Genomic DNA, 115343 nt, shown 5'->3' with positions numbered 1-115343 from the left:
AGATGGTGATATACACCTTCACAATTTGCGAAATGACTTTGGTTTTAAGGGATAAAATTAACGTAAATAATCCCGCTAACAGAAAAGCCACAATTAATGCACAGAACGTCAGTGATAGACTGGTTGGTAACCCCGGTAGAATTTTTAGGATCATATCAATCATTTGGAGTCACCCCGCTCAAAGCGCGTCGTTCTCAATTCAATGCGCTTTAATACCAATTGGCTAACCAGCGTAATGGCAAGGTAAATCAGACCGACTATAACGTACCAAGTAAAAGGTTCGCCAGTACGGTTAACAATGGTTTTTGTTTGTAGCATTAAATCATTCACGCTGATTAAAGAGACTAAAGCGGTATCTTTTAACAGAACTAACCATTGGTTGCCTAAACCCGGCAGGGCATGGCGCCACATTTGCGGCATAATAAAACGAAAGAAAATCGTACGCTTTTTAAGGCCGAGTGCAAAACCCGCTTCCCACTGACCATAAGGCACCGCTTTGAGTGCACCCCTTAGGGTTTGTGAGGCATAGGAGGCATACAGTAGGGCGAGGGCAATGACACCACAAACGAATGGAGTGTAATCAAACTCACCGCTATCGGCAAAGAAGATGCTGGGGTCAATTTGGATGGTGGTTTGCCAAAACCCGAGGTTAATATCAAAGCCATCCCCGAGTAGGTTGATCAGCTGTAATGTCCCAAAATAAACGAATAGGACAACCAGTAGTTCAGGTAACCCACGAATTAGCGTCACCCAACAAGTGCCTAAAAAGGCAATTGGCTTAAAGCGGACAGACTCCCATGCGGTAAATAGCATGGCAAGAATTAAACCCAAGATTAGGGCAGAAACAGCAAGGCCGACGGTGATACCGGTGGCACTTGTTAAAAATAGAAGGTTGTTCATTAATTATATCGATTACTGTTGAAACCATTTTTTGTGGATAGCATCATAAGTGCCGTCAGCTTTTACTTCTGCTAAGGCTTTATTCATTTTATCCAACAACTCTTTATTTCCTTTACGCACTGCGATACCTAAACCGATACCGAAGTATTGTGGATCAGTGACTTTCTCACCCACAGCGGCTAAGTTTTCGTTGCCTTTGGTTTTTAACCATTCGTCAGCAACGGCAGTGTCACCGAATACAGCATCAATACGGCCATTTTGCAGGTCTAAAACCGCAGATTGGTAGTTATCGTAAGGAACAGTGGTCATGCCTTTGTGTTGTTCCATGATGTATTTTTGATGCGTGGTTCCGTTTTGGACACCGATTCTTTTGTTTTTCAGTTGGTCAACAGAACTGATTTTTTCTTTCACTGCGATAAATTCCGCAGAGTTAGGGTAATAAGTTTCAGTGAAATCCACTTGTTGTTGACGCTCAGGGGTAATGTCGATACCCGCCATTAGCGCTTCAAAACGGCGGAATTTCAGGCTTGGGATTAAGCTGTCGAAAGATTGGTGAGTAAATGTGCAAGTCGCATTCATTTTTTCACACATAGCATTCGCTAAATCAACGTCAAAACCGACGATTTGATTGTTTTTATCAAACATTTCAAACGGTGCGTAAGTCGCTTCAGTCGCAAAACGAATGGTTTCTTTTTCTGCAGCAGTTGCCGATAGGGTTACAGCGCCCAGCAGCGCAGCTAATATAATTTTTTTCATTGCTTAATCCTATATCTATTAATGTGACAGATAATTTGCAAATGCGTCAGTTTGAGGTGCTGCGAAATGGCTAGCATCCCCCTGTTCTACGATATGGCCGTTTTCCATATACACCACACGGCTAGCGGTTTTGCGAGCAATCTCCACTTCGTGAGTGACGATCACTTGCGTAATGCCTGTCGCAGATAATTCACGAATGATATCTACAACCTGAGCGGTAATTTCTGGGTCAAGTGCTGCGGTTGGCTCATCAAATAACAACACTTTAGGTTCCATCATAAGGGCCCGTGCAATGGCAACGCGTTGCTGTTGACCACCGGACAAATGCAGCGGATAACGGTCTGCAAATTGGGATAAACGTAAACGGTCTAACAACTTAGCCGCTTTGGCATACGCTTCTTGTTTAGAGAGCTTTAAGACGCGGCAAGGGGCTTCAATTAAGTTGTCCATCACACTAAGGTGCGGCCATAAGTTATATTGTTGAAATACCATACCAACATTTTGGCGTAAGTCGCGAATAGATTTTGCATCCGGCGTGGATGAAAAATCAAATTGCTGCCCAACAATATTCAAATGACCGGAACGCGGCATCTCTAATAAATTGAGAACACGTAGCAGCGAACTTTTACCTGCGCCACTTGGCCCGAGTAATACCATCGTCTCGCCAGCAGAGCACTCTAGATTGATATCAAAGAGTGCCTGATGGGAACCATAGAAACAGTTTATGTTTTTTAATTGAATGCTCATGCTTACCAATAATATCCTTTTTAACTACCAGCGATATTAATCCTGTAAGCATATTTATGCAATAATTTCTGCATAAAAATTTGGTTTTTACGCTAAAATTAGTCAGATTTTTCGGTTGGATGAGCTGCTTGTTGTTGCTTTGCGAGTTGTTTATCCCGTTCAAACGCGAGATCGCTAATTCGCTTTGCCATCCCCTTAAAGATAAACAGGTGAGCAGGCATCATGGCAAACCAATAGAGTAGGCCACAAAAACCTGCGGGATGCCACCAAGCCCGTACATCGATAGAACGTCGGCTGCCACTGTCATGGATAGTAAAGGTTAAACGACCGAGCCCCGGCGCTTTCATGCCAAACAGTAAGCTGAGCTGCTTATTGGGTTCGAGGTTAATCACCCGCCAGCCATCAACTTCATCGCCAAGTTGCAGGTATTCTCTGTCAGGACGGCCATATTTTACTTTATTCAACATCATGTCATCCATGATGGCGCGGGTTTTCCACAGGCCATTGGCGTAAAAATAACCGTCTTTGCCGCCAATTTGCTGCACCGTATGCCAAAGGGATTCAGAACTCGCCGTTGTGCCGAGAGTTGAACCCGCTTGTTTTGGATAATAACCATAACCTGGACGCCAGCGCTTTCTCACTTCGGGGTCATAACCCCAATCCGCATTGTCTACCGCGTCCGCTTCCTCAGCTAATGTGGTTCTTACCGCATCATCAAAGGAAATTAACGTTTGCGGGATAAGCTCTCGTAGCGCTTTATCGTCAGCGGGAAGGTCGTGTTGTAATCCTTGAATCAGCTCTTTTGCAATAGTCGGCGGTACTGAGGTGATCAAGCTAATAAAATGCACGGAAATCATGCTAATCGGGATTGGGATAGGGATCAGTAAGCGGCGTTTGCCACTGACTTTGATAAATCGTTTGAATAGCTCTTGGTAACTAATAAATTCAGGGCCGCCTGCATCAAATATGCGGTTTTCATTTGTTGGCATTTTGGCCAATTGTGTTAAGTAATACAGGATATTCGACAGCGCAATCGGTGATGACTTAGAACGTACCCAGCGTGGTGGGGTCAGGATCGCTAAGTTGTAAACCATATCCCGCATGATTTCGAATGCTGCAGAGCCTGACCCAACAATAATTGAAGAGCGGATTTCAGTGACAGGGATATTGCTTTCACGCAGGATATCCCCTGTTAAGCGTCTTGCAATCAGGTGGGGGGAATAGGTATGCCCATGTTGGAGTGCGCTGAGATAAATAACGTGTTTAACACCTGAACCTTCAAGCGCTTGTTGAACATTACGCGCAGCGCTACGTTCCCGCTCAATCAGATTAGCTTGGTCGGCCATGCTATGAACGAGGAAATAGACAATATCGATTTCCTTCATGACATCTTTTAAGGTCTCTGGGTCATGCAAGTCAACAAAGATACAGCGCGTATCTTGCCAACCTTGAGAGAGCATCCAATCAACACGACGTGCAGCCGCAGTAACGTCATAACCTTGTTCAATCAGTTGGGGGATAAGATTCTGCCCAATATAGCCGCTAGCGCCCAACACTAAAACACGTTGTTTTTCTGTCATGTTAATTTCCTGTTTCACGCAAATTAACGGCTATTGTGACTGAAATTTTACCTATGTAAAGAAGGCCATAAGAATTGGCGTAATAAGACTAAGTACGAAGCCGTGAACAATGGCGGCAGGCACAATGGAAACACCGCCGCTGCGTTGTAAAACAGGAAGGGTGAAGTCCATTGATGTGGAGCCGCAAATGCCCAATGCGGTTGAGCGGTAGCGATTAATAATAAGGGGGATCAGCATGATGGCCGCTAGCTCGCGGGCTAAGTCATTAAAAAAGGCGGCGCTCCCCATTACTGGGCCATAGGCATCCGTTAGTACGATCCCTGTGAGTGAGTACCAACCAAAGCCCGAGGCGAGAGCCAACCCCATCTTAACGGGTAAGCCAAGCAATAATGCTGCCAGTGCTCCACCCGCTAACGCGCTTACACCCATTACAAAGGCAACCGTTGTCCCGCGGCGGTTAATTAAAATTTGTTTAATGCTCATTCCGCTGTTACGTAATTGAATACCAACCAATAATAACAACAGCATTAAAGCAATTTGGCTGCCTTTATCGGCATAATGTAGAAAATCAAAGCCTGTTAAGCCTACGATAAAGCCTAAAAGCAGGACGCCACACAATTGCAGGGATTCAAGCACCATTTTGATGCGTGATGGGGGTTTTTCTTGTTTATGTTGCGGAACTTTCCACGGGTCTAGCTTATCGAGTAATAACAGCGAGAGAACATTGAGGGAAAAAATACAGCCAAAAAAAGTAATGGCATAAATTAAGATAGAAAAGAGGTGTTCGCTTAAGTTTTCAAGCAGTGCAAGGGTGATCCCCATTAAAAATAAAATTACATACACCATCGAGTTTAGTGACTTGTGGACACGATGGAGCACCTGCTTGTTTTTAATAGGAATAAGATAACCGAGTGTTAACGGTAGAAGAATAATTAAGAGTCCTGAATACATCGCCGCATCCTTAGTGGTTATCCCATTAACTTGGTTAATATAAACAATGAGTTATATTTGTTTTTTTATTTGCGTTATTGAAAATTTAACTCGTCGTGCTAAAGCATTTTTTCCCTATATAATTTTATTATTGGTGACTGAATGAAAAATAGGTCAAAAACACTAAAAAAGAAAGTTTTACTATTTTATAACACTGCCATTGCTAGCTCAACTCAGTTAGCTATTTTGTTGTGAAGATTTTTTATTCTGCAGACATACTTATAGTAAAACCAGTGGTTAATCGATAAGCTCTAAATGTGCGTTTTGTCAGCAAAAATATTGATAATCTAAATGCAAATTGACGAGTTTAGAGTATATTAAAGAAAACATGACAAGGAGTGAGATATGTATCTGGAACGTGTTGAAATATACGGATTTAGAGGGATCAACCGCCTTTCTTTAGAGCTCAATAACAGTACTGTTTTGATCGGGGAAAACTCATGGGGCAAGTCCAGTCTCCTCGATGCGCTCGATTTACTTCTCTCACCAGAACATCAAGATTACCAATTTAACCTGCATGATTTTCATCACCCGATGGGGGACGATGCCTCCCGCTATCGCTCATTGCAAATCGTTTTAAAATTTTGTGAAAGGCATAAAGGCCGCCATCAATCTTATCGTTTTCATAATCTTAGTTCAGTTTGGGTCGACAATGGCGATGATCTAAAACACATCTTTTACCGAGTGAGTGCTGAACTGCGTGATGACAATACGATTGTGGTGGATAAAAGCTTTTTAAATTCAGGGGGAAATAAACTTTCTCTGGATAATGTAGGCAAATATATCAAGGAGATTGTTAGGCTATATCCTGTTATTCGCTTACGAGATGCGCGTTTTTTACAATCTCTCAACCCTGAAACTATTGTCGTCGGTGAAAAAGAATTTCGGGATTCATTTAATGTTCGAATCAAGGAATTAACCAGTGCCTTGGTGAATAATCCAGAGCGTTTAAGTGATGATGACTTAGTTGACGGTGTAGATGCTATGCAACAGTTATTAAGCCACTATTTTTCAGGGCAAAGTGCGCATATGATCAAGCTTAATGACAATATGGTGAATATTGAACCGCGTAAGCAAGGCTGGAAAGCGCTGGATAATATTAGCCGTTTGATTGCAAAACCCAACCAACGCAACATTCGTTTGATTATCTTAGGGATGTTTTCTTCATTACTGCAATCCAAGGGCAATATTCATTTAGATAAACATGCCCGCCCGCTCATTATTGTTGAAGACCCCGAAACACGGCTACACCCGATTATGCTATCGATTGCGTGGGGGCTATTGAGCTTGTTTGCGTTACAACGGATTACCACGACAAATTCAGGGGAATTGCTTTCTCAGGCTCCCCTTGAAGACCTATGCCGTTTAGTACGTGATACAAACAAAGTATCGGCTTATCGTTTAACGCAAAATGATTTAAGTGCGGAAGAACTGCGAAAAATTTCGTTCCATATTCGTTTTAACCGGCCGTCATCATTATTTGCACGTTGTTGGTTATTAGTGGAAGGTGAAACTGAGATTTGGTTGATGAGTGAGTTTGCCCGCCAATGTCATTATTACTTTGAAACAGAAGGAATTAAAGTCATTGCGTTTGCACAAAGTGGCTTGAAACCGCTATTAAAATTTGCCAATAAAATGGGAATAGAATGGCATGTTTTAACCGATGGGGATGAGGCAGGGCGTAAATATGCGGCAACGGCGACCCATTACGCCAATAAAATCAACTCACCTGATAGAGACCGCTTAACCATGCTCACCGCGCCAGATATGGAACATTTCCTATATCGCGAGGGCTTTAAAAGCCTTTATCATGAAATTGCGGATATTCCTGAAAATGCACGGGTATCGACACGCCGTGTGATTATCAAAGCGATTTCCCGAACGTCAAAACCTGACTTAGCTTTAGCCACGGTGAACCGTTCCGCAGAACTGGGGCCCGATAGTGTTCCATTACAGTTAAGAAGTATGTTCTCAAGGGTGGCATGGTTAGCGCGGGGGAAAGCGTATTGATAACGCATATGAATATATTGTTGATTGAATATTTATAGATAGCGGGTATTTATCTGTAGTATGTTTAATTAAACGATAACTTAAGTGATATAGCATAGTATTTCGAAGAGGGCGTCGCCCTCTTTTTAATTATAGGAAGTGAAGAACGATGAAGGTAAAACCGAAAAAAAAGTGGCCGATATACTTGGTGATATTAATTGTTGCTGTCGGTGCTGCTGCATTTCTCTTGAAAGGTGAGAAAGAAGAGGTTTTCCAAACCGTTGACGTGACCCGTGGCGACTTGGATAAACAAGTCCTTGCAACAGGTAAATTAGATGCTGTACGTAAGGTTGATGTGGGCGCACAGGTTAGCGGGCAATTACAAACCTTATACGTTAAAGAAGGTGATTACGTTAAAAAAGGCGATTTACTGGCGGTTATCGACCCGAAAAAAGCGCAGAATGATGTCACTGAGTCTGAAGCGACGACCCGTGAACTTGAGGCTAATTTATCGTTAGCGCAAGCTGAGTTGAAACTGGCACAACTGACATACCAGCGCCACTTGAGCCTCGCTAAATTGCAGGCTGTTGCACAGCAAGAATTGGATAAAGCCAAAACCGATGTTGATGTAAAAAAAGCGCAAGTTGCGACGTATCAGGCACAAATCAAACGTAACCAAGCCACGCTAGATACGGCAAAAACCAATTTAAAATACACACAAATCACCGCGCCGATGGACGGCATTGTCACGTTTATCAAAACGTTACAAGGGCAAACCGTGATTGCAGCGCAAGAAGCACCAACGATTTTAACATTAGCAGACTTAGACACTATGTTGGTTAAAGCGGAAGTGTCTGAAGCGGATGTGATTTATTTAGAACCGGGACAAGAAGCTTCGTTTACGGTATTAGGCGCACCCGATAAAAAGTTCTCAGGTAAGCTAAAAGACATTCTGCCAACCCCTGAAAAAATTAATGATGCTATTTTCTATTATGCACGTTTTGAAGTCCCTAATCCTCAGCATCTCCTAAAATTACAAATGACGGCGCAAGTTAAAATCGAGCTCGATTCACGTAAAGATGTGCTGATATTACCCCTTTCTGCGTTAGGTGATGAAGTCTCACCGCAAGTTTATGATGTAGAAGTGCTAGAAGGGCAAAAAGCAGAGAAAAAGCAGATTGAAATTGGTAGTCGCAATGATGTGTCGGTCGAAGTAATTAAAGGGCTGAATGAAGGGGATAAAGTCATTATTGGGCACAGTGGTTCGGAGAGTTAAGATGAGTGCACTCATTGAGCTCCAAGGGATCACTCGCCGTTATGGTGATGGTGAAAATGAAGTCACCGTTTTAAAAAACGTTTCTTTGCAAATTAATGCAGGTGAAATGGTTGCGATTATCGGTGCTTCTGGTTCAGGTAAATCCACTTTGATGAACATTATTGGCTGTCTCGATAAGCCGTCATCGGGGGAGTACCATATTGATGGGCAAAATATTGCACTATTAGATAACGACCAACTTGCGGAGCTTCGCCGCGAACACTTTGGTTTTATTTTCCAACGCTACCATTTATTAAGCCACCTGAGTGCTGAGCAAAATGTTGAAATCCCGGCCGTATATGCAGGTTCTGGGAAAGCCCAGCGGCGGGAACGTGCAGCGCAATTACTTCAGCGATTAGGGTTAGGTGAACGCGTTAATTATCGACCAAGCCAGCTATCAGGTGGGCAACAACAACGAGTCAGTATTGCACGCGCACTGATGAATGGTGGGCAAGTGATTCTTGCCGATGAGCCAACGGGGGCGTTGGATAGCCATTCAGGCGAAGAGGTAATGAAAATCCTCAAAGACCTTTGTGCTCAAGGCCATACGGTGATTATTGTCACACACGATCCAACGGTCGCCCAGCAAGCTGAACGTATTGTCGAAATCAAAGATGGCGAGATTATTCGTGACTCAGGTTCAAAAAACAGCAAGTTAGCCAAGCCGCTATCAAAAGCACCCGCAAGGAAATTGTCGCTAGGGCAGATTTACGGTCGATTTAGTGAAGCATTATTGATGGCTTGGCGTGCCATGGTGGTCAATAAAATGCGCACTTTATTGACCATGTTGGGGATTATTATCGGGATTGCTTCCGTGGTATCCATTATGGTCATCGGCGATGCCGCCCAAGGCATGGTGCTTAATGATATCAAATCGATTGGTACCAATACCATTTCGATTTATCCCGGCACTGATTTTGGGAGTGATGATGCGCAAAATCGACAATCCTTAAAGGCGTCTGATATTACTGCATTGGCAAAACAGCCGTATGTTCATGCGATTTCAGGTGAGCTAAATGGCTCAGCGCGGTTGAGAAAAGGAAATTTAGATGCCCCTGCTCAGTTAACGGGAATTGGTCGCGATTATTTTAATGTGTATGCCTCAAAATTTTCAGAGGGTATGAATTTCACTCAAGACATGGTGGACAGGCGTGCTCAGGTGGTCATTATTGATGCCAATACCAAGAGACGTTTTTTCCCAAAACAGGCCAATGTAGTAGGGGAAACCTTGCTTATTGGCAATATGCCAGCGACAGTGATTGGAGTGTTGGAAGAGCAAAAATCAATGTTTGGCTCCAGTAAATCCTTATCTGTTTGGCTTCCCGATACCACAATGAATAGCAAGATTTTAAATCGACCGTATTATGACAGCATTACGGTGCGCGTGAAGGAGGGTTATGATGCCAAAAATGTGGAGCAGCAACTAACACGCTTATTAACGTTACGTCACGGCAAAAAAGACATTTTCACCTACAACCTTGATACTTTTATAAAAACAGCAGAAAAAACCACCCAAACTATGCAGTTGTTTTTAACCTTGGTGGCGGTTATTTCACTGGTGGTCGGGGGGATTGGCGTGATGAATATCATGTTGGTTTCGGTGACAGAACGAACCCGCGAAATTGGTATTCGTATGGCAGTTGGCGCGAGAACCAGTGATGTGATGCAGCAGTTTCTCATTGAAGCGATATTGGTGTGCTTGATGGGTGGTTTAATGGGGATTGCCCTTTCTTATGGGATCAGTTTACTCGCTCAAATGGCGCTACCGGGCTGGACGTTCACGTTTGACCCTGTCGCCCTAATTAGTGCATTTGTCTGTTCAACGGCAATTGGCATTATTTTCGGCTTCTTGCCCGCACGCAGTGCCGCACGTTTAAACCCAATTGATGCATTAGCGAGAGAGTGATTTATTGATGGTTATTAGCCTCTGCATCCGCAATGTATGCAGAGGCGATGAGATATCAATGTTTTGAAAGTCGGTTTAATATCTGCCCCTTCCAATTGATATAGATATCGTTCCCCATGTAACTTGGGAATTCCTGCATAGAATTGTTAATTAAATCGACCGTTTCGTTGATATCGTTGAGTTCAGAATAAATTATGAAAATTCTTTTGCCTAAAGGGAGTTTAAGTATCAATTCATTGTTTTCTTGATAATATTCTTCAAAAGACAATGTTACATCCTTGTTGAGCTTAATCACTGTTTTGCTGTCAACAAGGTGCTTTTTAGTTAGATGATTTTTATAAGTTATAACAGGAAGGTGTAATTTTTTTGACGGTGTATTTGATTTTTGAAAGTTTCGAATATGCCCGATAAGTAAAGGATCAAATTTTTTTTCATACCCATTGTATGTTGGTATTCTCGTTAAAATATCAAAAAACTCTTTTTTAGATTCTGTTTGTATTAATCCTTTATTAGGTTCAAAAAAGCTAAATATATAACGGTTTTTAAGCATGTCATACCGACAAACAATAGCCATTGCATGGTCTGTTGTGCTAAACATGCAAGAAAGATCTTGTTTTTTCGTTATACAATTAGTTATGTCATGTTTTAAGTCTTCTAATGTGACTGCCTTTTCACGGTGGTAGATATTGTTAAATGAAAAAGCAGATTGATCACGATAAGGCGAAATTCCTAAGTTAACGTTCGTTGAGGCTGTTTCGCTCGCATAATGCAAGCCGCAATAGTTATAAGCAGCTTCAATAAGAACTTGCATCTCATAAGGAGTTAAGTTTTTTTTATGCCTAATTTTATTATAAATAGGCATCATTTCCTTACTATTGCCTGAAACAGGCATCTCTGTATTTGATTCTATCTTAGTATAGAAGTTTTTAATTAGTTCTTTTTCAATCTCAAAACTAATATTACATCGAGATGAGAAATGTATGTTTCTATCATTTTTAAACTTCTCTAAACACTGAAAAATATAATCAAATTGAGTGATATTTTCAGACCGTGGAGGTAACGTAAACGAATAAAGTTTACTGGCCATATTATAATAGTAATTGTAATAAGATTGGTTTATTTGCAAGTTAAATATATCAGTACAGAGATGACTGAGTACATTTTCTAGGATTGAGTTGTGTTCTACATTTAATTGATTAATAGGTTTTCTAATCTCATTGTAGGGTGACTCTATAGTTGTAAATGAATTTTTAGATGATTTTAGCAAGTTAATATAATGAGCCCCAAGCCCCTGTTTTTCATAAGCAATAAAAGTGTGAGATAGGCCTCTGCATATACCTTTTTTGCATGCATTTTCAATATTTTCAATACTTTTAAGCTGATGTATAAGCTTTCTTGCTACGTTTTTGTTTGTATATACATAACGTTGCAAATCAGATTGATGAAATTTTATGGGGTAGTTTATTTCAGTTGGCATTTCATGTTCCCGATGTTAACTATTTTTAGCACACTAACAACTCACCATGTCTATTTCTTTCATAAATCATTTATTCCAACCAAAGCTAAATTTCTTTCTTGCCGAGCAACATCGTACTCGGATACTCAAAATTGGAGTGAATGTTGCTATCTAGAAGGAAATTTACATCAAAGAATAGTCCTGTTTTATGGAACCGAGTTCCTCACTCCAATTCTGCTAATTAAACACGTAATTTTTAACCTATTCATTTATCGATAAAATTTTTTACTAGTACGGTATTTCCTCGCTCCGTGAAATATTCCATAATAAAAAAGTTATCTGAAAAGATAAATTCTGCTTGCGATTCGATATCGATCATGGATATTATCTGCATGTAGAATAAATGAAACCTAGTTCCATATAATGGAACAAATAATTAAAGCCAGTAAAAACTAAGCAAAGACAACCACACAGCAGGTGCAAAATGGCGAATAAAGCAGGTGAAGATTATTCTTTGGCTCGAGTACCCCAAAGTGCTCGTAGGCCGTTCTATGAAGTGTTAATTCTACGAATTGGCGCACTCGCTTGTGTTTCACAAGTGATGTTAGGTGCAGCCCTCGGTTACGGGTTAACTTTTTGGCAGGCGTTTTGGGCGACCATCCTTGGCTCTGTAATTTTACAGGTTGTCAGTTGGGGGCTCGGAGCAGCTGCATGCCGCGAAGGAATGTCAATCAGTCTACTATCAAGGTGGTCTGGTTTTGGAAAGTTAGGTTCAGCTCTTATTGGTGGCGCGATTGCCATCTCCTTGATGGGCTGGTTTGGCGTCCAAAATGGTTTCTTTGCGGATGGAATGTATAAAGCGACTAATGTGCTAACACCAGGGACTTGGTCACTTATTACAGGTATTGCGGTGACGATTATTACGGTATATGGGTATCGATTTTTATCTATTACCGCCAATATTTCAACGCCGCTCTTTTTATTCGCGTTAGGCTGGGCAACGTATAATTTATTATCGGGTCAGGATCTTGGTACGCTTATCAATGACACTGCCCCTGCCGGGTCTTTAATGACAATGCCTGCGGCAATCACCATGGTTGCAGGTGGTTTTATTATTTCAGCGGTGACCACACCAGATATTAGCCGCTTTATGAAAAAACCGAAGGATGTCTTTTGGATGACATTAATAGGCACATTTTTCGGTGAGCTTTTAGTCAATATGATAGCGGTACTGATGGCATTAGCATTACGTACTAGCCAAGTATTTGACTTGATGATGGCATTAACAGGTTTATTAGGTGCATCGATTGTTATCTTTGCCACTATAAAAATGAACGACATTAACCTGTATTCATCATCATTAGGTTTTTCAACACTACTTAACGCTATCTTTAATAAGCGTTTTGACCGTCGTTATTTAACGTGGGTGATTGGTGTCTTCGGTACGATTGCCTCCATGTTAGGTATTTTAGACAACTTTATTAGCTTTTTGATTTACTTAGGCATCGCTATCCCGCCTGTTGCAGGGATCATGGTTGTCGACTATTACATTTTAAAACGTGACCGCAAAGAGCTTGATATCACCCGTGAACAAGGCGTGTTGCCATCTAGCTGCGAAGCTTATAACCCTGTGACTCTCGTTGTGTGGTTGTTAGCCGTTATCGTAGGCTGGGGAACATCAGAATTAGGGCCATTCCATGCTGATTATGGCATTCCTGCACTTAACTCTTTAATTACAGGTGCGCTGGCTTATTGGATTGGCATGCGCTGGCAAGCGAAAGCAAAAGGTGTCGATACCGTGCATTTTCGTAAAGTGGCTCACTTAGATTAAGGAAAGCGCGATGTCAGGTAGCAAGGTCAAAGTTGCCCTTGCTCAGTTTGATTCTGAGCTGGGGAATAAACACGCTAACTTGCAGCGCATGGCGCTGTTATGCGAACAAGCGGCAGAGTCTGGGGCGAAGTTAATTTGCTTTCCAGAATTGGCCACAACAGGTTATCGCGGTGATTTATTGAAGACTAAACTGTGGGATCTTAGTGATTCTACAGGAAGTGAAACGTATCGTTTATTTAGTGAACTTGCAACGCGCTTAAATATCACCATTGTAAGTGGTTTTGTTGAACGTGGTGACTACCTTGGGGATATCTATAACGCGGTTGGCGTTTGGAACCCTGGTTGTGAAGGTATCAGCGGCGTATTTCGAAAAGTTCATGCCTTTGGCATAGAAAAACAATGGTTTAGTCGCGGTGATAGCTTCCCTGTGTTTGATACGCCAATTGGCAAAATTGGCATCATGATTTGTTATGACATGGGGTTCCCTGAAGTTGCGCGTATTCTCACACTTCAGGGTGCTGAGTTGTTAATCGCGCCTTCTGCATGGTGTGTGCAAGATAAAGACATGTGGGACATCAATACGGCGTCTCGTGCTTTAGAAAACGGGGCACATTTACTGGCGGTTAACCGTTGGGGCCATGAAGAGGATTTACACTTATTTGGTGGCAGCAAAGTACTAGGCCCTCGCGGACAAGTGCTTTGTGAAGCAACCTGTGATGGTGAAGCGTTGCTCATGGGTGAAATTGATTTTGTTCTACAAGCCCATACACGTTTAACCATTCCGTATTTACGTGATAGAAAACCGCAAGATTACGGTGTTCTCACTCAAGGTTTTGATACATGAGTATTTTAAACAGCGTCGTTGATGTTTATCAGTTATTTTTGCGTTCAGGTAATGAGCTTACCGTTACGACGTTAGTCAATGAATTGGGTATGCCAAAGAGTTCCGCATCTCGCTTATTAAAACAAATGTCGGAACTGGGGCTGCTAGAAAAGAAAAATAATGCGCCTATTTATCGTCCGGGCTTATTAATCATGGAATTAGCACACCGTGCACGTGGAATGAACCCACTGATTGATATGACGTTAGAAGCCCTTGATGAATTGACGAAAGACTCTGGGTTTACCAGCTATGTTTCGGCGCTCGATGATGAAATGGTGCGAGTTGTTCATGCACGTTTTGGCAATAGCATGTTGCAGGTGATCACACAACCGGGCACTCGTTTGCCAATTCTTGGCACTTCAACGGGGCGGGCTTTACTAGCGCGCTTACCATTACATGAAAGAGCAAAAATTATTGGCCGTGAAGACAAAGATTTGCAAGCGAAGTTAACAGAGCAAATGAATCTGATTAATGAACGCGGATGGGAGTTTTCCGTTAACGAGTCTGTAGCGGGGGTAGCTTCGGTGTCCAGTACGGTATTTGATCCCTCACTGAATACCTTGTACGCGTTATGTCTAAGTTTGCCAGAAACACAAATGAATGAACAGGTTATGGAGCAGCTGTCCACTAACCTATGCCGTAAGGCGTCTTACCTTGGTTGCATGGTCGGAGATCCTTATTGGTTGCAAAGAAGTACCAACAAGTAATGTTATGTCATGTAGTAAAAGTAAGTAGTGAAAGTAAGTAGCACACCATAAGTAGTTTATATTATTAGTTTTTTATTTTAAGTGCGTGAATACGCCTTCATCAGGAAAAATAAGGCTTTTTTAACAATTAAGCCTTAACTTGGGTGAAATGGAATTAAGCCGTATTTTGTGTGGTTTAATTTCAAAGTAGCCCTACAACCAAATAAAAATTATTAAAATTCAAGGAAGTACAATGAGTCTAAAGCAAACCCTTTGTGCGTATGAGCTAATTGATTGCGCAAGTGTTAAGGGGGAAGATGTTGTTGCATTGTTCAAGACTTTCCCAGCAATTAAAGTTTCTTCTAAAACGGTCAAAGACCTGAAAGGTCAAAGTGATTTTGTCCGTATTCTCATTCCCGGTACTCAGGGTAAATCTCAAGGTTATCAAGCGCCTACATTGGGTATTATTGGCCGCTTAGGTGGGATTGGTGCTCGGCCTTCATGTATTGGCGTGGTTTCAGATGCTGATGGCGCTATTGCTGCCATTGCAACGGCACTGAAATTAGCACAAATGCATGAAAAAGGAGATAAATTAGTGGGTGATGTGGTGGTTACAACCCATATTTGCCCTAATGCACCGACTCGTCCTCATACCCCAGTTGATTTTATGGACTCTCCTTTGGAAGATGCTACGATGAATCAACATGAAGCTATCCCTGAAGCGGATGCTATTTTATCAGTAGATACCACCAAAGGTAATAACTTACTGAATTATAAAGGTTATGCATTATCGCCAACCGTTAAAGACGGGTACATTTTGCCTGTTTCTGATGATTTAATTCGCTTGATGGAGTGGAGCAGTGGGCAGCGTGCGGTGACATTTCCTTTATCCATTCAGGATATAACGCCGTATGGTAATGGCCTTCATCATATCAATAGTATTATGCAACCTGCCGTGTCTACCTCTGCCCCAGTTGTTGGTGTAGCTATCTGTTCTGAAACCGTGGTGCCCGGTTGTTCTACGGGAGCAAGTCATGAGATTGATATTGCTGCTGCGGTGAAATTTATGATTGAGGTAGCGAAAGCTTTTACGCAAAAACAGTGTGATTTTTATGATGCGGAGCAATATGCGTTATTGACGTCACTGTATGGCAGTATGTCTCACTTACAAGCCTCTGGCCGTTAATACTATAAAATAGCCACAGTTAATTATTAACAGCATCAATATAATTGAAATAATTAACTGTGCTCTATTGCGCAAAAACTAATTTGATTCCGCCGTGTTTTCTGTGATTTCTTCAGATTCGAGCGGAATAATCATATTGGCATGATTACCTTTTGGCCCAATTGTCACACTAAATTGGACTTTTTGGCCTGCTTTTAGTGTCCTGTAACCGTCCATTTTGATGCAGGAATAATGAGCAAAAATATCCTCTCCACCATCAGCCGGGCAAATAAAACCAAAGCCTTTTGCGTTATTGAACCACTTAACGATACCCGTCTCCATATTTTATCCTTTAGGTTGCTAGTTGTGTTTTACAGACATGTACAAAATACACACAGAAACTAAGTAAATATACGCTGAAAATTGTTCGTAAAACATACTGTAGTAAATTGCATTCTAAGGTCAAGAGGGGAGTTTCAGGAATTATGGTAAAGTGGTAAGAATTCGATAAGCGCCAAATGTTATTTTCTGTGATATTTGATATAGCTCACAGATTGCTAAAGATAAGCGTTGAGGCGAGTGGCATGATACACTGCAAATGAAAGGCTTATTTGAGAAAAGCCATGAAAGAATTTAATGGTATAGTTTTATGTCACTATCATGTGGATTGATAGAAATCGTTGATAATAAAGACTATGCTTAATTTGAAGTTAAACACTGAGCAAGAAAGTAATGAGCGATTTTCTAGGCACATTTAAAACAGACGTCATATTCAAAGACGAAGTGGAACAAACCTTACAGCCACCGTCGATGTATAAGGTATTATTGAATAATGATGATTACACTCCGATGGATTTTGTTGTCGAAGTGTTACAAAAATACTTTTCTTTTGATGAAGAACGCGCTACACAGATAATGTTAGATGTGCATATTCAAGGAAAAGGAATTTGTGGGGTTTTTACCGCAGAGGTTGCAGAAACAAAAGCGGCGCAAGTCAATACATTTGCCCGTGAACATGAGTATCCTCTGCTTTGCACTATAGAGAAAGTCTGACCTGGCTTAATATCAATTTTGGGAGGTGCTTATGCTCAATCAAGAACTGGAGCTTAGTTTAAACGTAGCTTTTACGAAAGCGAAAGACAGTCGCCACGAATTTATGACTGTTGAGCACCTATTGCTGGCGTTACTGAGTAATATCTCGGCACGCGAAGCTTTAGAGGCTTGTAAGGTTGATCTTGTCGCTTTACGTCAAGAACTGGAACACTTCATCGCGCAAACTACACCCTTGTTACCCGAAAATGATAACAGAGACACCCAGCCAACACTCAGTTTTCAGCGTGTGTTGCAAAGGGCGGTATTCCACGTGCAGTCATCGGGGCGTAGTGAAGTTAGCGGGGCAAATGTCCTTGTCGCTATTTTCAGTGAACAAGAATCACAAGCTGCGTACTTATTGCGTAAGCACGATGTCAGCCGCTTAGATGTGGTCAATTATATTTCCCACGGTACAGTAAAAGGTGAAGAGTCGTCATCGTCAGATAACGACATGTCCAACAATAGTGCGCCGAATGAAGAGCCACCGGTCTCAGAAGACCATATGGACAACTTTACGACTAACCTGAACCAACAGGCCAAAAAAGGGAATATCGACCCGCTGGTGGGGCGTCAGGCCGAATTAGAGCGTACTATCCAAGTCTTATGCCGCCGTCGTAAAAATAACCCATTATTAGTGGGGGAGTCTGGCGTTGGTAAAACCGCGATAGCGGAAGGCCTTGCATGGCGTATCGAACAGGACGATGTGCCTGATGTCATGAAAGGTTGCACGATTTATTCCTTAGATATCGGCTCATTATTAGCGGGAACGAAATATCGTGGGGATTTTGAAAAACGTTTTAAAGCGTTGCTTAAAATGTTGGAAAAAGACCCGAAAAGTATTTTGTTTATCGATGAAATTCATACCATTATTGGCGCTGGAGCCGCATCGGGTGGGCAAGTCGATGCCGCAAATCTCATTAAACCACTGCTTTCAGGTGGGCGTATTCGAGTGATAGGCTCAACCACCTATCAGGAATTCGGTAGTATTTTTGAAAAAGACAGAGCCTTAGCGCGTCGTTTCCAAAAAATTGATATTGTGGAGCCGACACCAGAAGAAACTATCCGTATTATTAATGGGTTAAAGCCTAAATATGAAGCGCACCATGATGTGCGTTATACCGCGAAAGCCATTCAGGCAGCGGTGGATTTATCCATTAAATATATCACAGATAGGCATCTGCCAGACAAAGCGATTGATGTGATTGATGAGGCAGGGGCGCGTACGCGCTTAGTTGCGCCAAGTAAACGTAAGAAAACGATTGGTGTGCCTGAAATCGAAACGGTGGTTGCGCGTATTGCACGAATTCCAGAAAAAACGGTTTCATCGAGTGATAAAGATAAGCTCAAAACGCTTGATTCACGACTGAAAATGTTAGTGTTTGGTCAAGATAAAGCCATTGAAGCGCTCTCTGAAGCGATCAAAATGAACCGTGCTGGGTTAGGCTTAGAAAATAAACCGGTTGGTTCCTTCTTGTTTGCAGGCCCTACAGGGGTCGGTAAAACGGAAGTGACCGTGCAATTAGCCAAAGCGCTAGATATCAAATTATTGCGTTTTGATATGTCCGAATACATGGAGCGCCACACTGTCAGCCGTTTAATCGGTGCACCTCCGGGGTATGTCGGCTTTGATCAAGGCGGTTTATTGACCGATGCCGTGATCAAGCATCCGCACTCTGTGGTGTTATTGGATGAAATTGAAAAAGCGCACCCGGATGTGTTCAATATCTTACTGCAAGTGATGGATCACGGCACACTGACTGACAATAACGGCCGTAAAGCGGATTTTCGCAACGTGATTGTTGTTATGACGACGAATGCAGGGGTGCAAGAAACACAGCGCCGCTCGATTGGTTTTGCTGAGCAAGATAACAGTACGGATGCAATGTCTGAAATCAAGCGTGCTTTCTCGCCTGAGTTCCGTAATCGCCTTGATGGCATCATTTGGTTCAATTCACTGACGCCAGAAATTATCACTCAAGTTGTTGATAAATTTATTGTTGAGTTGCAAGCACAGTTGGATGAGAAGGGCGTATCTATCGAAGTGAGTGCAGCAGCACGTCGCTGGTTGTGTGAAAAAGGCTATGATAAAGCGATGGGTGCCCGACCTATGGCACGCGCAATTCAGGATAACCTGAAGAAACCATTAGCAAACGAATTACTGTTTGGTTCATTAACCAACGGCGGCTCTGTAAGTATCGGGCTTGATGAAAAAAGTAACACACTGACATACAGCTTCAGTAGCGTGCACAAGGCCTCTCCGGAGGATGCGGTATTCTGACATAATTAACCACAGGTGTATCATGCACCTGTGGTAATGTCAGGCCTTGCCTGAAGAGGTAATCAACGGCTACGGAAAATGATTCGGCCTTTGCTCAGGTCATAAGGGGTTAACTCTACAGTTACCTTGTCGCCTGTCAGGATGCGGATATAGTTTTTACGCATTTTTCCAGAAATATGAGCAGTCACCACGTGACCGTTTTCCAGTTCAACACGGAACATTGTATTTGGCAGGGTATCTAAAACTGTGCCCTGCATTTCAATATTGTCTTCTTTGGCCATCTAATCCTCTAAGTTTAATAACCGTGATTTTTAACGGGCAAGATAATGCCCAAAAACCCGCACTAAGTAAAGAAGTGTCGCATTTTAACGCAATCTTTATACTTATGTGAAGGAATAAAATTAATAATAAACCAATGTTCACTAGTCGAAAATTGGCGGTAATTCAATCGATTGCGGTATCCAGCAGGCGGGGTCTATCCCTTTGTCACGCCACCGATAAAGAATATGTAAAAAATCCCTACGGGATATTTCTTTTGCGCCGAGTGAGGCGGTGTGGTGGTTAAGTACCTGACAATCAAAAAGCTGCCCATTATAGCGCAAAAAATGAAAATAGAATGTAATAAAAGCAAATTTGGATGCATCATTCATTCTACTGAACATAGATTCCCCACAAAACAGGTGCCCCATGTTCACACCGTACAAGCCACCAACCAGTTTATCGCCATACCAAGCTTCAACTGAATGGGCTAACCCTTCATGGTGTAACTCAAGGTAACCTGCTTGCACTTCAGGCAGGATCCATGTTCCTTCTTCACGCACAGAACACGCGTCAATAACATCCTTGAAAGCATGATTAATAGTAATGCGATAAGTCTGCTTTTTTAATACTTTTTTCATCGAGCGGCTGATGTGTAAATCTCCCATCATTAAGACTGCTCGAGGGTCTGGTGACCACCATAAAGGCATCTCACTTGGATTGAACCAAGGGAAGATACCATCATAATACGCTGCTTGCAGCCTTTTTGATGAAAGATCTCCCCCGATGGCTAATAAACCATTGGGTTCCCGCATCGCTTCCGACACGGGAGGGAACAAATATGAGTCATCATCAAGTTGATACATACCGCGCCTCAGTGCGTTTTCTGAGCCCAATGGCGCTGACGGAATTGGTAGTATTGACCTTGCCTATCTAACAGCGCTTGATGGGTGCCTTGTTCGACAATTTTACCACTATCCATCACGCAGATGTTATCCATTTCTTCAAGACCTTGCATGCGATGGGTAATCACAATTAATGTTTTATCTGCACATTTTTCTTTTAACAGCGCTAAAATTTGCTGCTCTGTCTGTGCGTCTAGCCCTTCTGTAGGCTCATCCATCAGTACCAGCGGTGTGTTGTGCAATAATGCACGAGCTATGCCTAAACGGCGTTGTTCACCCCCAGACAACTGGCGGCCACCTTCCCCCATCCATGCATTAAGCTTTAATTCATTTTCAAGCAAATTGCCTAAACCAACTTGTTGTAAAACCTCATTCAGCTCAGCATCGCTAGCTTGCTCATTAGCTAATAATAAATTATTACGCAGCGTATCACTAAACACATGCACGCGTTGCGGTACAACCGACATGATGCTACGCAGCGATTTCTCACTAAATGCGTTAATTGGCTGACCATTTAATGTAATTGCCCCGCTATCGACATCCCATGCGCGGGTTAACAATTGTAAGAGTGTTGATTTACCACAGCCCGTTTTTCCAAGCAGAGCAAGGTGTTGGCCTTTGGTTAAACTCAACGACACATTATTGAGCACGGCAAAAGGCTGTTCAGGGTAGGTAAACGAAATATTATCGACCGTTAGGTTTTCCAATGTGGTCATTGGAGGGCTTTCACTCGGGAAAGTCACCTCAGGTTTTGCGGTCATTAATTGGGATACGCGGGTCGCAGATGCAATAACTTGCCCCATATGTTGGAAAGCAACGGCTACAGGACCTAACGCTTCAAAAGCCGCTAAGGCGCAGAAAACAAATAACGCAATCAAGGCTCCGGGTTTAGTGTCACCGCCAACATGCTCTGCTGCCATCCACAATAGCAAGGTAGCAGTCACACCTGACGCAAATAAAATAATGGCTTGGGATAACCCTGTCAGTGCTGCTTGTTGTTGCTGACGTATTTGCCAGTTGTTTTCAATTTGCCAAAGATTTCGGCGAAAACGTTCAGTGGCACCAAATAAGGTTAACTCAGCTTGCCCTTGCAGTGCTGACGTCAAAATCGTGCGGTAATCGCCGCGAAGTTCGGTCAGCTCACGGCCAATGGGTTTACCTGCGCGATAAAAAACAAATGGCATGGTGAATAGCAAGAACAACATCACGCCACCTAGCGTCCAAGCAAGGCGCGAGTCAAGGTAGCTTAAGCCAAAAATTAACACGAACGTGACGAAAAATGCGGTGATAATTGGTGATAAAACACGTAAATAGAGGTGGTCAAGTGTTTCGACATCAGCCACTAGGCGGTTCAACAGATCCCCTTGGCGAAAGCGGCTAATTCCTCCCGGTGAGAGTGGCAGTACTTTACTAAAGGCGAAGACGCGTAAATGCGCAAGGACTTTGAATGTCGCATCATGGCTGACTAAACGCTCGCCATAGCGCCCCGCAGTACGAAAAATTGCCGCACCGCGTACGCCAGCTGCAGGTAGCATGTAGTTGAAATAATACAGGCCTGGGAAACCTGCGATAGCCGTACCCGCTAAAAACCAACCTGAAAGTGTTAATAGACCAATACTGGCAAGTAGCGTCACAATTGCCAAAATGATCCCAAGAGTAATCAGGAACCAATGACGGCGGTAGAGGGCTAAGAAGGGATATAAAACTTTCATTATCAGAGCTCCTCACTGCGGTGGGCTAATAACTGGGCAAATGCACCTTCAGACTGGCTGAGTTGTTGGTAACTACCTTGTTGAACGATTTGGCCGTTTGCCATCACCCAAATTTGGTCGTAATCCACGGTTTCTTCTAATAAGTGAGTGACAAGCAACGTGGTTTGTTGCTCAGATAGCTGGTTCAGCGTCTGCATGACTCGTTGTTCACTATGTGAATCAAGGCTTGCTGCGGGTTCATCTAGCAGCAGTAGCCGCGATGGTTTTAGTAACACACGCGCGACAGCAACACGTTGCGCTTGCCCAACTGAGAGCCTCGCGGCGTAATCACCAAGGCGGGTATTTAAACCATCAGGTAAATGAGGTAAAAACTCGGAGACATAAGCCTTGTCGATGGCACTTTGAATTTCTGTCTCGGTCGCATTAGGTTTACCTAAGCAGATATTTTCAATGAGCGTTTGCTCAGGTAGGTGAGGGTTTTGCCCAACCCAGCCTAGCAATTCACGCCATTTATCAGGGCACAGCTCACGCAGTTCAATATCATTTACAGTCACTGAACCGTGGTAAGGCAAAAAGCCGAGTAATAAATTGAGTAATGAGCTTTTACCTGCACCACTTTGCCCAACGAGTGCGATACGTTGTTGTGGCTCGATGGTGAAGTTAAGTGGGCCTGCAAGGCGGACACCATCGTGGGATAAAATTTCGAGCTGATTGGCTTGAATGCGGATCGGTTCACCCGAGAGCGTTTTCGTCCCTTGCTGTGGCTTTTCTTCGCCATCGCTATTTAGCAGTGTTTCTAAGGTTTCAGCCGCGCCAACGGCTTGCGCTTTAGCATGGTAATAAGTACCCAGATCGCGAAGTGGCTGGAAAAATTCAGGGGACAGGATCAACGCAAGGAAGCCAGCAAACAACGTAACAGGTAAGCCATAGCTCCCAAAATTCATTTCACCTAAATACGAGAACCCGAAGTATACCGCGACGACAGCAATGGAGATCGAGGCAAAAAATTCCAATACACCAGAAGATAAAAATGCCATGCGCAGCACTTCCATGGTTCTGGATCGGAAATCTTCAGTTGATTCACGAATTTGCTGTATTTCGGCTTTTTCTCGGAAAAATAAACGAAGGGTATCAAGCCCCCTTAGTCTATCTAAGAAGCTACCGCTTAATCGACCAAGCGCAATGAAGTTACGACGGTTTGCATCAGCAGCCCCTAGGCCGACTAATGCCATAAAAATAGGAATTAAGGGCGCTGTGACAAACAAAATCATCGCTGCCGCCCAGTTAAATGGGAAGATGGCGATAAGGATCATGACAGGCACAATCCCAGCTAAATACATTTGAGGAAGGTAGCGTGAGTAGTAATCCTGCATATCTTCAATTTGCTCAAGAATAATGGTTGCCCAGCTTCCAGCGGGTTTGCCTTTAACCCATACAGGGCCGAGTTCTTGAAGTTTATCGAGTACGCGAGTACGAATTTCTTGGCGAACAACTTGACCACAACGAAAACCAACCCGTTCTCGAATGTAAGTCACTATGGCACGTAAAATAAATACGCCAATCAGAAGGCAAAATGGGGTCAATAGCTGTTCTCGCGGGGTGCCATCCATAATCAGGGCTTGAAGGATGACCGCTAAGAACCAAGCTTGAGCAATAATCAGTAATCCACTTACCATGCCTAATAGCATGGAGATCCGCAACCAGCGCTTAGCAGGTGCACTGTGTTGTTTTAACCAACGTACCAATTCAGTCTGTCTTGATTTATCCATAATGATTTAGTTAGCAGGTGTCGTTTTAATGTCATTGAGTATAGTTAGGTTATGAAAACCTAACAGCGTTTTGTCGTTCACTGTGAGTCAAATAACATCAGGGCGGTAAATGATGATCAAACAACGCATTTAATAAAAATAGTGAAAGCGGTGTTTTTGATCTCGACCTGTAATTCGATTATTACGCTACATCATAACAGCTTAAGTGGCAGATGTTGCATAATAAAAGTCGGTTATTTAAGGTGGAAAGTGCTTTGTTATCAAATTGTTCTGTAAAGGTAAAATGAATATTTCAATTCAGAACAAAATCTAAAAGTGGTGGAATGCTACCGTATTTTCACGTAATGAGAAGACGGCTTAACATAAAACTGTTAAGCCGTTGGCATTTTAAGGGGAATTAAGGGATGGGGGTAATGTTTAACCACTCTTTCGGTTTTAAGGTAAATTGCCCATTTAGCAAATTATCCCAAGCTTGGTCTTTTTTCTGAACGGTATTGAACGAATGGCTTTGTGTATCGACAACTTCCCAGCTCTGTTCTATTTCTTGCCAAACATTGCAATCAATGGTTGAACTGGTGGGGTAGGAATAACACATAATGACATCGTCTTTCCCATCTTGATTTACATCTGCCATAAAACCTAAGCATGAATAAGGTTCATGCTTCGATGTGCAATACCATGCACTGCTGAGGTTCTCACCCAGATCAAACCAACTATCCGGTAAGGTAGGGCTATTTTTCGCCTGTATTAGCACTTCTTTCAGTGGTATTCGTTGCTCCTCGGCATAAGGGCTGGTTTGGAATTGCTTTTGGTATTCAGGATTGCTATTGAGTTGTTCAAACGCGAGCTTACCTTCAGGCCCTAATTGTTTTAAGTCATACGCGAGTGAGCTATTTACTTTGATTTTGCCGTTATTCACGCCCGTTACAATGCTATTGATGGTTATAGTTTTGAAATTAGCAATAGGGCTATTAATGACTAAAATAATCGCAATAAGGGAGAGAATACCCACTTTATTAATTGTGCCGAGTGAAGTCATCCACAATGCTTTTTTGCGAATGATAGCAAGGCTATAGGCCAAAACAACCAAAGCTAAAAATAGCGCGACGGTAAAGGCATATAATCGCTCGACGCTCCAACTGTATTGGTTAACTCGCACAAGAATGCCGTACAGTGAAAGCCCTGAGAAGGCGTTGAGCAAGATAATGTTAATTAACACAAAGGCATTCAGCCCTTTGCGAAATTGATATTGTGTACTGCCATCACCATAAACAAAATTAATAAAAATGAGATTAAGGATAACAAACCACAGCATTACGGCGGAGCCTAAGCCTGCGGAGTCCAGCCCTGAAAAATAGGAAATAACAAAGCCACCTAAGAAAATGACTGCAACTACGTTTAATAACGGCAGGAAAAAACGGGCAATAAAGCTCACAAAGTTACTGAGTTGAATATCAACAGCTGCACGTAAAAAGGTTAAACCAATATTAAAACCAAGGGTAAAACTGACCCAATAAATAACTTCATTATCAAGGGTATCACTTAAAAAATGTAAATTAACAATGCCAAATAAAAAGCTAGCTAATTTCACAATTAAGGTCAATAACCCACCAATTGCTGCGGCTGATATCCCTAAGAAGGTATTTTTAATATATAACCCCATTAAGCAACTGTAATTAATTTTCCATGTGCGTGTTGTTTGCAGTAATTGCATCCATGGGAGCATGAAAAATAACAGGACAGTCAGCGTAAGGAATGCAATAAAGGGGTTTGCATCTGAGGCGTTTTTAAAATCTTGGCTATGCCAAAAGTTAATCCAATAGGTAAGAGCGATGGTTAAGACGATGCTGAGATAAAAAAATATGGATTTAGCGTTAGTGATTAAATAGCTCACTACTGATGGTACGAATATCGCCAGTAACATTGGCAGGAATACTGTAGCTGCATCTAACTGACTGTCAGAGCGAATGGAGTAATCTGTTGTTGCGGCAATGACGATACCCTGAATGATGGCGAGTATGATAACAATTAAATACGAATAGCCACGAACGATATCACGCCCTGATGGTTGCTCCATATCGATACCTATAAAGTTAAAATCATGTAAAAAACAGTATAGACAGAGCAGGGGAAGGGCAATATAAACTTGCTCTTAAAAATACGTAGCGATGCGAAGTATCAGAAATGAAATCATAAAAAAGGCAGCCACCTGTTAAAGTTACTGCCTAAACCGAAAGTATATTGCGATTATTTAGATGCTAAACCGTCAAGATAGCGCTCGGCATCTAATGCCGCCATACAGCCTGTACCTGCGGAGGTAATCGCTTGGCGATAGATATGATCCATCACATCGCCTGCTGCAAATACACCCTCTACAGAGGTTTGTGTTGCGTTTCCTTGGGTGCCAGATTGTACTTTGATATAACCATTATCTAAATCGAGTTGACCATCAAAAATAGCGGTGTTTGGGCTGTGGCCAATCGCGATAAAGGCCCCCATCACTGGGATATCTTCAGTGGTATGGGTTTTTGTACATTCAAGGCGTACACCTGTTACACCCATATCATCACCTAACACTTCATTTAAGGTACGATCGGTATGCAGGATGATATTGCCGTTTTCGACTTTATCCATTAAACGGTTGATCAGGATTTTTTCTGCGCGGAAGCTATCACGGCGATGAATTAAATGCACTTCAGAAGCAATATTGGATAAATACAGGGCTTCTTCAACAGCTGTATTACCGCCACCAACGACAGCAACTTTTTGATTACGATAGAAAAAACCGTCGCATGTTGCACATGCAGAAACACCTCGGCCTTTAAAGGCTTCTTCAGAAGGTAAGCCGATATAACGTGCAGATGCACCGGTTGCGATAATAAGTGCATCACAGGTATATTCGTTTTCATCACCAAATAAACGGAATGGACGTTGTTTTAAATCCACTTTATTGATGTGATCAGAAATAATTTCGGTTTCAAATTTTGCAGCGTGCTCATGCATACGTTCCATGAGACCTGGACCGGTTAGGCCTTCAGGGTCACCCGGCCAGTTTTCGACTTCAGTTGTTGTCGTTAATTGACCGCCTTTTTCCACCCCAGTAATCAGTGCAGGACTTAAATTTGCGCGAGCGGCATAGACTGCGGCGGTATAACCTGCGGGGCCTGAACCTAAAATGATTAACTTGCGATGTGTGGTTGTACTCATGAATTCCTCTTTTAATCTCAAAAAAAGCATTCTTAGGATTGTAGGAGAAATAGGAAGGTAACAAAAGTGATTTAAGTGCGACTTAGTTTTGTGCCACTTATTTCTCTGATAGGCAAGACGACTAAATGTAAGAAAGTGTGACAAAAAGGTAAGGCCGTCACGCTTCATAATTTTTAGGAATTATCTTGAATTAGGGCTGCGAAACGTTTTACTGGAAAAAAAAGCGAAATCTTGTACTGATTTTTATTCATTTGCTTTGACAATCGGCTGCGCATTTGCGAAAACATCTATGTAAGAGTTAATTATCTAGCAGATCAATGAAAATGGCGCATTTTTGTTCTTGATGGAAAGTTGGCTTTACACTACTTACAAACTTAAAAAATAAGTCACGATTGTGAATGATCATTACATTCACACGAACTTCAGCACTATAAATAGAATTTGCCCTGAACACGAATTCCTAATAAAAAAGGTGGTTGGCAAGGGGCTCATTTTATAGATGTAGAAAATAACAATTAGAGAAAGAGAGATAAAGAGATGATTGACAATAAAAAGCGTCCTGGCAAAGACCTTGACCGTATCGACAGGAATATATTAAACGAACTCCAAAAAGACGGGCGTATTTCTAACGTAGAATTATCCAAGCGTGTTGGTTTATCACCAACGCCTTGTTTAGAGCGTGTACGCCGTCTTGAAAGACAAGGTTTTATTTCAGGCTATACCGCCCTGTTGAACCCACATTACTTGGATGCGTCCCTGTTAGTGTTTGTTGAAATTACACTAAACCGTGGTGCGCCAGATGTGTTCGAACAGTTTAATACTGCAGTTCAAAAGCTTGAAGAAATTCAAGAATGTCACTTAGTATCAGGTGACTTTGACTACTTGTTGAAAACGCGTGTGCCAGATATGTCCGCATATCGTAAGCTACTAGGTGAGACGCTGTTACGTTTACCAGGTGTAAACGACACACGTACATATGTAGTTATGGAAGAAGTTAAACAAAGCAACCGTTTAGTGATTAAAACTCGCTAATCAAGGCTTTTGTGACCTCACTTCAGCACAGCATTATCAGCTTTGTTGTCGCACTGCAGTTTCAACGCTGAGTTTACTCAGCGTTGTTCCGTTTTAGAGCCTAATAATTTCCGAAAATTTCCCTTTTAAATCGGCCAGTTGATTGTAAGCTCAGCCTTTCTTACGTAATTTTATGAAAATCCCTTAGTTATCGATAAGTTTTATTATCAATTTATTGATTTTAAAGCTATAAATAATTAGGAGTTTTGTCGATAAATAGAAATTGAATCCGATTTCATTAGATGAAATACTGGGTCATTATGTATTAATCGTGCATTTATTTTCCTTAGGGGCCGCTAAACAGGCATCATAGGGCGATTAATGTTAGAATAAACAGAATCAGTAAAGAAAATCAGTTAGTAAAGAAACAATAATGAGCCAAGAATATACAGAAGATAAATACATCAAATTTAAAAAACTCAGTAGCGGAAGACGGCTACTTGAGGTGATTTTGCTCGCGATTTGCTTAAGTGCAGTCTTTCTTATGGTTGCATTGCTAAGCTTTAGTCCTTCAGACCCTAGTTGGTCGCAAACCACATGGAATGCCCCAGTGAAAAACTTGGGTGGCAGTGTGGGGTCATGGAGCGCTGATATTCTTTTTTCTGCTTTTGGTATTCTGGCTTTTGCCATTCCACCGTTATTATTATTGGGCTGTTGGGCTATCTATCATTATGAAAGCCAGCGCCGCTACATCGACTTTTTCTCGCTTTCTTTACGCCTTATCGGTGGTCTAGCTCTGATCCTTTCTTCCTGTGGTTTAGCCGCACTTAATTTTGATGACCTGCCCAATTTTGCTTCAGGTGGTGTGATTGGGAGCGTATTTAGCAGCGCTATTATGCCGTGGTTTAATTCATTAGGTGCCACACTGGCATTGTTGTTCTTATGGGCAATAAGCTTCACCTTATTTACGGGTTGGTCATGGTTGACCATTGCGGAGAAAATTGGTGCCGCAATCCTTCTTCCGATTACATTATTAACGAATCGCGCCAGAGGCGACGATATAGATGATTATGATGTAGAGGAAACGGAAGATGCGTTGCAGAGAGCGCAAGAGGCTGAGCACTTAGCAAATGATAACGATCAGCTCCTTGATGCTGACGATGTGCTATTTTCAGCGCCAACTGTTGCTGAGCTTGCGATAGAAAACGTACCACAAGCGGAAGTGATTGAAGAACAACGTCATGTCGAAGCACCAGTAGCAATGCCAGAAGTCGCTTCAGCGACAGAGCTAGATACATTGCCATCATTTACAGCGGCGGATGAGCCAAATACATATCACTTTGAAGTCCCAGATGATTACCAGCCACAATTAGGTGGTGGTTTTGAGAAACAAGCAGAACCGATATTTGAACCTGCCGTCTCTTCGCCAAATTATGTACCTGTCACGCCGCCAGCGTTCAGTCCAGTCAATGATGTTCAGCCACAACATCAAGAAAATCAGGCGTTTGTTGAAGCCCTTAACACGCCATCGACGCCAGCCATTCCTGAGCCACAAAATACATTTATTCCTCAATCCCCTTCTGAATTATTTACACCTGCACCAATGATTGGGGATGTTGCAGTTAGTTCTTCAGTGAGTGATCGGGTTGCTGACCCAGCGGCTTTAGCCGCTGCAGGAATTTCCATTGCTGCACTTGAGCGCCATGCTCAGATTAAACAAAACATGGAACCTGAACTACCAAGGCCTAACCCTGTGCGTTTACCAACGCGTCGCGAATTGTATGGAATTCGCATTCCATCACAGCGAGATGCAGAGCTACAACGTCGCCAAGAAGAAGCCTCTAAACGCGAAGAAATATATCAGCAGTGGTCAACAAATGATGTGGAAGATGAACAGAACAGTGATGATGCACAGCAAGCTGAACTATTACGGGCTGAATTCATAGAGCAGCAACGTGAACGTTACGGTGAGGTGGATAATTCTGATTATGAGCCGCCTATTGCGCAAACCTCTCCTGTAGATTTACCTGAGCCTCTACAGAATGAGCAAGGTGAACAAACGCCTGCCAATTCATGGACGCAGCCAGCAATCGAACATCGTTGGCCATCTTCCTCTGATTTATCGACAAACACGCATAAATTTGCAGAACCAGAAATTCCATCTATTGTTCCTAGTGACTCTTTTGAGAGTCCTATTGATGATGAACAAGATGACTTTGAACCGAAGATTGATTTACGAAAAGAGTTCTCAGTATTAGACAGCTTCTCTCCTGTAGATGATTTAGTGGATGAAAAGCCAGCGGATCCACTCTTTATGCCAACGTTTACCGCTGTTGAGCAGCCAGTGGTTCCTCAAAATAATTCATATTCAGGACTTGGCAATAGCCAGCCAGCAACACACACTTTTGCGCAGCCACAGCAGCCACAGCAGCCACAGCAGCCACAGCAGCCACAGCAGCCACAGCAGCCACAGCAGCCACAGCAGCCACAGCAAGATAGCTTATTCCACCCGTTCTTGGTGCGTAATGACCAGCCATTACCAAAACCAACAACGCCGATGCCTTCTCTTGATCTACTGGCAAGTCCACCAGAGCAAGAAGAACCCGTGGACATGTTTAAACTGGAGCAAACAGCAAGGCTAATTGAGGCTCGGTTAAATGATTACCGCGTGAAAGCCGAAGTTGTCGGCTTCTCACCTGGGCCTGTTATCACTCGTTTTGAGCTTGATTTAGCGCCGGGTGTCAAAGCAGCCCGTATTTCGACATTATCCCGTGACCTTGCACGCTCATTGTCAACGGTGGCTGTGCGTGTCGTTGAAGTGATCCCCGGTAAACCGTATGTCGGGCTTGAATTACCGAATGAAAAACGCCAAACCGTTTATTTGAGCGAAGTATTAGATTGTGATGATTTTAGAAAAAATCCATCACCACTGACCATCGTACTTGGTAAAGATATCGAAGGTGATCCTGTTGTCGCTGATTTAGCGAAAATGCCACACTTATTAGTGGCGGGTACAACAGGTTCAGGTAAATCGGTTGGGGTCAATGCGATGATCCTCAGTATCTTGTATAAAGCGAAACCTGAAGATGTGCGCTTTATCATGATCGACCCGAAAATGTTGGAACTTTCTATCTATGAAGGGATCCCACACTTATTAACCGAAGTGGTCACAGACATGAAAGACGCGGCAAATGCACTGCGTTGGTGTGTCAACGAGATGGAGCGCCGCTATAAACTGATGTCTGCATTAGGCGTTCGTAACTTAGCGGGCTATAACGAAAAAATTAAAGCGGCGGCAGATATGCAGCGCCCAATTCCAGACCCATTCTGGAAGCCGGGTGACAGCATGGAAACGGAACATCCAACGCTGAAAAAAGAGCCTTATATCGTCGTCATGGTGGATGAGTTCGCAGACTTGATGATGACCGCTGGGAAAAAAGTGGAAGAGTTGATAGCTAGGTTGGCACAAAAAGCCCGTGCTGCGGGTATCCACTTAGTTCTCGCGACTCAGCGCCCTTCAGTCGATATCATAACTGGGTTAATTAAAGCCAATATTCCAACGCGTATCGCCTTTACGGTATCGAGCAAAATTGACTCGCGAACAATCCTTGACCAAGGTGGCGCAGAGTCACTATTGGGAATGGGTGACATGCTTTACTTACCGCCTAACTCATCAATCCCAGTGCGTGTACATGGTGCGTTTGTTCGTGACCAAGAAGTGCATGCGGTGGTGAATGATTGGAAGGCACGCGGTAAACCGCAATATATTGATAGCATCACAACATGCAGTGATGATAGCGAAGGTGGCGGTTATGATGGTGGCGGTGAAGAACTTGACCCACTGTTTGACCAAGCTGTTGAATTTGTTGTTGATAAACAACGTGTTTCTATTTCTGGCGTTCAACGCCAATTCCGTATTGGTTATAACCGTGCTGCGAGAATTGTCGAGCAAATGGAACTCCAAGGCATTGTCAGCGAACAAGGTCATAATGGGAACCGAGAAGTACTTGCGCCGCCGTCAATGGGGCATTAAAAGTGGATAGCAAATTAATAATTTAATGTGCTAATTGCGGGTTTAATTTAAGGGGTGTATAACGTCATCACGCCTCTTAAGGTAATCATACTAAGGTCTTTGTTCGATGAAAAAAATGATGTTATTAGGCGCATTAGCCTTCAGTTTACATATCGGCCAAGTGCTGGCGGATGCGAGTCAAGACCTTCAGGCGCGCCTGAATAAGGTTAATAGCTTTCAAGCGAGCTTTTCACAAAAAGTGACTAGCCCTGAGGGCGATCTTGTTCAAGAAGGCGTTGGCGATTTATGGTTAGAACGCCCTAACTTATTTAACTGGAATATGACATCCCCTGATGAAAGCGTGTTAGTTTCTGACGGTAAAAATTTATGGTTTTATAACCCATTTGTTGAGCAAGTGACTGTCACAAACTTAGCTGATGCGACGCAAGACACGCCATTTTTATTGATCACACGTAATGACCCAAAAGATTGGAAACAATATTCAATCATTCAACAAGGCAATACGTTTGATCTTAAACCTAAGCAAACTAATGGCACGTTGAAAAAATTCTCGATTACCGTTTCACCAGAAGGCACAATTGAGAAGTTTTCTGCGGTTGAGCAAGATGGACAAACCAGCGCTTACCAGCTAAAACAGCAAAAAAATGGCCAAGTTGATGCCAGTAAATTTAAGTTTACAGTACCAAAAGGCGTGACGTTGGACGATCAACGTTCAAGCGCAAAATAAGCCTTAAACCTGTTTTTATCGCTAACTATCGGTGTTTTCTGCTGGTGGTTAGCGAGTCAGTCATTAGCTTTAAGCGGTAATAAAGAGGATATTGTGGGTAACCTGTCTCTCGACTTTTCGCAGAATGAATTTCAACCTTTAGCAGCGCGTATGCGGCCCGAAACTCTTGAGCAATATATTGGTCAACGGCACCTGCTGGCTGAAGGAAAACCCTTACCGCGAGCAATCAAGGCTGGGCATCTGCACTCCATGATTTTATGGGGGCCTCCGGGAACAGGCAAAACAACACTGGCAGAAATCATCGGCCATTACGCCCAAGCGGATATTGAGCGTATTTCAGCGGTAACTTCAGGCATTAAAGAAATCCGTGAATCCATTGAAAAAGCACGCCAGAACCGCAGTGCTGGTCGCAGAACTATCTTATTTGTTGATGAAGTTCACCGCTTTAATAAAAGCCAACAAGATGCCTTTTTACCGCATATTGAAGACGGCACGATCACCTTTATTGGCGCAACGACTGAAAACCCTTCATTTGAATTAAATTCAGCATTGTTATCCCGTGCCAGAGTCTATTTGCTCAAATCCTTAGAAGAGGATGATATTGAGCAAGTGTTATTACAAGCTCTGGCTGATACCTCTCGTGGGCTTGGCGGGCAAAATATTGTCTTGCCTGATAGTACACGCAAAATGATAGCGCAGCTTGTTAATGGGGATGCGAGGCGATCGCTAAATTTACTTGAAATGATGGCGGATATGGCTGAAGCCGATAGCCAAGGACAGCGAGTTTTAACCGCGGATTTACTCAAAGAGGTCAGTGGCGAACGCACTGCACGGTTTGATAACAAAGGCGATCGTTTTTACGATTTGATCTCCGCATTGCATAAATCAGTTCGGGGATCCGCACCCGATGCCGCATTGTATTGGTATGCAAGGATCATCACTGCGGGTGGCGATCCCTTGTATGTGGCACGTCGTTTATTAGCCATTGCTTCCGAAGATGTCGGGAATGCCGATCCTCGAGCAATGCAAGTGGCCGTGTCTGCTTGGGACTGCTTTACGCGAGTCGGGCCAGCAGAAGGCGAACGGGCGATTGCCCAAGCGATTGTTTATTTAGCCTGCGCCCCTAAAAGCAATGCGGTTTACACGGCATACAAAGCCGCGATTAAAGACGCGCAAATGCAACCTGACTATGATGTGCCTGATCACTTACGCAACGCCCCAACAAAACTATTAAAAGAGATGGGGGCGGGGAAAGAATACCGTTATGCCCATGATGAGCCCAATGCTTATGCTGCGGGTGAGAATTATTTTCCAGAACCAATGCAAGCGACCCGTTATTACTACCCAACAAAACGTGGATTAGAAAGCAAGTTTGCTGAAAAATTAGACTGGTTAGCCCAACAGGATCAAATTAGTACCACAAAACGCTACCGCTAAACTGGGCAATGCGGTAAGGTTATATAGCGAAATACTTTACTTTATTGATAGTGCTAGAATGCATCATCAAAAGTATCATCTATTACTCACAATACTCACAGGATAAGCATGCTCGATCCCAATTTACTGCGTACGGAGCTAGACGCGGTTGCTGAAAAACTGGCTCGCAGGGGTTTTACCCTTGATGTGGAAAAGCTGCGTGAACTCGAAGAACGCCGCAAAGTTTTACAAGTTGAAACTGAAACCCTGCAAGCAGACCGTAACTCGCGATCGAAAACTATCGGTGCGGCTAAAGCACGTGGTGAAGACATTGAGCCATTACGTCTGGAAGTTAACCAATTAGGCGAAAAATTGGATTCTGCGAAGGCAGAGTTAGACAAGCTGCAACAAGAAATCCGTGATATTGCGTTAAGTATCCCGAATATTCCAGATGACCAAGTGCCTGACGGCAGAGATGACTCTGATAACGTCGAAGTTGCACGTTGGGGCGAGCCTCGCCAGTATGATTTCGAAGTTCGCGATCACGTTAGCCTTGGTGAATTAACAGGCGGCTTGGATTTCCCTGCTGCGGTTAAACTGACAGGTGCACGCTTTGTTGTGATGAAAGGGCAAGTTGCCCGTATGCACCGTGCGTTAGCCCAGTTCATGTTGGATTTGCATACTGAGCAGCACGGTTACCAAGAACTGTATGTTCCGTATTTAGTTAACCATGATACGCTGTATGGTACAGGCCAGTTGCCGAAATTTGGTGAAGACTTATTCCACACAAAACCACTGGAAGAAGAAGCCGATAGCAGCACTTATGCGTTGATCCCAACGGCTGAAGTACCTGTGACTAACTTGGTTCGTGATGAAATTTTAGATGAAGATGCGCTTCCTCTGAAAATGACCGCTCACACACCATGTTTCCGTTCAGAAGCAGGTTCTTATGGCCGTGATACCCGTGGTCTTATCCGTATGCACCAGTTCGACAAAGTTGAATTAGTGCAAATTGTTCATCCTGAAAAATCGATGGATGCACTGGAAGAGTTAACAGGTCACGCTGAAAAAGTTCTGCAATTACTGAATTTACCATACCGTAAAGTGATTTTATGTACTGGTGATATCGGTTTTGGTTCACGTAAAACTTACGATTTAGAAGTGTGGCTGCCAGCGCAAAATACTTACCGTGAAATCTCTTCTTGTTCAAACATGTGGGATTTCCAAGCGCGCCGTATGCAAGCACGTTTCCGCGGTAAGAGTGATAAGAAAACTCAACTTGTTCACACGCTGAATGGCTCAGGCTTAGCAGTCGGTCGTACATTGGTGGCAATTTTAGAAAACTACCAATTAGCTGATGGTCGTATTGAAGTACCTGAAGTATTACGTCCGTATATGAAAGGCTTAGAATATATTGGCTAATTAATCGCCATATAGTTTATGCACAAAAACCGCCTCGGGTAACTCTGGCGGTTTTTTTATCTAAATCAAGCAATCCATCCTCCTCAATCTTTACCTAACCCCCTCTGAATATATTCCTGATAGTGATGTCTCTGAGCTATCGATAGTCTGTGAGCTATCGTGCGTATGAGAGATAAATTAAATGGAAATAATAATTGGTGTTTTTTTATTGGCTGGAATTATTAAAGGGGTGATTGGGCTAGGGCTACCAACTATTGCGATGGGGCTTTTGAGTACGACTATGGAGCCTGCGATTGCGGCAAGTATTTTGATCATACCTTCCTTAGTGACTAATATTTGGCAACTACTCATTGGTCCCCAATTTATCGCATTAATAAAGCGACTATGGGGATTGATGGTGGGAATAATTGTTGGCACATTATGGAGTTTTTTACCCTCTTTAACTGAAAATTCAGGTTGGACACAGCCAGCATTAGGCTGCGTGCTGGTGCTTTATGGTATTTGGGGGTTATTGGCAAAAAAGATGCCTTCCAGCGGAAAATCTGAGCGTTGGCTTTCACCTGTAGTGGGTTACCTTACCGGGGTAATTACCGCCGCAACCGGTGTTTTTGTTATTCCCGCGGTGCCTTATTTGCAAACACTCAAGCTAAATAAAGATGAACTAATACAGGCGCTTGGCTTAGCCTTCACTGTATCGACCCTCGCATTGGCAATTAAACTTTGGAACAGCGGTCAACAAGAGTACATCGATTATGGTTTGTCTTTCATCGCATTACTCCCTGCATTAGTTGGGATGTATTTAGGGCAATACCTGCGCAAAATTATGAATGAAAGCGTATTTCGCCGCTGCTTTTTTAGTGGATTGGTGCTTTTGGGCATGTATATGGCGATAAAACCTTAAGGTTTATTTTGCCAATTAATTAAAAAATCAATGAATTCATTGGTATATTCAGGAAGCTGATTAAAATCGCGGGCACAAATAACCAATTTTCGTTGTGCCCATTTTTCTGTCAGTGTCAGTATTTTTGTTTGTGAAGACAGAACGCGTTGTGCGGCCTGTTTAGGAATAATGGCAATACCCACTTCATTCGCCACCAGTTGCATAACTGCATCAAGGGTAGGAAGGCGAACTCGATAGTTCAAACGAAAACCTTGCTGCTTGGCATAGTTATCAATATGTTTCTGTAATGAATTATCTTCAGATAACCCAATAAAATCTGAATGTATAACATCATTGAATGTCACATGCTGCTGACTCGCTAATGGGTGTTGGTAATGAACCAGCACGATAAGTTCATCTGAACAAAAAGGGTGAAATGCTAACCCTGATAAATCGGTAGAGTCTGCCACTATGCCAATATTGGCCATTTTATTTTTAATCGTCGTGACAATTTCATGACTTGGCAATTCTTTGACGGATATCGACATATTTGGTTGTTGCTGTAAATAAGCTCCAATACGTTCAGGCAAAAACTCCATTTGAGCCGAGGCATTGCACAAAAGATTGATATGTCCGCGTAGCCCTTGGCTATATTGGCGCATTTCATCCTTCATCAAATCAATGTGTTGTAAAATGACATTAGCGTGCTCGATAAATGCAAAGCCTGCATTTGATAAGGAAATCCCTCTAGGCGAACGAATGAATAAGGCTGTACCAAGCTCACTTTCAATGCCTTTAACGCGCTCGCTGGCAGATTGTAGTGTTAGGTGCGTTAAACTTGCGCCGCCAGTGATGCTGCCGGCATTGGCGATATTTACGCACAATTGCAAGTCGGTAATATCAAAGTGCATAGCTTGTTAACTCCAATTTAGGGCGAAAATATATATTTTTAATTATTAGGTTAATTAATCAGAAACTAGCGATAAAGAATAGCATTATCACATTAGCTTGCTCCTTTTAAAGGCGATTTTACAATAAGAGGTGGAATTATAGGGGTCTCTGATGCGTTGTTAATATCTTGCTGGGTCATTCGGAATTCAACTGGGTAATGTTCTCGCTCCGTTCGGCGTACTGGTTCTGTATTTCTCCAGGTATAAAGGCAGCATTGGCACTGGTATATTATCCATATCCCCTCAATGGGGGAGTTTGCCATGACATCTATTTTTTCACTTGTACAACGAGGGCAAATCATATGATCTCCTTATTGACGGTTAGCGAGCAGAGTCGTTAATTTATCAATCCACAGTGCAGTTTCTGGTAAATCCTTGACGGGTTGACTGTAACGGCCGCGATTATCGGGTGCAACGGGTGTTGTCGCATCAATGATTAATTTATCCGTGATCCCTGCAGGATTAGAGCTTGGGTCTAGTCCGAGCACGGACAGGTTGGGTATTTGAATAAGGTCACCTGACGGGTTAACCTTTGCAGAAAGTGCCCACATCACTTGAGGTAAATTGAAAGGGTCAACGTCTTCGTCAACCATAATCACTATTTTCGCATAACCTAAACCATGCGGAGTGGTCATTGCCCGCATTCCCACGGCTCTCGCGAAACCACCATAACGTTTTTTAGTGGAAATGATAATGAGAAGGCCGTGGGTGTACATGGCATTGACAGCCTGAACTTCTGGGAAATCTGCTTTCAGTTGTTGATAAAGGGGAATACAAGTGACTGGGCCGATAAGATAATCAATTTCTGTCCAAGGCATGCCCAGATAAAGGGATTCGTAAATGGGGTAGGTGCGATAGGATACTTTATCAATGCGGATTATTGGCATATTACGCCCACCTGAATAGTGCCCAGTAAACTCACCGAATGGGCCTTCAAATTCTCTTTGTCGACTCTCAATGACGCCTTCAATAATGACTTCTGAACCCCAAGGGACGTCAAATCCTGTCAGGGGAGCGGTGGCTATTGGGTAAGGGCTTTCGCGCATTGCCCCTGCCATTTCATATTCGGATTGGTCGTATCCCAGTGGTGTGGCACCCATTAAAGTGATAATTGGGTCATTACCAAGCGCAATGGCAACGGGAAGGTCTTCACCAGATTCTTCCGCCTTGTGAAGTTGTAAGGCGATATCATGCATGAGAACGGGCTGTATGCCGAGTTTACGCTTACCTTTAACTTCCATCCGGTAGATACCCACGTTTTGCTTACCAAAATGCTCAGGATCTTGAGGGTCCCGAGAGATAACACAGGCTTTGTCGAGATAGAAGCCGCCATCGCCATCATTTAGGCGAAACAGAGGGAGGATATCAAATAGGTTAATATCATCACCGTTTACTTCATTTTGAGCCCAAGGCGGGTTATTTCGGCGTTCAGGTGAAACGGGAAATTTTTCCCAGCGGTGAATCAGTTCTTGGATTTGTTGTTTAATTGGAGTAGTTGCAGGAAGGCCGAGTGAAATTGCGTGGTTTTTCCAAGACCCAATCGTGTTCATAACGACATGAGCATGCTTAAATCCTTTGATTTTTTTGAATGAAATCGCAGGAGCCCCTTCACCAATCCTTCCTGTTGCATTTGCAGCCGCAGCGATATCAGGCTCTGCTTGTACTTCTTCTTGAATTTCCAGTAATTGCCCTGCATTTTCAAGCGCCACTAAATAACTACGAAGATCATCATAAGCCACCTTTAATTCTCCTTATTGTCAGTATCTTTGTGGTTTTAATTTATGGAAATTGATATCGCACTAAATGGTGCAGTGCTCAACGTTGCTCTCGCATAGTCATGACGGAGGTCGTTAAAACAAAGCCAGCTTCTTAACAGGCAGTTTTAGACGCTACCTTTATTAATTGATAAGGGCAAGTTATTGTAAACCAAGTATTTGTTTGGTCTTTGTTTTATTTTTTGTCCGGATGGTGACGTTATTTGGGATTGATTCGATTGAATTGGTAGGTGGTGTTACGCTGTGGCAAAAAAGGTCATTTAAATGAGAAGTCGAAGAATGAAAGGTATCAAAAGTGTATTTTTGGAAAAGGGAAAGCATTTGCTTTCCCTTTGAGTAAGAAGGAATAACGGTGTTATTCGAATCTATTTTACTTGTGAGAAAAATAGGCTGCGGTAGCTGCTGTAATAGCAAACATACATAATAGGCATAGAAACTAATAAACCTAAGCCTAATGGGATCACAGAGATAATCATTAAGATAGACAGAACGATAAAGAACAAGATACCCGGTAGAATATTTTTCTTAACCGCTTGCAGGCTAGCTGAAATTGCAGCACCAACAGTGAAATCGTGGTTCATGACTAGAGCAGGGGCAAACCAAGTTAACGCAGTACCCACTAAGCCCGCAACTGCCATCACAATGATAGCAAAGAAGAATGAACCTGAAGATGCTAAAATCGCCGCATCAGATGGTGAGCCGTATTGGTTGCTTTCCATTAATAAGCCAAACATCGCAGAACCACCAATGATAAAGGCGATGATCATACCGACTAAGTTAGCAGCAAAGTTAATGGCACCAACAGCAAACAGCGCGCCAAATTTGTTTTGGAAACCTGCGAATAGTAAACCAATTTCTGCTTGGCCAGTTTTACGCTGGTTTTCACTGATAGCAATAATACCGCCAACAAAGATTGGGGTAATAAAAGTGATCAGTAAGTTTAAGAATGGGATCATGGAGATAATCATAATCAATGCAAATAATACGATATTGATTAAGATCCACATGCCCAATTTTTCTTTAACCAGTGACCATGATTGGCTGATCCAGTTTACACCTTCACCTGCATCAACAGCGCGAGGCTCAGCGTGAAAAACAAAAGTATCAACTTGAGTTTGAGCGTTAATTGTAGGTGCAGGGTTGTTATCTGCACTGAAGTTTTCATTATTCATGATAAAAAAGGAACCTATTTTTTTGTAGTGAATTAGCAATAATTATTATAAAAAAGTTTGTGAGTTTATATGCACTCTTTACTTTATCGGCTGTAGTATGCAGATAAGTTAATACATTATAAAGCAGACTATTCTGGTAAGATATTTTTGATTAATTTTTTCTTAATAACCTATTTTTTAGGGTAATAAAGCAATTACTCACTTTATATTGAAGTTATAGACTGTTTGTATTGGTGTTTTTTGGTTGTATGTAGGGTTATTTTTACTTTAAATAGGGCGGCTGTTTCTAGAAAATGGTTATTGTACGAATAAAATATAATTAATAACCATTATAAAGAGTAAGGTAGACTTTGATAAATCATTCAAAAATAGATATAGGGTAAGCATCAAGCGGTTTGATTTCTTTTAATACAAACATACTTTGCATCTCTTTAATACCGGGTAATCTACGAATGACTGACATCGCAAAATCTGCGTAAGAATCTAAGTCATGAGAAACCACCTGTAATAAAAAATCAGTATCACCACCAATGCTATAACAGGCAACAACGTTTTCAAGCTCACTAACTTCTTGCTCGAATTTTTGTGCTTCCGCCTCGCTATCGCTGTCAATAATTACGCGCACAAATACCATGACACCTAAGCCAATTTTCTTGCGGTTTAAAATCGCGCGATAGCCTTGAATAATATTATCTTCTTCGAGTTTTTTAACTCTACGCCAGCAAGGTGAGGCTGACATACCCACTTTTTCAGCCAGTTCATGGTTGGTGATCCGCGCGTCTTCCTGTAGTAGTGAGAGAATTTTTGTTTCTGTCTTATCTATTGCCATAAATGAAAATTTCTACCTTTTTTGGAATAATTAGAGAAAAAAATTACCGAATAACTAGCTTGCCATAGCTGAGTTAGAAAGCCTATTTCTTTCTTTAAATGCCATAATTATCGGGAAATTGAACACAATTAAAAACAGTAGGGGACAGAAATGATATTTAATCCAGCTGAGCATCGCTGCGCGATCGTCGTCAATCAGGATTTATCTAATGGGCTTGCTATGAATGCAGCCAGTGTGATTGGTGTGAGTTTAGGAAATAAAGTTAATAATATGGTGGGGGAGGATTTAAACAGTGCGGATAATATTCATTATCCAGGGGTAATTTATGCGCCTTTACCGATTTTAAAATCGCCAGAACAGTATATTAAAGATATTGAAGTGGCTGCATTAAAGGAAAGTGAAATTTATATCATTCCATTTAGCTTATTAGCGCAGTCGTGCCGCACTTATGATGAGTATCAGCAAAAATTATCAGAACATGAATATAAAAATATTCAATTAGCGGGCATTGGGCTGGTGGGAAATAAAAAGGCAGTGACTCAGCTTATTGGTCATTTACCTTTATTTAGATAGGAATAATGGCAGATAAAGAAGAGGCTCTATTAAGAGCCTCAAATTGGTTAGTACATGACTTTATGACCATAACTTTCAAGGATATTTTTGACGCGCTCCATCACTTCTTTTGACGGCGGTTTAACTCCATCAAGTTTATATTCTTCACCCATGGTTTCCCATTTGTGTTTACCAAGTTCATGGTAAGGCAATAATTCGATTTTTTCGATATTGCTCATATCCTTGGTAAATTCACCGAGCAGATGCACGGAATGGTCGTCATCGCTCCAGCCTGGAACAACGACATATCGGACCCACGTTTTTTGATTACGTTTAGCTAAATATTGCGCAAACTCTAAAGTGCGGTGATTGGATACACCGACTAATTTTTGGTGAATATCATCGTTAATTTGTTTTAAATCCAACATCACCAAATCAGTAACATCCATGAGTTCGTCAATCACAGGATCATAACGACGGACAAAGCCGTTAGTATCTAAACAAGTATGGATATTCTCTTTTTTACAAGCACGGAACCAATCACGTACGAACTCGGCTTGTAAAATAGCTTCACCACCAGAGGCCGTGACACCACCGCCCGTAGCATTCATAAAGTGGCGATAAGTGACGGCTTCTTTCATTAATTCATCGACGGTGACAATATTACCGCCGTGGGTATCCCAAGTATCGCGGTTGTGGCAATACAGGCAACGCATTAAGCAGCCTTGGAAAAAGACAATAAAACGAATACCGGGACCATCAACAGTGCCACAAGATTCAAATGAATGAATACGGCCTAATGTTGCTGGAGCTTCCGTTTTAGTGATATCGGTTGTTGTAATAATTTCGGCAGACATAGCAGGTACTCCAAAATATCCGTCATACTTCTAAGACTTTATGCATAAAATAGTGATTTGTAGTCTTTAACTGACAGTATAGATAAAAAGACCCCATAAAGCGGGGTCTTTAATTTACTTTATTTTAATGAGCTAATTATTACATTGAACTTGTGAAAGTACGAGTAATAACGTCTTGCTGTTGTTCTTTAGTCAGTGAGTTAAAACGCACTGCATAACCTGATACACGGATAGTCAGCTGTGGATATTTCTCTGGGTTTTCCATCGCTTCTAACAGCATTTCACGGTTCATAACGTTAACGTTCAGGTGCTGGCCGCCTTCAATAGACGCTTCGTGGTGGAAGTAACCATCCATCAGACCTGCTAAGTTAGTTTTACGAACATCGTCATCTTTACCTAACGCATTTGGTACGATAGAGAAGGTATAAGAGATACCGTCTTTTGCGTAAGCAAATGGCAGTTTAGCAACAGAAGTCAGAGAAGCGACAGCACCTTTTTGGTCACGGCCGTGCATTGGGTTTGCACCTGGTCCGAATGGTGCACCTGAGCGACGACCATCTGGTGTGTTACCTGTTTTCTTACCATACACAACGTTTGAAGTGATGGTCAGAATTGACTGAGTTGGTACCGCGTTACGGTAAGTTTGCAGTTTCTGAATTTTCTTCATGAAACGTTCAACTAAGTCACAAGCGATGTCATCAACACGTGAGTCATTGTTACCAAATTGTGGGTATTCACCTTCGATTTCGAAGTCAACAGCGATGCCGTCTTCGTCACGGATAGGTTTAACTTTTGCGTATTTGATAGCAGACAGTGAGTCAGCAGCAACAGACAGACCTGCGATACCACATGCCATTGTACGGTAAACATCACGGTCATGCAGAGCCATCAGCGATGCTTCATAGCTGTATTTATCGTGCATGTAGTGGATGATGTTCAACGCAGTGACGTATTGCGTCGCTAACCAATCCATAAAGTGGTCCATTTTGTCCATCACGGTATCGAAATCAAGGACTTCATCCATGATTGGCGAGTGTTTAGGGCCCACTTGCATTTTCAGTTTTTCGTCCACACCACCATTGATGGTATACAGCATGGTTTTCGCTAAGTTAGCGCGAGCACCGAAGAACTGCATTTGTTTACCCACAATCATTGGGCTAACGCAACATGCGATTGCATAGTCGTCGTTATCAAAGTCAGGACGCATCAGGTCATCATTTTCGTACTGAACTGATGAGGTATCGATAGACACTTTCGCCGCGAATTTTTTGAAATTCATTGGCAGTTTTTCTGACCACAGGATAGTCATGTTTGGCTCAGGAGATGGGCCCATGGTATACAGTGTGTTCAAGAAACGGAAAGTACTTTTTGTTACCAGTGTACGGCCATCAAGACCCATACCTGCTAAAGATTCAGTTGCCCAAATTGGGTCACCAGAGAACAGCTCATCGTATTCAGGGGTACGTAAGAAACGGACCATACGCAGTTTCATGACTAAGTGGTCAATCAGTTCTTGCGCTTCTTGCTCAGTGATTTTGCCTTCTTCGATATCGCGTTGGATATACACGTCTAAGAAAGTAGAAACACGACCAAATGACATTGCCGCACCGTTTTGTGATTTAACCGCAGCTAAATAGCCGAAGTAAGTCCACTGTACTGCTTCTTGTGCGTTAGTTGCTGGTGCAGAAATATCATAACCGTATTTCGCAGCCATTTCTTTCATTTGACCCAGTGCACGGTGCTGTTCAGCAATTTCTTCGCGCAGTTGGATAGTCATTTGTAAATCTTCACCTTTCTCTAATTTTTCTTGTAGAGAAGTGAATTGTTGGAACTTGTCTTTCATCAGGAAATCAATACCGTACAGCGCAACGCGACGGTAGTCACCGATGATACGACCACGACCGTATGCATCTGGTAAACCGGTTAACACACCTGATTTACGGCATTTTAAGATGTCTGGCGTATAAACGTCGAAAACACCTTGGTTATGAGTTTTACGGTATTCTGTGAAGATTTTTTTCACAGTTGGGTCTAATGTACGGTCGTAGGCTTTACATGAGCTTTCAACCATTTTGATACCGCCGAACGGGATAAGACCACGTTTCAGAGGTTCATCAGTTTGTAAACCAACGACTTTTTCTAATTCTTTAGTAATGTAACCTGCATCATGGGAAGTGATGGTTGAAGCAACATCTGTATCAAAATCAACAGGCGCATGTGTGCGGTTTTCGATTTTGATCCCTTCCATAACTTTATCCCACAGCGAGTCAGTTGCTGGGGTAGAGCCTGCTAAGAAAGATTCATCACCTTCATATGGAGTGTAGTTTTTCTGGATGAAGTCACGTACGTTGACGTTTTTCTGCCAGTCACCTTGGTTAAAACCTTGCCATGCTAAAGCGAATTTTTCATTTAATTCGGACATGATACTTTTACCTTTTAACAGTGGATCTTTTAGGGATCTTAATAAATCTTTTCGTGTGTGTCAGTGGCGATTAATGTTTTTTGCCACCACGTAAATGCATAAACCAGTAAATGAGGCCGACTAAAAGTGCGCCGCCAATAATATTTCCGATAGTGACTGGAATTAAGTTATCTGTAATAAAATTTCCAATCGTTAAGTGCGAAAACTGCTCAGGTGCCATATTGATTTGTGTCCAATATTCAGCTGGAGCGAATTCTTTAATCATAATCCCTAATGGGATCATAAACATGTTTGCGATGCTATGTTCAAATCCGCTGGCAACAAACATCGCAACAGGCAGAACTAAAACAACCAGTTTATCGGTTAAACTGCGACCTGCATAACTCATCCAAACAGCTAGACAAACCATTAAGTTTGCTAAAATTCCGAGTGCAACTGCCTCAACAAAGGTATGGTGCAATTTATGGCTACTGGTTTGTAAGACATTTAATCCCCACAGGCCATTAGCCGCGGTGTATTGCCCAGCAAACCAAATAATAGCGACGAAGAATAGAGCACCAATTAGGTTGCCAATATACACATTGAACCAATTGCGGAACATTTGCCCCCAAGTAATTTTACCCGTGGCTTTAGAAACGATAGTTAAGACAGTGGAAGTGAAAAGGTCGGCACCACAAACAACGACTAACATTAAGCCGAGTGAGAAACAAATCCCACCAATCAGTTTGGTAAAGCCATACGGTGCGTCGGCAGCCCCAGTTGTTGCAGTAATATAGAAAACAAAAGCAATAGAAATAAAAATACCGGCAGTGAATGCTGACAAGTAAGTAATTGCAGGATGTTTGTTCGCTTTATAAAAGCCAGCATCATCCGCGACTTGCGCCATTACAGCAGGTGGCAATAAATTAAAAGGGTTGTCAGCTTTCATACTAACACTCTCTTACAAAGTTGATTAATTATAGCACGCAATAATAGTAACAAAGGGGATAAGTGAGAAATTTGATATGGATCATGAACACTCGCGAGAATACCCCTGAAATGGTTAATTAATTGTTAATTTATTAGCTAACCAATTGAAAAATATAAATTAAATATTTTTTAAATTTTATTAAAAATTTTTATAAAGAGCATTTTTCGCGACATGAAAAGTGAAAATGTGCACATAAATGTTAATTATTTAAGTGTAATATGAATCCTTTGCTACGGTATTTAACTTATGTCTAAATTTAGCACTGGATTTATTGATATAAACCTCAGAAACCATCTGTTGCATTCACGCTAAATTGTCATATTTTGCTAACAATCAATAAAATAGTATGGCATACAAAAACCGTTGTTCCAGATCATTTTAGACTCTATTTGCCAATATTGAATTTTATTATCTATAAAATTCAATATTATCGAGCGTGTTAAGTTCTTGTTCGATGCGTTCGCGACTGGTTAACAGCGTTTCGATGACTTGGGCAATTTTTTCATTGTTACCGCGGAAGGTGGGGATAGACACACTGATAGCGGCAATAATTTTATTTCGTTGGCGTAATGCGACCGCATAGCAGATGGTTTCTTCATTGATTTCTTTATTATCAATGGCATAGCCATTTTCTTTTACAGCGTTTAGTTGCTCGCGTAATTGTGGCAGCGTGTGAACACTGTATTGTGTCAGCGGTGTGAAACCTGCGGGATAAAGCTGGGAAATTTGTTCATCACTGTAGTTAAAAATCATTGCCTTACCTAGCGCTGAATAGATAGCGGGTAAGCGGGTGCCAATACTGGAGACTAACTGGACTTTTTGTGCAGATTGCACTTTATCTATATACAAGACATCAGCACCATCTAAAATGCCCATTTGGCAAACTTCGTTACATTGCTCAACAATCACCCCCATCTCGCGGTGGATCATTTTCAGCCAATACGATTTTTCGAAGAAAACCCGAGAAAGAATTGAGCAGGCGATGCCAAGGTAATAAAGCTGGCTGTTATCATCGTAATTAATATAACGGTGCTCAACCAACGTTTTTAGAATAGGGTAAATAGTCCCTTTTAAAATGCCTGTTTTATCAGAAAGTTGTGTTAAAGATAACCCTGTGTTTTCAGCTGCTAATACTTGAAGTACCTCTAAAACACGAATTGTCGGCATGTGTCCGGTAGACATTGAACCACCTCCCTGATTAATTGTGCCGCTATTCTAGGTTCAAAACTGCACTATGTAAATCACTCGCAAAAACCCATTTCTTTTCTAAATCTATCCAATGACATTGTGCGCTTGATGGCAAAAGTCGTGATCCTGTTCAAAATTTACCAATAAAAAATGACCTTTTTGTTTTTAACACAAGCAATAAATTCATATTTATTTCATTTAAATCAAATGATTAAATCATTTTTATTTTAACTTTGTTTAAATTTGACTCAATCCATTTTTCATGGTTATTTAATTCTGTTTTTATTTATGAATAAGGTTTGTATATATGAACAATAAGATGGAGTCATTCAGTATGGAAAGTCGCTATATCACCCCTGTTGTAACTATTTTTGATGATAAAGGCCGCGTTGATACGGAACAAAATCGACAAGTCTATGATTCGCTAAGTGGAAAAGTATCGGGTTTTGTCACAATGGGCAGTACAGGGGAATTTTTTGCGTTGGACATGGACAGTTCGAAGACCTTGATTGACCTTTGTGGTCATTACCCTAAAGGGGATATGAAGGTCTATGCAGGGGCGAGCCGGTTGGATGTCAATGAATCGATTGAACTAGCCAATTATGCGAACGAGCAAGGGGTTGATGGGGTGATGATTATTAGCCCATATTATTTCCCGTTGGATGACGAGGGTGTATTTCGCTTTTACAGTACCATTGCGGAAAAAACCTCAGCAAAAATCTTTATTTATAACTTCCCTGAGCGTACAGGGTATTCCGTATCTCCTGAGGTGTGTTTACGCTTAGCAGACAAGTACCCTCATATTATTGGTTTAAAAGATACCATTCCCGATACCAATCATACGGCGCAAGTCATTGATGTGGTGAAATCCCGTATTCCTCACTTTGAAGTCTACGCAGGTTACGACAACAACTTTGCCCATGTAGTGTTATCGGGTGGAAGTGGTTGTATTGGTGGGCTTTCAAATATTATTCCACAGTTTTTTTCTTCATGGATGCAAGCCTTTGCAAAAGGCGATTTAGCGCTCGTTGCTAAACATCAACAACGTGTTGACCAACTGATGGCCATTTACGGCGTGAATTCTCCGTTTATTCCAACCTTTAAAAAAGCGTTGCAATTGAAAGGGGTAATTAATTCAGACCGTTGTACCTCACCCTTTATTGGATTGAGCAGTGTACAGACAGAGCAACTTCAGCAATTATTAGCACTGGCTGATTTACCGCTCTGATCTTTCCTATAACAACACAATAGAACATCTTACCGACAGGGAAAAATATCATGGCGACAACACAAGCTTATAACAATCCTGTTTTAAACTCCGCGATTAAAAAGTCGTGGAAACGTTTAGTACCCCTGATGTTTATTTTGTATTTTGTTGCATTTATTGACCGAGTGAATGTTGGCTTTGCCAAAGATGCCATGCAGTTAGATATCGGGTTATCGGACTCTGCATTTGCGTTTGGGGCAGGGATTTTCTTTGCGGCTTATGCATTATTTGGTATCCCCGCAAACCTAATTTTAAACAAAATCGGTGCTCAAAAATGGTTGAGTATCACTACCATCATCTGGGGCGTGCTGTCTGCGATGACAGGCTTTGTCACTAATGAAACGCAATTTATTATTTTGCGCTTCTTATTGGGGCTAGGGGAAGCGGGTTTCTATCCGGGAATTTTATTATTAGCGTCAATTTATTTCCCGAATAACGTCCGTGGTTCGGTGATTGGCATTTTTGTTTTAGGCGTGCCTCTCGCATTGACGTTGGGCTCTCCACTTTCTGGTGCATTATTAGAGTTACATGGCTGGCTAGGCCGTCCGGGCTGGTTCTGGATGTTTGTTATCGAAGGTTTACCTGCGGTTGTTATTGGTATTTTTGCCTTCTTTTATCTGGACGATAGCCCTGAAAAAGCGCGTTTTTTAACTGATGAAGAGAAAAAAGCGCTAACAGAACAGCTTGCGAAAGAAAATGCAAAAACAGAAACCACCTCAGTCCTTTCGGCACTTAAAAATACCAAAGTGTGGCACCTTGCACTGATTTACGGCACCATCCAAATATCTGTGTATGGTTTGATGTTCTTTTTGCCTTCCCAAGTGGCCTCGTTAATGGGGGCAAGTTTAGGGTTCAAACAGTCGCTGGTGGCTGCTATTCCGTGGGCTTGTTCCGCTTTTGGTGTCTACTATATCCCGCGTTTTGCTGATCGCCATCCAACTCGTCGTGTTGAAATCTCTGTCCTGTGCATGTTAGCTGCGGCAGTGGGCTTAGCACTATCGGCATTTGCCAGCCCTGTTTTTGCCATTGCGGCGTTGTGCTTAAGCGCAGTGGGTTTTTTATCGGTTCAACCTGTTTTCTGGACGTTCCCACCTCAATTACTCAGTGGCCCTGCATTAGCCGCGGGGATCGGTTTTTGTACCACAATGGGGGCATTTTGCTCATTCCTTGCGCCTATCATCCGTGTTGAAGTGGATAAAATGATGAACAGCAACACGGCGGGGATCATGACATTGTCTGTAATAACCGTGGGTTGTGCTGTGTTAATTGCGTTACTCAAAAAGAATTCCCATAAAAATGACCATAGAGTTTTGTCGTCAAATTAAAGACAACAATTGGAAGGTGTGACATGCAAAAGATTTTACGAATTGATGAAAGCGACAACCTGATTGTTGCCTTGAAAGACTTACAGGCTGGGGAAGTTTACCACTGGGGGAATGACGAAATTGCCTTAGTGACCGATGTGAAGGCCAAACACAAATTTGCATTAGAAGCGGTACCCGTCGATGGTGTGGTATCCATGTATGGCACGGCAGTGGGTAAAGCGACTCAGTCAATCGCTAAAGGCGAAGCCATCACGGTAAACAATATTCGCCACTATGCAGCCCCTGTTTCCTTAGAAAATGATTCACCATACGAATGGAAAGCTCCCGATGTTTCTGCTTATGAGAACCGTACTTTCCAAGGGTATGTACGGGATGATGGGCGTGTAGGCACAGCGAATTACTGGTTAATTTTTCCGTTAGTATTTTGCGAAAACCGCAATGTGACGAAGTTAACCGATGCTTTGAATGATGCGTTAGGCTACACCAATAACAGCTTGAAAAGTTTTGCATTAGACTTAACCGCAGGAACACAAGCACCGACAGCAAAACCAAAGCTATTTCCGCACATTGAAGGGGTTCGATGTATTACGGTCACCAGTGGCTGCGGTGGTGCGACATCGGACAGTAAAACCATGTGTGATGTACTGGCGGCTTATGCAGATCACCCCAATGTGATTGGTATTACGGTATTTAGTTTAGGGTGTGAAAAAGCGCAGCGTAAAATGTTTAAAGAGTCACTGGCAGCCCGTAACCCAAATTTTGATAAACCAGCACTCTATTTTCGCCAGCAAGAGTGGAATAGCGAAGAGGAAATGATGCAAACTGCACTCAGACAAACCTATGAGTGCATGAAAGCGGTCAAGCCACACTCGAGGGTCGATGTACCGTTATCCCATCTCAAACTGGGGGTGAAATGCGGGGCATCTGATGGTTTTTCAGGCATTTCTGGTAACCCTGCGATGGGGCTCGTTTCTGATTGGTTGGTCACGTTAGGTGGCGCATCTGGCTTGGCAGAATTCCCTGAATTATGTGGTGCAGAAGGGGATATGGTGAAACGTTGCGTATCTTTCGATGATAAAAAGAAATTTCTCGAATTGATGGAGCGCTATGAAAAAACGGCAAATTTCTTTAATACCACCATTGCAGATAACCCAAGCCCCGGCAATATTGCAGATGGCTTAATTACCGATGCAATAAAATCCACCGGTGCGGCTAAAAAAGGCGGTACTTCACCCATAAGTGCAGTGTGTGATTATGCAGAAGCCATGCCAGAGAGCGGGTTGTCACTAGTTTGTACGCCGGGGAATGATGTGGATGCAGTAACAGGCCTTGTTGCCGCAGGTTGCAATGTGGTTATTTTTTCGACGGGGCTAGGTACACCAACGGGTAACCCAATTGTACCTGTGTTAAAAATCTCCACTAACAGTGCGATAGCGGAACGTCTATCTGACATGATTGATTATGATTGTGGGCCAATTATTGATGGTGTACCTCTACCGACAATCAGTCAGGGGCTTTTTGAACGGGTGATTGAAACGGCAAGTGGTGATTACCAAGTGAAAGCGGATCGTTTAGAGCAATTTGATTTCTTATTGTGGAAACGTTCCCTAGATTTATGATGTGTATAAATAGATAACGCGGTAAATGTTGACGGGAAAGGCTTCCCGTCAACATATGGGCTCAATTACCCGTTAGCACGTTTGGCTTTTTGCAGTTTCTCATAAGCTGCAAGCAGCGCTTGGTGAGCCGGTAGCGCTTTTAGCTCGTCATCGATTGACCACAGACCATAGAAGCAAGACTCACCCGCAACAGCGGCGGAAGCTGCATCGACAGCTTCTTGCCCATACATACGGACAAACGCATTGTAGTATTGCGCAGGGTTTCTTTCTTCTTCTTGCGATAATAGCAGCAATGTTTGCAAGCAGCGGTAGTAATTTGCACGTTCAGGGGTGAACACTGAACTGTTAAAGTCTTGCGTCCACTCAACCCATGCAAGGGCTTGCTCGAGGTCACCACCTGCAAGGGCTAACATCGATTTTAGCTCGCCGATGCGCAGGTTGCTCCAACCATTGTCTTTGCCAACAGCTAAGCCAAGCAGCTCACGTACACGGGTAAAATCGTCTAAACCGTCATCGTCCAATTGCTCAATCAGGGCAAGGTAGTCTTGTTTTTCCCATTGGCTATCCGGTAAACCGATGATGGTATCACGCAAGTAGGCGCCCATTGCGTTGTTCGCAATATGCAAATCTTCAACAGGGTAGATATCTGACATGCCCGGTACTAAAATGCGACATGCGTACACGCCTAAATGGTTATAATCCGCGATGTAAACTTCGGCATCTAAGGTATTGAAAATACGGATAAGCGTTGTAAATTCTTCCTGTGTCGTGCCTTTGAAGCTCCAATCAGCAAATTCATAATCCGCATCATCTTTGAACAGATCCCAGCTGATTAAACCGCTTGAATCAATAAAGTGAGTTTCAAGGTTAGTGTGTTCAGCGACTTCTTCATCATCAAAAGTCGGTGCATTAAAGACGTCTAAGTCTTTTAAGCCGCGCCCTTGCAATAATTCAGTGACGGTACGCTCAAGGGCAACACCAAAGTCAGGGTGTGCGCCGAATGACGCGAAGCAAGTGCCATTTTGCGGATTAAATAGCACCACGCAAATGACAGGGTATTTTCCACCTAATGACGCGTCGTAGCAGAAAATTGGGAAGCCTTCTTTTTCAAGGGTATCAATCGCTTCCACTACGCTTGGGTAACGCGCCATCACATCTGCTGGGATCGCCGGTAAGCTGATGCTTTCCGCGATAATTTTGTTTTTCACAAAGCGTTCAAATACTTCAGAAAGCCCTTGTACACGCGCTTCGTTTGCGGTGTTACCTGCGGACATACCGTTAGAAACGTATAAGTTCCCAACAATATTCATAGGAATATAGACGGTTTTGTCATCAGACTGGCGTGTAAATGGCAGGGCACAAATGCCGCGTTCTTCATTGCCGGATTGCAGGTCAATGAGCTGGCTTGCAGCCAATGCCTCATCAGGGTCATAGAACTTAATCAAACGACTGTCTAACAAGCCTTCAGGCAGGCTGTCATCTTCTGTGAGTGGGAACCATTTTTCATTTGGATAGTGGACAAAGTCACCTTCAGAGATGGATTTACCCAAGTAGAAATCAGCAAAGAAGTAGTTAGTCGATAAACGTTCGAAATACTCTCCAAGGGCAGAGGCTAACGCGGCTTTCTTGCTCGCACCTTTACCATTGGTAAAACAAAGAGGGCACTCTTTATCGCGAATATGTACTGACCAAACGTTTGGTACAGGGTTTAACCATGACGCTTCTTCAATATCAAACCCCAATTTTTGTAATTTGGTTTGGAATGCATCAATGGAGTCTTCAAGAGCGGCGTCTTTGCCGGGGATAAATGTTTGGCTCATTGTCAGTCACTTGTGAATAGAGTGTGTCAAACGGGCTATCATACGGATTTTTGTCTCAACCTCACGCTTTTTATTCATTCATAGATAAATCATCTTAAAACTCATTATTTATCCTAAAATAATTATATAGATCACAATAAATTCAGCATAATTCCACATAATAACTGAAGTTTATTAATGAAAGGAAAATAGGATGAAAAACAGAAATAAAGCGCTGCTCGCGACACTGGTTTCACTGTTTGCCGTATCTGCTATCGCTCAGCCGAATATTACGGTATTGGCAACGGGGGGAACCATTGCTGGGGGCGGGGATTCAGCAACGTCTTCTAGCTATCAAGCGGGTAAAGTGGGTATTGATGCGTTAATTAATGCAGTGCCAGAAACCAAGAAAATCGCCAATTTAAGTGGTGAGCAGTTGGTGAATATCGGCTCGCAAGATATGAATGACCAAGTTTGGTTGACGTTGGCGAAAAAAATAAATCAGGACTGCGATAAAACTGACGGATTTGTGATCACTCACGGAACAGATACGCTAGAAGAAACGGCCTTTTTCCTTGATTTAACAACCTATTGTAAGAAACCTATTGTGTTAGTCGGGGCGATGCGCCCATCAACTGCACTGGGCGCGGATGGCCCGCTAAATTTGTATAACGCAGTGGTACTTGCAACGGATAAATCAGCAGGTGACCGTGGCGTACTCATGGCGATGAACGATAAAGTGGTTCAAGGCCGTAATGTGATGAAAATGAGCACAACAGAAGTACAGGCATTTGATGCGGTTAACGCAGGTGCTGAGGGCTTTATTCACGATGGCAAAGTGACCTATTTCCAAGCCCCTCAGCCACGTGGTGACAAAGCTGCATTCGATGTGAGTAAGTTAGAGAAATTACCCGCGGTGGGTATCGTTTATAACTATGCCAATGCATCCGCTGCTCCTGTTAAAGCATTGAGAGAGGAAGGCGTAGAGGGGATTGTCAGTGCGGGAGTTGGTAACGGCAACATGTATAAAACGGTATTTGATGTATTAGCGAAGGCAGCAAAAGAGGATGTGGTTGTGGTACGTGCAAGTCGCGTTCCAACAGGCTATACCACTCGTAATGCCGAGGTTGATGATAATTTATATGGTTTTGTGGCATCGGAAAGATTAAATCCGCAAAAAGCTCGCGTGTTATTACAGTTAGCGTTAACTGAAACGAAAGATCCGCAGAAAATTCAGGCAATGTTTGAGAAATATTAAACTGAATGTGTTTTAGTCGTTAATGTAGCGGGAGGCAGTTTTCTGTCTCCCGTTAATTTTATGGTAATTCACCATAAACAAGAAATGAAAATATTTTTCAGTAAATTGAAGCATGTTCGTAAAATTGAGGCGAATTTTTGGGGCAAACTCAATATTTAATGTCAATGTGGTGATAGGCTACGCAAAATTACGGCATTATTGGAAAATTTAAATCACTAATTAGCAATTTATTTGTTTTAATCTAATTCAAATGAATCGTAAGGCCTCTTTTATTTCTTTATTAAATCAATTGGTTGAATCTCACCCTGTGAAAAAACATCATGTGTGATAATGACGGTTAATTAAAATTAATGTGTCGTCGATCATATTTTGGCAACAAAGCCAGTATCTGTGTTGATAATTCGCGTCGCAAAAAATAGGCTAATCACATCACAAATAACATAAGTTATTGTGAATATTTAGATTTAAATGGAAAGTTAAATCGTATTTCGGCCGAAAAAATAAAACATAAAAAATATTAGAGGAATACAAGAATGGTTAATAAACATGTCAATACTGGCAGGAAGTTGCTCGTCTTAAAAATCGCCATCGCGATGCTGCCTATCGCGTATCAGCCAATGACTCACGCAGAACAATTCCTTGAAGATTCAAAACTCACAGGTGGACTTTATTACTGGCAAAGGGATCGTTCTCGTAAGGATTTAGACCCAAATAGCGATAAATATAAAAAGTATGCAGATAATCTTAAACACTCAACATTCAATGCCAGCCTAGACTTTTCATCTGGCTATTTTCAAGATGTTATCGGTTTGGATTTAGCGGGTTTTACCGCTATTGAATTATCAAACAGTGGCCCTGCTGCACCCAATGAAATTGGTTTTAGTGACGCCAAATCACGTTGGGATGAAAAATGGACTGGCGACCGTAGTGGTGTAACGTTTTATAAAGCGGCGGCGAAACTAAAATATGGTCCTTTCTGGGGGAGAGGGGGCTATATTCAGCCTACGGGACAAACGTTATTAGCTTCACACTGGAGTTACATGCCGGGGACTTATCGTGGTTTGGAAGTCGGTGGTGTATTTGATTTTGAGCAAAATGGTGAGTTAAGCATGTCCTATATGTGGACAGACCGTTATAAAGCACCATGGTATCGCTCAATGTATGATTTCCGTGAAGCCGATGGCAAAACTGGGATCAGCTATTTGCATTCCATTGGGTTTAAATATGATTTTAAAAATAACTTAGTGCTAGAAGGGGCTTATGGTCAAGCAAAAGACTATATGGATCAGTATTTTGCTAAAATTTCGTATGCTGTGCCTGTTGCTGAACGCGATTTGCGTCTCTCATATCAATTTTATGGTTCTAAAGATAAAGTTTCTGATGGCGGTGTCAATGACGTTTATGATGGCTTAGCATGGTTGCAAGCGATGACATTAGGCTATACCTATGAACAGTTTGATTTTAAAGTTGAGGGAACCTATGTTAAAGCGGAAGGTAATCAAGGCTACTTCTTGCAACGTATGACGCCGGGCTGGGCGACATCCAATGGGCGTATGGATATTTGGTGGGATGGTCGTTCAGACTGGAACGCCAACAATGAAAAAGCATTATATGCAGGTGTGATGTACGACCTTAAAAATTGGGATCTCGCAGGCTGGAAAGTGGGTACATCCTATATTTATGGTTGGGATGCAAAGCCAAGCACAAATACCCAATATGCCCAAGATGTGCGTTTAAAAGAAAGTGCATGGAACTTTGATATTCTATATACCGTTCAAACTGGCCGAGCAAAAGATACGCTCTTTAAATTACACTTTACCAAATATGATAACCATACCGATATTCCTAGCTATGGTGGTGGTTATGGAAATATCTTCCAAGATGAAAAAGATATTAAGTTTATGGTGATGATGCCATTTACGGTTTTTTAATGAATTAAATAAATAGTGGTTACCATTGAAATAAATATGATGGTAACCGACTAAAACACACATAGCATATATACGTAGTTTCAAATGGCCTAATAAAATAAGAAAATATACTTATATTGCGAGTTTGAAAATTAAAAATAAGGTGGATTACATTCACCTTATTTTTATTATTTAGTCATTATCCTAGTGCAGAAAAACAAATTTTTATAACGAAGCAATTCCTTTATCACCTTCATTATTGATGATAGGTGCATCATGTTTTACTTTATCTTTTAATTGCGTGACTTTATCTGTATGAGTAACACTATTTTTGACTTTAGCTTGTCCAGAAAGGATGCCACCTTTTTTAATCGATAAACTGCTGTAGTGAATCGTTCCATGGACTTCGCCGTTATTTTCAATGCTAATGGATTCAGAGGTGCATTCACCTTCAACTCGACCATTAATAATCAACTCTTTACAAATAATATTACCCGTCACTTGGCCATTTAGCATAACTTTAACGGTATTATCTTTTCCTGTAATGTTACCAACGACTTTGCCATAAATGTGGACCTGCTCATTAGAGGTAATATTACCTTCAAACATCACATCCCTCGAAATTATCGTATTCGATTTTTCTTCACTAAGGGTTGGCGTTGATATCGTAACGTGTTCTTCTATCTTAGAAGTAATTTCAGGTTCACGAATGGTAGGGGTTTCTTCAGGGGTTTGTTTGTTTTGTCTTTTGGTGAACATTTTACTTACCTTTTTTTGATTGAAGTATAAGATCAAGAACAGAATTGATAATACAAATGAAAATAAGGTGATGGCTGTATGACGAAAAAACCATCCTATTAAAGTAAGAAACCAGAAGAAAAAACTAGTATTAATAAAAAGATATGTTTTTTTCATCAGTTAATCTCTTACGAAGTACGAGAACAATCCAAATAAGTCTAGCTAAAAATATACAAATTACATCATATAGTTGTAATTTAACTTTTTTATTACACTTAAATTGTTTATTAAATTAAAAAAAGTAAAACTATATAGCAATATACTGAACTTATTTTAGACGTTAATTAGATAAACTATATGACAGTGATATGAAAAAAAGATGCAAGGTATATTTTAGATAACGTTATGCATCACTATGATATCATTGTAAATATTCTCAAATAGAGAAGGTGTGTTCATCCGTCAAACAATATAAAGGATTTGAAGTGAATTGCAACTTATTATAGAACACTTCAATATTTCACCTTAACGACATATTTTAGTGATAAATATAAAGTAAATGAAAGAAATTATGGATATTCTCACTGAGAATGCTTAATTTATCGGTGGATGGATACAATAAAAAAGCCCGATAATGGTGGTTATCAGGCTTTTGAAGAATGGGTCACCATCAAAATATGATGGTGATTAATTTATTACTCTTTTGCTTCGTGTGCGTCAGCGTTATCGCGGCAATCACCATCAGCGCAGTGGCCATATAAGTACAAACTGTGGTTAGACAGCTTAATACCGTGACGTGCGGCGATATTTTTTTGGCGAGTTTCAATCGATTCATCAGTAAACTCAATCACTTTACCACAATCTAAGCAAATTAAGTGGTCATGGTGATGCTGCTGAGTTAATTCGAATACGGATTTTCCACCCTCGAAATTATGGCGCGTAACGATACCTGCATCATCAAACTGGTTCAATACACGGTATACAGTCGCTAGCCCGATCTCTTCGCCCATATCAATCAGCTTTTTATAGAGATCTTCCGCACTGACGTGGTGGCACTCAGGCTCCTGAAGTACTTCCAAAATCTTAAGTCTTGGAAGAGTGACTTTGAGTCCAGCATTTTTCAATGCTTTATTGTTGTCTGTCATGCGGGTTTGTCCTGTATCTTAAATCATAAATTTAACAATAATGAGACATTTTTAACATAAATCCAGTTGTCTTCTAAACTGATTTACAATTATAGGCATGGAAAATAAAAATAGAAACCATGCATTGTCTCATTATTTTGATAATCTCTTATAAGTCTATCCAATTAGGATATTTAATCGATTATTTTAGACCGAATGACGTTCCGCGATGGTGCATTTTGAGCGGAAAGGAATTCGGCCTAAGCGTAACACTTGTTTTTAATCGACTAGCCAAGAATTTCAGCTAATGACATCTCTTCAGAGATTTGTTTGACCCATGCATCCACTCGTTCATCTGTTAACTCCGGTTGGCGATCTTCATCAATCGCTAATCCGATAAAGTGGTTGTCATCTGCCATACCTTTTGAAACTTCGAAGTGGTAGCCTTCGGTTGGCCAGTGCCCAACAATCACCGCACCTCTTGGTTCGATGATATCGCGAATAGTCCCCATCGCATCACAGAAGTATTCTGCATAGTCTTCTTGGTCTCCACAGCCAAAGAGAGCGACGAGTTTACCTTCAAAATCAATTTCTTCTAATGTTGGGAAAAAGTCATCCCAATCACATTGTGCTTCGCCGTAGTACCAAGTTGGAATACCAAGAAGTAGAATGTCAAAAGCTTCAATGTCTTCTTTGCTGCACTTTGCAATGTCATGAACTTCTGCTACGTCTTTGCCTAATCTTTCTTGGATCATTTTGGCAATATTTTCTGTGTTACCTGTATCACTTCCGAAGAAAATACCGATGACTGCCATAAACTGATTAACCTCTTGTTTTTCTAAGAGAGAAAGAAGGAGTGTCTCAACTTCTAGAACTCATTTAGAACGAAAATAAATAGAATTTTATGCCTTATTCTGGCGAAAAAACTTTTATAAGTCTGTCAAATTTGTGTGATTTACTAAGATAGCGTTACTTGAGTATTGTCTCATCAACTTGTTGAAGTTGTGACATCAAAATTTCTTCTATTAATTCACTACGGCTTATATTTTTTTCTTCAGCTAACTGATTCAGTACAGCAACAGCTTCTTCGTTTAGTTTAAGTTCAACTCGGCGCAATCCATTCACTTTATCGCGTTTTAATTGATTGCGTTTGTTGATCCTTAATTGTTCATCCCGTGATAGTGGGCTTGTCTTAGGTCGCCCAGGCCTTCGTTCCTCAGCGAACAAATCCAGAGTAGTACGATCAGTTTGTTCTTTTGCCATGTCTATAACTGCTAAAAGGGTGTGCCAATAATTCAGCGCGCCATGATACCCTAGCTAATCCCCTAGTGCTATAGCTGCAAGGCGAGGGAATAGGTTTGATTGGCGAAAAAAAGCGCGGTTTTAAGAAAAAAGCACCCCTTGCTATGTGGGTGGTGCTTTTTTGAACACTTATTGTGTTTGTTGTTGCCACAAGTTGGCATAAAGCCCGTTTGATTGAAGTAAGTCTGTATGTGTACCTATTTCAGTAACCTCCCCATGGCAGATCACACAAATTCTATCAGCATGTTTAATTGTGTTTAAGCGATGGGCGATACTGATGACTGTTCTCCCTTTAGAAATTAAAGGCATATTTGCCATGATCGCAGCCTCAGATTCATAATCTAAAGTTGAAGTGATTTGGAATTTTGGATGTGTGAAATTAATCGTTGTACATCAGCCAGTTAAAAGTGTTAGATGTGGCTTTTGACTGGCTTCATTCTTCGACTGTGTCGAGATTGTGACATGCTCACTATATTTGGTTAAATGTTGCCCGCTAAAGTGTGCATATTTCTGAACCATTTCTAATGTCTCCCATCCTCCCATTTCTTTAAGTACCATGAGTGGAGTTCCACTTTGTGCGTGCCAACTTGCCCATGTATGTCTGAGGTCGTGAAAAGTGAAATCGGTTATGCCAGAATCAGCTAAAGCTTGATAGTAGCATTCACGATAGTGACAACTTCTTCGCTTTCCGTCGTTTGAAAAAACATAGTCACCATCTTTTTCAATTCCATTTAGAATTTCAATGGCCACATCATTTAGCGGCACTGGTCTGGCACGCCCTGACTTTGCATTATCCGCTGTGACGTGAGCAACTCTTCTAGCCAGATCAACACTTTTCCACTTAAGCGATAATATTTCGCTCTTTCTCATGCCCGTTAAAATCGCCATGGAAACAAAATCCCGCATCCACTTAACTTTAATGTTTGATAGGAGTAGCTCGGCTTCCCACTTCTCTAACCATCGAACCCTGACAGTAGGCTCTTTCATTCGTGGGATGTATGTTGACCGAACCAGCCATCCCATCTTGTGAGCTAGTGAAAATGCACGCATAATGAATGAGCGATATCTATTTTTTGTTGCATTAGATAGCTTTTTCCTTGTCATTGGGCTAAAAATTGGCAGGGAATCAGCTATCTCATCATTTGTTATTGTTGATACTTTTCGTCCTTTAAATATCGATTGAAAATACTCTGCATATGCTAACTTAGTGTCATAACATGATTGCCCCTCAGCATCCTTCATTGTTAGTAACATCATTTCTTCAAATGACTTATCTGGCATTTTATCTAGCTTTTCCATCTGCCAGAGTTCGTGCTTCAGTTTGTCATGATATTCTTGGGCTTTGACTTTGTCCTCCGTGCCAGCAGATTTGCGAATTCTTTCTCCGCTTGGTGCTGCAACGTCAACCCAGTATTTTTTACCTCTTTTGTAGATCGGCATGTTTTTCTCCCACTACCGACTACAGCCAGCCGATAGACATTATTGTCGTTAAACTGCGCCTGTTCAAACTTTTTCAGGCTTTCCTTGTTTGCTCTCCATGAACTACCGACCCTGAACATGTAATATCTTGCAGGGTTGCGGTATATCGTTGAAGATGACAGTCGGATCATCGATGCGTATTCTTTTATTGTATAAAGAGAGTCATCCACTATTAATCTCCTTATCTATCGTCATGACGTAGTGATTGAGCCACATGTTAGGTGTGTACTTTAATTTCTTATCGGGTGGTAAATATTTAGTGAATTCTGGAAGGTGTTTGAGTAGAGTTTTGGTTGATATTTCGTTGGTTACTTTGTCGTATTTCTTCAGTTCTTTGAGGTATTTCCTTGCCACTGCTCGCAATCCGTTTTCATGCTCCTGTGGTGTCATAGGCCACCTATGCTATTTAATTAATTCCGATATTTGACTTGATAGGCTAGTTCTGAGTTGGTTTATTTTGTCATTCATATCTTGCAGCGATTTAATGTCATCAGATTTAACTTCAAGCATAAACAGTTTTTTTATTAGCATTTCCATTCTTGGATGATAACTAACAGTAACCATTGTTTCTTTGCCTGCGTTTTCACCTTCTTTTATCGTTTTAATTTCATTAAGAATGAATTGATACTTGTCAGATGTTATTACATATTTACCTAATTTAATTTCCATTGCTATTCTCCGCATCCTTCATTAATAAATATGCTAGGCATATCGCACGAGTTAATTTTTTATCTTCTGCCACATTCCAACCAGAGCCACATTGCCAAATTTCATCTACATAGCTAATGGCAATTTTATTTGTCTCTACTAGGCTCATTGCCATAGCTTGACCAAAGAAATCAATCCATTCTGTTTCTTCCCATGTTTCTTCATTATCATATTTAATATTGGCTTTTAGTTGGCGCTTAAATAACTTTAAACTTCCAGTTCGCTGCTTGATATCTTTATACTGAATACAGTCATCTTTGCAGTTAAGGATGAATACCTTTTTATTAATCTCGAAGTCAGAGAGTTTGGTGTATTTATTCATTGATAATCTCGCACTCGTAACCTATATAAAAAGAAAATGGCGAATTAAAAACCTCTTCGCGATCACATACGCATCCAATGTTAATCATCTCCTCACCAGATACGTATGCAAGGCCATCACTTATCCCTCCATCTATTCTCAATAGATTAGCGGTAATGGGGAACTTTTTAGTAAAAGCGAATCCTTCATGACCGCTATAACCGCCATCATTTAATAATTTAATTTTCATTCCACACCTCACCACATTTAATCTCAACATCCCGCACCTGCATTATCTGCATAGCTCGGCTCTCGCATTCTTGCTGTGTGTATATTTGCTCAGATACAGGCACAGCAGAACCCTGCATTAGTATGAGTAATACATATCCGATTATTTGCATGGTTATTTATCTAGGCGGTAGAGTGGTATATTAACTGATTCTGAACTTTGCCTCTCAGCAAACAAATAAGTGAATATTTTTAAATCTGAAATATCTTTTTCTGATGCATAAACAACAGGCTGTAAGTTGTTAATTCGCTCAATCTCATTACATAATTGAATTAACATTTTAGGGTGAATTAATTTATCCCAATCATTCAACCTAAAAGTAAACTCCTCATTCTCAAGTTCAGCTTTAATTAATGACTCACTACGTTTTTTTAATTCTTTTGCATATTCTAATATTTCATTATTCATTTTTTATTTTCACTCCGTTGCTTATTAATGCCTGATTAACTAAATCTTCGTCATAGCACCAAGTTTCATTTGCAATAAATGGCTCGGGCAATTCAACCTCCAAACTCTCGCGTGATGCTTGCCATACATCGAATAAATTTATCGTTGATGATTTATTCTTACTGCGCCACTCTTCAAATTGCTGCCTTGATTTATCCATCACTCCACCTTTTTAAACTCAATGACCCACACCCACGGATTTTTATAAAAACTATCTACGCCATACATTGATTGCCATAAGGCGCAGAATGCTGCTTTTGCTGTTTGATGTGGTTGATTGCTGTTTGGCAGATAAAATCCTTCCCGCCAATTACCATCATTTCCATAACGACCAGTGATAACCCCCTCGGCTAATACATCCTGATCACTTATATCTTGCAGATGCTCCACTCGAATATCAGTAATTTCTAACGTTATACGTGAAGCCCAGCGCGGCATATGTGTTGATGGCGCCCAATTCAATGCTTCGGGATCATTTGGTTCAACATCCCATCCAGCGGGTTTTTTGTCTGAGTACTTAGGTGTTGCCCTGTAATCAATCCAATTTTCTTCGCCAAACTGTTCGTCATGTACAATACAAAATGTTTCACGAACCCAAAGGCGATCGCCAATTTTACCAAGTGGACAATGCAATCGAATGGGGTTTCCACGCATAGACAGAGCGTTATTAGACCAACAAGCTCTACCTTCATCTTTTGAGTGTATGCTTGATACTACCCATCCATGGAAAATATGTTTGTTTGTTGCACCTTTAACTATGTGACGAATTTGGGTTTTACGACCATCAAGGACAGCGCGCACCATTTCAGCATTGAGAATCACCCCTCGCTCTTTCATATTCATTCCTCTTCATTGCATCCCTGCGATTTAGTGACGGCTCTTTAATCCGTAGTAATAGCCACGCTTCAGCCAGCGGTATATTTTCTTAACTGCCCCGGGCTTGGCTCTAATTTCTTCGTTAATATACAGGCGTCCAATTTTATTGAATGGCAAACCTGTACAGCCATGATTAGCGCCATCATTGATAAACAGCCAACGGTAATTTTCTAACCATGCATCTGAGTTACATTTTGGGCATGGAATAGTTTCCATTGGTTCGTATAAATTACCGCTACCGTCACAAGCGTCCATATCCCACAAATAGCCATCAATACACTGACTATCAAGATAATGAGCGCCAAAGTCATAGCCTTGGTAATCACATACATGCTGAGTTTTATTTTTCATATCTATCTCCTGTTTGCATCCTTGCAAATATATCCTTTGGTTAAATCACATAAATAGCGTGGCGTGGGTAGGGGAGTCCGATAGGAGCGAATGGGATATCATCTGGGAAGTCCATCGGAGGCTCATTATTTTGTTGGGCCGGTTGCTGTGGCTGTCCCCATCCACCCTGTTGTTGCGTAGACTGTGATTGAGGTTTCTTGTCTAGAAACTTCACAATACCGTCCATTCCTACAGTTACCTCAGTTGAATACCTATCTTGTCCTGATTGGTCTTGCCATTTTCTAGTTCTGAATTTTCCTTTTACAAAAACTAGAGAGCCTTTTTTAAGATACTCACCAACGTTCTCGGCTAGTTTTCCGAACACAACAACACGTATCCATTCAGTTTTTTCTTTTTGCTCGCCCGTTTTTTTGTCTTTCCAACGCTCAGAGCATCCGATAGACATAGTTGCGATAGCATCACCGCTAGGTTGGTATCGAATTTCAGGGTCGTTACCAAGATGACCAATAATATTTACTTCGTTTAGCATGGCTTACCCCACTGATTGCCAAATTGAATACCTAATTTATTTAAACCCTGATCCATTACTTCAATGAACTCGGGCACTAATTCGTCGAATTCTTTCATCATGTTTTCGTCTCGCTCGACAGGGAAATATGCGATTTCTTTCCCTGCTGGCATTCGCGGGTCAAAATTTGCAAAGTGCCAGATGTCCTTACCTGTAACCCACATGGAATATTGAACTTGAGCCACATATTCCTTTTTCATTGCATCTATTCCGTTCAATGCTAAGTCGATAAATACGTCCGTGTTATTCGGGCATTTAAGCTCTAATCCTGAGCCATCACTGCAAATGCCGTCTGGTGAGCAAGCTATCCGTAATTGCTCGTCTTTGAATATTATTGGCACTTCCTTTGCCGTTAACCCGGTATAAAACTCGAATGTCATCCTTGCTTCTAATTCGTAGGTTTTACCCCATTCAAGCGTCCTTGCTGATATTTCCTTGTAAACTCCCGTGCAAACTTCACCAATAAGGGTGTTTAAATATGTTTTCTTTGTGTCTGACCATTTAGTACCTGACCTTGGTTTGGAGATGACTTTCCATGCCTCAGAGGCAGTCACAACACCTAACCTGATTGACAACCACTCTTCGCTTCCTTGCTCTACTTTGGTTAAATCGATGCCTGTTTTGCTTAGAATGATGTCATTGCTAATCATTTTCCTTCAGCCTTTTTCCTTAGCATGTCGATGATTACGTTCGCTTCAAACACAGTTATTTGCTCAGGGTGGGTAATTGGACGATTGAATTTCTTGCTGATGAATTCCATAAACGTATCGCTCCATTCGCCATCTACTTTCATCATCAATGCGGTGATATCGTCCATCTGTTGCTCGCTGGCTGGCGTTACATCACGAGGCTGTGATTGTTCGCTTTTAAAGTCGATACCTTCGCCAGCTTCGGTGTTAACGTAGTCAATGGCTTGGTCTAGTCGTTCTCTACGAGGCCAGTATTTACTAGCGCGCTTAACTATTGTTTTACGCGCCATTTCATCCCACCAAGTTTTCCATGGCCCATTAGCTGATTTGCTCGCAGCTTGCACAGTTTTTATTTCAGCTAAGCTCATTTCTTCAGTGAGATAATCACCACTGGCCGTCTTTACAGTGCAATAACCACCAACAATCGCGCCTCTATCGCCGAATGCGTTGTATTTATGTGTTGGCGGCGTATCTAATCCGTTAGATTCGTAAGTATCATTTTCATGAACTAGCTTGCATTGCCCCCATTCAATTGCTTTCGTTGCTTGGGCCAGATGTAAAAGTCCCATGTAACTGATATCCAAACAAACAACGCCTTTCCTTGGCACTAGATAAGCCAGTTTACTTGCTGGATTTAATGTGATTCCAATAGCTGCGACATTGATAATTGCATTCTGCGCGCTTGATGGATTACTCATGGCTACAGATGCTAGTTCGTTATTTCTCTGAAATGCCTGAATGGCGAATTGACTTTCCTTAGCCCATGTTATTGATTGGTCTGTAACTGCACTGCAAAATAATTGCTCTTGCTGTTTTACAAACTCTATTATTGATGTGCTCAAAACATCCTCCTTTCGCTTTTTGCAGCCTCAAAAAAAGCGTTCCATGCCTCATCTGATTCTTGAGTGGTCATTTTCCGTATGACCGATGAGGGAAGGGCATCATAAAACCGCTGAGCCATTTCATTAGTTAGCTCATCATCCTGATTTGCTATGTGCTCACGGTCTGGAATAGTGACGAAATTTTCATACTCTGAAATTCTCATGCTGCGTCCTTAATGAATAATATCCAGTGAGTTTTGTCGTTCTTGCCGACGCGCTGAACTATCGTTGGTTTATAGTCAGTAAGGGCTAATACTTGCTTTGTTGGAATTTGGGTTTCGTTCCACTTGAAAGCCAGTGTTCCGTTTGTCCGCAGCACTCGAAATGCTTCACTAAATCCTTTCGCTAAATCCTCTTTCCACGATTCTTTATTTAATCGCCCGTACTTTTTAAACATCCAACCATTGTGCCCAGCGCGAATTAAGTGAGGTGGGTCGAATACAACTTGATGGAATGAGTTATCAGGGAAGGGTAGGTTTTTAAAATCAGCGATAATATCTGGTGTTATGTTTAGCTTCCTGCCATCACATAGAATGTGTTCTTCTACCCTTATATCACTGTAAATTACTCTGTTGTCTTGCCTGTCAAACCAAAACATGCGACTGCCACAGCACATATCTAAAATCTGTTTCATGCTGCGTCCTTACTTAACTTGGCCACTGCCGAAAATATTAGGCTTCCTTTCCCTCTGGTGATGTACTCCTCCATAAGCGCATCAGTCCATTCGTGCTTTAAGAGGAAATCCACTATCTCCTCAATCGGTGCTTCCATTGCAGTAAAGAGAACGTCCGTATCTCCCTCTATTTTTTGCACTTCATGGTTTTCAATTGATAACCTGAAGTCTTTATCAAACGTTATTGACGGGTAATAACCTTTTGTATTTATGTGCAACGTCATATCCACCTCGGTATCAGTGTTATGAAGGCAAGTAGAGCGACAACAACAGCTATCCAATCCCACTTAATTTTGTTTTTAACTTCATCCTTGAAGCTCTCGCTATTCAGTCGATAGCTGAGTTCCTGACGTTTTAATTCGTTAATTTTTGGCATAAGAAATCCCTCACTTATCGATTGATAGCGATTGTTATTTAGGTTCTGGTGTTGGTGCGGTGGGTATTAGTAATTCATTGTCATGTGGGGGATTTGGTTACTTGCAACTAGCTTAATAAATTCAGTCGCTAGTTTTTCATCAAATCCGCTACTGACTAATGCTTTCAATGCTTCTTGGTTAAACACTCGGCGATGCTCTTTATCTTCTTGACGTTTAGCATCTTCCTGACGCTTACGTTCTTCTTCTGCTAATCGCGCCTGTTCTGCCTCAAGAGCTTTCTTGCGCTCAGCTTCGATAGCTAATTGTTTCTCGCGCTCTGCGCGTTGAATGGCTTCCTGCTTTTCACGCTCAGCGCGTTCGGCGGCTTCTTTTGCTTCACGTTCGCGCCGTGCTGCCGCTTCGATTTCTTGCTGTGCTTTTTGTTCGGCTGCTAATCTTGCTTGCTCTGCTGCCTGTCGCTTTAGCTCTTCGTCGCGCTCAAACTGTTCGCGTTTTGCTTTTTCGATTTTAAGGTCATGAAGTTCGTTCATTTGCAAAGCTTCTCCATGCATTTCAGGCATTTTTCTAGCTAACTCTTCAGCTGCCTTTCTTGCTTCGTCAGCAATTTCCCAATCAGTTACTGGTTGGCGAATGTTATTACTCAGCGAGTCAAGTTCATCACGGAATAATTTACGTGCAGCATCTACTTTCTTAGGTAACTCTTTCAGGTCATCAACAACCAGCTTGCCAGCCTTATCAATCGCTGTTTTTGTTTGAGTAACTTTGTATGCCAGTGACGCGAATGCCTTGCGGTTTTTAACCACAGATAAATCACCGTCGAGTTCTTTTCGTTCTTCCTCAGCGAGTGTTTTAATGTGAGCTAGCATCTGATTTACTTTTTCTGGTGTTGTGAATAAATCCAGCGCCGTTGCTTGGTCAATTGCGACTAATTCATTTGCCATTTCCTATATTCCTTATGTGCGTATTCCTCACTATTAATAGCGATATGAATGATTAAGTAGTGAGTTACTGCTGACCGATGGCTTTTGCGATTACTGCTTTAGCTACTGATAATGGATGGTCATGGTCTTCGTCTGGTTCGATGCCGTAAAAGTCATCATGATATTTTAGCAGCCGTTGCAAAGCCTCTAATAACTCTGGTGCTGCTGCGATTAGATGGGCGTTGGCTGTAGAGTTAGTCAATCCAACATAGCTTCCGTTGTCATCATATAACTCTATGAAAAACTCTCTTTTTGTCGCCATCCAAGGCGCTGGTGCGTGCTTAAACTCCATATCACCCCCTAGCCTTTAACATTGCATCTGCATATACATAAGCAAGCTTTGCATAATAATCAGCAGCTTCTTTAACTGAACTAAAAGCTACGTTACTCGTATCACTATGAGATAAGCACCCATTCAGTGCAGCCATTGCGAACTTGTCGCGTAACTCTTCCAGTTGCCACGGTAAATTCTGTTTATCTGTCATACTCCCTCCGTTATTAACTAAATTAATCTATCTTTTGAAACTCAATTTCTTCAGGTTCGTTAGAATCAAGATAGTTATCATCACTACATGAAAAACCGTATTTGTAGGCTATATCTGCTAGCTGAGAGTCGATTTCACTGTTTGTCATATCAGCATTAATCAACTGGTCATACTTATTAAAATCTTCAATGCTCATTTCCACATTCTTGCAATATACGACCAACTGCCTGCATGTTATCTGAACATTTACTTTGTCCGACATCTCTATCTCCTATCTATTAATCAACTCACCACAGCCCACCTTGATGGACTGTAATTAGTTAACTGTGCCTGCTTTTAACCACGTCAGGCGAGGTGGTTTCCTTCCTTTCCACAGTCAAGGAAAATTGATATATTGATTATTCCACAGTCAAAATAAGGATTTGTTATATGGCAAACTTTACGGTAAGGATTGAGTTAAGAGATGCCAACTCATCGGATTACGAGGAATTGTATAAAAAAATGGTATTAAAGAAATTTTCCAAATATATTTCTTCTGATGGTGGCAAGCTTTATAACCTACCTAATGCTGAATATAATTACTCATCTGATACTAAAACTACTGATGATGTTAGAGATTTGGCATACATCGTAGCTAAAGAAGTAAATTCAAGCCCCGCAGTTCTAGTGACAAAATCATTAGAGCGTTCTTGGCAAGGGCTTGATAGGGGGTAGTTTAGTCAGAGCCAGAGCCTACCTCTGGTCTTTCTGACTCCAAGGCCACAAATGCATCTCTAACTCTGTGGCCTAAATATTTAACTGCATTATCTGGCAATGCTAACTCCGACTTAAATTTGATTAGCAACATTTCAGAGAAAACCTGTATTGCTGCTTGTTGTGATTCTTTTGTTAACTCTTCAAATTTCATTTTCTATCTCCTATTTAACGTGCCGTAACACTTCCATCACTCATAATCGGCTTGCGTAGCCGTGGTTGCTTGCGTGTGTCTATGCTCTTGCTGTCACTTCACCAGACTCTAATAACGTTCCTGTCTTACGATATTTAGCTGAGTAAATACTAGAATTTGGCAAGCAGGTATTATCTGCTGAGTCATAAACTTTAGTGCTGCGAATTGAAATTGCTTTTTCAACTCGGCTAACTGGTTTGCGTGTTAGTGATAAGGTAGGGCGTTTTGTTTCTTCTACTGATTCGCCGTGTATTGCAGCTTTTAAGCTTTTGGTTAGCTCGAATGCTTCCTTTAGCGCCTTTCTGCGCTCCATTCTGCGTGATCTGGCGTTGTTGTAGCCGTGAAAGTTACACATAGTTTTCCCCTTTCAGTTTGCTTTGGTGATTGGTGGTAGGTGCTTATCTCCTACTTTCGGTCTGGTTGTGCCAGTTAACCGCATGGGTTAAGTGTCCATTGCTAATCAGCCTTAGCGTTCACCAATCCCAAAACATACTGTCTTTGGTTTGCGCTTTTTCAGCGCGTTCTGTTAAAGAGCGAACATCCTGTTTATCTATGGCTCCTTGCCTTCGATGAGTTATATATTGAACCAATAGTTCATAAAAGTAAAGAACCAAAAGTACAAAATAGAGATGAAAATGGAACTAAAAGTATTATTTTATTGAATTTAAACGGAATTTATTTTCAAAAATTATTTATCTTGCGAGGAAAATCACACTGGCGGGGAATTGCAGGCACAAAAAAGCCCTCGTGGGGAGGGCTGGGGGTTATTTATTTTTTAGTTCTGACAGGAAAAGACCAGCACTTATAGCCATAGGCGTGAGCATCTAACACTTTTCTCTCAGAATCAGGTGTTCCTGCCTTTGCTCTTGTCTTTCTATATCTGCATTTACACCAACGGTATCCTGCAGGTAATTCAGGTGTACTAATAGTTTTTAATTCCATTTTTACATCTCACCTCAGGCGGACACTTCCCTGAGGACTTGATTTAATGTCGGAGATCCACTATTGTACTTGTGTCTTATGCAAGTATGGTCGTGGGGTCCTGACATCTCCGATCTGAGCGTCATCCCCGGCAAGGGATTATGCTCAAATTTTTATTGAGGCCGAACGTAAACCTTCAGAATTGAGGAGATGCGTTCGGCTTCTTCGCTTGTAAGGTCTGTCGGAATCCCGCTTATAGTAACTGTTGTTCCAGATTCAGGGCGAATAACTACGGGTAGAGAATAAGATGAAGGTTGGTCATTCTTAAGCTCTACTTCAGGTGCTTCTTTAGCCAATTCTTTTTCCTCTTCTTGGCGATTTGAAATAGGATTGTAGGGAATATCCTCATTAGCCTGAAAAGCTTTGAATTTATTAATTGCGCTCTCCATACGGCTTTTATAAGCTTTAATGCTGGTATCGTTAGGTTTCGGCTCTGTTATTTCGATGTAGCGTTCTGCTAGAACATTTAAATCAAGCTTAGTTACATCCCCCATCTCTTCTTCTTTAACTACCGTTAGGAGGCGAGCAGATGAGTTTTTCAAGTTCCGAGCAGTAGCCTCCTTCATTATGTTCAGCGACATAAGCGATTCAAGGAAATCCTTAAATGCTTGAACGCTTAATTCTTGGTTATTCATGCTAATCTCTCTAAGTTATTGATGCAGATCGAATTCTAACCAGACTCGGGAAGATTTGCAAGACTTAATCTCAATGAATCTTTGATTTGGGCAATCTGAAAACTATTGCTGTACATGAACCCAGTAAAAATAGATTGGATATCAATTGTATTAATTAAAAAAAGACCGCATTTCTGCGGCCTTAAGCTATTTAGATGTATTTTGTTGTACGATATACTCACACCCTAAAACGTGTCGTCAGGCCACTAGACTAGTTTCATCATCATCTGCACAGCGACACCTATAATTTTACAGTTTCCATTGATTGGTGTTATGGGCCATGCAGGGTTTAATCCCTTTAAGAATTTCTGACCGCCATCAATAACTAATTTTTTGAAAGTGGCTTCATTGGATTCAGTAAGTTTAGCTATGACTAAGCTGTTATTTATTGGCTCTCTACCTGTATCAACTAATACTAGGGAACCCTCTGGCACACTTTGACCTGAGGTTGCTGTCATAGAGTCGCCTTCAACTCTCAACCAGAATGCGGCACCTTGCACATGAGCCTCTGATTCATACCATTCATCAATCTGGTCTAGCGTGTACGGCTCGCACGCTTCGTTCCATGATCCAGCTTGAACCCAGCTAATTACAGGGTATTTAGGTGCAGGTCTATATGCTCTAGGACTGGACACATTAGAATCAAATCCTGCCAATTCACCATGTTGTAGCCACACAACTTCCACTCGCAGTAACTCTGCAAGTTTATTCATCGCATCTTGACGAGGGATGGACTCAGCATTGAACCACTTGCTTACAGCTTTAGGTGTTAAACCTAGCTTTTCAGCAATTTCAGTTGCCTTTCCATGTTCGCTATAGCCAGCATCTTTTGCGGCTTGTGCTAACCGACTGGCGAATTTTTCACGCACATTATTCATTTGTACCATGAGTTCAATAATAAACAGGTTGAAAGGAACTGTCAGTTCAACTAATATATGTACTGAAAGTTCAAATAAGGATATCAACATGCAAAACATTCAGGAGCCAATTAAAGATATTGGCGTTGCAGAAGTTGCAAAGGCATGCGGCGTAAGTGAACGAGCTGTTTATAAATGGATTGCTAATGGTTTTCTTCCAAAGACTGAGTTTTTTGGAAAAACAAATTACGCAGAAATCATTCAATCCATATCAAACGGCAAGTACAAGGCAAGCGACTTGCTCACACTAAGCCAGCAAAAGCTACTTGCTGCATAGAAATTTCGCTCTTTAACACCTCTGCGCTGAAAAACGCGCACTTCAAAACTTAACTCACAGGATCGTGAGCAACGGACTAACTACGTCAAAAGGAATTTAACAAATGGACTACGCAACAACACGCAAAAACTTCAATCAATTCGTATCAAATCACCTAATCGCTACGGCATTACAAGCATTGAGAGCTAAATCTCAGTCTGTAGTGGCCAAAACATTAGGTGTCCATGACTCAACCATTCTACGCAGAACTGACAAATTTCCTGAGCTATGCGAAACGCTGGCAGCTTCTGGGATTAAAGATTTTGTGCTGGAAGGTGAGAGAAAAATATCTGAGGAAGAATATCGCTTTTTGTGGAAGCAGATCGGCGAGCTTTCTTTGATGAGAACAAAAGAAAACGCCCAGATTGTTGGAGCAATCGAGGCGCATTAATCAAAACGATGTGACGAGGTAATTATACATGAAAACTAAATTTAATTACAGCGCTGTGCATAAAAACGTCATGCGTGATCGGGCTAATCGCTCGGTCACTGAGCAGGGAGCCAAGGCGCTCAGGTCAGCATTGGAAGATGCAAAACTACGGCTTGAGCATCGTCAGGAAGTTACGGGAGGGAAGCGGCATGAGTAACGTTGCATACGCTGATTTTGGCAACCAACGACAGCAAGAGAGGCCGAAAGTGGCAAACCTTGAAGATGGCTATACCAGAATTGCTAATGACCTTCTTGAGGCTGCTATGTCGTCTGATTTGACAGCTAGGCAACTAAAAGTATTTCTGGCAATAGTTAGAAAAACGTATGGGTTTAGTAAAAAACTGGACCGCATCACAAATACTCAAATAGCATCAATGACAGGCATTCATCACACTCATGTATGCAAGGCCAAAAATGAAATGATAGCTATGAATATTGTTATTTCATCTGGTAATCAAATAGGAATTAATAAGGCGTTCAATGAGTGGAAATTTGATATTAGCCAAGTTAGCGAAACATTAGCTAAGTCAGCTAATAAAAGATTAGCTAAAGTAGCTAACGAGGATAAGCCAAGTCAGCTAAACACAAAAGAAACTCTTTCAAAAGAAAAGAAAGAAAGTAATACACCCCTTACCCCTCAAGAGGTGAAAGGGGGAGAATTGACTAAGCCTTCTAAGCGAAAATCTCAACCAGTTAACTACGACGAATATCTCAATGCCTACAATGAGGAAGTTGGAGATAGATTACCTCACGCTGTTGAAGCCAACGAGAAACGTAAAACTCGTATCAGGAAAATAATCAAAAACCTCGCAACGCAAAATGTTGATGGGTGGCGGGCCTATGTTCGAGCCTTTGTGAGAATGGCTAAGCCATTTTATTTTGGTGAAAACAATACAGGATGGACCGCAGACATTGATTATTTGCTGAGAGACACAACCCTGACAGGGGTTCGTGAAGGGAAATTTGCTGACAGGGGATTCTAATGGTCAACAACCAAATCGAAGCAAGTGTGATTGGTGGCTTGCTGAAAGACGGATTAACACTCAACGCATCTGATGTACTCGCCACTTTAAGGCCCGAAGCATTCGGATCCCATTTCTACCGTGAAACCTACAAAGTCATTCAGAAGCAGGCCAAAACCCGTGGGATGATTGATTTAATGATGGTTGCTGAGGCAATGGGTGGCAAACATTTCGCTGATATCATGCAAGCCGCTAAAGACTGCCCAAGCGCAGCAAACTTGAAAGGCTACGCTACGATGGTGACTGATAACCACAATCGACGTGAAATGATTAGCCTGATGGACCAACACCGCCACGTTATCGAGTCAGGCACGATTGACGCAGCTGCCGAAGCGATGGACCAACTCATCAAAAAGGCAAATGAATTACGGGCCGCTAACGATGAGATTAAACCAGTACACACCAAGGACTTAATAGCCGATTTTACGGAAGTGTTAGAACAACGCCTAACCAATGGCGATGAATCCGACACACTGAAAACGGGGATCCCTGAACTTGATGAAATTACTGGTGGTATCAACGCAGTGGATCTTGTTATCGTCGCGGCCCGTCCTGCAATGGGGAAAACCGAGTTTGCATTACGAGTAACCGAAGGCGTGGCTTCACAATTCGATAAAAAAACGGGCCATAGAAAAGGCGTTCTGATTTTCTCAATGGAAATGAGCTCACGCCAAATCATGGAGCGTCAAATTGCTGGGGCATCAGGCCTATCAGTTTCCTCACTGAGAAACCCTGCAAAGATGAATGATGAAGGATGGGCCAGAGTTTCAAATGGTATCGGTCGGGTTCAAGATTTGGATGTGTGGGTTGTCGATGCAAGCAAACTCGATGTGGACCAAATTAGGGCCATAGCAAAACGCCACAAGCAACAATATCCATCACTGGCATTAATTCTGGTCGATTACTTGGGCCTGATAGAAAAACCGAAAGCAGAGCGCAACGACCTTGCTATTGGTTATATTTCATCAAACCTCAAGGGAATGGCTAAAGAGTTACTAACGCCAGTTATCTCACTCAGTCAACTATCACGAGATGTTGAGAAGCGACCAAACAAACGGCCCGTCAATGGGGACTTGCGCGACTCAGGCAGCATTGAACAAGACGCTGACTCTATCATTATGCTTTACCGTGATGAGGTTTATAACGAGAACTCACCAGCGGCCCCATATGCTGAAATTATCGTGACTAAAAACCGATTCGGTAAAACAGGGACCGTATATCAGCGATTCAAGAATGGTCACTTTATGGATGTGGACCAGATGGAAGCCGCTAACGCTTGCCTACAAAGCAGCAAACCTCAGCAGCGCCGATTCCAAGGCGCGGACGTGTAACACACCAAATCATAAGGACTTCTAGATGAGCATATTATTTCACAAGGATAGAAATTGGCTTCAAACACCTCACTACATAGACGCAGGTCGATTAATGTGGAGCAAGCGGAAAGTTATAGCGATGCCAGAGGAAAAACATCTCCTTCGTAAAATTCGCAATTGCTACCCGAGAGGCAAGGCATACCGAAACCTTGAACGAATTGAGTATTTCAGTAAGCGGGGATTCTAGGATGAAAACCAAGCAAACTAAGATGAAGTTAACGCTATTTAGGCTCGGGGATGATTTCAAGCTAAAGAAATTTAAAGTAACCCACCACAACGGCGACACCATTCTCGAGCAAGACTTAACCGTTAAAACCGATGAGTGCGGGAGAGTTGAAGTCGACATGAGTATAGATGATTTCCCAAGCATGGGTAATGAAATCGAAGCAATGCTGAAATATGCAGACTGGCTAGAACGAATGGGAATAGCAATTCGCAGAGAAGCTAAGCGGGCAATTAAGCGAGGTGTTGAGTGATGAAAGGAACAACGTTAACAGGGCTGAATAAAGCTTACTTACGCCAAGGTAGATTTATAGCTGGTCGATACATTCATGCGAACGTTAAATATTTCAGACAGAGAACTGACGCAATATTTTTTGAACATGAACTAGCAGCCGACAAGCACAGACCACGCGGAAAAGCATATTTACGATTAATGGAAATCGAGAATTTATCCCGTACGATGAAGTTTAAAGCGTTGCAAGAAAAAATCAGCCAACGGGAGGCATCTAATGCAGGGAACTAACCCAACAGATTTTGAAAAGTGGTGCGCCAAGGAAATGGGCAATACGGTTGAATACATAATCTCATGCAGAAAACGACTAGGCATACTCTCTGAGTATTCAGACCATGAAGTTAATAAACGATATCGGGCATGGATGGCTAGCTGGAGAGGACGGGCTAAATCTTTCATCAATGGAGGTCAGGATGCAGGGAACTAATTGGGTTAATACAAACATGGCGCTGCCAGATGATAGCGAGCCCGTTTTACTCATCAGCGATGGTGAAATCATAGCGGGTGTATATCGTCTTGAATGGAACTCAGTAGAAGGTGAAATGCAGTGGTTTCTTAATGATGTTGTGGCGCCGCTACCAATTCTTGACGCTGATTACTGGATGTATTTACGTGATTTACCAATGCCAGAGGGTGAATGATGAAGATAAAACGCAAAGTTCACAATAAGCTATTTCCAACTCGTAAATTGGCATTCTATCAGCATTCAAAAGTAGATGAATGGAACTCGCTAGAGTGCTACATGGACAAGTGGCTGCTGGCTATTTTGTTCATACCGATTGTTGTCATTGGAACGCTAGTAGCTGGATTTCCTACGGCACTCAAAGAGGCGACGGTTTATTTCAGTAAGCCATATTCAGTCGATAGCCTGACGCTTGCAGAAGTTGAATCCATTAGGATGGAACAGGAGAGCTAACAGTGAGTGATGGAATAATACATATCAGCCGCTATCGAATGTATCGGCTTAGATTAAATGACGGGCGATATATTTACATGTCATGGCATCCGTATTGCGGTCCTACTATTTTCAAAGATAAATACGAAACCCGATGGATTGAAAATTGGTACGAAGATGAGCAAATTGTTGATGCTGTAAATTGGTTCGTAAACCGAGGGAAGAAAGCATAGGGGGCTAACTTGGAAATAGAAATGGTCAAATGCGCCAATGGCATATTTGCACCAGCATTCGAACACGACCTACCACGTTTAACAAAATTCAAAAATGGCGAGATGTACACATTCAGCGCCAAGCTCACAAGAAACCCCGCATTTCATAAAAAGATGTTCGTATTCTTCAAATTCTGTTTTGACCACTGGTGCGCAAATAAAGCAGGACTCGACTGTATGGACGAGCATAGCCAATTTGAGCGCTTCAGGAAGGATTTGACGATACTTGCAGGATTTTATGAGCAAACGGTAAGGCTAAACGGTGATGTGCGTATAGAGGCTAAGAGCCTGTCATTTGCAAGCATGGAACCAGATGAATTCGAACGCTGTTACAAAGACATGATTAACGCAGCAATAAAACACATTTTCAGGGGATGTAATGAAATCACTGAGAATCGGTTACTGACATTCTTTTAGGGGTAGAGAGATGAATCATATTCAGAAAATAGCGTATATCAGCAGTCGATATTTGGTTGCCTGTGTTTGGTATGACACATCCTCACTACCAAAACACAAGCACCTATTTGCAAAAGCAAAAGAACTTGTTGCGGGTGATAGGGCGCAAACAATATGCCAGCAGGAAATCGACAAGGAGCAGCAAGAGAGATGAATACAAAACAGCGATTAAGAAAAGCACTACTTGAAAATATTGATAAATTCTATATTACCGACGACGGTCAAATTATTATGAAAGCGCAGACGAAGAAATCTAGGGTAACACTCGGAGCCAAGTTATTTATGGTTGCCATATTTTCCTGTTTGATTGCTGGAATTTTGGTATTTAAGGCGGCGATATATGGCTAAACCAATTCGACGGCGATGTGCAATATGCAAGGAATGGTTTCACCCAAAGTATGAAAATATAGAGTGGTGTAGCCCGGAACACGGAGCTGAGTTAGGAATAAAGCGACAGCGAAAGAAATATGAAAAAGCACAGGCTAAACTTAAAAAAGAACGACAGCAAAAAGAAAAAGAATCCCGCGATAAACTCAAAATCAGAAAGCTAGCAGTAAAACCCCTCAAATACTTCACCCAGCAAGCTCAGAATGCATTTAACGCCTACATCCGATATAGAGACCGAAACGAACCTTGCATCTCCTGTGAGAGGTTTCACGACGGTCAATATCACGCTGGGCATTATCGAACTACAGGCGCAAACCCTGAGCTTAGATTTAATGAGGACAACTGCCATAAGCAATGCGCCCCATGCAATAACCACCTGTCAGGCAATATCGAAAAATACGCTCCTAATCTGATAGCGAAAATCGGACAGGAGCGATTCGATATTTTGATGGGATTTCATGAGTTACCGAAGTGGAAGCGTGAGGACTATGAACGAATAAGAGACCACTACAGGAAGAAATTGAAGGAGCTGAAAGATGTTCACTGACATAGGCGCAGCAATTGAAGAGTGCAGATATAGAGCATTAACAGAAGCTAGAAATGGATACAAAAAACGCTATATGTCAGTAATTCAACTTAAAAACGGTTTCATGAGAGTTGTTGAAACAGACCAGGCCAAGCGACTTAATTATCAGATTATGTATTCAGTAGGTTGCGACAGGTATCACACAGTATCTACGGAGGCAAGATGAGACTCGAAGATTTACCTAAGTATTTTTCACCTAAGAGTCTTACGTTTAGTGACTCTCCAGCCGCTACAGCCTCAGATAACCTAACAATCACCGATGTAATGGCCTCGCTTGGTTTGGCGACTTCGAAAGCGCGGATGGGGATTGAATTGTTTTTGGCGAAACACGGTATCAATAAGCCAGATGAAGCGGTGGAAAGTCTCTATCAATATGCACTAACTCAGGCGCATAAATACAGCGCTATCCAAAAGCTTAATGAAGATGATAGGGCATCAGTTCTGCAAATACTCGCAAATTATGCATTTCAGGACTACGCAAGAAGCGCAGCCAGTAAAAAGACCTGCCCTGATTGTGATGGGGGTTTTATTGAGGCTGAGGTATTCACGACAAAACAGAGTATGCATTTTGCCGCAAAGGAAATGCTTAATTTCAACAGAAAGTTAGGCGTCAAGGTAAAGCCTTATGAGCACGTACATTACAGGGAGGCTAGAGAGGTTAAGCGTGTAGTTTGCAGAACGTGCAATGGCAAAGGTGAAATAAGTCACTCATGCAGGTGCAATGGGCGTGGCGAGGTGCTGGATAAAAAGGAAACCGAGAAACAAGGCATTCCAGTTTATAAAACATGCTGTAAGTGCTCAGGGCGTGGATATTCACGATTACCAGCTGAAGATGTAAGGCGTGAAATCTGCGACAAGGTTTTTGATTTACCCGAAACATCATGGCGTAGAAATATTAAGCCATTCTATGAAATGCTAATTCAGGAGTGCTTCAAGGAGCAGGAAAACGCAGAAAAGCAACTGTCAATTGTCACAAAAAGAGAAAGTATTTCTATAAATTAACATTTAACTAGAAATATTCATTGCATGAATGGCGATAGTGGACTATCATGGTTCTAATGATGGGAATTTTGCATTTCATTATCCCAAGCGAAAGAAAATAGAGCCTCACTTCGGTGGGGCTTTTTTTATTGCCAAAATTCCAACGTGTAAGTAATCCTTACAAGTTCACATTCAAGAGGTCGCCTAGTGCGGCCCTTTTTCGTATACGCCGCCACAGAATTCTAATCACACACACTTAATTGACGCATAGAGATTGTGCGCGGCTATTTATTAACTAAAAACACAGGTGTTATATATGCCAAGTACCGCAGCTGGTGCTATCGTCGGCGCGGCAGGCGGTGGTGCAATCGGATTAATGACAGGAAGCTTTGACTATGGAGTGATAACCGGTGCGATTATTGGTGCAACGGTGGCAGTCATAGCGTCGAAGGATAATAACAAAAAGAAAGTCCTGTTATTTGTCTTATCTTTTTTAACTGGTGTTCTTATCTCTGAGTCAGTAGAGCGAATAATTTTTGCTGAGACAGGATATGAGATAGGTAAAACATTAACTGCCATTCTGGTTTCAGCGTTATTCATTTCATTGCTTCTCATTATCGCAAGTAGCGAGACACTAACAAAGGTCATTAGATGGCTACCTAGACTCATTGAGAATAATTTCTCTGTATTGATGAGCACCTTAACTGAAAAGTGGAGGGGCAAGAAATGAGTTACCAAGAGATTATCAACTATACGAATGTGGGCGTGTTAATCCTCATGTCCATTCGTGTATTTCTATGTAATTACGTTCGTCGCAGAGATTCATATATTGGTGTAGTACTTATCTGGCTATGCGTGTGGCAGATATCTCAGCTACTAACGCCTAATGATTTCAACACGAGCTTATCTAATTTATTTGGTGATGCATTCATCTGTGTTTTGGTTTTCGCAGCTAAAGGCAACATCATGCAGGTATTCAAGAAGGTGAAAAATGAACAACTTCAAATTCAGCCAGAGAAGCGAAAACAACCTTAAAGGCGTCAACCCTGATTTAGTGAAAGTTATTCGCCGCACACTGGAAATAACACCTGTCGATTTCATTGTTATTGAAGGTCTACGAACTCAAGAGCGACAAAAGCAACTGGTTGCAGAAAAGAAATCACAAACAATGCATAGCCGCCACTTAACAGGTCATGCAGTAGATATCATCCCTGTGAATACTAAATGGCAGATTGATGAGTTTAAACCACTATTGAAAGCGGTTAAGCAAGCCGCTGATGAGTTAGGAATTAAACTGCGCTTCGGTATCAACTGGAAGAATGACCCATCATTACCAATCGAAACTAAGTTCATTGATGCGCCCCATGTTGAGATTCCGGCATGACAACACTAACTAAAGTCTTGGGTGGTGCTTGCGCTATTCTTGCTTTCTGGCTTTGGTGGGTAATGGGTAGCTATGGTGATTTGAAAAGCGATTACTCAACATTGAAGAATAAATTCAATGAGCAAGTAGCCATTAACGCAGACTACGAAAAGCGCATTAACTCCCTTCACGAACTCGACACCAAACACACAACGGAACTCACAAATGCAAAAGCTGAAATTGACCAGTTGCGTATTGCTGCTGAGCGCAATCCTGATCGGGTGTACATCCGAGCCAGTTGTCCGAAAGGCGAAACCAATTCCACCTCCGGCTTGGGTGATGGAACAACCGCCAGACCTACTGACACCGCTATCGGAAATTATTGGCTACTCAGACAACGAATCGCAGAGTCCAAGCAAATGATAATTGGCTTGCAAGATTACATTAGAACGGAGTGTTTACGATGAATGAGCAGGTTTCAAAGGCGCTTACTGATTTATTGGAAAAAGCATCAAACGGCATTGATTCAACAGTTGCATTTAGTCACGCCAATTTGCCAGAGGTAATTCATCAATTACTAGCGTGGAAAATGACAATGGGCATTATCTGGTCTGTTGTTGGCGCGGTTCTTATTGCGCTAGCTATTTTTATGCCTGTATGGGCTAAGAGAGCTAAGTCTAACGGTGCTATATGGACATATCATGATGGAGAAAAAAAATACAACATCAACTCCACTATGTATGATTTTTCCAGAACGATATTCCCAGCGTTAATTTTGTTTTTCGGTGCTGTTATTGCTATTGGCGGTTTTTCTATGTGGTTAAAGATTCTTTTGGCTCCAAAACTATATTTAATCGAATACGCCGCATCCCTGATTAAGTAGCCGACAAGAAAGCAATACGGGAAATTGAACAACAACGAGCCTCCAACATCGGAGCCTCATAACGAATAACCCCGACAAGGTAAGCGCCGCATTGTCGCTGTCTCATATGTTAGCTATGACCCATCTTCCTTTTGTGGGTAGCGCATACTGAGAATCAAAAACAATGAATCCGGCACTAATTCATAGCGTAGTAGCAACGTCAGCTATCGGAGAAGAAACGGCGTGACTATGGAGAGACATAATCAACCCTACACAGATAAGGTAACTAAATGACTACGATTACAGCAGAAGAACAAATGATACTTGAGATATTGCGGTTAGTTATGAATGACACCGCAGCCGCGCAAGCAGCTATTGAGTTCATTGATGGAAACGAACGACGTTACGAGTTATTCAAAGACCAATGGAAACACGCTGGAAGTGAATGTACATCGGTGTCACGAGCACAGAAAGCGGTTCAAATGTGCAAAGAAGCAGAGCTGCTATTTCCAAAATAGTTAATTACACAGCTCATTTACGAGTGAGCTGGATAATTGATTAAAGGAGGATGTATGGCTGCACCAAAAGGAAATAGATTCTGGGAGGCTAGAAGCAGTCATGGGCGAGACCCTAAGTTTAAGTCTTCTGATGAATTATGGAGCGCATGTTGTGAATATTTCCAGTGGGTTGAAGATAACCCATTGTGGGAAATGAAAGCGTTTAGTTATCAGGGTGAGGTAACGCAAGAGCCAGTGGCTAAAATGCGAGCCATGACAATATCAGGCCTTTGCTTGTTCTTGGATATAGCTGATAGCACATGGCAACTATATCGCGCTCGTGAAGATTTTATGGTGGTCACTACGCGAGCTGAGAAAGTTATCTACGATCAGAAGTTCTCAGGCGCTGCTGCTGACTTGCTGAATGCAAACATTATTGCTCGTGATTTAGGTCTCAAAGACAGACAAGAGGTCGAGGATGTAACTCCAGATAAGGGAGACCGTGACAAGCGACGCTCTCGAATTAAGGAGTTATTCAACCGTGGAAAATCTGGATCAGATACTTGATAACTTGAATGACGATGAGCAATTCGAGTTGCTTGAGTTATTAGAAGAGGAAGAAGAGTACAGAAAAACGCATCGTTTATTTGAATACTCTCCCTATAGCAAACAAAGAGAATTTATTGATGCTGGTAGTGATTACTTCGAGCGCTGCTTCATGGCTGGTAACCAGTTGGGTAAGTCATATACTGGCGGTGCTGAGGTTGCATTCCACTTAACCGGAAGATATCCGGGCACTAAAGGTTATCCCGAAGATGGTGCATGGAAAGGCGAATGGAAAGGTAAGCGGTTCCTTGAGCCTAACGTATGGTGGGTTGGTGGTGAAACTAACGAAACGGTAACCAAAACAACTCAGCGTATATTGTGTGGTCGTGTGGAGGAAACAGGTGAGATAGGTTACGGTTCAATTCCAAAAGAGGATGTTATCAGCTGGAAGAAGTCGCCATTTTACCCAAATCTTGTTGACCATATACTTATCCGACACCGCAATGCTGAAGGTGTAGAAGATGGAATGTCAATTTGCTACTTCAAGCCTTACTCGCAAGGTCGCGCTAGGTGGCAGGGTGATACAATACATGGTGTTTGGTTCGATGAAGAGCCGCCATATTCAATCTATTCTGAAGGCTTAACCCGTACCAATAAATACGGTCAGTTTTCCATTCTAACATTTACCCCATTAATGGGGATGTCCACGGTAGTAGAGAAGTTTCTCAAGAATCCATCTAAGGCTCAGAAAGTAGTCAACATGACTATCTATGATGCTGATCACTACACCGAAGAAGAGAAAGAGCGAATTGTCGCTTCATATCCAGAGCATGAAAGAGAGGCTCGTGCTCGTGGTATCCCAACAATGGGTAGTGGTCGCATTTACCAAATACCTGAAGAGTCTATTAAATGTCAGCCTTTCGAATGCCCTGAGCACTTTTACATTATCGATGGTCAGGATTTCGGCTGGAATCACCCGCAGGCTCATATCCAGTTGTGGTGGGATAAGGATGAGGATGTTTTTTATCTTGCTAGAGTGTGGAAGAAGTCGGAAAACACAGCGGTTCAAGCTTGGGGCGCTGTTAAATCATGGGCTAATAAAATTCCAGTAGCATGGCCTCATGATGGTCATCAGCACGAGAAAGGCGGCGGTGAGCAGCTAAAAACTCAGTATGCAGATGCTGGCTTCTTGATGCTGAAGGAGCACGCAACATTTGCAGAGGGTGGCAACTCAGTCGAGTCAGGCATTAATGAATTGCGCGATCTGATGCTTGATAACAGATTTAGAGTGTTTAACACCTGTGAGCCATTCTTTGAAGAATTCAGGTTATATCATCGTGACGAAAACGGGAAGATAGTCAAAACAAACGACGACGTACTTGATGCTGTTCGCTATGCATACATGATGCGCCGCTTCGCTAAGCAGTTACGTGATATCAACAAGAAAAAAGAAAAGAAAATTCCCGCACCGATTAGGCCGATTAGGAGATAACAATGGTCGATAGAAACGAGCGGCTTGAGAAAATACTTCGCAAATTCGACCTCGATTACTCTGCATCTGAAAATGCCAGAACGGAGGCGAGAAACGATTTATTCTTTAGTCGCGTTAGTCAGTGGGATGATTGGCTTGAAAGCTACGTCACATTGCAATACCGAGGTCAGTTTGATGTAGTGCGCCCGATGGTTCGTAAGCTCGTCGCTGAGATGCGCAAGAATCCTATTGAGGTTCAGTATCGACCAAAGGATAACGCGCCAGCTGATGCCGCTGATATTCTTATGGGAATGTATCGAACTGACATGCGAAACAATAGCTCAAAGATTGCCGTTAACGTGGCAGTAAGAGAGCAAATCGAATGTGGTTACGGTGCTTGGCGACTCGTCACTGAATATGAGGATGATAACCCAACTAGTAATAATCAGATTATCCGACGAGTTCCAATGCATGAGTCATGCACTCACGTTATCTGGGACTGTAACGCTAAGGCAATGGATAAGTCTGATGCTAAGAATTGCACCATCATTCACGCGATGAATATTGATGGGTGGGAGGCATTCGCTGAGCAATGCGGACTAGACCCTGAAATTCAGCCATCATTCCAATCACCTAACAATGATTTATTGTTCACTTGGTCGAGTGGAAAAACAATTCATATCGCTGAGCATTATGAGGTTGAGGAAAAGAAAGAGTTAGTGTTTGTCTATCGTGACCCGCTAACTAATGACCTTCAAACTTACTCGGCAAAAGAAGTGAAAGAAAAGATTGATGAACTGGCAAATGCTGGTTATCAGAAAGTAGGTGAGCGCAGAGTTAAAAAGCGCAGAGTCTATAAGTCAATCATCACTAACACTGGCATTCTGAAAGATAAAATGCCAATAGCTGGCGAGCACATACCGATCGTTCCTGTATATGGCGAATGGTCATTCTTTGATGATAACGAGTTATACGAAGGAGTTGTTAGGCTATCGAAAGATGCTCAACGTCTGCGTAACTTTATCTTGTCCAAGTCTGCTGACACCGCTGCAAAGTCACCTAAGAAGAAGCCTTTCTTTTTCCCTGAGCAGATAGCAGGGTATGAGCATATGTTTAGCGGTGAGGATGACTATCCTTACTATCTACTCAATCGCACTGATGAAAATAATGCTGATCTGCCTCCTTCACCTGTTGCGTATATGGAGAATGCTGAGGTTTCACAAGCTGACGCACTTCTCCTAGAGGTTGCGACGGAAGCAGCCAAATCAACCGCTCGTGTAGGTGTTGATACTGAGGCGGCTAATGGGCAAGTGGCATTTGATACTGTCAATCAGCTTAATAGCCGCATAGACCTAGAAACCTATGTATTTCAGGATAACTTGGCTATCGCAATGCGCCGTGATGGTGAGATTTACGCATCAATCGCAGCTGAGATATACGACACGAACAGAACAGTAACAACAACTGCTGAGGATGGAGGTGAGAATCAGATTGAGCTAATGCAGGAGGAATTAGACTTCAGCAAAGGCGAAATGGTTACTCACAATGATATCCGAGGCAAGTACGAAACATTTACTGATGTGGGCCCATCTTTCCAATCGCAAAAAGATGCTGCTAGAGCTGAGATAGGAGAGCTTATCACTAAAGTTCCGGTAGAACATCCAATGTGGAATGTCATGATACTGACGTATGCAAACATGATGGAAGGCAAAGGCGTTGAATACATCAGGGATTATGCCAACAAGGAATTGATTGTTAATGGCTTGAAGAAACCAGAAACCGAGGAAGAGCAGCAGTGGTTAATGGAGGCTCAGCAAGCAGCACAAAGCAATCAGGATCCAATGATGGTAGCAGCACAAGCCGAGCAGAAGAAAGCGGAAGCCGAATTGGTTAACTCGCAGAATCGCATGGCTGAAACACAAATCAAAGCATTTACCGCTCAGAACAACGCCCTTGAATCACAAGCTAATGTAACTTTAACCCTGGCTAAGGCAGAGGACTTAAAGCAAGGCGCAGTGATGCAGGGAATAAAGCTTCTGAACGAGGTTGCCGAAAAGCAACAACAAAACATTCCTACCGACAATATCGTCGAGAATAATCCTCAAACCATGTAAGAGAGTTAAATATCATGAGCACAACCACCGAAATTCAGAATACAGCTGAAGAATTAATCCTGTCTGGCGATCAGGCGGCGGCATCCGCAGATGGCTTAGTTATCGATAATGCCAACGGTAACGCAGGACAAGAAGAAGGCTTCGACATTGTACTGAAAGACGATGAGCAACCGCAGGAAGGTAAGCCAACAAACAATGCGGTACAAGCAGCTAAGCGTATCGCTCGCAAACGTCAGCGAGAGATTGAGCAGCAAGTACAGGCCATTGAAAGTGGACAGCTTCCTGAAAATTTGCGCGTTAATCCTGAACTGCCAGATATGCCTAAGTTAGATGATTTTTTATCTGATGAGGCGCTGGAGAAATATAACTACGACACTCACAAAGCTACAGCCGCATTTAACGCTGAGTTGCAACAGTGGCAGATGAAAGCCCTTGACGCACGAAGCAAGGCTGTAGCGGATCAGGGTCGTAAAACTCAGGAATTTACGCAGCAAAGTCAACAAATCGCTAACGCAATGAAGGCGCACTATGATGCGGCTGAAAAACTCAACTTACCTGACTATCAGGAAAAGGAAGATTCTGCATTGCAAGTATTGCCACAAGGTGTTTATGAGGCAGTCGCAACAAACTTCCCAGAGAAATCAGCCGCCATCATTTACTACCTCGGGTCTAACCCAGAGCAAGCCCAAGAATTGTTTAGCAAAAACCCTGTTCAGGTCACTATCGAACTAACTCGATTAGCTGATCGTTTAACTCTCAAGCCTCGCGGTACACAACGCTCATCGGCTCCTCCTGCTGACGAACCAATTAGCGGTGATGTTTCAGCGGCAAATGTTTCAGCTTTACAAAAACAAGCCGACGCAGCAGCAAGCAATGGTGATGTTGATACTTACCGTAAAATAATGGCTAAATTACAAGGATTAAAATAATGGCTTTAAACGAAGGTCAAATGATTACCTACGCAGTAGACGAGGTAATTAAAACAGTAGAAAACTTAACGCCAATGGCTAGTAAAGTTGGCAAATATCAACCCGACGCTCCATCCATGCAGCGTTCCAATAACGAAGGGTGGATGCCTGTAGAACAGGAGTCACCAACTCAACGTGGTTGGGATGTCACTGGAAAAGAAACTGGTATTTTAGAGCCGTCAGTTAAGTATTCATTGAACGAACCAGATAACGATTTCTTCCAGTTACGCGCTGACGATTTACGTGATGAGCACTCTTATCGCCGCCGTATTCAGGCTGCATCTAAAAAACTAGCCAGTAACGTTGAAACTGAAATTGCTCAGGTTGCAACTGATATGGCTTCTCTGGTTATTACCAGCCCAGACCAAATCGGTAAGAATGATCTTACTGGTTGGGATATGACTGCCGATGCAGAAGAAATTATGTTTGCTCGTGAGTTAAACCGTAACGCTGGTTTATCTTATTTCTATAATGCTCGTGACTATAAGAATGCAGGTCGTGATCTAACAGGTCGTGATTACTTTGGTCGCATCCCTGAAGAGGCATATAAAAACGGAACAATCCAGAAGCAGGTTGCTGGTTTTGATGATGTTCTTCGCTCTCCTAAGTTACCAGTAGTTCCTAAGTCACTAGCGACAGGCGTAACCGTCAAGGGTGCTCAAAGCTTTAAGCCTGAGGCGTGGAGACAATCTACAGATGGCGGTCGCGAGAACGTCGATAATCGTATCGCGTGGCTAAGCGTTAGTGATGCGTCAGTCTTTAAGCGCGGTGATAAAATTTCATTTGCTGGCGTTAAGTTCCTATCTCAAATGGCAAAGAATGTTCTCACTCATGATGCAACATTTACAGTTGTTTCAACTGATGGAGATAAAATTGCAATTTCACCTAAGCCTGTAGCCTTAACAGATGCAACATTAAAGCCAGAAGAAAAAGCTTATGCAAACGTGAACACTACTCTTGCAGATGGCATGGCAATTAACGTTCTTAACATTGCCGATACAACCGCTAACGTATTCTGGGCTGATGATTCCATTCGCTTAGTGTCTCAACCTATCCCATTAGGGCATGAGATGTTTGCAGGGTTGAAAGCTCGTTCATTCTCAATCGATAGTGTAGGTATTAATGGCGTTATCGCATTTAGTGGTGATATTGGAACGTTAAACGGACGTTGCCGTATTGCATTGTGGTATGCGGCTTGTGCTGTACGACCTGAAGCAATTGGCGTAGGCCTTACTGGTCAGAAATAAATCCTCGTTGTCATATTGGGAGCTTCGGCTCCCTTTATTTTTTGGAGATAGAACATGAGCACAATGCTTTATAAAGCTAATGGCGATGTAAAAGTATGGGGAATGATGCTTCAAATTACTACTGTCAACGATGATGAAATTGAAGATTATCTAAATGATGGTTGGCATAAAGACCCAAATGATACTCAAATCTTGCCAGAGCCAGAGCCAGCAAAGAAACCCGCTACCAAGAAAAAGGCGGTGAAAGATGCAGATAATAACGAAGGGTGAGTTAGTCATCGCGGCACTGCGTAAACTCGGTGTAGCATCGGATGCCACGCTAACCGATATTGAGCCTCAGTCATTAGAAGATGGCGTGGTTGATTTAGAATCAATGATGTACGAATGGTTTGAAGATGGCGCAGGAATTCACACTGGTTATAAGTTCGCTGATGAAGATACACCAATTGACCAAGGCGATGAACACGGATTATATAAGCAAGCTATTAACGCCGTTATCTACAACCTAGCAACTCGCATTGCCCCTGATTATCAAATCACACCACTTGATAAAGTCATTACAACAGCACGCTACGGAAAAGAGAGGCTGATGCGTAGTTGTGCAATGAAACGAGCAAAAGAAGCCAGAGCTCACCATCCAAACGGATTCCCTATTGGTTCTGGTAATCGCCTAGCAACCATGAACGGATATCGATTCTTCCATAGGAGTAAACCACATGCCAAGGATTCAGATCCCTCTTGCTAGAGGTTTACGCAAAGACCCGCACACGGCTGATTATATCGATGGTTTGCCAGTCAATATGCTTGCCACACCGAAAGAAGTATTGAATGCCGCTGGTTATCTTCGGTCATTCCCGGCGCTGGTAAAACTTCATGATGTTGATGGAGTGTCGCGAGGAGTACAATTCAACACGAAAAATAGCACTGTATACCGTGTGTGTGGCGGCAAGTTATATCAGGGTGCAAATGCCATAGGTGATATTCAAGGCAAGGATAGAGTATCACTGGCACATTCTGGTGTGAGTCAGGCGGTCGCTTTTGGTGGCAAGTTAAAACTCTATCGTTACGATGGTGAAGTCAAAGAGTTAACCAACTGGCCTGAAGAAGAGGTGGTGAAAGAAGGCTACACTCGTGATGTTAAAAAGTGGACTCACAAAGCTGGTAATGATGATTTCGTATCTCTGACTAAAGATGATATCGACGGCTCGTTAATGTTGAAGATAACCCCAAAGGCATCAGACGGTGTTGTAGGCGAAGTCATTGAGATACCCGAGCATCAATTTGGCGCTAAAAAATCACAGGATAAACCCGAGGCAGAAAAGCCATATTTAACAGATATCATCGTTAATGGCCTGAAGCGCACAGGGAATAAAATCACGATTGAATACAAGTTCAATTACGATAAAACAATTCCTGATAACACGGTTAAGCCAACTGATACGACTGAATTTGTAATGACTCAGGAAGTGTTAGAGGTAGTCAATAAATACCCTCAGTATGACTTAGGTGAGGTGGTTGATGTTGCTCGTAACCGTGGTCGCTATATCTTTTTGCAAAAAGGTGGCGCTCGATTTGGAGTGACAGATTTAGAAGATGAATCTAAACCTGACAGGTATCGTCCATTCTATACGGCTGAATCACAACCTGATGGTATTGTTTCTGTGAGTTCTTGGCGTGACATGGTCATCTGTTTTGGTGCTTCAACTATCGAATACTTTTCACTAACCGGATCAACTGACGCAACACAGCCAATTTATGCAATCCAACCGTCATACATGGTGCAAATAGGGATTGCTGGTCGCGATGCAAAATGCAAGTTTGGTGATTCATACGCATTTATCAGCAACCCTGCAAATGGCGCACCGTCTGTCTATTTACTCGGTTCTGGCACTGCTAGTGCAATATCAACAGCAAGCATTGATAAACTCATCCGAAGTTATACTGCTGATGAGTTATCCGGCGCAGTTATGGAGTCAGTTAAATTTGATGGTCACGAGCTGGCTATTATTCACTTACCACGCCACACACTTTGCTTTGACGGAACGGGCAGTCAGCAATATCTGCAATGGTGCATCCTGAAAACTGGCCTGTACGATGAGCCGTACCGCGCTATTGACTTCATGTATGAAGATAACCAAATAACTGTTGGCGACAAAAAATCTGGCCTAGTTGGTAAGTTGGCTTTCGATAAGTCATCTCAGTACGACCAACAAGCCGAGCACATTTTATATACGCCAATGGTGAAAGCGGATAATTCACGTATTTTCGACCTAGAACTCGAAGCGTCAACGGGTGTTGCTCAAATCGCTGACCGTTTATTTCTATCTGCAACTACTGACGGAATAAACTTTGGTCGTGAGCAAATGATAGACCAAAACGCGCCGTTCCGTTACGACATGCGCGCTATCTGGCGCAGGGTTGGCAGGGTGAGAAAGAATATCGGGTTTAAAATTCGCGTTATCACTAAGTCACCAGTGACGCTCAGTGACCTATCGATGAGGGTTGAATGATGGCTGATGAGGAAAGGGATGATTCATTATCAATTCCAATTGAGATTAATGCCGCCTATATAGCCCCTGATATTCTGCCTAGTAACTTTAGCGAAACATATCGTCGCATTGTATTAAATGGTGCTGAAGATATGGCTAAGGTTGCAGGGCGTGCGAATGAGGCTGGTAATGAGGCATATCAGGCTCAGCTACGGAATGACGAGCAGGATATCATCCTTGACGACCACGAACTGCGCTTAAAGTCAGCAGAGGAAACATTAGAGCAGCATACCGCACAGCTAGCCAATCATGAAACGCGAATCACTGCAGCAGAAGAGAAGATTGTCGAGCATGAAATAAGGCTTAATGATGCAGAAACACGCCTAGACGACCACGAGGCGCGATTAACCACAGCAGAGAGTGATATCACATACCTCACGGAAAAGGTGTCTGAAATCGACGCTGATTACGTCTCATTGAGTCGTGAAACCACGCAAATTTTAGCTTCTCCGATTTCTGTTAAAGATTCTTACTCTGTTGATGGTGTTCAGGTTGTTGGCGCTCGTGTTACTGGCTTCACCGCTTCCACTGGCACGGGTTCAAAGTCTGGCTTCAATGCTAACAAAACTTACAGTATTGGCTCGACATATGACCAGTTAGAAATTCAGGCGCTATCTTCGGCTCTCACTGAAACTCGTAAATCACTCAAAGCGCTGGAAGATATGGCGCGGTCGCATGGGTTAATAGACTAATGGAAATCAAGCTAATCGATAACCTTGAAAGGTTGAAGTTATTTTTAAATGAACCTAGGAATACTGGGAATATTGTTGATAAGGGCGATAGTTATTTTATCAAACCAGATGCCTTTTACCTTGGTGTTTATGATGGCCTAACCCTGATTGGTGTGCACGAAGTTAGGACGTTTTGGCATTCAGTTATCGAGGTTCATCCAATCTATGATTCAGGGTTTAGGGGGCAATATGTTCTTGATGGACACAGGCTATTTTTTGATTGGGTAATTAAAAATATTAGCTTCACCAACATGGTGACGATGGTTCCAGATAAAACAAGATATGGGGCTGTTGCAGCTCTGGCCGTAGGGGCATCACGAATTGGTCATATGGATGATGCTTACATAAGTTACGGGGAGCCAGTTGGCGTCACGTTGTATCAACTAACGCGCAAGCAATGCGAGGATATTTTAAATGTCAATAATTAGTAGAATTCACAATATGACGCTGCCTATGCATGGATACATGAAAGGCGGTGGGGGTGACGGAGGGGCTAAGGCTCAGGCTAGAGCGACCGATAATGCAACAGCGCTTCAGCAGCAAATCTGGCAAACAACAATGCAAAACTTGTCGCCATTTACGGTTTTAGCTCAACAGTATGTTAACCAGATGCAAAACCTATCCTCTCCAGAGGGGCAAGCACAAGCACTGAATCAGTATTACAACTCTCAGCAGTTTAATGATTACTCCAATCAAGCGCGTTACCAAAATTTAGCGGCAGCAGAGGCGATGGGTGGTTTGGGTTCTACAGCTACAAGCAACAGTCTAGCATCAATTGCACCAATGCTAGGTCAGGGATTTCTTTCTGACCAAATGAATAACTATCAGAACTTGGCGAACATTGGGCTAGGGGCTCTGCAAGGTCAAGCAAACGCTGGCCAAAACTACGCTAATAACACTGGACAGTTATTACAACAAGGTGCGGCGGCTCAAGCCGCGGCGGCAAATAGACCGTCTGGAATGCAACAGGGAATTATGGGTGGTTTAGGTGGGGCATCCGCAGGCATGGCGATAGGTGGTCCGTGGGGGGCAGCTATCGGTGGCGGTCTTGGTGTTCTTGGATCATTATTTTAAGGTGGAATTATGGCAACGTGGAATCAACAAGGGTCAGGAAATTTACTTGGCGGTATAGGGTTAAATAATGCAAACGCCCCAAGAGCTAGTGATGCCAACGCTACGCTTGCTATGATAAGAGAAAATAATGATAGACAACGCTCTGGTGAAAACAATATTGGACTTCAATTAGCTCAAGGTCTGGGTGGGTTAGGTGAGGCATATCAACAACAGCAAGCAGATCAGAGAAATAAAGAATTTCAATCTCAGTGGGGGCAGGCATATGCGAATGGCGATCGCAATGCTATGCGACAACTTATGGCTGCATATCCAGAGCAAGCAGAAAAGATAACTGGCGGAATGAAAGGCATCTCAGAAGATATAAGGGAGTCTATAGGAAATATAGCTTCAGGGTATCGAATGGCAGTTGGTAGCGGTAAAGCTATTGACTACATCAGAGATAATGCAGATGAAATGAGGCGATTGGGTATTGATCCTCAACAAGCAGCAGAAATGGCCCAGAAAAACCCAAGTGGAGCGATGGAGCTAGCTGACTACATTTCCCTGTCTGCGCTAGGTCCAGATAAATATTTCGATGTCAAAGATAAGCAAGAAGGTCGAGTGATTGACCGTGAGAAGCTATCTGAGACAGTCAGAAGTAATAAAGCTAGCGAAGACCTGCAAGCAAGAGGTCAAGATATTCAAATTCGAGGCCAGAATATCTCAGCACAAAACGCAGCTCTCGATAGAGAAATTCGTCGTTCTGAAATAGCAGATAAAGCTTTAGATAGACAATTGCAACGTGAAACTGACCAGCTAAAACGGATTGAATTACAGCAAAAAATAGATTCTAACAATCAAAAGCTCGGTGAAGCTAAAGAGCAGAAGCGGGTAAATGCAATCAATGATTATCAACGAGTTGATGCTGTATCTGATGGCTATAAGCGTATGGCTGATCAGGCTAAGGCAATCCTAGACAACGAAAGTCTTTGGAGAGCAACAGGCACTACTGGATGGTTTTATAATTTACCGGGAAGTGAAGCGGCTAACATCGAAGCGCAAATTGACACACTTAAATCTCAGGTTGGTATGCAAACACTTTCCGCAATGAAAGAGTTATCAGCAAATGGAGCCTCTGGACTAGGTAACGCATCAAACAAAGAGTACGAAGGGTTGCAGTCAAGTTTATCCAGCCTTAATCAACGTCAGTCTACAGATGAGTTTAGGCGCAGTTTGCAGCGTATTGTTGACCACTCAAACAAAGGTCAGGATAGGCTAAAGAATACGTTTAAACAGACATATCCAGATTACAAGCCATCATCAGCATCAGGCTCAGAACAGCAGGGCCAACAAGGCGGTGATTATTCTAACTTGTGGGGTGGTTAATGGCTACACCGTGGAAAGAGGTGATCACATCACCTCAATATCAATCGTTATCTAACGAGCAAAAGGCAGCGGCACAAGAACAGTATTTCAATGAGCAAGTTGCACCTAAAGCTGGGTCAAATGTAGAGCAAGCAAAGCAGCAGTTTTATTCTGCTTATCCAATTGGCAAGCCGCAGTTATCTGATACTCAAATGGCTAACTTGGATATCCCAACGGATGAAGTATTAGCCTATCACAACGCACAGAAGCCACAGCAGAAACCTGAAATGGGTAATTCAGTTGTAGAGGCTGGGAAAGGGTTGTTACAAACTGGCGCTAATGTTGTAAACATCGTTCCTGAGATTTCTGATGCATTAGCTTCATTTGGTGCGTGGGCTGGTCAGGCGGTTGGTGGTGATGGTACATATCAGCCAGCACCTAGGCTGCAATTACCTAATGAACTACAACCTCAAGATCCGTATGCAAAATTAGCCGCTGAAATTGGCCCATACCTAATTCCGTTACTGAGTCAGGAAAAAGCAGCGTTAGCATTAGCAGGAACAACAAGCAAACTTGAACGTGCCGCCGTTCGCGGTGCTGATATGGTTGCAGAGAATACTGTAGGTGCTTTAGCTCAAAATAGCGATAAAGATAACGCTGGTAGTCTGGCGACTGATCTAAGTTTAGGGGTGGCTGGTAGTGGCATGGCTAGAGCGGCGGGGCCATTACTAAGCAGGGCCTATGGAGCTGTTAGCAATAAAGTTAATAGCGCACTAGGCCGTGAAACTCAGCAAGCCGCTCAGCAAACAGCACAACAAACCACTGAGCGTACAGCAGCTGACGCGGTGAATCCTGAACAAGTTGCAACAGAAGAAACGTTGCGAAAATTGGCGGTACAGAAAAATCCAGACCTTGCAAACTCTCTGGAAGGGTTGAATGTTAATGTTAGGCCAGAAGTAAGGCAGTCAGCAGACCGATTAGGTCTAACTGATGATCTTCTTCCCTCTCATCTGTCAGGAAATCAGCAATACCAAGCTGTAGAACAAGCAATTAAATCTCGTGCTGGCTCTGCGCTTAAAGTGCAAGAGGATAACGCAATACTTCGTTTATCTGAGCAGGCGGGCAGGCTAATTGATGATGTCGCAAATGTTCCTGATGCGTTATCACTAAATCAACGTGTAATTAATCAGTTTGACAACAGAATGAATGCACTGGAAAGAAGGAGTGATCAGCTTTATCAAGGCGTAGATAATGCTATACCACCTCAGTCTAGAGTTGTTGCAAACAATACCGCTCGGGCCCTTGAAGGAAAAGCCGATGAATTAGGCGGATGGGAAAACTTAGATACCATTGAGAAAAATGTATTTAAGGCGGTAAACCCTACCGATGATGGAGTTTTGACTTATGCAAACTTAAACAAACAGCGTAGGTTAGTTGGTCAGGCTCTCTATAAAAACCGCGGCCCATATAAAGATGCTGACGAGGGTGCGTTAAAATATTTATATCGGCAACTGTCTGAAGATCAACGTGTGGCTCTTGGAAATGCTGGAGTTCGTCGTGATTTTGAAGTGGCTCAGCGACTGGTTCAAATGCGTAAAAACATGGAAGACCAGATGATAGGGCTGCGAGGTAAAAACCTGACTGGCGATGTTGCAAACCGTGGTTCTCTTGCTGTTTCTTCTTTGGCAAAAGGTAATTCAAAGCAGTTTATTGAATTAATGGAAAACTTACCGACCAGACAAATGCGACAAGAAGTAGTGGCTGCATCCATAAGAGACATGTTATCTGCTGGAAAGCGAGGAGCTGATTTTAATCCTACTGGTTTTGCTGATTGGTATCAGAATTTAAGAACATCAGGTAACTTAAGGATATTATCAAGGCATGTACCTAGAGATTTTATCACTGGATTAAATGATACCTATGTAGTTGCTAATGCTATTCGCAGAGCTAAGTCATTTGAGATCACCACTGGTAAATTGAATGAATTCACCAAGAGGTTTGATGCCGTAACTACAACTCATGAGTTAGCTGCAAAGTATGCAAGGCAGTTGGGAACTATGGCGGGAACAAAACTAGGGCCATTAGGCGCAGTTGCTGGAGGTGCTCTAGGAGAGAAAATAGCAGCCAGAGCAAGAAAAATAGGCGGGGTTGGCTCTTCTGATGCAGCTGAAAAACTTATTGCATCACATGAATTCCAGCAAGCTGTAAAGTCTCCATCTCAATCAAGGGTGATTACCGGAAAAGAAGCAGCAAGTAAAGTGCTTGATGAGGCTAAATTGAGGGCATCCCCTGCATGGCGTGAGTTTTACGACACTCTGCCAGATAGTGAAAAGAGGTTGATCGCCAGGATGGGCTTTATCTGGTGGGTAAATCAGGATGAGGAAGGGCAGTAGCCCTTCTATTTCATATCAGAGATATTATTTGATATATGCTCTATTGTGTTATCTATATCCCTTAGCTGATGATCTCGTTTTTCATTGCTTGATTTAACTTCATCTAAAACATCATTTATTGATAAAAATGAAGCCTTTGTGTTGTGCATTATTTCTGATTGCAATTTAATTATAGTGGACAGTTTTATGCCTATCCACACTAGAACCGCTATAACTAACACTAGGAGTATTTCCAAAATATCACCTCATTTTTTTTGGTTTTTTTAAAGCATTCACTGCATCTATTGATTCATTGCATGACTCAAGAAACTCTTTTATGTTAGATGACCTCATGTTCATTTCTGACTCTATGAATTTCTCAATAAAATAATCGCCGCCTTCTATTTTTGCATATTGCTGGAACTTAAATAGTCTAGACAATGTATCGCAACTGCCAGCAAAAGTGCCAACTTCAGCAGCACTGACAATTAAGCTATTGGTTTCTTCATCTGCATTATCTGAATACGCAAAGAAAGTGACAGCGAAAACAGATAGTGCCAATAGATATTTTTTCACCATCACCTCACTGATAATTATTTTTTATCATTATAGAGCTTAATCAGCATTTCTACGACCGACTTTTTAAGCTCTTCAGCTTGTTCGTTGGCCACACGTTCGGCATCACTACGATAGCCAATAATAGGTGTTGGAGATGCTAAGTAATTATCAATTATGTGAACTAGCTCAGCATTTAGTGAGCGTCCATTCATCTTGGCTTTTTGTTTTAACTTCTCTTTAGTCTCAGCAGTAAGCCTGAGATTGAACTGTGTATCATCCCGTGCCATTCGTCTCACCCTCTAATTTTGGTGGACAGGCATAATATAACCTACTGTATTTATTCACAATAAGACCACGGTGCTACTATAGCGCTGCGACTACTCACGCTTGGAGAAAGCAATGTCAGAAATCATACCCAATGTTGTAATCAGCATGCCCAGCCAATTATTTACTCTCGCAAGGAAATTCCAAGCGGCGAGTAATGGCAAAATTTATATTGGTAAGATTGATACCGATCCGACCATACCAGAAAATCAAATCCAAGTTTATTTGGAAAATGAAGATGGCAGCACAATACCTGTCGCTCAGCCGCTAATCATCAACCAAGCTGGCTTCCCTGTTTACAACGGGCAAATTGCTAAATTCGTGACAGTAGAAGGCCATAGCATGGCAGTTTACAACGCATATGGAGAGCAGCAATTCTATTATCCTAATGTGCTGAAGTATGACCCTGATCAATTCAAAAGAGGGTTTGTTAATGACTTAAAAAGCAGCAAGGGTTCATCAATGGTCGGTTATTCTGATTTAGAGAGCTACCCAGATAACACTGTTGGCAGCGCAATAAAATCCATAAGAGTAAATATTAGTTCTTTCGGCTTATCTGAAAACATGGCAGATGAGAAAAACAATGCGACGTTATTAAACCAGAAGTTACAAGAGCTTTATGACGAAGGTGTCGTGACTGAAATTTACATGGATAAGCCATATCCTGTTGACCCTGAGTATAGCTATACAAATTACTTGTACGGCAGGAGAGTTGTTCATTTAACCGATTTTAAATTTTACGGACCTGCTAAATTTACGAGCTCAACGCCTTACAACGGCTTATACAATGTTCCTATTGAAGATAAACTTTGCAGTGAGCCAATTTTAACAAACACATCAAACATCAAGATAAACAAGCTCAAAAAGAAAGATATTAAAGTCGTCATTATGGGCGATTCGATATCGTTAGACTGGGCTGACTCCCTAACTTTGGGCGTCTGTCAGTGGTCGATTATTAAATCAGCATTACAAGCACAAAACCCTGACCATACCTTTACATTTATCAATAGAGCTATTGGTGGTCAAACGTGGGCGAATGCGAATACAAAACCGACATCATTTAGGTCGCCTTGGTACACTGATCCTGCCAGAAATTGGACTGACTATATCGTTGATACTGACGCTGATATTGTCCTGTTTGCTTTCGGAATGAATGACCGTGACAGCTTTAACGCAGGAACGATGCTATCAACTATTAATAAAGTACGTGTAGGCTTGCCATACGCACACTTCATTATGTGTACTTGCTTAGTTCCATCAAGGGGTAGCACATACAATAACGGTTCCAGTTTTGATGGCCTTCGATTCCAAGAGGGAAGAAACTTTGCCGCTGGTTTCGAGAGAACTTATGGGCGATGGGCTGGCTTCTCTGTTTTTGACTTCAATCGTTATTTTGTTCAAGCTCGAGATGGTAAAGACCAAATTTCTTGCGAGTTGCAAGAAATCCCTAATCAAGAGCCAGTTAACGGGGCTTATACCGCTGATGCGTGCGTTGATTTCTCATTTGAGGCATTAATTTCAGGATGGGATAAAAGCAAAGTTATTTACATTAATAGCGGCGGTGATCAATCAGAAGATTGGATTTACATCGGTGTTGATGCGTCCAACAATTTTGTAGTGACAGGCAGGACTGAATATATGAATGCTTATTACAGCAAAACAACTGATATTCAAGTGCCTTCTGGTGATTTCTGGTTAGTGACAACGGTTATTAATAACGAGTGTAATATTTATATAGGGCTAGACCCATCTCAAGAGCCAAAAGATGGAACTAATAACGTATATGTTACATCATTTTACATGGTTCGGCATGGCGGTACTGTTAGGCCTAAAATAGGTATGGGCGGCGTTCAGTCTGGTAACATTTCCAAAATTCGCGTGATGCTAGGGCAACCAACACAACGGAAGAAAATTATTACAGACCGCGAGATGTGGGGATTAGGAAATAATCTAGCAGATAGAAAAATGCCGTATGGCGGGAATGGTATCAATCACCCTAGCTCTCAGGGGTTAGCGAAAATCATCACACCAGTGATGCAAGCTCAAGATTTAAAAATAAAGTTCTCTAAGTTAGAGCTACCTATTACTATAGAGCCTGATGTAAACCCCTACATGAATAACCCACCATCAGCAACAGTCATAGATGGGTTAATTTATATTAACGGAGGTCTACATGGAGCAGGAGTCACGCAAGGGGCTAAATTGTTTAATATTGGGCGATATTCTGAGTTTAATAAAACATCAAGACTAGTACCAGCGTATGGAGTTGGCGGCGGGCTAGGCTGGGGCGCTAGGATATTGAGAGTTAACCCAAATGGCGATGTACTGCTTGAGGCGGGAGGCGATGGTTCATCAGGGTTACTATTGGATGGGATTAGCTTTAAATTAAACTAAACTCACTCTGACTGATTGCACCCATACCCCTGCGGAAATTTTCTGCGGGGTCATGTAGGTGGAAAATCACTGTGACAGACTGTGCCGAAATTGTGACACAAAAATGAGAGGAATTGGTAAAAATAGGCAAAAATTAGCAAATCGCAAAAATGCTGGCTGGCTTGTAGTGCGGCTTTGCTAGCTATAAATCGTTAATCAATCTTTGCACACCCTGAGATTCATAATCGAGTGCAGAGGTGGCCTCATCAAGGATTAAAATATCAGGTTCAGTCAGCAAGGCTCGAGCAAGAGCGACACGTTGGCGTTGTCCCCCTGAGAGGTTTACCCCTCTTTCAGACAGTGGGTAATCGAAGTTATCAGGCAAGGACATAATAAAATCATAAGCGCCGGCTAATTTTGCAGCACGAATGACTTGTTCTTGAGAAGCCTGTGGAACGCTTAACCGAATATTTTCGGCAATTGACCCAACAAATAGCGTACTTTCTTGTAAAACTATACTCATTCTTCGGCGCAATGAAACCGTATCTGCGGCAGCTAAGTCCATCCCATCGATAATCACTTGACCGTGTTGTGGAACATAAAGGCGTTGTAGTAATTTTGTTAGTGTGCTTTTCCCTGAGCCAGATGGCCCAGTTATCCCAATAAACTCTCCAGCTTTAATGGATAAGGTTAAATTATTGAGTACTTCAGGGGTATCTGGTTGGTAACGAAAACGGATATTTTGTAATTCAATTTTACCTTGTATTGCTGCTGAACTTGCAATCCCTTGACGTTCATTTTCAACGGGTTTATCCAAAATATCACCTACGCGGCGTAGCGAGATGATAGTGTGTTGAAAATCCTGCCATACTTGAGCAAATCGTAAAACAGGTTGTGTTACATGCGCACTTAGCATGTTAAAAGCAACTAATTCGCCAGGGCTAATTCCACCGTTTAAAACCTCTTTAACACCAACCCATAGAAGTATTGCAGTGGTGACTTTGCTGACTAGGGTCATTATCTGCCCTGCAATTTCGCTGCGCATGGAGACTTTGAAGTTTTGAAGGAGCTGTTTACTGAAGATTTTCTTCCATCGTTGATTAAAGTATTTTTCGGTTGCTGTTGTTTTTATTGTTTCAATTCCCGTAATACTTTCAGTCAGAAAGGTCAGTCCATTTTCGTCAGCTTGATAGGCTTTTTCTGTTTGTTGACGGATTATAGGACCCAGTATCATCCATAAAATAAAAAATACCCCCATCGACCCCATTAAAATCCAAGCCATAAGGGAACTGTAGGAAAATAAAACGGCAATAAAAATGATGACAAAAGTGAAATCAATGAACAGCATTAAGGTTGAGCCGGTCAGAAATTGCCGAATATTGGCGAGTTCACGAACGCGTGCAATGATTTTCCCAGTTGGTCTCAATTTAAAATAATCTAATGGTAATGCCATGAGATGGCGGTAAATTTTTCCTGATAATTCAGCATTTATTTGGCTGCTTGTGTGGCTAAATATTTTGTTGCGTAAAAATGTGTAGGCGGGCTCCATAACAGCAATTGCAAAAATAGCGATGGCAATGACGTGTAAGTTGGAAATACTTCGGCCTACCAAAACCTTATCAACAAGGTTTTGAAATAAAAGTGGGCTGATTAAGGCGAATAATTGAATGACAGCAGAAAGAATGAAAATATTTCGCAGCTTACAATATTGGCGCATTATTGAAGGAATAAACCAGCCAAAACCAAAGGCCTTTTTTTGCTCCGTTTCTTGTTGTTCCTTAATTAACAAAACATCTAACTGAGCATGTGTATTGAACGTAATATCATGAATAGCTTGCTGCTCGTTATTCTCTGGATTGATAAGCACAATTTCGTTTTTGCTATCTAAAATTTTCCACATCCCCTCAAAATAAACCAAAGCAGGCAGTGGCAATGAATTTAATTGTGAGTGAGATAGTGATATAAGCTCAGTTTCATACCCTAAAGTATGAGCACACTCTCGGATATCCCATTCAGTAGGTAAGGTAGCTTGCAGCCCAATAGCATGACGAAGCTGTTCTTTTGTCACATTTTTTTTGTAGTAATTAGCAATCCAAACAATGGCTTCCAAGCCGTTATTATTCATCTGTTCCATTGATTATTTTTCTCTCATTGCATTCGAGGTGTATTCATTGATAGGGCTAAGGAGATAATCGATAACGCGTCGTTTATCTGTTTTAATTTCAGCCACAATGGAAAGGCCTGGGGTGAGTTCAATTTTCTCACCTTCAACCAATAATGAATTTTGATGTAAACCAATTTGCCCTAAATAAACTAATCCCAAATTTTCATCTTGGGTGCTATCCCTCGAAATTGAAATAATTTCGCCGTCAATTGTTCCGTAGCGGGTATACGGAAACGCATCTATTTTTACTTCGGCTTTTAACCCTTCATGAATAAAGCCAATATCTTTGTTCAGGATTTTGATCTCAGCGAGTTGAACGTGGTTATTTGGAACAATCACCATTAATTGCTGTGCAGGTTGGAGGACAGCACCAATTGTGTGTGTGGCAAGCTGCTGAACAGTACCATCAACTGGCGCTCGAATAATTTCAAGCTGATTTCTTTCTTGGTTTTTTAGTAACTCTTGGTCAAGAGAGACTTGCTTAAATGCTGCTTGCTTATATTTTTCATCCCATTCTTGGTTTTTTTGCGCTTTTATCCGATCGCGTTTTTTAATCAAAGCATGATGCTGACTGTCTAAAATAGACAACTCGGAGAGCTTGGTCGTTTTTTCTTTTTGGGCAATAAGTAACTCACGTTCTTGTTCAAGGAATTCTTTTTGGCTAATAATTTGCTTTTGACTCAGTGACTGGTGTGCCTCTAGCCGTTTTTTAATATTCAGGATGAGAGCGTTGATTGTTTTTAATTCATTTTTCCTAGCTTGTTGATTAACGGTATTTAGTTGGATTTCATTTGATATTTCATTGATAAGCGAATCAAACTCTATTTTTTGTGTTTGATAACTTGCAACTGCGCTGGTTTTTTCTTCTTTAGAGAGCGTATTAAATAAGGGCAATTGGCCAACGGGTTGATGCGATAGGAGCGCTTGATAAATTAATGCTTCGATGAGTTGGAAATTACGTTGGTAATGTAAACTTTGAATGTCTTGATCTACCCCTAAAACATTTACAGTAAATAATGATTCACCTTGCTTAACCTTTTGGCCATCTGCTACATGAATGTGTTGTAAACGGCTTAACTCAAACGCTTGAATTTGTTGAGTACGCCCAGAGACAATTAATTTCCCCTGAGTGGTTGCTTGAATATCTAATTTGCCAAAAAACGACCAAATAATAGCAATAAAAACACCCAAGCTGATTAAAATCGCAACACATGAAGCTAAATAAGAGGGCGGTGTTTTTAAAATAGCCAAATGGGAAGGTAAAAAACTGTTATAACGTATTTTTTCTAATCTTTGTTTCATGTGACATCCGTGTCTTATTTAAGAGATTGTTGTAGCGTCCATAAATGCTTATAGAAATCACCTTGCTCAATGAGTTGCTGATGACTGCCTTGCTCAATAATCTCCCCGTTTTGCATGACGATAATTCGTTGGTGATTACGAATTGTTGAAAGGCGATGTGCGATGGTAATTACTGTTCTGCCTTGTGCGATAATCTGCATATTCTTTTGAATAATGGCTTGAGATTCATCATCTAAAGCGCTGGTTGCTTCATCAAAAATAATTACTTTGGGGTTAGCAAGTAAGGTTCTTGCTATTGCAATGCGTTGTCGTTGACCACCTGAAAGAGATGAACCACCTTCTGCTAAAACAGTGTCATAACCCATCGGTAATTTAAGAATAAACTCATGAGCTCCTGCCATTTTAGCGGCATGCACAACATCATCCATAGATGCGTTAGGCTGAGTCTGGGCGATGTTATTGAAAACAGATTGGCTAAATAAGAAATTCTCTTGAAGAACAATGCCTATTTGTTGTCTCAATGAGTGAATGTTGACGGAGGATAACGGCATACCATCAATAAAAATTGTTCCACTTTCAGGGCTGTATAATCGGAGTAACAGGCGTGCTAAGGTGCTTTTACCTGAACCTGATGTGCCAACAATACCGATGGTTTCACCCGCTTTGATATTCAAATTAAAATTCTGAAGGATGTAGGGAGTGTTGGGCTGGTAACGAAAACAAATGTTATCCAGATGAACATTACCCTTTATTGGCACTGTGTTTTCTTGGCGATTCTGTTCTACAGGTAAATTGATTATTTGTGATAACTTTTCAATAGCGACATGAGTTCGAATGTAATCTCCCCATAATTTAACGAGTTTCACTAATGGCTGGCTGGCATGGTTTACCATCATGTGAAAAGCAATAAACTGGCCGATTGTCATTTGTAAGGCGAGAACTTCTGAGGCACCAACCCATAATATGATTGCACTGGTGGTCTTTTCAATCAGCATTACTAGATGCTCTGAACGAGAGCCAATTTGCCCCGAAGTAAAATTCGTATGGCTCATATCCGATGTCTGTTTATCCCAACGACGGGTAAAATTGGGTTCTACAGATAAACTTTTTGCAGTTTCAATACCATTAATACTTTCTGTTAAGAATGAAGTGTTGATGGCAATATTCATAAACTGCTGTTGAGCTGCCGCTTCAATTTTGGGGGTTAGCCACCACGCTAATAATAAATAGAATGGAATTGAGCATAAAAATATTAGAGTGAGTGTGCTTGAGATTAAATTCATTACAAAAATAAAGACAAACAGGAATAAAACATCAACGCATAGTGTAAAGAAGCTGCTGGTTAAAAACTCTCTGATCGTTTCAAGTTCTTTAACACGGGTAACAATTGCCCCAATTTGGCGGTTCTTAAAAAAAGGAATCGGTAAGCGAAGTAAGTGATCAACCAATTTTAACCCTAATGTCACATCAATTCGGTTAACAGTATGGTGATAAATATATTGCCGTAAGCCTTTTAATGTAACTTCTATAATTGCCGCGATAATAAGCCCAAAAACTAAAACATCTAAGGTTAATAAACTGTTATGGACTAATACTTTGTCCATGATTACTTGCATTACAATGGGAGAGACTAATGCCAATATTTGAAGTATGAATGAGAAAAATAGAACCCAAAGAATGATTGATTTGTATTTCAAAAATTCCACTTGAAACCAAGTGATATCAAATTGCCCTTGTTTTAAACTTACATGTAGCCAGTGCCCACTCCATTGTTGCTGGAGCTGTGCGATATCCCAAATCTCAGGGGGAGTTTGACCAAATGATTGCACTAAGACTTGTTCATTATTTCGATTAGCTAATAAAAAAGCTTCCCCCTGTTCATTATATAAAATTGCGGGACAGGAAATCTTAAAAACATCTTTATTTTTTCTGTGTTTTTTTTTACAGCTAATATTATGCTTTTTTTGGATTGACTTTATTTTTTCATTATAATTTATTGGTTGGTTAATTAATGTTTCAAGTTCATTAAGGTGAGTTGCTCCTGATAATTTAGCAATGATATTAATGAAATATAAAGTTGATGGTTCATGAATGTTTTTCATTCTTGGTATTAATCATTCCTTTGAATATAGAAAATAAAATTAATATATAGTTTTATTTTCTTTAAGTTTCTTTAAAAAAGATAATACAGATTTTAATATTGTCTGTGTATTGAAGTTTGTCTTATTCTTTTATTCAATAATTAATTATTGTGGTGGATTGATGGTGTAAAGATATTGAAATGGAAAATAATATTTCAATATCTTTATAAATAGAGGCATTACTGAGAAATAGAAAGAAACCTGTGGATAGCTCTTAAAACATGATCAGGTTTTTCTGCGTGCACCCAATGCCCCGTATCTGCGACAACCCATGCTTTTGCATTTGGAAATTGAGCGGCAATTTCGTCTTTATATTCAGCTTGTACGTAAGGGGAGTTACCGCCAGGGATCAATAAGACTGGCTTATCCCATGATGGCACGGTTTCCCAACCTATAATTTTTTCGTAATTAGCCTTAAGGGCAGGGATATTGAATTTCCATTCACCTTGTTTAAAAGACTTGAGCAAAAATTGGATAACGCCTTCTTCGTTTATTTCATTTCGCATAATCGCGGCGGCATCTTGGCGATTTTTTGCGTGCTCAGCGGTGACAGCATCTAGTGCTGCAAAAATCTTATCGTGGCGGCGAACTTTGTATGCAACTGGAGCGATATCAATCGCGACAAGTTTTTCAATAAAATCAGGGGCAATTTCAGTGGCAGCCATGGCAATTTTACCGCCCATAGAGTGCCCAATTAAAATTGCACTTTCATAACCTAATGATTGGATAAGGCTAATAACATCTTGTGCCATCTGTTGATAAGACATCTGTTCAGCACGAAAAGAATCACCATGGTTGCGAACATCAATTTGAATGGTATCGAAATAGTGTTGAAGGTCGCGACCAAGTACACCCAAATTATTGAGGTCGCCAAACAACCCATGAATAAGAACGACAGGGCTATTGCTCAGTGGATTTTCGGGTTTATGGATAGTATGGTTGAGTAACAGAGTCATATTTTTCTTATCAAAAATTAGAGAAGTAAGTCACTTATCATGTCATGGCTATAGAGAAAATCCAAATATTCGAGTTTGCATCTTTATGTAAAGGATATTTAGCTAGATCAATGAAAAATAAATGGGTTATAACAGGAACTCAGAAAATTGAACGTTAGCACAGAATAAAAACACCTAAAGTAATAGGACGATAACATACTGAAATACCATCGAACTTAGAACTATGTTTACTTTAAGTTGTTGAAATTTTAATTGTTTTGTTTTTTTTAAAACTGTCTTATAATCACACCGCGAATTTTAGTTAAATAAGTACTGGGAAAAAATGAAAACGATAGAAGTTGATGAAGAGCTTTACCGCTATATTGCGAGCCATACACAGCATATCGGTGAAAGTGCATCGGATATCTTGCGCCGTATGTTAAATTTCAAATCCGGGCAGCCAGTACCAGTTAAAGAGATTAGTCAGGCACAACCGGTGATTAAGGCAGAATCTGCAGCGAGTGTACCTGTGACTGCACAAAACCCGGTCAGAGTTGTTCGCGAATTATTATTGTCGGATGCCTATGCTGAAAAAAGCAAAGCCATCGACCGTTTTATGTTAATTTTGTCGACACTATACAGCTTAGATGCGAAACGCTTTGCGAGTGCAACTGAGCTTATGCACGGTCGCACGCGTGTTTACTTTGCAGGTGATGAACAAACTCTGCTTGCCGCGGGCAAACAGTCTAAGCCTCGTCATATACCCGGCACGCCTTACTGGGTGATAACTAACACAAATACCAATCGCAAACGCAGTATGGTCGATGCCATCATGCAGGAAATGCAATTTCCCGCTAATGTGATTGAAAAAGTGAGTAATACCATTTAATAACTGAATTCACTGATGTTGGTAACCAAGCATCAGTGCTTTGGGAGAAAACAAGTGACAATACATGAACGTGCAGGGCAGCTTCCGTTTCAAAGTGACTTGATCAATGTCGCTCAATTAACCGCTCAATATTATACGCAACAACCTCAGCCGGGAAATGCTTCACATGCTGTTAAGTTTGGCACATCTGGCCACCGTGGTAGTTCGTTGCGTAAAAACTTCAATGAAAATCATATATTAGCAATTGCACAAGCGATTGCTGATTTACGAAAACAACAAGGTGTAACGGGGCCTTGTTATGTCGGTAAAGACACGCATGCATTATCTGAGGCAGCGTTTATTACCGTAGTTGAGGTATTAGCGGCTAACCAAGTTCATGTGATTGTTCAGGAAAATAATGGCTTCACGCCAACGCCTGCAGTTTCTCATGCCATTTTAAGTTATAACCGCTCCCACACCGATATAGCGGATGGTATTGTCATTACGCCATCACATAATCCACCAGAAGATGGCGGGATCAAATATAACCCCGCAAATGGTGGCCCAGCAGATACGGATTTAACTTCAGTCATTGAAAAACAAGCCAATCAATTATTGGCAAACAACCTTGCTGGGGTTAAGCGTTTAAATTTTGATGTGGCAATGGCAAGTGAATATGTCACCAGCCAGGATTTGGTCATGCCTTATGTGACTGCACTTGGTGAAGTTGTTGATATGGCAGCCATTGCGAAGTCAGGGCTGAAAATTGGCGTTGACCCATTAGGTGGCTCAGGCATTGAGTACTGGAAAAAAATTGCAGAATATTATCAATTAGATATTGAAATTGTTAATGATCAATTAGACCAAACGTTCCGTTTTATGCCGCTTGACCATGATGGGGTTATCCGCATGGATTGCTCATCTAGTTGGGCAATGGCTGGCCTATTAGGCATGAAAGAGAAGTTCGATTTAGCATTTGCTAATGACCCTGATTATGACAGACACGGTATTGTGACACCTGATGGCCTAATGAACCCTAACCACTACCTTGCTGTTGCGATTGACTATTTATTTCAACATCGCCCACAGTGGGGGAAAGATGTTGCCGTTGGCAAAACACTCGTTTCCAGCGCGATGATTGACCGTGTTGTCAGCGATATTGGCCGTGAACTTGTTGAAGTGCCGGTTGGCTTTAAATGGTTTGTTGATGGCTTATTTAGTGGGAAACTGGGTTTCGGTGGTGAAGAAAGCGCCGGTGCATCATTCCTTAAATTCGATGGTACGCCGTGGTCAACAGACAAAGACGGTATTATTCTGTGCTTGTTAGCCGCTGAAATCACAGCAGTTACAGGTGAAAATCCGCAGCAACGTTATAATAAATTGGCTGAAAAATTCGGTGCGCCAATTTATAACCGTATTCAAGCCAAAGCAAGCCATGAAGAAAAAGCCAAGCTGAGTAAATTATCTCCAGAGATGGTTGCCGCAGATACGTTAGCCGGGGATAAAATTACTCAACGCTTAACCGAAGCTCCGGGTAATGGTGCATCCATTGGTGGATTAAAAATTATGACGGATTATGGCTGGTTTGCTGCACGGCCTTCAGGAACCGAAGAAGCTTACAAAATATATTGTGAAAGTTTCCGTGGTGAAGAACACCTTCGCCTAATCGAAAAGGAAGCAATCGAAATTGTGAGTAAAGTGATTAGTTAATCAATCCTTCGTTTGAATATCCCGCATTGTCATTTTCGGGGGCAATTCGGGATATTATCTGTTTTTTATCGTTAATCTCTTCATAAAATTAGGGTTGTTGAGAGTGTGACGAGATTAACAAAATTCTTTTCTATATTCCGCCCCAAATTCCCCTATTACTTTTCATTCTCTAGCGACAATAACCGTTGCAGCTAAAGGCTCACAATGGTACAACTTTAAGTATCTGAGTGAATTTTGCTAACTATAATTGAAGATAGGGTGAGGTCAATGAGTCAGGTTTATAATTTCAGTGCAGGTCCAGCAATGCTACCTGTTGAAGTGATGCGTCGTGCTGAACAAGAATTTTGTAATTGGAAAGGCTTAGGCGTTTCGGTAATGGAAGTTAGCCATCGCGGAAAAGACTTTATTGAAGTGGCGTCTGAAGCCGAACAAGACCTACGTGACTTATTAAATATTCCAGATAACTATAAAGTGTTATTTTGTCATGGCGGTGCCCGCGCACATTTTGCTACCTTGCCAATGAATTTATTAGATGGCAAAACGACGGCAGATTATATTGTTAGTGGTTATTGGTCTGAATCTGCGGCGAAAGAAGCTGAAAAATATTGCAAACCAAATGTCATCGATATTACAGAAGAAAAAGATGGTGTTGTAAGCTTAAAACCTATGAGCGAGTGGCCTTTAAGTGATGATGCGGCCTACGTGCATTATTGCCCTAATGAAACCATTGGTGGACTAGCAATCCACGAAGAACCTGATTTTCCTGAAGATAAAATTATTGTAGCAGACTACTCTTCTTCCATCCTATCTAAACCTATCGATGTTAGCCGCTATGGCGTGATTTATGCAGGGGCACAAAAAAATATCGGGCCTGCAGGGTTAACGATTGTCATTATCCGTGAAGACCTGCTAGGTAAAGCATCCCCACAAACGCCATCAGTATTTGATTATACTGTGTTAGCAAAATTTGATTCTATGTTTAATACTCCGCCAACATTTGCGTGGTATTTAGCGGGTATGGTTTTCAAATGGCTGAAAGCACAGGGCGGTTTGCAAGAAATGGCAAAACGCAATTATGAAAAATCACAGTTGCTTTATAACGCCATTGATGACAGTCAGTTTTATATCAACCGCGTTGCGGTAGAAAACCGTTCTTGGATGAACATACCCTTCCAAATGCAAAACCCTTCACTAGATGCCAAATTTATTGAAGAAGCAAAAGACCAAGGGCTACTTTCACTAAAAGGCCACAAAGTGGCTGGTGGTATGCGTGCGTCTATCTATAATGCTATGCCATTAGACGGCGTGCAGGCATTGGTTGATTTTATGGCTAATTTTGAACGCCATCACGCACAATAATCAGATTTGCCGACTGAAATAGGATGTTCAGTCGGTTATTTGTGCTCTCACAATTCGATTAAAAAGAAAATAGGGCCGAATATTATTTACTTGCAAACTTCACTGGAGAAACTGCTTTTTATGCAATCCCTGACATTACAACCTATCTCTTCAATTAACGGCACAATCAACTTGCCAGGGTCAAAAAGTGTCTCAAACCGCGCACTATTATTAGCGGCGATGGCCAAAGGAACGACCACACTCACTAACTTATTAGACAGTGATGATATTCGCCACATGCTGAATGCATTAAGCTTGTTAGGTGTGAGCTATCAACTTTCTGAAGATAAAACACGTTGTCGTGTGGAAGGTTTGGGGGGAAATTTATCTCATCCAGATGCGCTAGAAATATTTTTAGGGAATGCAGGAACTGCAATGCGCCCACTGACTGCGGCTTTGTCATTAAGCCATAATAATATTGTGCTGACTGGCGAACCTCGTATGAAAGAGCGTCCAATTGGGCATTTAGTGGATGCGCTAAGAGAAGGCGGTGCTGTCATTGAATATTTAGAGCAAGAAAATTACCCACCAATTCGCCTGAAAGGTGGTTTTGTCGGTGGGGAAATTTCGGTTGATGGCTCAGTATCCAGCCAGTTTTTAACCGCATTATTAATGGCTGCACCTCGTGCGGAGCAAGACACAACTATTTCGATTATTGGTGAGTTAGTTTCCAAACCGTATATTGATATCACATTGGCATTAATGAAAACCTTTGGTGTTGAAGTGGAAAATCATCAATACCAGCACTTTATCATTAAAGTCCAGCAACAATATCAATCACCAGGTGAGTACTTAGTTGAAGGTGATGCTTCTTCTGCCTCTTATTTCTTAGCTGCTGCGGCAATTAAAGGTGGTACCGTGCGAGTCACGGGAATAGGTCGCAACAGCTTACAGGGCGATACTAAGTTTGCCAATGTACTGGAAAAAATGGGCGCAACCATTCGCTGGGGGGATGATTTTGTCGAATGTGAGCGTGGAACATTAACAGGGATAGATATGGACATGAATGCCATCCCTGATGCTGCAATGACCATTGGAACTGTTGCATTATTCGCAGAGGGTGAAACAGTCATTCGTAATATTTATAACTGGCGAGTAAAAGAAACTGACCGGTTATATGCGATGGCAACTGAGCTGCGTAAAGTGGGTGCTGAAGTTGAGGAAGGGCATGATTATATTCGAGTCGTCCCGCCGAAAAAATTAAAGCATGCTGAAATTGAAACTTACAATGACCATCGTATTGCGATGTGCTTTTCTTTAGTTGCACTCTCAGATACACCAGTAACTATCTTGGATCCAGGTTGCACGGCAAAAACGTTCCCAGATTACTTTGAACAACTAGCTCGACTAAGTTAATCATTCGATTAAAAGAGGTTGATATTAATACCGTAATATCAACTTCTTTCATTCCACCTAGAAATCAATTTTCTCCTATTTTATTGCAATCATCAGAACCTGCTTATTTCACAAAATCGATGAATTGGTATAATGCCTTCACTGAATTCAATTGCAGGTAGCCAAGGCTATTTGCAGGAAAGGAGATTTTTATGGTGGCAATCGCCCCTGTAATCACGGTTGATGGACCTAGCGGTGCAGGCAAAGGGACTCTTTGTCAAGCATTGGCAAACGATTTTGGATGGCAACTTTTAGACTCTGGTGCAATATATCGTGTGTTGGCACTGGCTGCTTTACATCACCATGTCGATATCCAATCAGAAGATGCATTGGTGCCTCTGGCCGCAAACTTAGATGTTCGCTTTGTTCCTGAAGAAAATGTATTAAAAGTCATTTTAGAAGGAGAAGACGTTTCCAATCAAATAAGAACGGAAACTGTTGGTAATACAGCTTCACAAACGGCGACTTTTCCTCGTGTTAGAGAAGCGTTGTTAAGACGTCAGCGCGCATTTCGTGCTATGCCAGGGTTAATTGCTGATGGCCGCGATATGGGAACAGTTGTTTTTCCTGATGCGCCAGTCAAAATTTTCCTTGATGCTTCAGCGAAAGAGCGAGCGCATCGGCGTATGAAGCAGTTGCAAGAAAAGGGCTTTGATGTTAATTTTGAACGTCTTTTGAGCGAAATTGAGGAGCGTGATTTCCGAGATCGTAACCGTTCCGTTGCGCCTCTTGTTGCCGCGAAAGACGCGTTAGTGCTGGATTCCACAAGTATGTCGATTGAGGAAGTTATTGAAAAAGCACGCACCTACGCAAAAAAAATTCTACAATTATCGTGATAATAGGCTTTATTTTAGCTTATAATTAGATAATATACGCACTTACCGTTATGCTGGTTATTTAATTAGCATAACATCAACCTTGCGACATGGAATGTTGTTGGGTATGTGAAACAACCCCATTTGGCGGGAAGCTAAGTGGACGTTAATTTAAAACTCTTGAAGATCATTAATATGACTGAATCTTTTGCTCAACTCTTTGAAGAATCCCTGCAGAATATTGAAACTCGTCCTGGTTCTATCGTCCGTGGTACTGTTGTTGCCATCGACAAAGACGTAGTCCTGGTTGACGCAGGTCTTAAATCAGAATCTGCTATCCCAGTAGAACAGTTCAAAAATGCTCAGGGTGAGCTAGAAATCCAAGTTGGCGACGAAATCGATGTAGCTCTGGATGCAGTAGAAGATGGTTTCGGTGAAACTATCCTGTCTCGTGAGAAAGCTAAACGTCATGAAGCATGGCTGATGCTGGAAAAAGCTTACGAAGAAGCTGAAACTGTAACTGGTGTTATCAACGGTAAAGTTAAAGGTGGTTTCACTGTTGAACTGAATGGCATTCGTGCGTTCTTACCAGGTTCACTGGTAGATGTACGCCCAGTTCGTGATACTACTCACTTGGAAGGCAAAGAGCTTGAGTTCAAAGTAATCAAGCTGGATCAGAAACGCAACAACGTTGTTGTTTCTCGTCGTGCTGTAATTGAATCTGAAAGCAGCGCTGAGCGCGATCAACTGCTGGAAAATCTGCAAGAAGGCATGGAAGTTAAAGGTATCGTTAAGAACCTTACTGACTACGGTGCATTCGTTGATCTGGGCGGTGTTGACGGCCTGCTGCATATCACTGACATGGCTTGGAAACGTGTTAAACACCCAAGCGAAATCGTCAACGTTGGTGATGAAATCAATGTTAAAGTTCTGAAATTCGACCGTGAGCGCACTCGTGTTTCTCTGGGTCTGAAACAACTGGGCGAAGATCCTTGGGTCGCAATCGCTAAACGTTACCCAGAAGGTACTAAACTGACTGGTCGCGTTACTAACCTGACTGACTATGGTTGCTTCGTTGAAATCGAAGAAGGCGTTGAAGGTCTGGTTCACGTTTCAGAAATGGATTGGACTAACAAAAACATCCACCCATCTAAAGTTGTTAACGTTGGTGATGTTGTTGAAGTTATGGTTCTGGATATCGATGAAGAACGTCGTCGTATCTCACTGGGCCTGAAACAATGCAAATCTAACCCATGGCAGCAATTTGCAGAAACTCACAACAAAGGCGACCGCGTTGAAGGTAAAATCAAGTCTATCACTGACTTCGGTATCTTCATCGGACTGGACGGCGGCATCGATGGCCTGGTTCACCTGTCTGACATCTCCTGGAACGTTGCAGGCGAAGAAGCAGTTCGTGAATACAAAAAAGGTGACGAAATCGCAGCTGTTGTTCTGCAAGTCGACGCAGAGCGTGAGCGTATTTCTTTAGGTGTTAAACAGTTAGCTGAAGATCCATTCAATAACTACTTAGCAGCAACTAAGAAAGGCGCAATCGTAACTGGTAAAGTAATCGCAGTTGATGCTAAAGGTGCAACTGTTGAGCTGACACTGGGCGTTGAAGGTTACCTGCGTGCATCAGAAGCTTCACGTGACCGTGTTGAAGATGCAACTCTGGTTCTGAACGTTGGTGATGATGTTGAAGCTAAATACACTGGTGTTGATCGTAAAAACCGTGTAATCAACCTGTCTGTTCGCGCTAAAGACGAAGCTGATGAGAAAGACGCTGTTGCAGCTGTGAACAAACAAGAAGATACAGCATTCGGCAACAACGCTATGGCTGAAGCTTTCAAAGCAGCTAAAGGCGAATAATTAAGTGGGAGCAACGACAGTGTTGCTCCTTTGTAGCGGTAGTTTAGGGAGGTACTATGACCAAGTCTGAGTTAATTGAAAGACTGGCTAGCCAGCAATCTCATCTTTCAGCAAAAACCGTTGAGGAAGCTGTAAAGGAAATTCTTGAGCATATGGCTGATACGTTAGCTAGCGGTGAGCGTATTGAAGTCCGTGGTTTCGGCAGTTTTTCTCTTCACTACCGTGCACCACGCGTTGGCCGTAACCCAAAAACTGGTGACAAAGTGGAACTGGAAGGTAAATACGTTCCCCACTTCAAACCAGGTAAAGAGTTACGTGATCGTGTAAATATTTACGGTCAATAATAGGCTGTAAATCTTAATTATTACATCAAACAGCGCTTGTATCTTATACGGCGCTGTTTTTTTATACCCTGACCAACACCAACACCAACACCAACACCAACACCAACACCAACACCAACACCAACACCAACACCAACACCAACACCAACACCAACACCAACACCAACACCAACACCAACACCAA

120 protein-coding genes and 1 pseudogene (1 of these 121 running past the window's edge) are annotated in these 115343 nt (G+C 41.9%); 63 read left to right on the top strand and 58 right to left on the bottom strand.

From position 1 onward, the window contains the following. The 6 genes from artM to AC4IFO_RS07060 all read right to left on the bottom strand — a co-directional run. Window positions 1-163, bottom strand: the beginning of a protein-coding gene (gene artM, locus AC4IFO_RS07085; RefSeq protein ID WP_490733031.1) for an arginine ABC transporter permease ArtM. The gene continues 506 nt to the left of window position 1, outside the view; only the first 163 of its 669 coding nucleotides appear in the window; it begins with the start codon at window positions 161-163; the stop codon falls past the left edge of the window. After that, the gene (artQ, locus tag AC4IFO_RS07080) at window positions 160-900 is read right to left on the bottom strand and encodes an arginine ABC transporter permease ArtQ (protein WP_490733029.1); all 741 of its coding nucleotides are present in this window, start codon (window positions 898-900) and stop codon (window positions 160-162) included. Before artQ ends, artM begins: the two co-directional genes overlap by 4 nt. Window positions 901-912: 12 nt before the next feature. Next, entirely contained in the window at window positions 913-1656 is a 744-nt protein-coding gene (gene artJ / locus AC4IFO_RS07075; RefSeq protein WP_490733027.1) for an arginine ABC transporter substrate-binding protein, read from the bottom strand. 18 nt (window positions 1657-1674) lie between these two features. Then, window positions 1675-2403: an arginine ABC transporter ATP-binding protein ArtP gene (gene artP / locus AC4IFO_RS07070; protein WP_490733026.1), complete on the bottom strand. Its 729-nt coding sequence runs from the start codon at window positions 2401-2403 to the stop codon at window positions 1675-1677. 98 nt (window positions 2404-2501) lie between these two features. Beyond that, complete coding sequence (locus tag AC4IFO_RS07065; RefSeq protein ID WP_490733025.1) at window positions 2502-3983, bottom strand: DUF2867 domain-containing protein; 1482 nt, start codon at window positions 3981-3983, stop codon at window positions 2502-2504. Between the two features lie 51 nt (window positions 3984-4034). Then, a complete protein-coding gene (locus tag AC4IFO_RS07060) occupies window positions 4035-4934 on the bottom strand; it encodes a LysO family transporter (protein ID WP_490733024.1) in 900 nt (299 codons plus the stop codon). A gap of 384 nt (window positions 4935-5318) precedes the next feature. On the opposite strand from AC4IFO_RS07060, the gene AC4IFO_RS07055 reads away from it, so the two are divergent. The 3 genes from AC4IFO_RS07055 to macB all read left to right on the top strand — a co-directional run bounded on the left by AC4IFO_RS07055 (window position 5319) and on the right by macB (window position 10183). Beyond that, a complete protein-coding gene (locus AC4IFO_RS07055) occupies window positions 5319-6983 on the top strand; it encodes a DUF2813 domain-containing protein (RefSeq protein WP_490733022.1) in 1665 nt (554 codons plus the stop codon). Between the two features lie 148 nt (window positions 6984-7131). Beyond that, on the top strand, window positions 7132-8238 hold the full coding sequence (gene macA, locus AC4IFO_RS07050) for a macrolide transporter subunit MacA (protein WP_490733020.1): 1107 nt from the start codon (window positions 7132-7134) through the stop codon (window positions 8236-8238). A 1-nt stretch (window position 8239) separates the two neighbouring features. Further along, window positions 8240-10183 carry a macrolide ABC transporter ATP-binding protein/permease MacB gene (macB, locus tag AC4IFO_RS07045; protein WP_490733018.1) on the top strand — a complete coding sequence of 648 codons (1944 nt, stop codon included), beginning with the start codon at window positions 8240-8242 and terminating at the stop codon, window positions 10181-10183. A 55-nt stretch (window positions 10184-10238) separates the two neighbouring features. Here macB and AC4IFO_RS07040 read toward each other — a convergent pair whose 3' ends face one another. Next, window positions 10239-11660, bottom strand: a complete 1422-nt coding sequence (locus AC4IFO_RS07040) for a hypothetical protein (RefSeq protein WP_490733016.1) — start codon at window positions 11658-11660, stop codon at window positions 10239-10241. 463 nt (window positions 11661-12123) lie between these two features. Between AC4IFO_RS07040 and AC4IFO_RS07035 the strand changes: the two genes are divergently transcribed. The 4 genes from AC4IFO_RS07035 (at window position 12124) to AC4IFO_RS07020 (ending at window position 16225) form a co-directional block, all read left to right on the top strand. Next, window positions 12124-13470: a purine-cytosine permease family protein gene (locus tag AC4IFO_RS07035; protein WP_353243245.1), complete on the top strand. Its 1347-nt coding sequence runs from the start codon at window positions 12124-12126 to the stop codon at window positions 13468-13470. 10 nt (window positions 13471-13480) lie between these two features. Beyond that, the gene (locus AC4IFO_RS07030; RefSeq protein WP_490733014.1) at window positions 13481-14314 is read left to right on the top strand and encodes a nitrilase-related carbon-nitrogen hydrolase; all 834 of its coding nucleotides are present in this window, start codon (window positions 13481-13483) and stop codon (window positions 14312-14314) included. Next, window positions 14311-15060, top strand: coding sequence for an IclR family transcriptional regulator (locus AC4IFO_RS07025; protein WP_490733012.1), 750 nt, complete (start codon window positions 14311-14313; stop codon window positions 15058-15060). Before AC4IFO_RS07030 ends, AC4IFO_RS07025 begins: the two co-directional genes overlap by 4 nt. A gap of 232 nt (window positions 15061-15292) precedes the next feature. Next, window positions 15293-16225, top strand: coding sequence for a DUF1177 domain-containing protein (locus AC4IFO_RS07020; protein ID WP_490733010.1), 933 nt, complete (start codon window positions 15293-15295; stop codon window positions 16223-16225). 78 nt (window positions 16226-16303) lie between these two features. Here the strand turns inward: AC4IFO_RS07020 and cspD are convergent, their stop codons facing one another. Then, window positions 16304-16546 (bottom strand): cold shock domain-containing protein CspD, encoded by a 243-nt coding sequence (gene cspD / locus AC4IFO_RS07015; protein WP_490733008.1) that lies wholly within the window; start codon window positions 16544-16546, stop codon window positions 16304-16306. Between the two features lie 390 nt (window positions 16547-16936). Between cspD and clpS the strand changes: the two genes are divergently transcribed. Beyond that, window positions 16937-17257 (top strand): ATP-dependent Clp protease adapter ClpS, encoded by a 321-nt coding sequence (clpS, locus tag AC4IFO_RS07010; protein ID WP_206085439.1) that lies wholly within the window; start codon window positions 16937-16939, stop codon window positions 17255-17257. Window positions 17258-17288: 31 nt separating this feature from the next. Further along, complete coding sequence (gene clpA, locus AC4IFO_RS07005; RefSeq protein ID WP_490733006.1) at window positions 17289-19574, top strand: ATP-dependent Clp protease ATP-binding subunit ClpA; 2286 nt, start codon at window positions 17289-17291, stop codon at window positions 19572-19574. A 62-nt stretch (window positions 19575-19636) separates the two neighbouring features. Here clpA and infA read toward each other — a convergent pair whose 3' ends face one another. From infA to trxB, 6 genes are all read right to left on the bottom strand, one after another. Beyond that, window positions 19637-19855, bottom strand: coding sequence for a translation initiation factor IF-1 (infA, locus tag AC4IFO_RS07000; protein ID WP_004244560.1), 219 nt, complete (start codon window positions 19853-19855; stop codon window positions 19637-19639). 141 nt (window positions 19856-19996) lie between these two features. Next, entirely contained in the window at window positions 19997-20698 is a 702-nt protein-coding gene (gene aat, locus AC4IFO_RS06995; protein ID WP_490733004.1) for a leucyl/phenylalanyl-tRNA--protein transferase, read from the bottom strand. 8 nt (window positions 20699-20706) lie between these two features. Continuing rightward, entirely contained in the window at window positions 20707-22449 is a 1743-nt protein-coding gene (gene cydC, locus AC4IFO_RS06990) for a heme ABC transporter ATP-binding protein/permease CydC (RefSeq protein ID WP_490733002.1), read from the bottom strand. Window positions 22450-22451: 2 nt separating this feature from the next. Continuing rightward, window positions 22452-24218 carry a heme ABC transporter permease/ATP-binding protein CydD gene (gene cydD, locus AC4IFO_RS06985; protein WP_490733000.1) on the bottom strand — a complete coding sequence of 589 codons (1767 nt, stop codon included), beginning with the start codon at window positions 24216-24218 and terminating at the stop codon, window positions 22452-22454. Window positions 24219-24615: 397 nt separating this feature from the next. Continuing rightward, the gene (locus AC4IFO_RS06980; protein ID WP_490732998.1) at window positions 24616-26295 is read right to left on the bottom strand and encodes a DUF7057 domain-containing protein; all 1680 of its coding nucleotides are present in this window, start codon (window positions 26293-26295) and stop codon (window positions 24616-24618) included. Between the two features lie 170 nt (window positions 26296-26465). Continuing rightward, a complete protein-coding gene (gene trxB / locus AC4IFO_RS06975) occupies window positions 26466-27425 on the bottom strand; it encodes a thioredoxin-disulfide reductase (protein ID WP_273804468.1) in 960 nt (319 codons plus the stop codon). Window positions 27426-27962: 537 nt separating this feature from the next. Here trxB and lrp point away from each other — a divergent pair. The 6 genes from lrp to AC4IFO_RS06945 all read left to right on the top strand — a co-directional run bounded on the left by lrp (window position 27963) and on the right by AC4IFO_RS06945 (window position 36935). Next, complete coding sequence (lrp, locus tag AC4IFO_RS06970) at window positions 27963-28457, top strand: leucine-responsive transcriptional regulator Lrp (protein ID WP_004918089.1); 495 nt, start codon at window positions 27963-27965, stop codon at window positions 28455-28457. 412 nt (window positions 28458-28869) lie between these two features. Continuing rightward, the gene (locus tag AC4IFO_RS06965) at window positions 28870-32469 is read left to right on the top strand and encodes a DNA translocase FtsK 4TM domain-containing protein (RefSeq protein WP_490732996.1); all 3600 of its coding nucleotides are present in this window, start codon (window positions 28870-28872) and stop codon (window positions 32467-32469) included. Between the two features lie 106 nt (window positions 32470-32575). Further along, complete coding sequence (gene lolA / locus AC4IFO_RS06960) at window positions 32576-33196, top strand: outer membrane lipoprotein periplasmic chaperone LolA (RefSeq protein WP_490732994.1); 621 nt, start codon at window positions 32576-32578, stop codon at window positions 33194-33196. Between the two features lie 93 nt (window positions 33197-33289). Next, window positions 33290-34633 carry a replication-associated recombination protein A gene (locus tag AC4IFO_RS06955; RefSeq protein ID WP_490732992.1) on the top strand — a complete coding sequence of 448 codons (1344 nt, stop codon included), beginning with the start codon at window positions 33290-33292 and terminating at the stop codon, window positions 34631-34633. Window positions 34634-34741: 108 nt separating this feature from the next. Then, window positions 34742-36034, top strand: a complete 1293-nt coding sequence (gene serS, locus AC4IFO_RS06950; RefSeq protein ID WP_219244157.1) for a serine--tRNA ligase — start codon at window positions 34742-34744, stop codon at window positions 36032-36034. 181 nt (window positions 36035-36215) lie between these two features. Further along, window positions 36216-36935, top strand: a complete 720-nt coding sequence (locus tag AC4IFO_RS06945; protein ID WP_490732989.1) for a sulfite exporter TauE/SafE family protein — start codon at window positions 36216-36218, stop codon at window positions 36933-36935. Here AC4IFO_RS06945 and AC4IFO_RS06940 read toward each other — a convergent pair. The 5 genes from AC4IFO_RS06940 to AC4IFO_RS06920 all read right to left on the bottom strand — a co-directional run bounded on the left by AC4IFO_RS06940 (window position 36932) and on the right by AC4IFO_RS06920 (window position 41640). Then, a complete protein-coding gene (locus AC4IFO_RS06940; RefSeq protein WP_490732987.1) occupies window positions 36932-37825 on the bottom strand; it encodes a LysR family transcriptional regulator in 894 nt (297 codons plus the stop codon). The genes AC4IFO_RS06945 and AC4IFO_RS06940 overlap by 4 nt on opposite strands. A 92-nt stretch (window positions 37826-37917) precedes the next feature. After that, entirely contained in the window at window positions 37918-38166 is a 249-nt protein-coding gene (locus tag AC4IFO_RS06935) for a non-oxidative hydroxyarylic acid decarboxylases subunit D (protein ID WP_490732985.1), read from the bottom strand. A gap of 9 nt (window positions 38167-38175) precedes the next feature. Then, a complete protein-coding gene (locus AC4IFO_RS06930) occupies window positions 38176-39603 on the bottom strand; it encodes a non-oxidative hydroxyarylic acid decarboxylases subunit C (protein ID WP_490732983.1) in 1428 nt (475 codons plus the stop codon). Window positions 39604-40004: 401 nt separating this feature from the next. After that, window positions 40005-40811, bottom strand: a complete 807-nt coding sequence (locus AC4IFO_RS06925; protein WP_490732981.1) for a BPSS1780 family membrane protein — start codon at window positions 40809-40811, stop codon at window positions 40005-40007. 358 nt (window positions 40812-41169) lie between these two features. After that, window positions 41170-41640, bottom strand: a complete 471-nt coding sequence (locus AC4IFO_RS06920; protein WP_206085453.1) for an Lrp/AsnC family transcriptional regulator — start codon at window positions 41638-41640, stop codon at window positions 41170-41172. 150 nt (window positions 41641-41790) lie between these two features. Here AC4IFO_RS06920 and AC4IFO_RS06915 point away from each other — a divergent pair, with 150 nt between their 5' ends. Further along, on the top strand, window positions 41791-42213 hold the full coding sequence (locus tag AC4IFO_RS06915; RefSeq protein ID WP_490732979.1) for a DUF2000 domain-containing protein: 423 nt from the start codon (window positions 41791-41793) through the stop codon (window positions 42211-42213). A gap of 47 nt (window positions 42214-42260) precedes the next feature. Here the strand turns inward: AC4IFO_RS06915 and pflA are convergent, their stop codons facing one another. From pflA to AC4IFO_RS06895, 4 genes are all read right to left on the bottom strand, one after another. Continuing rightward, a complete protein-coding gene (gene pflA, locus AC4IFO_RS06910) occupies window positions 42261-43049 on the bottom strand; it encodes a pyruvate formate lyase 1-activating protein (RefSeq protein ID WP_219249309.1) in 789 nt (262 codons plus the stop codon). Between the two features lie 139 nt (window positions 43050-43188). Next, window positions 43189-45471, bottom strand: coding sequence for a formate C-acetyltransferase (pflB, locus tag AC4IFO_RS06905; RefSeq protein WP_490732977.1), 2283 nt, complete (start codon window positions 45469-45471; stop codon window positions 43189-43191). A 70-nt stretch (window positions 45472-45541) separates the two neighbouring features. Next, entirely contained in the window at window positions 45542-46399 is an 858-nt protein-coding gene (gene focA, locus AC4IFO_RS06900) for a formate transporter FocA (protein ID WP_490732975.1), read from the bottom strand. Between the two features lie 450 nt (window positions 46400-46849). Then, complete coding sequence (locus AC4IFO_RS06895) at window positions 46850-47623, bottom strand: IclR family transcriptional regulator (RefSeq protein WP_490732973.1); 774 nt, start codon at window positions 47621-47623, stop codon at window positions 46850-46852. A gap of 340 nt (window positions 47624-47963) precedes the next feature. Here AC4IFO_RS06895 and AC4IFO_RS06890 point away from each other — a divergent pair, with 340 nt between their 5' ends. Genes AC4IFO_RS06890 through AC4IFO_RS06880 form a run of 3 tightly spaced genes read left to right on the top strand, consistent with a single transcriptional unit; the run spans window position 47964 to window position 51840 of the window. Further along, window positions 47964-48857, top strand: coding sequence for a dihydrodipicolinate synthase family protein (locus AC4IFO_RS06890; protein WP_490733229.1), 894 nt, complete (start codon window positions 47964-47966; stop codon window positions 48855-48857). A 50-nt stretch (window positions 48858-48907) separates the two neighbouring features. Continuing rightward, on the top strand, window positions 48908-50221 hold the full coding sequence (locus AC4IFO_RS06885) for an MFS transporter (RefSeq protein WP_490732971.1): 1314 nt from the start codon (window positions 48908-48910) through the stop codon (window positions 50219-50221). Between the two features lie 23 nt (window positions 50222-50244). Continuing rightward, window positions 50245-51840, top strand: a complete 1596-nt coding sequence (locus AC4IFO_RS06880) for a UxaA family hydrolase (RefSeq protein WP_490732969.1) — start codon at window positions 50245-50247, stop codon at window positions 51838-51840. A gap of 65 nt (window positions 51841-51905) precedes the next feature. On the opposite strand, the gene ycaO is transcribed toward AC4IFO_RS06880, so the two are convergent. Next, entirely contained in the window at window positions 51906-53660 is a 1755-nt protein-coding gene (ycaO, locus tag AC4IFO_RS06875) for a 30S ribosomal protein S12 methylthiotransferase accessory factor YcaO (protein WP_490732967.1), read from the bottom strand. Window positions 53661-53853: 193 nt separating this feature from the next. Between ycaO and ansB the strand changes: the two genes are divergently transcribed. Together ansB and chiP are read left to right on the top strand one after the other, a co-directional pair. Beyond that, a complete protein-coding gene (gene ansB / locus AC4IFO_RS06870; protein ID WP_490732965.1) occupies window positions 53854-54897 on the top strand; it encodes an L-asparaginase 2 in 1044 nt (347 codons plus the stop codon). Window positions 54898-55430: 533 nt separating this feature from the next. Then, window positions 55431-56828, top strand: a complete 1398-nt coding sequence (gene chiP, locus AC4IFO_RS06865) for a chitoporin ChiP (RefSeq protein WP_490732963.1) — start codon at window positions 55431-55433, stop codon at window positions 56826-56828. Between the two features lie 204 nt (window positions 56829-57032). Here chiP and AC4IFO_RS06860 read toward each other — a convergent pair whose 3' ends face one another. From AC4IFO_RS06860 to AC4IFO_RS06745, 24 genes and pseudogenes are all read right to left on the bottom strand, one after another. Continuing rightward, a complete protein-coding gene (locus tag AC4IFO_RS06860) occupies window positions 57033-57566 on the bottom strand; it encodes a bactofilin family protein (protein ID WP_490732961.1) in 534 nt (177 codons plus the stop codon). Between the two features lie 674 nt (window positions 57567-58240). Beyond that, window positions 58241-58690 carry a ferric iron uptake transcriptional regulator gene (gene fur / locus AC4IFO_RS06855; RefSeq protein ID WP_004256285.1) on the bottom strand — a complete coding sequence of 150 codons (450 nt, stop codon included), beginning with the start codon at window positions 58688-58690 and terminating at the stop codon, window positions 58241-58243. Between the two features lie 266 nt (window positions 58691-58956). Beyond that, window positions 58957-59484 (bottom strand): flavodoxin FldA, encoded by a 528-nt coding sequence (fldA, locus tag AC4IFO_RS06850; RefSeq protein ID WP_004256261.1) that lies wholly within the window; start codon window positions 59482-59484, stop codon window positions 58957-58959. 154 nt (window positions 59485-59638) lie between these two features. Next, entirely contained in the window at window positions 59639-59932 is a 294-nt protein-coding gene (gene ybfE, locus AC4IFO_RS06845) for a LexA regulated protein (RefSeq protein ID WP_490732959.1), read from the bottom strand. 168 nt (window positions 59933-60100) lie between these two features. Further along, window positions 60101-60331: pseudogene (locus tag AC4IFO_RS06840) on the bottom strand (type I secretion system permease/ATPase); the annotation flags it as partial. 33 nt (window positions 60332-60364) lie between these two features. After that, window positions 60365-61411, bottom strand: coding sequence for a tyrosine-type recombinase/integrase (locus AC4IFO_RS06835; protein ID WP_490732957.1), 1047 nt, complete (start codon window positions 61409-61411; stop codon window positions 60365-60367). A gap of 201 nt (window positions 61412-61612) precedes the next feature. Beyond that, window positions 61613-61840, bottom strand: a complete 228-nt coding sequence (locus AC4IFO_RS06830) for a hypothetical protein (protein ID WP_490732955.1) — start codon at window positions 61838-61840, stop codon at window positions 61613-61615. A gap of 12 nt (window positions 61841-61852) precedes the next feature. Beyond that, a complete protein-coding gene (locus AC4IFO_RS06825; protein WP_490732953.1) occupies window positions 61853-62119 on the bottom strand; it encodes a DUF5405 family protein in 267 nt (88 codons plus the stop codon). Further along, window positions 62109-62480, bottom strand: a complete 372-nt coding sequence (locus AC4IFO_RS06820) for a hypothetical protein (RefSeq protein ID WP_490732951.1) — start codon at window positions 62478-62480, stop codon at window positions 62109-62111. The genes AC4IFO_RS06825 and AC4IFO_RS06820 overlap by 11 nt, the downstream gene beginning before the upstream one ends. After that, a complete protein-coding gene (locus AC4IFO_RS06815) occupies window positions 62473-62709 on the bottom strand; it encodes a hypothetical protein (protein WP_490732949.1) in 237 nt (78 codons plus the stop codon). Before AC4IFO_RS06815 ends, AC4IFO_RS06820 begins: the two co-directional genes overlap by 8 nt. 153 nt (window positions 62710-62862) lie before the next feature. Further along, window positions 62863-63156 carry a hypothetical protein gene (locus AC4IFO_RS06810; protein WP_490732947.1) on the bottom strand — a complete coding sequence of 98 codons (294 nt, stop codon included), beginning with the start codon at window positions 63154-63156 and terminating at the stop codon, window positions 62863-62865. After that, window positions 63149-63355, bottom strand: coding sequence for a phiTE_015 family protein (locus AC4IFO_RS06805; RefSeq protein ID WP_490732945.1), 207 nt, complete (start codon window positions 63353-63355; stop codon window positions 63149-63151). The genes AC4IFO_RS06810 and AC4IFO_RS06805 overlap by 8 nt, the downstream gene beginning before the upstream one ends. Further along, the gene (locus AC4IFO_RS06800) at window positions 63355-64032 is read right to left on the bottom strand and encodes a hypothetical protein (RefSeq protein WP_490732943.1); all 678 of its coding nucleotides are present in this window, start codon (window positions 64030-64032) and stop codon (window positions 63355-63357) included. Before AC4IFO_RS06800 ends, AC4IFO_RS06805 begins: the two co-directional genes overlap by 1 nt. A 30-nt stretch (window positions 64033-64062) precedes the next feature. Next, on the bottom strand, window positions 64063-64422 hold the full coding sequence (locus AC4IFO_RS06795) for a hypothetical protein (RefSeq protein WP_490732941.1): 360 nt from the start codon (window positions 64420-64422) through the stop codon (window positions 64063-64065). Between the two features lie 40 nt (window positions 64423-64462). Beyond that, window positions 64463-64951: a single-stranded DNA-binding protein gene (gene ssb / locus AC4IFO_RS06790; RefSeq protein WP_490732939.1), complete on the bottom strand. Its 489-nt coding sequence runs from the start codon at window positions 64949-64951 to the stop codon at window positions 64463-64465. Continuing rightward, complete coding sequence (locus tag AC4IFO_RS06785) at window positions 64945-65640, bottom strand: lambda exonuclease family protein (RefSeq protein WP_490732937.1); 696 nt, start codon at window positions 65638-65640, stop codon at window positions 64945-64947. Before AC4IFO_RS06785 ends, ssb begins: the two co-directional genes overlap by 7 nt. Beyond that, complete coding sequence (locus AC4IFO_RS06780; RefSeq protein ID WP_490732935.1) at window positions 65637-66521, bottom strand: recombinase RecT; 885 nt, start codon at window positions 66519-66521, stop codon at window positions 65637-65639. The genes AC4IFO_RS06785 and AC4IFO_RS06780 overlap by 4 nt, the downstream gene beginning before the upstream one ends. Beyond that, complete coding sequence (locus AC4IFO_RS06775; RefSeq protein ID WP_369514321.1) at window positions 66518-66724, bottom strand: hypothetical protein; 207 nt, start codon at window positions 66722-66724, stop codon at window positions 66518-66520. Before AC4IFO_RS06775 ends, AC4IFO_RS06780 begins: the two co-directional genes overlap by 4 nt. Beyond that, window positions 66721-67194, bottom strand: coding sequence for a class I SAM-dependent methyltransferase (locus tag AC4IFO_RS06770; RefSeq protein WP_490732932.1), 474 nt, complete (start codon window positions 67192-67194; stop codon window positions 66721-66723). The genes AC4IFO_RS06775 and AC4IFO_RS06770 overlap by 4 nt, the downstream gene beginning before the upstream one ends. Next, a complete protein-coding gene (locus tag AC4IFO_RS06765; RefSeq protein WP_490732930.1) occupies window positions 67191-67457 on the bottom strand; it encodes a hypothetical protein in 267 nt (88 codons plus the stop codon). The genes AC4IFO_RS06770 and AC4IFO_RS06765 overlap by 4 nt, the downstream gene beginning before the upstream one ends. Window positions 67458-67675: 218 nt before the next feature. Then, entirely contained in the window at window positions 67676-68551 is an 876-nt protein-coding gene (locus AC4IFO_RS06760; RefSeq protein ID WP_490732928.1) for a cell envelope biogenesis protein TolA, read from the bottom strand. A gap of 64 nt (window positions 68552-68615) precedes the next feature. Then, window positions 68616-68882 (bottom strand): XkdD/Y8K6 family phage-associated protein, encoded by a 267-nt coding sequence (locus AC4IFO_RS06755; protein ID WP_490732926.1) that lies wholly within the window; start codon window positions 68880-68882, stop codon window positions 68616-68618. Between the two features lies 1 nt (window position 68883). Then, complete coding sequence (locus AC4IFO_RS06750; RefSeq protein ID WP_490732924.1) at window positions 68884-69075, bottom strand: hypothetical protein; 192 nt, start codon at window positions 69073-69075, stop codon at window positions 68884-68886. A gap of 22 nt (window positions 69076-69097) precedes the next feature. After that, window positions 69098-69271: a hypothetical protein gene (locus tag AC4IFO_RS06745; protein WP_207392891.1), complete on the bottom strand. Its 174-nt coding sequence runs from the start codon at window positions 69269-69271 to the stop codon at window positions 69098-69100. Window positions 69272-69504: 233 nt separating this feature from the next. Here AC4IFO_RS06745 and AC4IFO_RS06740 point away from each other — a divergent pair, with 233 nt between their 5' ends. Continuing rightward, complete coding sequence (locus AC4IFO_RS06740) at window positions 69505-69789, top strand: type V toxin-antitoxin system endoribonuclease antitoxin GhoS (RefSeq protein WP_490732922.1); 285 nt, start codon at window positions 69505-69507, stop codon at window positions 69787-69789. A 1-nt stretch (window position 69790) separates the two neighbouring features. On the opposite strand, the gene AC4IFO_RS06735 is transcribed toward AC4IFO_RS06740, so the two are convergent. The 4 genes from AC4IFO_RS06735 to AC4IFO_RS06720 form a co-directional block, all read right to left on the bottom strand. Continuing rightward, window positions 69791-69982 carry a hypothetical protein gene (locus AC4IFO_RS06735; protein WP_490732920.1) on the bottom strand — a complete coding sequence of 64 codons (192 nt, stop codon included), beginning with the start codon at window positions 69980-69982 and terminating at the stop codon, window positions 69791-69793. Between the two features lie 79 nt (window positions 69983-70061). After that, window positions 70062-70376: a transcriptional antitermination N peptide gene (locus AC4IFO_RS06730; RefSeq protein WP_490732918.1), complete on the bottom strand. Its 315-nt coding sequence runs from the start codon at window positions 70374-70376 to the stop codon at window positions 70062-70064. A gap of 739 nt (window positions 70377-71115) precedes the next feature. Next, window positions 71116-71637 carry a hypothetical protein gene (locus tag AC4IFO_RS06725; RefSeq protein WP_308568195.1) on the bottom strand — a complete coding sequence of 174 codons (522 nt, stop codon included), beginning with the start codon at window positions 71635-71637 and terminating at the stop codon, window positions 71116-71118. A 245-nt stretch (window positions 71638-71882) separates the two neighbouring features. Then, window positions 71883-72563, bottom strand: a complete 681-nt coding sequence (locus tag AC4IFO_RS06720) for a LexA family protein (RefSeq protein WP_404462980.1) — start codon at window positions 72561-72563, stop codon at window positions 71883-71885. A 79-nt stretch (window positions 72564-72642) separates the two neighbouring features. Between AC4IFO_RS06720 and AC4IFO_RS06715 the strand changes: the two genes are divergently transcribed. From AC4IFO_RS06715 to AC4IFO_RS06555, 33 genes are all read left to right on the top strand, one after another. Continuing rightward, window positions 72643-72870 (top strand): helix-turn-helix transcriptional regulator, encoded by a 228-nt coding sequence (locus AC4IFO_RS06715; RefSeq protein ID WP_006659494.1) that lies wholly within the window; start codon window positions 72643-72645, stop codon window positions 72868-72870. A 103-nt stretch (window positions 72871-72973) separates the two neighbouring features. Then, entirely contained in the window at window positions 72974-73300 is a 327-nt protein-coding gene (locus AC4IFO_RS06710) for a hypothetical protein (protein WP_273804161.1), read from the top strand. A 28-nt stretch (window positions 73301-73328) separates the two neighbouring features. Then, a complete protein-coding gene (locus tag AC4IFO_RS06705) occupies window positions 73329-73496 on the top strand; it encodes a hypothetical protein (protein WP_272675934.1) in 168 nt (55 codons plus the stop codon). After that, on the top strand, window positions 73489-74322 hold the full coding sequence (locus tag AC4IFO_RS06700) for a replication protein (protein WP_490732914.1): 834 nt from the start codon (window positions 73489-73491) through the stop codon (window positions 74320-74322). Before AC4IFO_RS06705 ends, AC4IFO_RS06700 begins: the two co-directional genes overlap by 8 nt. Next, complete coding sequence (locus AC4IFO_RS06695; protein ID WP_490732912.1) at window positions 74322-75692, top strand: replicative DNA helicase; 1371 nt, start codon at window positions 74322-74324, stop codon at window positions 75690-75692. Before AC4IFO_RS06700 ends, AC4IFO_RS06695 begins: the two co-directional genes overlap by 1 nt. A gap of 251 nt (window positions 75693-75943) precedes the next feature. Continuing rightward, window positions 75944-76210 (top strand): hypothetical protein, encoded by a 267-nt coding sequence (locus AC4IFO_RS06690; RefSeq protein WP_490732910.1) that lies wholly within the window; start codon window positions 75944-75946, stop codon window positions 76208-76210. Further along, on the top strand, window positions 76210-76479 hold the full coding sequence (locus AC4IFO_RS06685; RefSeq protein ID WP_490732908.1) for a hypothetical protein: 270 nt from the start codon (window positions 76210-76212) through the stop codon (window positions 76477-76479). The genes AC4IFO_RS06690 and AC4IFO_RS06685 overlap by 1 nt, the downstream gene beginning before the upstream one ends. Window positions 76480-76661: 182 nt before the next feature. Beyond that, the gene (locus AC4IFO_RS06680; protein WP_490732906.1) at window positions 76662-76889 is read left to right on the top strand and encodes a hypothetical protein; all 228 of its coding nucleotides are present in this window, start codon (window positions 76662-76664) and stop codon (window positions 76887-76889) included. Then, window positions 76889-77164 carry a hypothetical protein gene (locus tag AC4IFO_RS06675; protein ID WP_490732904.1) on the top strand — a complete coding sequence of 92 codons (276 nt, stop codon included), beginning with the start codon at window positions 76889-76891 and terminating at the stop codon, window positions 77162-77164. The genes AC4IFO_RS06680 and AC4IFO_RS06675 overlap by 1 nt, the downstream gene beginning before the upstream one ends. Before the next feature lie 221 nt (window positions 77165-77385). After that, entirely contained in the window at window positions 77386-77832 is a 447-nt protein-coding gene (locus AC4IFO_RS06670; RefSeq protein WP_490732902.1) for a DUF1367 family protein, read from the top strand. A 10-nt stretch (window positions 77833-77842) separates the two neighbouring features. Beyond that, window positions 77843-78025, top strand: a complete 183-nt coding sequence (locus AC4IFO_RS06665) for a hypothetical protein (RefSeq protein WP_490732900.1) — start codon at window positions 77843-77845, stop codon at window positions 78023-78025. Further along, window positions 77986-78219, top strand: coding sequence for a hypothetical protein (locus tag AC4IFO_RS06660; RefSeq protein ID WP_490732899.1), 234 nt, complete (start codon window positions 77986-77988; stop codon window positions 78217-78219). The genes AC4IFO_RS06665 and AC4IFO_RS06660 overlap by 40 nt, the downstream gene beginning before the upstream one ends. Next, window positions 78212-78805, top strand: a complete 594-nt coding sequence (locus AC4IFO_RS06655) for a recombination protein NinG (RefSeq protein ID WP_490732897.1) — start codon at window positions 78212-78214, stop codon at window positions 78803-78805. The genes AC4IFO_RS06660 and AC4IFO_RS06655 overlap by 8 nt, the downstream gene beginning before the upstream one ends. 201 nt (window positions 78806-79006) lie before the next feature. Beyond that, the gene (locus AC4IFO_RS06650) at window positions 79007-79846 is read left to right on the top strand and encodes an antitermination protein (RefSeq protein WP_490732896.1); all 840 of its coding nucleotides are present in this window, start codon (window positions 79007-79009) and stop codon (window positions 79844-79846) included. 295 nt (window positions 79847-80141) lie between these two features. Next, on the top strand, window positions 80142-80555 hold the full coding sequence (locus tag AC4IFO_RS06645; protein ID WP_490732895.1) for a putative holin: 414 nt from the start codon (window positions 80142-80144) through the stop codon (window positions 80553-80555). After that, window positions 80552-80860 carry a hypothetical protein gene (locus AC4IFO_RS06640; protein ID WP_490732894.1) on the top strand — a complete coding sequence of 103 codons (309 nt, stop codon included), beginning with the start codon at window positions 80552-80554 and terminating at the stop codon, window positions 80858-80860. The genes AC4IFO_RS06645 and AC4IFO_RS06640 overlap by 4 nt, the downstream gene beginning before the upstream one ends. Further along, window positions 80817-81209 carry a M15 family metallopeptidase gene (locus AC4IFO_RS06635; RefSeq protein WP_490732892.1) on the top strand — a complete coding sequence of 131 codons (393 nt, stop codon included), beginning with the start codon at window positions 80817-80819 and terminating at the stop codon, window positions 81207-81209. The genes AC4IFO_RS06640 and AC4IFO_RS06635 overlap by 44 nt, the downstream gene beginning before the upstream one ends. Beyond that, window positions 81206-81655 (top strand): lysis protein, encoded by a 450-nt coding sequence (locus tag AC4IFO_RS06630; protein WP_490732890.1) that lies wholly within the window; start codon window positions 81206-81208, stop codon window positions 81653-81655. The genes AC4IFO_RS06635 and AC4IFO_RS06630 overlap by 4 nt, the downstream gene beginning before the upstream one ends. Continuing rightward, the gene (locus tag AC4IFO_RS06625; RefSeq protein WP_137022013.1) at window positions 81652-82071 is read left to right on the top strand and encodes a hypothetical protein; all 420 of its coding nucleotides are present in this window, start codon (window positions 81652-81654) and stop codon (window positions 82069-82071) included. The genes AC4IFO_RS06630 and AC4IFO_RS06625 overlap by 4 nt, the downstream gene beginning before the upstream one ends. A gap of 269 nt (window positions 82072-82340) precedes the next feature. After that, a complete protein-coding gene (locus AC4IFO_RS06620) occupies window positions 82341-82568 on the top strand; it encodes a DUF2560 family protein (protein WP_131681047.1) in 228 nt (75 codons plus the stop codon). Window positions 82569-82622: 54 nt separating this feature from the next. Beyond that, the gene (locus tag AC4IFO_RS06615) at window positions 82623-83114 is read left to right on the top strand and encodes a DNA-packaging protein (protein ID WP_490732888.1); all 492 of its coding nucleotides are present in this window, start codon (window positions 82623-82625) and stop codon (window positions 83112-83114) included. After that, complete coding sequence (locus tag AC4IFO_RS06610; protein WP_490732887.1) at window positions 83089-84585, top strand: terminase large subunit domain-containing protein; 1497 nt, start codon at window positions 83089-83091, stop codon at window positions 84583-84585. The genes AC4IFO_RS06615 and AC4IFO_RS06610 overlap by 26 nt, the downstream gene beginning before the upstream one ends. Window positions 84586-84587: 2 nt before the next feature. Then, on the top strand, window positions 84588-86678 hold the full coding sequence (locus AC4IFO_RS06605) for a portal protein (protein ID WP_490732885.1): 2091 nt from the start codon (window positions 84588-84590) through the stop codon (window positions 86676-86678). 14 nt (window positions 86679-86692) lie between these two features. Further along, on the top strand, window positions 86693-87607 hold the full coding sequence (locus AC4IFO_RS06600) for a scaffolding protein (protein WP_490732883.1): 915 nt from the start codon (window positions 86693-86695) through the stop codon (window positions 87605-87607). Next, the gene (locus tag AC4IFO_RS06595; protein ID WP_490732882.1) at window positions 87607-88893 is read left to right on the top strand and encodes a P22 phage major capsid protein family protein; all 1287 of its coding nucleotides are present in this window, start codon (window positions 87607-87609) and stop codon (window positions 88891-88893) included. Before AC4IFO_RS06600 ends, AC4IFO_RS06595 begins: the two co-directional genes overlap by 1 nt. A 54-nt stretch (window positions 88894-88947) precedes the next feature. Beyond that, window positions 88948-89163: a hypothetical protein gene (locus AC4IFO_RS06590; RefSeq protein ID WP_490732881.1), complete on the top strand. Its 216-nt coding sequence runs from the start codon at window positions 88948-88950 to the stop codon at window positions 89161-89163. Then, window positions 89141-89638: a packaged DNA stabilization gp4 family protein gene (locus AC4IFO_RS06585; protein ID WP_490732879.1), complete on the top strand. Its 498-nt coding sequence runs from the start codon at window positions 89141-89143 to the stop codon at window positions 89636-89638. Before AC4IFO_RS06590 ends, AC4IFO_RS06585 begins: the two co-directional genes overlap by 23 nt. After that, complete coding sequence (locus AC4IFO_RS06580; RefSeq protein WP_490732878.1) at window positions 89610-91403, top strand: packaged DNA stabilization protein; 1794 nt, start codon at window positions 89610-89612, stop codon at window positions 91401-91403. The genes AC4IFO_RS06585 and AC4IFO_RS06580 overlap by 29 nt, the downstream gene beginning before the upstream one ends. Beyond that, window positions 91400-92134, top strand: coding sequence for a phage tail protein (locus AC4IFO_RS06575; protein WP_490732877.1), 735 nt, complete (start codon window positions 91400-91402; stop codon window positions 92132-92134). Before AC4IFO_RS06580 ends, AC4IFO_RS06575 begins: the two co-directional genes overlap by 4 nt. Continuing rightward, window positions 92134-92601: a DUF2824 family protein gene (locus AC4IFO_RS06570; RefSeq protein ID WP_490732875.1), complete on the top strand. Its 468-nt coding sequence runs from the start codon at window positions 92134-92136 to the stop codon at window positions 92599-92601. The genes AC4IFO_RS06575 and AC4IFO_RS06570 overlap by 1 nt, the downstream gene beginning before the upstream one ends. After that, window positions 92588-93247, top strand: coding sequence for a DNA transfer protein (locus AC4IFO_RS06565; RefSeq protein WP_490732873.1), 660 nt, complete (start codon window positions 92588-92590; stop codon window positions 93245-93247). The genes AC4IFO_RS06570 and AC4IFO_RS06565 overlap by 14 nt, the downstream gene beginning before the upstream one ends. Before the next feature lie 9 nt (window positions 93248-93256). Further along, on the top strand, window positions 93257-94612 hold the full coding sequence (locus AC4IFO_RS06560) for a phage DNA ejection protein (protein WP_490732871.1): 1356 nt from the start codon (window positions 93257-93259) through the stop codon (window positions 94610-94612). Further along, on the top strand, window positions 94612-96984 hold the full coding sequence (locus AC4IFO_RS06555; RefSeq protein WP_490732869.1) for a hypothetical protein: 2373 nt from the start codon (window positions 94612-94614) through the stop codon (window positions 96982-96984). The genes AC4IFO_RS06560 and AC4IFO_RS06555 overlap by 1 nt, the downstream gene beginning before the upstream one ends. A 240-nt stretch (window positions 96985-97224) precedes the next feature. On the opposite strand, the gene AC4IFO_RS06550 is transcribed toward AC4IFO_RS06555, so the two are convergent. Together AC4IFO_RS06550 and AC4IFO_RS06545 are read right to left on the bottom strand one after the other, a co-directional pair. After that, window positions 97225-97539: a hypothetical protein gene (locus AC4IFO_RS06550; protein ID WP_490732867.1), complete on the bottom strand. Its 315-nt coding sequence runs from the start codon at window positions 97537-97539 to the stop codon at window positions 97225-97227. 17 nt (window positions 97540-97556) lie between these two features. After that, on the bottom strand, window positions 97557-97808 hold the full coding sequence (locus AC4IFO_RS06545) for an Arc family DNA-binding protein (RefSeq protein WP_109911150.1): 252 nt from the start codon (window positions 97806-97808) through the stop codon (window positions 97557-97559). Window positions 97809-97920: 112 nt separating this feature from the next. Between AC4IFO_RS06545 and AC4IFO_RS06540 the strand changes: the two genes are divergently transcribed. Further along, window positions 97921-100239: an SGNH/GDSL hydrolase family protein gene (locus AC4IFO_RS06540; RefSeq protein ID WP_490732864.1), complete on the top strand. Its 2319-nt coding sequence runs from the start codon at window positions 97921-97923 to the stop codon at window positions 100237-100239. A 181-nt stretch (window positions 100240-100420) separates the two neighbouring features. Here AC4IFO_RS06540 and AC4IFO_RS06535 read toward each other — a convergent pair whose 3' ends face one another. From AC4IFO_RS06535 to ybfF, 4 genes are all read right to left on the bottom strand, one after another. Beyond that, entirely contained in the window at window positions 100421-102352 is a 1932-nt protein-coding gene (locus tag AC4IFO_RS06535) for a type I secretion system permease/ATPase (protein WP_490732862.1), read from the bottom strand. A gap of 3 nt (window positions 102353-102355) precedes the next feature. Continuing rightward, on the bottom strand, window positions 102356-103684 hold the full coding sequence (locus AC4IFO_RS06530) for an HlyD family type I secretion periplasmic adaptor subunit (RefSeq protein WP_490732860.1): 1329 nt from the start codon (window positions 103682-103684) through the stop codon (window positions 102356-102358). 14 nt (window positions 103685-103698) lie between these two features. Further along, the gene (locus tag AC4IFO_RS06525; protein ID WP_490732858.1) at window positions 103699-105786 is read right to left on the bottom strand and encodes a peptidase domain-containing ABC transporter; all 2088 of its coding nucleotides are present in this window, start codon (window positions 105784-105786) and stop codon (window positions 103699-103701) included. Between the two features lie 218 nt (window positions 105787-106004). Next, on the bottom strand, window positions 106005-106781 hold the full coding sequence (gene ybfF / locus AC4IFO_RS06520; RefSeq protein WP_490732856.1) for an esterase: 777 nt from the start codon (window positions 106779-106781) through the stop codon (window positions 106005-106007). Window positions 106782-107103: 322 nt separating this feature from the next. Here ybfF and seqA point away from each other — a divergent pair, with 322 nt between their 5' ends. The 7 genes from seqA to ihfB all read left to right on the top strand — a co-directional run bounded on the left by seqA (window position 107104) and on the right by ihfB (window position 115159). Next, window positions 107104-107649, top strand: a complete 546-nt coding sequence (seqA, locus tag AC4IFO_RS06515; RefSeq protein ID WP_490732854.1) for a replication initiation negative regulator SeqA — start codon at window positions 107104-107106, stop codon at window positions 107647-107649. Window positions 107650-107703: 54 nt separating this feature from the next. Further along, window positions 107704-109338 carry a phosphoglucomutase (alpha-D-glucose-1,6-bisphosphate-dependent) gene (gene pgm, locus AC4IFO_RS06510; protein ID WP_490732852.1) on the top strand — a complete coding sequence of 545 codons (1635 nt, stop codon included), beginning with the start codon at window positions 107704-107706 and terminating at the stop codon, window positions 109336-109338. Between the two features lie 267 nt (window positions 109339-109605). Then, window positions 109606-110697 (top strand): 3-phosphoserine/phosphohydroxythreonine transaminase, encoded by a 1092-nt coding sequence (gene serC / locus AC4IFO_RS06505; protein WP_490732850.1) that lies wholly within the window; start codon window positions 109606-109608, stop codon window positions 110695-110697. 120 nt (window positions 110698-110817) lie between these two features. Beyond that, window positions 110818-112092, top strand: a complete 1275-nt coding sequence (gene aroA / locus AC4IFO_RS06500; RefSeq protein ID WP_490732849.1) for a 3-phosphoshikimate 1-carboxyvinyltransferase — start codon at window positions 110818-110820, stop codon at window positions 112090-112092. 191 nt (window positions 112093-112283) lie between these two features. Next, on the top strand, window positions 112284-112967 hold the full coding sequence (cmk, locus tag AC4IFO_RS06495) for a (d)CMP kinase (protein WP_490732848.1): 684 nt from the start codon (window positions 112284-112286) through the stop codon (window positions 112965-112967). Window positions 112968-113141: 174 nt separating this feature from the next. Then, on the top strand, window positions 113142-114815 hold the full coding sequence (gene rpsA / locus AC4IFO_RS06490) for a 30S ribosomal protein S1 (protein ID WP_004909559.1): 1674 nt from the start codon (window positions 113142-113144) through the stop codon (window positions 114813-114815). Between the two features lie 56 nt (window positions 114816-114871). Beyond that, on the top strand, window positions 114872-115159 hold the full coding sequence (gene ihfB / locus AC4IFO_RS06485; RefSeq protein ID WP_006813582.1) for an integration host factor subunit beta: 288 nt from the start codon (window positions 114872-114874) through the stop codon (window positions 115157-115159). Window positions 115160-115343: the final 184 nt, after the last annotated feature.

The organism is Providencia sp. UF-224, assembly GCF_058245955.1.
The sequence above is the reverse complement of the archived record's forward strand: the minus strand, read 5'-3'. Positions and strand labels throughout refer to the sequence as shown.

Excerpts from the sequence above, each read along its gene's own strand:
- artQ (WP_490733029.1), bottom strand. The coding sequence starts at position 900 with ATGAACAACCTTCTATTTTTAACAAGTGCCACCGGTATCACCGTCGGC.
- artJ (WP_490733027.1), bottom strand. The coding sequence starts at position 1,656 with ATGAAAAAAATTATATTAGCTGCGCTGCTGGGCGCTGTAACCCTATCG.
- artP (WP_490733026.1), bottom strand. The coding sequence starts at position 2,403 with ATGAGCATTCAATTAAAAAACATAAACTGTTTCTATGGTTCCCATCAG.
- AC4IFO_RS07065 (WP_490733025.1), bottom strand. The coding sequence starts at position 3,983 with ATGACAGAAAAACAACGTGTTTTAGTGTTGGGCGCTAGCGGCTATATT.
- AC4IFO_RS07060 (WP_490733024.1), bottom strand. The coding sequence starts at position 4,934 with ATGTATTCAGGACTCTTAATTATTCTTCTACCGTTAACACTCGGTTAT.
- AC4IFO_RS07055 (WP_490733022.1), top strand. The coding sequence starts at position 5,319 with ATGTATCTGGAACGTGTTGAAATATACGGATTTAGAGGGATCAACCGC.
- macA (WP_490733020.1), top strand. The coding sequence starts at position 7,132 with ATGAAGGTAAAACCGAAAAAAAAGTGGCCGATATACTTGGTGATATTA.
- macB (WP_490733018.1), top strand. The coding sequence starts at position 8,240 with ATGAGTGCACTCATTGAGCTCCAAGGGATCACTCGCCGTTATGGTGAT.
- AC4IFO_RS07040 (WP_490733016.1), bottom strand. The coding sequence starts at position 11,660 with ATGCCAACTGAAATAAACTACCCCATAAAATTTCATCAATCTGATTTG.
- AC4IFO_RS07035 (WP_353243245.1), top strand. The coding sequence starts at position 12,124 with ATGGCGAATAAAGCAGGTGAAGATTATTCTTTGGCTCGAGTACCCCAA.
- AC4IFO_RS07030 (WP_490733014.1), top strand. The coding sequence starts at position 13,481 with ATGTCAGGTAGCAAGGTCAAAGTTGCCCTTGCTCAGTTTGATTCTGAG.
- AC4IFO_RS07025 (WP_490733012.1), top strand. The coding sequence starts at position 14,311 with ATGAGTATTTTAAACAGCGTCGTTGATGTTTATCAGTTATTTTTGCGT.
- AC4IFO_RS07020 (WP_490733010.1), top strand. The coding sequence starts at position 15,293 with ATGAGTCTAAAGCAAACCCTTTGTGCGTATGAGCTAATTGATTGCGCA.
- cspD (WP_490733008.1), bottom strand. The coding sequence starts at position 16,546 with ATGGAGACGGGTATCGTTAAGTGGTTCAATAACGCAAAAGGCTTTGGT.
- clpS (WP_206085439.1), top strand. The coding sequence starts at position 16,937 with ATGAGCGATTTTCTAGGCACATTTAAAACAGACGTCATATTCAAAGAC.
- clpA (WP_490733006.1), top strand. The coding sequence starts at position 17,289 with ATGCTCAATCAAGAACTGGAGCTTAGTTTAAACGTAGCTTTTACGAAA.
- infA (WP_004244560.1), bottom strand. The coding sequence starts at position 19,855 with ATGGCCAAAGAAGACAATATTGAAATGCAGGGCACAGTTTTAGATACC.
- aat (WP_490733004.1), bottom strand. The coding sequence starts at position 20,698 with ATGTATCAACTTGATGATGACTCATATTTGTTCCCTCCCGTGTCGGAA.
- cydC (WP_490733002.1), bottom strand. The coding sequence starts at position 22,449 with ATGAAAGTTTTATATCCCTTCTTAGCCCTCTACCGCCGTCATTGGTTC.
- cydD (WP_490733000.1), bottom strand. The coding sequence starts at position 24,218 with ATGGATAAATCAAGACAGACTGAATTGGTACGTTGGTTAAAACAACAC.
- AC4IFO_RS06980 (WP_490732998.1), bottom strand. The coding sequence starts at position 26,295 with ATGGAGCAACCATCAGGGCGTGATATCGTTCGTGGCTATTCGTATTTA.
- trxB (WP_273804468.1), bottom strand. The coding sequence starts at position 27,425 with ATGAGTACAACCACACATCGCAAGTTAATCATTTTAGGTTCAGGCCCC.
- lrp (WP_004918089.1), top strand. The coding sequence starts at position 27,963 with ATGATTGACAATAAAAAGCGTCCTGGCAAAGACCTTGACCGTATCGAC.
- AC4IFO_RS06965 (WP_490732996.1), top strand. The coding sequence starts at position 28,870 with ATGAGCCAAGAATATACAGAAGATAAATACATCAAATTTAAAAAACTC.
- lolA (WP_490732994.1), top strand. The coding sequence starts at position 32,576 with ATGAAAAAAATGATGTTATTAGGCGCATTAGCCTTCAGTTTACATATC.
- serS (WP_219244157.1), top strand. The coding sequence starts at position 34,742 with ATGCTCGATCCCAATTTACTGCGTACGGAGCTAGACGCGGTTGCTGAA.
- AC4IFO_RS06945 (WP_490732989.1), top strand. The coding sequence starts at position 36,216 with ATGGAAATAATAATTGGTGTTTTTTTATTGGCTGGAATTATTAAAGGG.
- AC4IFO_RS06940 (WP_490732987.1), bottom strand. The coding sequence starts at position 37,825 with ATGCACTTTGATATTACCGACTTGCAATTGTGCGTAAATATCGCCAAT.
- AC4IFO_RS06935 (WP_490732985.1), bottom strand. The coding sequence starts at position 38,166 with ATGATTTGCCCTCGTTGTACAAGTGAAAAAATAGATGTCATGGCAAAC.
- AC4IFO_RS06925 (WP_490732981.1), bottom strand. The coding sequence starts at position 40,811 with ATGAATAATGAAAACTTCAGTGCAGATAACAACCCTGCACCTACAATT.
- AC4IFO_RS06920 (WP_206085453.1), bottom strand. The coding sequence starts at position 41,640 with ATGGCAATAGATAAGACAGAAACAAAAATTCTCTCACTACTACAGGAA.
- AC4IFO_RS06915 (WP_490732979.1), top strand. The coding sequence starts at position 41,791 with ATGATATTTAATCCAGCTGAGCATCGCTGCGCGATCGTCGTCAATCAG.
- pflA (WP_219249309.1), bottom strand. The coding sequence starts at position 43,049 with ATGTCTGCCGAAATTATTACAACAACCGATATCACTAAAACGGAAGCT.
- pflB (WP_490732977.1), bottom strand. The coding sequence starts at position 45,471 with ATGTCCGAATTAAATGAAAAATTCGCTTTAGCATGGCAAGGTTTTAAC.
- focA (WP_490732975.1), bottom strand. The coding sequence starts at position 46,399 with ATGAAAGCTGACAACCCTTTTAATTTATTGCCACCTGCTGTAATGGCG.
- AC4IFO_RS06895 (WP_490732973.1), bottom strand. The coding sequence starts at position 47,623 with ATGTCTACCGGACACATGCCGACAATTCGTGTTTTAGAGGTACTTCAA.
- AC4IFO_RS06890 (WP_490733229.1), top strand. The coding sequence starts at position 47,964 with ATGGAAAGTCGCTATATCACCCCTGTTGTAACTATTTTTGATGATAAA.
- AC4IFO_RS06885 (WP_490732971.1), top strand. The coding sequence starts at position 48,908 with ATGGCGACAACACAAGCTTATAACAATCCTGTTTTAAACTCCGCGATT.
- AC4IFO_RS06880 (WP_490732969.1), top strand. The coding sequence starts at position 50,245 with ATGCAAAAGATTTTACGAATTGATGAAAGCGACAACCTGATTGTTGCC.
- ycaO (WP_490732967.1), bottom strand. The coding sequence starts at position 53,660 with ATGAGCCAAACATTTATCCCCGGCAAAGACGCCGCTCTTGAAGACTCC.
- ansB (WP_490732965.1), top strand. The coding sequence starts at position 53,854 with ATGAAAAACAGAAATAAAGCGCTGCTCGCGACACTGGTTTCACTGTTT.
- chiP (WP_490732963.1), top strand. The coding sequence starts at position 55,431 with ATGGTTAATAAACATGTCAATACTGGCAGGAAGTTGCTCGTCTTAAAA.
- AC4IFO_RS06860 (WP_490732961.1), bottom strand. The coding sequence starts at position 57,566 with ATGTTCACCAAAAGACAAAACAAACAAACCCCTGAAGAAACCCCTACC.
- fur (WP_004256285.1), bottom strand. The coding sequence starts at position 58,690 with ATGACAGACAACAATAAAGCATTGAAAAATGCTGGACTCAAAGTCACT.
- fldA (WP_004256261.1), bottom strand. The coding sequence starts at position 59,484 with ATGGCAGTCATCGGTATTTTCTTCGGAAGTGATACAGGTAACACAGAA.
- ybfE (WP_490732959.1), bottom strand. The coding sequence starts at position 59,932 with ATGGCAAAAGAACAAACTGATCGTACTACTCTGGATTTGTTCGCTGAG.
- AC4IFO_RS06835 (WP_490732957.1), bottom strand. The coding sequence starts at position 61,411 with ATGCCGATCTACAAAAGAGGTAAAAAATACTGGGTTGACGTTGCAGCA.
- AC4IFO_RS06830 (WP_490732955.1), bottom strand. The coding sequence starts at position 61,840 with ATGACACCACAGGAGCATGAAAACGGATTGCGAGCAGTGGCAAGGAAA.
- AC4IFO_RS06825 (WP_490732953.1), bottom strand. The coding sequence starts at position 62,119 with ATGGAAATTAAATTAGGTAAATATGTAATAACATCTGACAAGTATCAA.
- AC4IFO_RS06820 (WP_490732951.1), bottom strand. The coding sequence starts at position 62,480 with ATGAATAAATACACCAAACTCTCTGACTTCGAGATTAATAAAAAGGTA.
- AC4IFO_RS06815 (WP_490732949.1), bottom strand. The coding sequence starts at position 62,709 with ATGAAAATTAAATTATTAAATGATGGCGGTTATAGCGGTCATGAAGGA.
- AC4IFO_RS06810 (WP_490732947.1), bottom strand. The coding sequence starts at position 63,156 with ATGAATAATGAAATATTAGAATATGCAAAAGAATTAAAAAAACGTAGT.
- AC4IFO_RS06805 (WP_490732945.1), bottom strand. The coding sequence starts at position 63,355 with ATGGATAAATCAAGGCAGCAATTTGAAGAGTGGCGCAGTAAGAATAAA.
- AC4IFO_RS06800 (WP_490732943.1), bottom strand. The coding sequence starts at position 64,032 with ATGAAAGAGCGAGGGGTGATTCTCAATGCTGAAATGGTGCGCGCTGTC.
- AC4IFO_RS06795 (WP_490732941.1), bottom strand. The coding sequence starts at position 64,422 with ATGAAAAATAAAACTCAGCATGTATGTGATTACCAAGGCTATGACTTT.
- ssb (WP_490732939.1), bottom strand. The coding sequence starts at position 64,951 with ATGCTAAACGAAGTAAATATTATTGGTCATCTTGGTAACGACCCTGAA.
- AC4IFO_RS06785 (WP_490732937.1), bottom strand. The coding sequence starts at position 65,640 with ATGATTAGCAATGACATCATTCTAAGCAAAACAGGCATCGATTTAACC.
- AC4IFO_RS06775 (WP_369514321.1), bottom strand. The coding sequence starts at position 66,724 with ATGAGAATTTCAGAGTATGAAAATTTCGTCACTATTCCAGACCGTGAG.
- AC4IFO_RS06770 (WP_490732932.1), bottom strand. The coding sequence starts at position 67,194 with ATGAAACAGATTTTAGATATGTGCTGTGGCAGTCGCATGTTTTGGTTT.
- AC4IFO_RS06765 (WP_490732930.1), bottom strand. The coding sequence starts at position 67,457 with ATGACGTTGCACATAAATACAAAAGGTTATTACCCGTCAATAACGTTT.
- AC4IFO_RS06760 (WP_490732928.1), bottom strand. The coding sequence starts at position 68,551 with ATGGCAAATGAATTAGTCGCAATTGACCAAGCAACGGCGCTGGATTTA.
- AC4IFO_RS06755 (WP_490732926.1), bottom strand. The coding sequence starts at position 68,882 with ATGGAGTTTAAGCACGCACCAGCGCCTTGGATGGCGACAAAAAGAGAG.
- AC4IFO_RS06750 (WP_490732924.1), bottom strand. The coding sequence starts at position 69,075 with ATGACAGATAAACAGAATTTACCGTGGCAACTGGAAGAGTTACGCGAC.
- AC4IFO_RS06745 (WP_207392891.1), bottom strand. The coding sequence starts at position 69,271 with ATGAGCATTGAAGATTTTAATAAGTATGACCAGTTGATTAATGCTGAT.
- AC4IFO_RS06740 (WP_490732922.1), top strand. The coding sequence starts at position 69,505 with ATGGCAAACTTTACGGTAAGGATTGAGTTAAGAGATGCCAACTCATCG.
- AC4IFO_RS06735 (WP_490732920.1), bottom strand. The coding sequence starts at position 69,982 with ATGAAATTTGAAGAGTTAACAAAAGAATCACAACAAGCAGCAATACAG.
- AC4IFO_RS06730 (WP_490732918.1), bottom strand. The coding sequence starts at position 70,376 with ATGTGTAACTTTCACGGCTACAACAACGCCAGATCACGCAGAATGGAG.
- AC4IFO_RS06725 (WP_308568195.1), bottom strand. The coding sequence starts at position 71,637 with ATGAATAACCAAGAATTAAGCGTTCAAGCATTTAAGGATTTCCTTGAA.
- AC4IFO_RS06720 (WP_404462980.1), bottom strand. The coding sequence starts at position 72,563 with ATGGTACAAATGAATAATGTGCGTGAAAAATTCGCCAGTCGGTTAGCA.
- AC4IFO_RS06715 (WP_006659494.1), top strand. The coding sequence starts at position 72,643 with ATGCAAAACATTCAGGAGCCAATTAAAGATATTGGCGTTGCAGAAGTT.
- AC4IFO_RS06710 (WP_273804161.1), top strand. The coding sequence starts at position 72,974 with ATGGACTACGCAACAACACGCAAAAACTTCAATCAATTCGTATCAAAT.
- AC4IFO_RS06705 (WP_272675934.1), top strand. The coding sequence starts at position 73,329 with ATGAAAACTAAATTTAATTACAGCGCTGTGCATAAAAACGTCATGCGT.
- AC4IFO_RS06700 (WP_490732914.1), top strand. The coding sequence starts at position 73,489 with ATGAGTAACGTTGCATACGCTGATTTTGGCAACCAACGACAGCAAGAG.
- AC4IFO_RS06695 (WP_490732912.1), top strand. The coding sequence starts at position 74,322 with ATGGTCAACAACCAAATCGAAGCAAGTGTGATTGGTGGCTTGCTGAAA.
- AC4IFO_RS06690 (WP_490732910.1), top strand. The coding sequence starts at position 75,944 with ATGAAGTTAACGCTATTTAGGCTCGGGGATGATTTCAAGCTAAAGAAA.
- AC4IFO_RS06685 (WP_490732908.1), top strand. The coding sequence starts at position 76,210 with ATGAAAGGAACAACGTTAACAGGGCTGAATAAAGCTTACTTACGCCAA.
- AC4IFO_RS06680 (WP_490732906.1), top strand. The coding sequence starts at position 76,662 with ATGCAGGGAACTAATTGGGTTAATACAAACATGGCGCTGCCAGATGAT.
- AC4IFO_RS06675 (WP_490732904.1), top strand. The coding sequence starts at position 76,889 with ATGAAGATAAAACGCAAAGTTCACAATAAGCTATTTCCAACTCGTAAA.
- AC4IFO_RS06665 (WP_490732900.1), top strand. The coding sequence starts at position 77,843 with ATGAATCATATTCAGAAAATAGCGTATATCAGCAGTCGATATTTGGTT.
- AC4IFO_RS06660 (WP_490732899.1), top strand. The coding sequence starts at position 77,986 with ATGCCAGCAGGAAATCGACAAGGAGCAGCAAGAGAGATGAATACAAAA.
- AC4IFO_RS06655 (WP_490732897.1), top strand. The coding sequence starts at position 78,212 with ATGGCTAAACCAATTCGACGGCGATGTGCAATATGCAAGGAATGGTTT.
- AC4IFO_RS06650 (WP_490732896.1), top strand. The coding sequence starts at position 79,007 with ATGAGACTCGAAGATTTACCTAAGTATTTTTCACCTAAGAGTCTTACG.
- AC4IFO_RS06645 (WP_490732895.1), top strand. The coding sequence starts at position 80,142 with ATGCCAAGTACCGCAGCTGGTGCTATCGTCGGCGCGGCAGGCGGTGGT.
- AC4IFO_RS06640 (WP_490732894.1), top strand. The coding sequence starts at position 80,552 with ATGAGTTACCAAGAGATTATCAACTATACGAATGTGGGCGTGTTAATC.
- AC4IFO_RS06635 (WP_490732892.1), top strand. The coding sequence starts at position 80,817 with ATGAACAACTTCAAATTCAGCCAGAGAAGCGAAAACAACCTTAAAGGC.
- AC4IFO_RS06630 (WP_490732890.1), top strand. The coding sequence starts at position 81,206 with ATGACAACACTAACTAAAGTCTTGGGTGGTGCTTGCGCTATTCTTGCT.
- AC4IFO_RS06625 (WP_137022013.1), top strand. The coding sequence starts at position 81,652 with ATGAATGAGCAGGTTTCAAAGGCGCTTACTGATTTATTGGAAAAAGCA.
- AC4IFO_RS06620 (WP_131681047.1), top strand. The coding sequence starts at position 82,341 with ATGACTACGATTACAGCAGAAGAACAAATGATACTTGAGATATTGCGG.
- AC4IFO_RS06615 (WP_490732888.1), top strand. The coding sequence starts at position 82,623 with ATGGCTGCACCAAAAGGAAATAGATTCTGGGAGGCTAGAAGCAGTCAT.
- AC4IFO_RS06605 (WP_490732885.1), top strand. The coding sequence starts at position 84,588 with ATGGTCGATAGAAACGAGCGGCTTGAGAAAATACTTCGCAAATTCGAC.
- AC4IFO_RS06600 (WP_490732883.1), top strand. The coding sequence starts at position 86,693 with ATGAGCACAACCACCGAAATTCAGAATACAGCTGAAGAATTAATCCTG.
- AC4IFO_RS06595 (WP_490732882.1), top strand. The coding sequence starts at position 87,607 with ATGGCTTTAAACGAAGGTCAAATGATTACCTACGCAGTAGACGAGGTA.
- AC4IFO_RS06590 (WP_490732881.1), top strand. The coding sequence starts at position 88,948 with ATGAGCACAATGCTTTATAAAGCTAATGGCGATGTAAAAGTATGGGGA.
- AC4IFO_RS06585 (WP_490732879.1), top strand. The coding sequence starts at position 89,141 with ATGCAGATAATAACGAAGGGTGAGTTAGTCATCGCGGCACTGCGTAAA.
- AC4IFO_RS06580 (WP_490732878.1), top strand. The coding sequence starts at position 89,610 with ATGCCAAGGATTCAGATCCCTCTTGCTAGAGGTTTACGCAAAGACCCG.
- AC4IFO_RS06575 (WP_490732877.1), top strand. The coding sequence starts at position 91,400 with ATGATGGCTGATGAGGAAAGGGATGATTCATTATCAATTCCAATTGAG.
- AC4IFO_RS06570 (WP_490732875.1), top strand. The coding sequence starts at position 92,134 with ATGGAAATCAAGCTAATCGATAACCTTGAAAGGTTGAAGTTATTTTTA.
- AC4IFO_RS06565 (WP_490732873.1), top strand. The coding sequence starts at position 92,588 with ATGTCAATAATTAGTAGAATTCACAATATGACGCTGCCTATGCATGGA.
- AC4IFO_RS06560 (WP_490732871.1), top strand. The coding sequence starts at position 93,257 with ATGGCAACGTGGAATCAACAAGGGTCAGGAAATTTACTTGGCGGTATA.
- AC4IFO_RS06555 (WP_490732869.1), top strand. The coding sequence starts at position 94,612 with ATGGCTACACCGTGGAAAGAGGTGATCACATCACCTCAATATCAATCG.
- AC4IFO_RS06545 (WP_109911150.1), bottom strand. The coding sequence starts at position 97,808 with ATGGCACGGGATGATACACAGTTCAATCTCAGGCTTACTGCTGAGACT.
- AC4IFO_RS06540 (WP_490732864.1), top strand. The coding sequence starts at position 97,921 with ATGTCAGAAATCATACCCAATGTTGTAATCAGCATGCCCAGCCAATTA.
- AC4IFO_RS06535 (WP_490732862.1), bottom strand. The coding sequence starts at position 102,352 with ATGGAACAGATGAATAATAACGGCTTGGAAGCCATTGTTTGGATTGCT.
- AC4IFO_RS06530 (WP_490732860.1), bottom strand. The coding sequence starts at position 103,684 with ATGAAACAAAGATTAGAAAAAATACGTTATAACAGTTTTTTACCTTCC.
- AC4IFO_RS06525 (WP_490732858.1), bottom strand. The coding sequence starts at position 105,786 with ATGAAAAACATTCATGAACCATCAACTTTATATTTCATTAATATCATT.
- ybfF (WP_490732856.1), bottom strand. The coding sequence starts at position 106,781 with ATGACTCTGTTACTCAACCATACTATCCATAAACCCGAAAATCCACTG.
- seqA (WP_490732854.1), top strand. The coding sequence starts at position 107,104 with ATGAAAACGATAGAAGTTGATGAAGAGCTTTACCGCTATATTGCGAGC.
- serC (WP_490732850.1), top strand. The coding sequence starts at position 109,606 with ATGAGTCAGGTTTATAATTTCAGTGCAGGTCCAGCAATGCTACCTGTT.
- aroA (WP_490732849.1), top strand. The coding sequence starts at position 110,818 with ATGCAATCCCTGACATTACAACCTATCTCTTCAATTAACGGCACAATC.
- cmk (WP_490732848.1), top strand. The coding sequence starts at position 112,284 with ATGGTGGCAATCGCCCCTGTAATCACGGTTGATGGACCTAGCGGTGCA.
- rpsA (WP_004909559.1), top strand. The coding sequence starts at position 113,142 with ATGACTGAATCTTTTGCTCAACTCTTTGAAGAATCCCTGCAGAATATT.
- ihfB (WP_006813582.1), top strand. The coding sequence starts at position 114,872 with ATGACCAAGTCTGAGTTAATTGAAAGACTGGCTAGCCAGCAATCTCAT.